Origin of the sequence: Chitinophaga dinghuensis (genome assembly GCF_003259435.1) — a bacterium.
In the GTDB taxonomy this organism is placed as follows: domain Bacteria; phylum Bacteroidota; class Bacteroidia; order Chitinophagales; family Chitinophagaceae; genus Chitinophaga; species Chitinophaga dinghuensis.
The window spans coordinates 292,857-374,027 of record NZ_QLMA01000009.1; the positions used below are offsets into that span (position 1 = coordinate 292,857).

At 43.8% G+C, this 81,171-nt stretch carries 66 protein-coding genes and 1 tRNA gene (1 of these 67 cut by a window edge); 32 read left to right on the forward strand and 35 right to left on the reverse strand.

Translation table 11 applies throughout. From position 1 onward, the window contains the following. The 5 genes from CLV59_RS24815 to CLV59_RS24835 all read left to right on the forward strand — a co-directional run. Positions 1–3,052, forward strand: the final stretch of a protein-coding gene (locus tag CLV59_RS24815; RefSeq protein WP_111594795.1) for an RHS repeat-associated core domain-containing protein. The gene continues 5,258 nt to the left of window position 1, outside the view; only the last 3,052 of its 8,310 coding nucleotides appear in the window; its start codon lies off the left edge, out of view; the stop codon is at positions 3,050–3,052. After that, complete coding sequence (locus CLV59_RS24820) at positions 3,049–3,504, forward strand: hypothetical protein (RefSeq protein ID WP_111594796.1); 456 nt, start codon at positions 3,049–3,051, stop codon at positions 3,502–3,504. Before CLV59_RS24815 ends, CLV59_RS24820 begins: the two co-directional genes overlap by 4 nt. Positions 3,505–3,543: 39 nt before the next feature. Beyond that, positions 3,544–5,919, forward strand: coding sequence for a tail fiber domain-containing protein (locus CLV59_RS24825; RefSeq protein WP_146616310.1), 2,376 nt, complete (start codon positions 3,544–3,546; stop codon positions 5,917–5,919). Between the two features lie 23 nt (positions 5,920–5,942). Beyond that, positions 5,943–6,287: a hypothetical protein gene (locus tag CLV59_RS24830; protein ID WP_111594798.1), complete on the forward strand. Its 345-nt coding sequence runs from the start codon at positions 5,943–5,945 to the stop codon at positions 6,285–6,287. 106 nt (positions 6,288–6,393) lie between these two features. Next, a complete protein-coding gene (locus CLV59_RS24835) occupies positions 6,394–7,116 on the forward strand; it encodes a hypothetical protein (protein ID WP_111594799.1) in 723 nt (240 codons plus the stop codon). Positions 7,117–7,141: 25 nt separating this feature from the next. Here CLV59_RS24835 and CLV59_RS24840 read toward each other — a convergent pair whose 3' ends face one another. Together CLV59_RS24840 and CLV59_RS24845 are read right to left on the reverse strand one after the other, a co-directional pair. Then, positions 7,142–7,750 carry a DUF4291 domain-containing protein gene (locus CLV59_RS24840; RefSeq protein WP_111594800.1) on the reverse strand — a complete coding sequence of 203 codons (609 nt, stop codon included), beginning with the start codon at positions 7,748–7,750 and terminating at the stop codon, positions 7,142–7,144. Between the two features lie 172 nt (positions 7,751–7,922). Beyond that, positions 7,923–8,969 carry an endonuclease/exonuclease/phosphatase family protein gene (locus tag CLV59_RS24845; RefSeq protein ID WP_111594801.1) on the reverse strand — a complete coding sequence of 349 codons (1,047 nt, stop codon included), beginning with the start codon at positions 8,967–8,969 and terminating at the stop codon, positions 7,923–7,925. 382 nt (positions 8,970–9,351) lie between these two features. On the opposite strand from CLV59_RS24845, the gene CLV59_RS24850 reads away from it, so the two are divergent. Together CLV59_RS24850 and CLV59_RS24855 are read left to right on the forward strand one after the other, a co-directional pair. Beyond that, positions 9,352–11,892, forward strand: coding sequence for a TonB-dependent receptor (locus CLV59_RS24850; protein WP_111594802.1), 2,541 nt, complete (start codon positions 9,352–9,354; stop codon positions 11,890–11,892). A 55-nt stretch (positions 11,893–11,947) separates the two neighbouring features. Further along, positions 11,948–14,041 (forward strand): DUF5689 domain-containing protein, encoded by a 2,094-nt coding sequence (locus CLV59_RS24855; RefSeq protein ID WP_111594803.1) that lies wholly within the window; start codon positions 11,948–11,950, stop codon positions 14,039–14,041. 89 nt (positions 14,042–14,130) lie between these two features. On the opposite strand, the gene CLV59_RS24860 is transcribed toward CLV59_RS24855, so the two are convergent. Continuing rightward, positions 14,131–14,487 carry a winged helix-turn-helix transcriptional regulator gene (locus CLV59_RS24860; protein ID WP_111594804.1) on the reverse strand — a complete coding sequence of 119 codons (357 nt, stop codon included), beginning with the start codon at positions 14,485–14,487 and terminating at the stop codon, positions 14,131–14,133. A gap of 134 nt (positions 14,488–14,621) precedes the next feature. Between CLV59_RS24860 and CLV59_RS24865 the strand changes: the two genes are divergently transcribed. Further along, a complete protein-coding gene (locus tag CLV59_RS24865; protein ID WP_111594805.1) occupies positions 14,622–15,374 on the forward strand; it encodes an SDR family NAD(P)-dependent oxidoreductase in 753 nt (250 codons plus the stop codon). 111 nt (positions 15,375–15,485) lie between these two features. On the opposite strand, the gene CLV59_RS24870 is transcribed toward CLV59_RS24865, so the two are convergent. Beyond that, positions 15,486–16,457 carry a DNA/RNA non-specific endonuclease gene (locus CLV59_RS24870; protein WP_111594806.1) on the reverse strand — a complete coding sequence of 324 codons (972 nt, stop codon included), beginning with the start codon at positions 16,455–16,457 and terminating at the stop codon, positions 15,486–15,488. A 260-nt stretch (positions 16,458–16,717) separates the two neighbouring features. Between CLV59_RS24870 and CLV59_RS24875 the strand changes: the two genes are divergently transcribed. The 7 genes from CLV59_RS24875 to CLV59_RS24905 all read left to right on the forward strand — a co-directional run bounded on the left by CLV59_RS24875 (position 16,718) and on the right by CLV59_RS24905 (position 25,462). After that, positions 16,718–17,698 carry a hypothetical protein gene (locus CLV59_RS24875; RefSeq protein WP_111594807.1) on the forward strand — a complete coding sequence of 327 codons (981 nt, stop codon included), beginning with the start codon at positions 16,718–16,720 and terminating at the stop codon, positions 17,696–17,698. A gap of 127 nt (positions 17,699–17,825) precedes the next feature. Then, entirely contained in the window at positions 17,826–18,368 is a 543-nt protein-coding gene (locus CLV59_RS24880; protein WP_111594808.1) for a hypothetical protein, read from the forward strand. Between the two features lie 89 nt (positions 18,369–18,457). Next, complete coding sequence (locus tag CLV59_RS24885) at positions 18,458–18,979, forward strand: hypothetical protein (RefSeq protein ID WP_146616311.1); 522 nt, start codon at positions 18,458–18,460, stop codon at positions 18,977–18,979. 96 nt (positions 18,980–19,075) lie between these two features. Beyond that, positions 19,076–19,990 carry a FecR family protein gene (locus tag CLV59_RS24890; RefSeq protein ID WP_111594810.1) on the forward strand — a complete coding sequence of 305 codons (915 nt, stop codon included), beginning with the start codon at positions 19,076–19,078 and terminating at the stop codon, positions 19,988–19,990. A gap of 29 nt (positions 19,991–20,019) precedes the next feature. Next, positions 20,020–23,202, forward strand: a complete 3,183-nt coding sequence (locus tag CLV59_RS24895; RefSeq protein ID WP_111594811.1) for a TonB-dependent receptor domain-containing protein — start codon at positions 20,020–20,022, stop codon at positions 23,200–23,202. Between the two features lie 79 nt (positions 23,203–23,281). Beyond that, positions 23,282–24,661 carry a glycoside hydrolase family 18 protein gene (locus tag CLV59_RS24900; RefSeq protein ID WP_111594812.1) on the forward strand — a complete coding sequence of 460 codons (1,380 nt, stop codon included), beginning with the start codon at positions 23,282–23,284 and terminating at the stop codon, positions 24,659–24,661. A gap of 72 nt (positions 24,662–24,733) precedes the next feature. Next, positions 24,734–25,462 (forward strand): hypothetical protein, encoded by a 729-nt coding sequence (locus CLV59_RS24905; RefSeq protein ID WP_111594813.1) that lies wholly within the window; start codon positions 24,734–24,736, stop codon positions 25,460–25,462. A gap of 69 nt (positions 25,463–25,531) precedes the next feature. On the opposite strand, the gene CLV59_RS24910 is transcribed toward CLV59_RS24905, so the two are convergent. Beyond that, positions 25,532–26,896, reverse strand: a complete 1,365-nt coding sequence (locus tag CLV59_RS24910; protein WP_111594814.1) for a S41 family peptidase — start codon at positions 26,894–26,896, stop codon at positions 25,532–25,534. Between the two features lie 3 nt (positions 26,897–26,899). Further along, positions 26,900–27,439 carry an RNA polymerase sigma-70 factor gene (locus CLV59_RS24915; protein ID WP_111594815.1) on the reverse strand — a complete coding sequence of 180 codons (540 nt, stop codon included), beginning with the start codon at positions 27,437–27,439 and terminating at the stop codon, positions 26,900–26,902. A 225-nt stretch (positions 27,440–27,664) separates the two neighbouring features. On the opposite strand from CLV59_RS24915, the gene CLV59_RS24920 reads away from it, so the two are divergent. Beyond that, complete coding sequence (locus CLV59_RS24920) at positions 27,665–28,561, forward strand: glycerophosphodiester phosphodiesterase family protein (protein ID WP_111594816.1); 897 nt, start codon at positions 27,665–27,667, stop codon at positions 28,559–28,561. A 79-nt stretch (positions 28,562–28,640) separates the two neighbouring features. Here the strand turns inward: CLV59_RS24920 and CLV59_RS24925 are convergent, their stop codons facing one another. The 3 genes from CLV59_RS24925 to CLV59_RS24935 are packed head-to-tail and all read right to left on the reverse strand — an operon-like array spanning position 28,641 to position 34,204. Continuing rightward, complete coding sequence (locus tag CLV59_RS24925) at positions 28,641–29,975, reverse strand: TolC family protein (protein WP_111594817.1); 1,335 nt, start codon at positions 29,973–29,975, stop codon at positions 28,641–28,643. Between the two features lie 17 nt (positions 29,976–29,992). After that, positions 29,993–33,109 (reverse strand): efflux RND transporter permease subunit, encoded by a 3,117-nt coding sequence (locus tag CLV59_RS24930; RefSeq protein WP_111594818.1) that lies wholly within the window; start codon positions 33,107–33,109, stop codon positions 29,993–29,995. A 15-nt stretch (positions 33,110–33,124) separates the two neighbouring features. Further along, on the reverse strand, positions 33,125–34,204 hold the full coding sequence (locus tag CLV59_RS24935; protein WP_111594819.1) for an efflux RND transporter periplasmic adaptor subunit: 1,080 nt from the start codon (positions 34,202–34,204) through the stop codon (positions 33,125–33,127). Between the two features lie 394 nt (positions 34,205–34,598). Between CLV59_RS24935 and CLV59_RS24940 the strand changes: the two genes are divergently transcribed. The 3 genes from CLV59_RS24940 to rnc all read left to right on the forward strand — a co-directional run bounded on the left by CLV59_RS24940 (position 34,599) and on the right by rnc (position 36,856). After that, positions 34,599–34,835 (forward strand): acyl carrier protein, encoded by a 237-nt coding sequence (locus tag CLV59_RS24940; RefSeq protein ID WP_111594820.1) that lies wholly within the window; start codon positions 34,599–34,601, stop codon positions 34,833–34,835. 23 nt (positions 34,836–34,858) lie between these two features. Beyond that, complete coding sequence (gene fabF / locus CLV59_RS24945; RefSeq protein WP_111594821.1) at positions 34,859–36,112, forward strand: beta-ketoacyl-ACP synthase II; 1,254 nt, start codon at positions 34,859–34,861, stop codon at positions 36,110–36,112. 63 nt (positions 36,113–36,175) lie between these two features. Beyond that, positions 36,176–36,856 (forward strand): ribonuclease III, encoded by a 681-nt coding sequence (rnc, locus tag CLV59_RS24950; RefSeq protein ID WP_245950951.1) that lies wholly within the window; start codon positions 36,176–36,178, stop codon positions 36,854–36,856. 51 nt (positions 36,857–36,907) lie between these two features. Here the strand turns inward: rnc and CLV59_RS24955 are convergent, their stop codons facing one another. From CLV59_RS24955 to CLV59_RS24975, 5 genes are all read right to left on the reverse strand, one after another. Continuing rightward, positions 36,908–37,510 carry a GyrI-like domain-containing protein gene (locus CLV59_RS24955; RefSeq protein ID WP_111594822.1) on the reverse strand — a complete coding sequence of 201 codons (603 nt, stop codon included), beginning with the start codon at positions 37,508–37,510 and terminating at the stop codon, positions 36,908–36,910. An 81-nt stretch (positions 37,511–37,591) separates the two neighbouring features. Beyond that, positions 37,592–38,557: a helix-turn-helix transcriptional regulator gene (locus CLV59_RS24960; protein ID WP_111594823.1), complete on the reverse strand. Its 966-nt coding sequence runs from the start codon at positions 38,555–38,557 to the stop codon at positions 37,592–37,594. 576 nt (positions 38,558–39,133) lie between these two features. Beyond that, positions 39,134–40,168, reverse strand: a complete 1,035-nt coding sequence (gene cydB, locus CLV59_RS24965) for a cytochrome d ubiquinol oxidase subunit II (RefSeq protein ID WP_111594824.1) — start codon at positions 40,166–40,168, stop codon at positions 39,134–39,136. An 11-nt stretch (positions 40,169–40,179) separates the two neighbouring features. Beyond that, the gene (locus CLV59_RS24970) at positions 40,180–41,565 is read right to left on the reverse strand and encodes a cytochrome ubiquinol oxidase subunit I (protein ID WP_111594825.1); all 1,386 of its coding nucleotides are present in this window, start codon (positions 41,563–41,565) and stop codon (positions 40,180–40,182) included. Positions 41,566–41,988: 423 nt separating this feature from the next. Continuing rightward, complete coding sequence (locus CLV59_RS24975; RefSeq protein ID WP_111594826.1) at positions 41,989–42,996, reverse strand: zinc-dependent alcohol dehydrogenase family protein; 1,008 nt, start codon at positions 42,994–42,996, stop codon at positions 41,989–41,991. A 115-nt stretch (positions 42,997–43,111) separates the two neighbouring features. Here CLV59_RS24975 and CLV59_RS24980 point away from each other — a divergent pair, with 115 nt between their 5' ends. Then, positions 43,112–43,465 (forward strand): winged helix-turn-helix transcriptional regulator, encoded by a 354-nt coding sequence (locus tag CLV59_RS24980; RefSeq protein WP_111594827.1) that lies wholly within the window; start codon positions 43,112–43,114, stop codon positions 43,463–43,465. A 52-nt stretch (positions 43,466–43,517) separates the two neighbouring features. On the opposite strand, the gene CLV59_RS24985 is transcribed toward CLV59_RS24980, so the two are convergent. From CLV59_RS24985 to CLV59_RS25015, 7 genes are read right to left on the reverse strand one after another with little or no spacing between them, the layout of a single operon-like run. After that, on the reverse strand, positions 43,518–46,904 hold the full coding sequence (locus CLV59_RS24985) for an ATP-binding protein (RefSeq protein ID WP_111594828.1): 3,387 nt from the start codon (positions 46,902–46,904) through the stop codon (positions 43,518–43,520). Beyond that, on the reverse strand, positions 46,885–47,475 hold the full coding sequence (locus CLV59_RS24990; protein WP_111594829.1) for a DUF4194 domain-containing protein: 591 nt from the start codon (positions 47,473–47,475) through the stop codon (positions 46,885–46,887). The genes CLV59_RS24985 and CLV59_RS24990 overlap by 20 nt, the downstream gene beginning before the upstream one ends. A gap of 5 nt (positions 47,476–47,480) precedes the next feature. Continuing rightward, the gene (locus CLV59_RS24995) at positions 47,481–48,944 is read right to left on the reverse strand and encodes a DUF3375 domain-containing protein (protein WP_111594830.1); all 1,464 of its coding nucleotides are present in this window, start codon (positions 48,942–48,944) and stop codon (positions 47,481–47,483) included. A 30-nt stretch (positions 48,945–48,974) separates the two neighbouring features. Further along, on the reverse strand, positions 48,975–49,883 hold the full coding sequence (locus CLV59_RS25000; protein ID WP_111594831.1) for a bestrophin family protein: 909 nt from the start codon (positions 49,881–49,883) through the stop codon (positions 48,975–48,977). 9 nt (positions 49,884–49,892) lie between these two features. Next, entirely contained in the window at positions 49,893–50,594 is a 702-nt protein-coding gene (locus tag CLV59_RS25005) for a LytR/AlgR family response regulator transcription factor (RefSeq protein ID WP_111594832.1), read from the reverse strand. Next, a complete protein-coding gene (locus CLV59_RS25010; protein ID WP_111594833.1) occupies positions 50,591–51,601 on the reverse strand; it encodes a sensor histidine kinase in 1,011 nt (336 codons plus the stop codon). The genes CLV59_RS25005 and CLV59_RS25010 overlap by 4 nt, the downstream gene beginning before the upstream one ends. Before the next feature lie 23 nt (positions 51,602–51,624). Continuing rightward, entirely contained in the window at positions 51,625–52,833 is a 1,209-nt protein-coding gene (locus CLV59_RS25015) for an acyltransferase family protein (RefSeq protein WP_111594834.1), read from the reverse strand. A gap of 253 nt (positions 52,834–53,086) precedes the next feature. Between CLV59_RS25015 and CLV59_RS25020 the strand changes: the two genes are divergently transcribed. From CLV59_RS25020 to CLV59_RS25045, 6 genes are all read left to right on the forward strand, one after another. Continuing rightward, the gene (locus CLV59_RS25020) at positions 53,087–53,692 is read left to right on the forward strand and encodes a redoxin domain-containing protein (protein ID WP_170137917.1); all 606 of its coding nucleotides are present in this window, start codon (positions 53,087–53,089) and stop codon (positions 53,690–53,692) included. A 474-nt stretch (positions 53,693–54,166) separates the two neighbouring features. Next, positions 54,167–54,835, forward strand: coding sequence for a LuxR C-terminal-related transcriptional regulator (locus tag CLV59_RS25025; RefSeq protein WP_111594836.1), 669 nt, complete (start codon positions 54,167–54,169; stop codon positions 54,833–54,835). Between the two features lie 126 nt (positions 54,836–54,961). Next, positions 54,962–55,354 carry a type VI secretion system tube protein TssD gene (gene tssD, locus CLV59_RS25030; protein ID WP_111594837.1) on the forward strand — a complete coding sequence of 131 codons (393 nt, stop codon included), beginning with the start codon at positions 54,962–54,964 and terminating at the stop codon, positions 55,352–55,354. 6 nt (positions 55,355–55,360) lie between these two features. Next, on the forward strand, positions 55,361–57,082 hold the full coding sequence (locus CLV59_RS25035) for a type VI secretion system Vgr family protein (RefSeq protein ID WP_111594838.1): 1,722 nt from the start codon (positions 55,361–55,363) through the stop codon (positions 57,080–57,082). A gap of 230 nt (positions 57,083–57,312) precedes the next feature. Beyond that, positions 57,313–59,952 carry a PAAR-like protein gene (locus CLV59_RS25040; RefSeq protein ID WP_170137918.1) on the forward strand — a complete coding sequence of 880 codons (2,640 nt, stop codon included), beginning with the start codon at positions 57,313–57,315 and terminating at the stop codon, positions 59,950–59,952. 67 nt (positions 59,953–60,019) lie between these two features. Further along, the gene (locus tag CLV59_RS25045; protein ID WP_146616312.1) at positions 60,020–60,874 is read left to right on the forward strand and encodes a hypothetical protein; all 855 of its coding nucleotides are present in this window, start codon (positions 60,020–60,022) and stop codon (positions 60,872–60,874) included. 33 nt (positions 60,875–60,907) lie between these two features. Here CLV59_RS25045 and CLV59_RS25050 read toward each other — a convergent pair whose 3' ends face one another. From CLV59_RS25050 to CLV59_RS25075, 6 genes are all read right to left on the reverse strand, one after another. Beyond that, entirely contained in the window at positions 60,908–61,447 is a 540-nt protein-coding gene (locus CLV59_RS25050; RefSeq protein ID WP_146616313.1) for a porin family protein, read from the reverse strand. Positions 61,448–61,724: 277 nt separating this feature from the next. Beyond that, entirely contained in the window at positions 61,725–63,089 is a 1,365-nt protein-coding gene (locus CLV59_RS25055) for a S41 family peptidase (protein ID WP_111594842.1), read from the reverse strand. A 24-nt stretch (positions 63,090–63,113) separates the two neighbouring features. Further along, on the reverse strand, positions 63,114–63,896 hold the full coding sequence (locus tag CLV59_RS25060) for a fatty acid desaturase (protein WP_111594843.1): 783 nt from the start codon (positions 63,894–63,896) through the stop codon (positions 63,114–63,116). 96 nt (positions 63,897–63,992) lie between these two features. Continuing rightward, entirely contained in the window at positions 63,993–64,754 is a 762-nt protein-coding gene (locus tag CLV59_RS25065) for a hypothetical protein (protein ID WP_111594844.1), read from the reverse strand. A 25-nt stretch (positions 64,755–64,779) separates the two neighbouring features. Continuing rightward, a complete protein-coding gene (locus CLV59_RS25070) occupies positions 64,780–66,258 on the reverse strand; it encodes an aminotransferase class V-fold PLP-dependent enzyme (RefSeq protein ID WP_111594845.1) in 1,479 nt (492 codons plus the stop codon). 2 nt (positions 66,259–66,260) lie between these two features. Continuing rightward, on the reverse strand, positions 66,261–66,923 hold the full coding sequence (locus CLV59_RS25075) for a DUF4395 domain-containing protein (RefSeq protein ID WP_111594846.1): 663 nt from the start codon (positions 66,921–66,923) through the stop codon (positions 66,261–66,263). A gap of 170 nt (positions 66,924–67,093) precedes the next feature. Between CLV59_RS25075 and CLV59_RS25080 the strand changes: the two genes are divergently transcribed. Then, on the forward strand, positions 67,094–68,131 hold the full coding sequence (locus CLV59_RS25080; RefSeq protein ID WP_111594847.1) for a sensor histidine kinase: 1,038 nt from the start codon (positions 67,094–67,096) through the stop codon (positions 68,129–68,131). Continuing rightward, on the forward strand, positions 68,124–68,801 hold the full coding sequence (locus tag CLV59_RS25085; RefSeq protein WP_111594848.1) for a LytR/AlgR family response regulator transcription factor: 678 nt from the start codon (positions 68,124–68,126) through the stop codon (positions 68,799–68,801). The genes CLV59_RS25080 and CLV59_RS25085 overlap by 8 nt, the downstream gene beginning before the upstream one ends. A gap of 59 nt (positions 68,802–68,860) precedes the next feature. On the opposite strand, the gene CLV59_RS25090 is transcribed toward CLV59_RS25085, so the two are convergent. The 3 genes from CLV59_RS25090 to CLV59_RS25100 form a co-directional block, all read right to left on the reverse strand. After that, on the reverse strand, positions 68,861–69,298 hold the full coding sequence (locus tag CLV59_RS25090; RefSeq protein ID WP_111594849.1) for a helix-turn-helix domain-containing protein: 438 nt from the start codon (positions 69,296–69,298) through the stop codon (positions 68,861–68,863). A gap of 9 nt (positions 69,299–69,307) precedes the next feature. Continuing rightward, the gene (locus tag CLV59_RS25095) at positions 69,308–69,805 is read right to left on the reverse strand and encodes a helix-turn-helix domain-containing protein (RefSeq protein ID WP_170137919.1); all 498 of its coding nucleotides are present in this window, start codon (positions 69,803–69,805) and stop codon (positions 69,308–69,310) included. Positions 69,806–70,212: 407 nt separating this feature from the next. Beyond that, positions 70,213–71,010 (reverse strand): AraC family transcriptional regulator, encoded by a 798-nt coding sequence (locus tag CLV59_RS25100; RefSeq protein WP_170137920.1) that lies wholly within the window; start codon positions 71,008–71,010, stop codon positions 70,213–70,215. 407 nt (positions 71,011–71,417) lie between these two features. Here CLV59_RS25100 and CLV59_RS25105 point away from each other — a divergent pair, with 407 nt between their 5' ends. Both CLV59_RS25105 and CLV59_RS25110 read left to right on the forward strand, forming a co-directional pair. Then, entirely contained in the window at positions 71,418–72,065 is a 648-nt protein-coding gene (locus CLV59_RS25105; RefSeq protein ID WP_111594852.1) for an N-acetyltransferase, read from the forward strand. A gap of 89 nt (positions 72,066–72,154) precedes the next feature. Further along, entirely contained in the window at positions 72,155–74,584 is a 2,430-nt protein-coding gene (locus CLV59_RS25110; protein WP_111594853.1) for an outer membrane beta-barrel family protein, read from the forward strand. Between the two features lie 181 nt (positions 74,585–74,765). Here the strand turns inward: CLV59_RS25110 and CLV59_RS25115 are convergent. From CLV59_RS25115 to CLV59_RS25130, 4 genes are all read right to left on the reverse strand, one after another. Then, positions 74,766–74,852 (reverse strand) — tRNA-Ser (locus CLV59_RS25115). A gap of 92 nt (positions 74,853–74,944) precedes the next feature. Continuing rightward, positions 74,945–75,637 carry an aquaporin Z gene (gene aqpZ, locus CLV59_RS25120; RefSeq protein ID WP_111594854.1) on the reverse strand — a complete coding sequence of 231 codons (693 nt, stop codon included), beginning with the start codon at positions 75,635–75,637 and terminating at the stop codon, positions 74,945–74,947. 143 nt (positions 75,638–75,780) lie between these two features. After that, the gene (locus tag CLV59_RS25125; protein WP_111594855.1) at positions 75,781–76,818 is read right to left on the reverse strand and encodes an asparaginase; all 1,038 of its coding nucleotides are present in this window, start codon (positions 76,816–76,818) and stop codon (positions 75,781–75,783) included. Between the two features lie 43 nt (positions 76,819–76,861). Beyond that, positions 76,862–77,632 carry a TatD family hydrolase gene (locus CLV59_RS25130; protein ID WP_111594856.1) on the reverse strand — a complete coding sequence of 257 codons (771 nt, stop codon included), beginning with the start codon at positions 77,630–77,632 and terminating at the stop codon, positions 76,862–76,864. Between the two features lie 83 nt (positions 77,633–77,715). Between CLV59_RS25130 and CLV59_RS25135 the strand changes: the two genes are divergently transcribed. Continuing rightward, positions 77,716–78,627, forward strand: coding sequence for a hypothetical protein (locus CLV59_RS25135; RefSeq protein ID WP_111594857.1), 912 nt, complete (start codon positions 77,716–77,718; stop codon positions 78,625–78,627). 63 nt (positions 78,628–78,690) lie between these two features. On the opposite strand, the gene CLV59_RS25140 is transcribed toward CLV59_RS25135, so the two are convergent. Beyond that, a complete protein-coding gene (locus CLV59_RS25140; RefSeq protein WP_111594858.1) occupies positions 78,691–79,311 on the reverse strand; it encodes a polysaccharide deacetylase family protein in 621 nt (206 codons plus the stop codon). A gap of 133 nt (positions 79,312–79,444) precedes the next feature. Here CLV59_RS25140 and gltX point away from each other — a divergent pair, with 133 nt between their 5' ends. Next, complete coding sequence (gene gltX, locus CLV59_RS25145; RefSeq protein ID WP_111594859.1) at positions 79,445–81,001, forward strand: glutamate--tRNA ligase; 1,557 nt, start codon at positions 79,445–79,447, stop codon at positions 80,999–81,001. Positions 81,002–81,171 lie beyond the last annotated feature (170 nt).

Here is an 81,171-nt window from a genome sequence, read left to right on the forward strand (position 1 = left end):
TCAGTATACCCTGTACTACTACGATCAGGCAGGGAACCTGGTGAAGACAATTCCTCCTGCAGGCGCCCGTGTAAATAAGAGCCAGGCATGGTTTGATCAGGTGGCGGATGCGAGAGCGAAGGGAGAACGATTGGTACCGGCGCATGAGATGGCGACGGATTATAGGTATAATAGTATTAATGTAGTTGTAGAAAGAAAGTCTCCAGATGCGGGCATTGCAAGAATTTGGCATGATAGACTTGGCCGTATGATAGCTTTACAGTCTGCGCAGCAGAAATTGGACAATAAATATACCTATACACTTTATGATGATCTCGGAAGAATCACTGAAGTTGGTCAATTAACCAATCCGGAAGTCCTAACGACTGATATTTCTAAAAATTCTGTTTTATGGAGTTCCTGGTTTGCTGCTGCTGGTGATTCCAGAGAGCAAATTAGACGAACGAAATATGATATCCCTTATCCATTTATGGATGGTACTGATTGGAATGCTACCAATCTAAGAAATAGGGTATCATGGACAGCTATGTATCCAACTATTCAGGATACAATTGCCGGACAACATGCCACCGCTACTTATTATTCTTATGATATTCATGGAAATGTTAAAACATTGATGCAAGATTATCGCAGTGGGATGGCTTCTAATAGTGCCAATCGTTTTAAAAAGATGGCTTATTCTTATGATCTGATAAGTGGAAAGGTGAACACTTTTAGTTATCAGTTGGGGATGCCTGATGCTTTCTATCATCGTTACAAATATGATGCTGATAACAAACTAATCAAAGTAGAAACCAGCAAGGATAGTGTCTATTGGGAAAATGACGCCAATTACGCATATTATGAACATGGTCTTTTATCAAGAATAGAATTGGGAGAAGCGCAAGTGCAGGGAGTGGATTATGCCTATAATTTCCTGGGATTGCTGAAAGGTGTTAATAGTACCGTTATCGGCGAGAAAAATGATATGGGTAAGGACGGTAGTGCTACAAGTCTGACGGCTAAAGATGCTTTCGGTTTCTCTCTACACTATAACAATAATGATTATGATGCAATAGGTGGTACTTCTCCTATGGCTGGTGTTGCAGTGGCCCATCCATTATATAATGGGAATATTGCGGCAATGGCGGTAAACTTACCAAAAGTGGGCGAGCCTCTATTGTATAACTACCGGTATGATCTTTTAGGTAGAATAAAAAATCTGGGTGTTTCAAAAAATCTGGATACTGTTATCAATAAGTGGAATCCAATTCCAGTTCCTGATTTTGCAGAGTCCATTACCTACGATGATAATGGCAACATTCTGAAGTACGACAGAAACGGTAATGCTACCTGGGCCAACAAAAGTTTGGATATGGATAAATTGACTTATCACTATATCCCAGGTACGAATCAGTTAAGATATATTGCTGACGCTGTAGCCCCAGATAAATATGCCGAGGATATTGACTCTCAGGAGGCGAATAATTACCAATATGATGCTGATGGTAATCTGATTGCTGATCAGGAAAGTGACATTAAGCGAGTAAAATGGACTGTCGATGGTAAAGTAGCGGAGATAGAGAAAAGCAATGGTTCATTGATTAAATATACCTATGATGTTGCCGGAAATCGTATTAGTAAATATGCCAATGGTATAGAGACAAGATATATTCGGGATGGTAATGGTAATGTGATGAGTGTTTATACTACTGGTGATGCAAGTATTAATAATGGCCTTATGAGCCAGACGGAAATACATTTATATGGAAGCCAGCGTTTAGGTATCAATAACTATATCACCAAAGTGGAACAATCTGATTTGCCGGAAACGACACCTTTACCTGGACTTGGTACTGGATATGTCAGCGATTTTAAAAGAGGCTTTAAGTACTATGAGTTGTCCAACCATCTTGGGAATGTGTTAGCTACTGTAGCTGACAATAAATTGTGGGAACCGCTGAATGATACAATGATCGGCATCTATATCCCTCGGATTATTTCCAGTCAGGATTATGCACCTTTTGGTATGGGTTTAGTTGGAAGAGGATATTCAACTGGTATGTATAGGTATGGTTTTAATGGTCATGAGAATGATACCTCTATAGATGGAAGAAGAAATGTTATTGATTTTGGGGCGAGGATTTTTGATCCTAGAACTGGCAGGTTCTTATCAATGGATCCTAAAACGTCTCAATATCCAGCTTTGTCTCCATACTTGTTTGCAAATGCGTCACCTATTGCAGGTATAGATAAAAATGGAGAAGATTATGGTTATGCATTCTTGTATAATATGGCGCGAACCACAAGGTCTCTTGTTACTGTTTCTTTAAGTGCTTCAGGAGGAATAGGTATTGCCTTCGCTGGCGCTATCGGTATGGGGGTTGACCCGAGAGGAAATGTTATCATTTACTATGGAATATCTGGTGGTGGTGATAAGACTTTGGTCAATAGAAAAGCTGAGTGGGGTGTGGCTGCAAATGTTAACTTATCACTTTCATTTGGTGCGCTGGCCGGGGATTGGACAGGAGCAGCTTTTTCCATAGGAGGTGGGAAATATAAACCCTTAGGAGCAGGAGGATCGCTTGATTTTGGATTAAAGGATAACAACAAAGGTTTTTACTGGTCTGGGTTTACGCTCTCGGGTGGTTTTGCGAGCCCTGGTTCTGGATACGGAAATCCAGGTTTAGCAGCAACTTTTGGAGTTGTTTATTCCAGACGGGATTACAAAATACTGTTTGAAACAGACTGGGATAAGATGGGGCAAGCAGAGTCAGAGTCCCTTAATTCGAAAATTGATTTTAGAAATCCAGTGGGCATGTGGCGCTATCTGGGAAGCGAAGAAGTACATACGCGCCAGGCAGATGGTTCATTCACGGTACAAGTTAAACAGCGATTTTTCTTCAGTATTAGCGGTCTTGGCGCTAAGCTCGGTGAGGTAGATAAATATAAAGAAGTGATTCGTGAAACTGGGATTACACTTATACAAGCAGATAAGATGCAGCTAAGGTCGAAAAGTTATGATGACCGTCCTGTTAGCGGTTATAATACAAAAGAAGATGGTATTTTATGATGATCAGAATAATTTTATTGGCTGTTCTCTTCTTGGTGTCATGTGAGTATGTACCAAGTGTAGAAGAAGCTTACAGTAAGAAAAAAGAAGATTTTAATAAGGTGGTAAGCTTGAGAGATGAATTGCTTAAGAGGTGTCCGGCTTGTTATTCATTACACATTGAAAATGGAAAGAAAACATTTTGGATGTTCTGTGATTCTATTAAGCCAAATCAACATGGGCAGGCGGTCGTGACGTACCTTCTATCTGAAAATGAGTCAGAATTTCTTGGTTCTTTTATGTCTTATTGCGGGATATGGAAGGTTAATATGTCTCCAAATGTTGTAAGATTTATGTTTTCTAATGCGGGCGATGAAGTGGTTCGGACAGATACTAGTATAGCAAAGTACAATGCGTATCAGTTGGATAGTTTGTATTACCTGTTGCCCTCAACAGTATTAAAACCTGATTAATTATTCCTTTACAATTACCTATTACATTACTATATTCTCATGAAGAAAATTTTCTTTCTATTTGTCCCATTATTGTTAGGAAAAATCTCCTATGCCCAAAAAGTTTATCAGATACGTGCCGACAGTGTGCGCATTTATAACGTATGTGATACTGCTGAGTTAATCCTGGAAAACAGAACCCAGGGTGTGAACGGCTATCTCTATAATAAAGGCGCCGGGCGTACAGAGTTCAGAAAAATCCAGTTGAAAAAAATTGGCGCCTCGCAGATTGCCATTGTTGGGCAGGATACATTGGATCTAGCCACACTCCCTGGTATTGGTGGTATTGATACTGCCTACAGAGATGGAGATTATATCAAGTATCTGAAGAAAAGTAATACATATGCCATCTATGCACCACTGCCTGATTTTAAAATAGTACCAATTGAACAGAATAATCCTTTTTCAGATTATAAGGACAATGCGGTAACAGGATTTAGTGCTTATAATTCGCCGGATATGCCAGTTGTCTCAGATCAGGCGCAGGTTAATCCTGGCACTGGCAAACTGTATTATTCTGGTCATGCGGTAAAGTCTGGTGCTATCGGATATCAAATGGCGGTAAACTGGGATGGTGAAACATTCGGACCTAAAGGCGCATTTCTGAGAGTTAAAGATGATACCAACTTAGCGGGTTGGGGACAATGGCGGGAGCTGTTGTTTAAAGATTATGGAGATAAAAAATATGCATTAAAAGACAGTACCTACACGAAATTGAATCTGTCTACTCCAGGCCAGGCACAAGTGTCTTGGAATAACCTGATAAATATACCGACCCTCACTGCAGTAGAGCAGGATAACCTGACTACTGTTTTGACAAGAGGGAATGTCAGCCAACTAAAAATGTATGTGGGAGCCCCATGGTATAACGTTGCAGCGCCAACCATTTCGCTAGCCATAGGAAGTAATGACAGTGGTATCAATGCTGAGGAAGGGGTTGGAATACTGACACTGCGTTCCAATGGTAAAGAAATAGCCAGATGGACAAACTCATTATTTAGTATAAGTACAAAGGTTGATATATCTGGTGGTGTGTCGGCACAGTCTTTCAGAACGACCAATACTGCTACAGGGATTGACCAACCAATTACTAAATTGTTTGGTGGTGTTGATGATGGATATATTATTGGTGTTGATGCTGTTAGTGTGCGAAGGTTCATTGGCATGCCCAATAGTGGGGAAACATTGGGTAGTGTGGCAGATCGTGGCAACATCTCTAACAATGAACTGTGGATGCCAAAACTCAATCTGTCAGGTGGTAATGTAAGTCTCTCTCCAGCTACAAATCCGCAGGCAGCCCTGTCGATAAATGGCGCGAACGGTAGTCTTCAAATTGGTTGTGGTTATCCCAATTATGCCTATTTCTTTACGGATGCTCCAGGCTTCTTTTTCGATAAAGATATAACAGTGAGAGGAGGGCTACGATTTAACTCTACTAATTCGAACCTAGATGCGAATGGTTATACCATCGCAGGCGGTGATGGGAATGGTATTTATTTCGGCGGGTCTAAGGATGGTGTCAAAATTTATTTATCATCAACACTTAAATCTGGATATAAGAGTATCTATCCCAGCTTGCCTAATTATGGTTCCAACATGTACTTCCGCATGCCAGGTTATTCTTCAGGCTTCGATTTTGTAGACAGAGATAGTATCCCTATGGTTCATATTGAGGGTGGAAGTGTGTATGTTAGAAATAATGTAACCTTAATGGGGGATGGCCTTGTGGGCTGGGATAAATATTATGGTGGTTTTCAAATGAGAGATAGTGCGACAATAGAGATATATGGAGACAAAAATTTGTATACTCGAGGCACTATCATAACTGTTGGTGGAATCCAGACGAATGGTGACTTTAGCGTAGGCTCAAGAATGAAAGTGCCAAAAGTCGGAATACCAACTATAGATAACCAAACTATTTACCATAGTGGAAACCTGAAGTTTACTACTGCGTCCGCTGCTAACTGGGTTGCACAGCGTGATTCCCTCGGGAATCTCTACGCCAACGGTTTTTTCCAACCATCCAAAGCCAGCCTGAAGAAGAATATTGTGGATTTCACTGAAGCCGCATTACCATTATTGAATAAATTACAGATCAAACAATTCGTCTATAAAGATGATAAAACGGAAACCCCACGTTTCGGTATCATTGCAGATAGCTCCGACTGGCACTTCTCTACCCGTCAGCACGATAAATTTGACACCAATAGTTCCCTGGCTATCACCATGAAAGCCATACAGGAGTTGAGTGAGCAGAATACAAAGATGGCGGCGGAAAACTTAGTACTGAAAGATCAAAATGAAACACTACAAAAACAGATGGTGGAACTGCTAAAACGCATGGAGGATCTGGAGAAAAAAGTCAATAAGAATTAATCATTTCAATTTAAAGACTTAGTATGAAGAAAATCACTATACTGATTGCCTGCCTGTTTTTTGGCAGTGTTTCCTTTGCACAAATTTCCGGCAATACTATCAGTATCATGACTAGTGTATATATATATTCGTCGTCCAATGCTATATTATTCAGACTGACGAAGGGGCCATGTCTGGTAACACACTATGAAATACGTGCGAAAGTAGCAGAAGGTTATTTTAAAGCATTGAACCTCAATGCTATTCCTCAAAATAACCAATGTATTACTACGAATAATGCTAAAGCATGGCTTAGCCTTGCAGAGGAACATTTACCTAAAGATGGAAGACTCCCAACATGGGTAGATTTAATACCCAAGAATCCTTAATCTGGGTAGGTTATCGTCTTTTACCTTAATTAGATGATAACCCGAAAGCTGGCAGGAAAAATTCTCAATTGATGTAAGCCCTAAATTGCTTATTTTCAAAATAAAAATGAAATTTTTCCCGCCAGCTTTATTCATTCTCTTCCTCATGGCATGCGGCGGTGCAGAACATGCACACATCCCCACAGATTCCGTAACGATCAGTCGGTCAAAGGATGTAATAGCTGATGAAGATGAATATGAAAAAGCATACGGACTGGATGATTTAGATCGTTACGTTTATAAAGAATATGGCTACGATTCTACTAGATTTAAGTTAATTCCCACCAAATCCACCATCACCAGTCAATCAGACGAATCTGATCACGTACAGTATACCGCTGAATTCAATAATAAAGATTATCAACTTAAGTTTATCTGGAGCGGAACAGAAGATGGAGACTCCTCCGCTTCGCAGCTTTTCGTTAATAATAAGCCGGTAAAATTCTATGATCCGGGAACTAATAATGAAGCAACCGGACCAGGAGAACTTGATTTTGGCGTTGATGTACAAATGGGATTATATAGCTGGCCTTCCAGGAATTATTTGCTGGTATCCGGGCAGGCACGTGGCGCTCAAGGCCGGTTCAGAAGTATTCTGTATGGTATTCTGGTAAATGTTTCCACCAATCCTATGAGGGCATATGTGATATCTACTTATGAAGATCCCGGAGATTTTTACCTGAAGATGAACAACCATCAGCAGTTGACCTATCTATCCTGTACGCCGGAATTGGGAGAAAGTGGAACTGTTGATAGTCTGCATCCGCATCTGGAAATTATAGAGAAATAAACGCTAACTGGTGTGAAATACTCTATCAGATATCCATTCCCAGTCTTGCCCTAATCGATTCGCCTGGCGTAAATACCTGTTCTTCCGGCATCAGCGCCCTGGCCCTTTCCAGATCTTTTTGCTGTATTAGCGAGCGTATCTCGTGGCATTGAGCCGTGATGTCTTCTATTTTCACGACCCAATTAGTAACATATTTACGTGCGGCCGGTGGCGTTAGTCCGATCTGAATAGAGCGATAATCCAGTTGATTAAGATGCATATCTCTTTCAGGGTCCCATTGTACTACTACGCTGGCCTTTTCCTTTAACGATGCCCAGTTGGCGGCGCTTCCATGAATCTTAAGGTCGTGTTTTGCCAGCACGGAGTCTTCCAGTGCTGCAAGAAACCCTTCATGTGTAAGGTCTATTGCCAGGATATGCTCCTGCCCTTCCTTTAAGCCCCATCCGCAACGATACATCATCCAACAAAATGAAGGTTTAATCCAGGTGGTTCTTTCTAATTTAAAGGGAGCAACAAATCGTTGGTGCGTAACCGCTTTAGTGGCAATTTCGCTGCGATATGCCTGGTACACGCGTATAGTGCTTTCGGTGTAATGCGCTCTGATCTGGCGCATAGGGATAGTTGGTGTTGTCATCTTTAATTGGGTTAATAAAGCATTTAATGAGTACGAAGATAAATATTACTGCCATCTATCTGGTAATCAAGGGGGCAGCATTGATATTACTTGATAAGTTGGTGTTGTTTCGAAAATAAAAAAAGACACCAGGGCAAAGGCCATGGTGTCTCCCGAAATAATATTTAATATTTTATAATGCTTTGATGAAAGTCAGATAAGTAGGAAAGTGATCACTGAACCCACCGGCATAATTATCAAAATCGTAGGTGCGTTTAGGATAGCCTTTGTATTTTCCGGATGACTGAATCATATCATCTCTTTTGAAAATATTGGCTCTGTAAAAACGGAACTGATCATCTTTCTTTCCCAGGAGTGGTTGTGAAATCATGATCTGATCGAAGAGCGCCCATGCGTCTTGATAGGCCAATGTGCCAATGCCTTTATTGTAGAAAGATACCCATGGATTAAAGAGTTCACCTGCTTTTAGTTTATCCTGGTTACCGCCTGCTTTCAGCACTTTGGTAATACTTTCGTTGGTTGGATTATCATTCAGATCTCCCATTACAACGATGCTGGCGGCTGGTTCTGACTGAGAAATAGAATCAATCATCTGACGGCAAACCTGCGCTGCAGCAGCACGATTAGGTGCGCTCGCGGCTTCTCCTCCCAGTCGGCTAGGCCAGTGATTTACAAAAATGTGAAATGTTTGTCCATCCAGCGATCCTTTCACCCAGAGGATATCACGGGTTTTATGACGGTATCCGTTAGCATCTGGTGGCAGATCTACACGGAGAGGACGACTATCCAATACGGTGAAATGAGTAGGATTGTAAAATAAAGCTACATCTACGCCACGGGCATCCGGAGAATCATAGTGTACAATTTTATAATTTCTGGATTTCAGATTCGGATGATTGGCAAGGTCCTCTAATACGCTACGGTTCTCGATTTCAGAGACACCGAGGATGGTCAGTCCTTCAGGAGAAATAGCCGTTCCAATATCTTTAATAACTGAAGAGAGGTTATTTAGTTTGTCCAGATATACTTGGCCGGTATATCTTTTTTTCCCTTCAGGAAGAAATTCATAATCATTCACACCATGCTGATGAACAGTATCATAGAAGTTCTCCAGGTTATAGAACCCGATATTCACCACTTTGTACTGTTTGGTTTGGGCGAATGCGCCGCAACAGAAGGCCAGCAGGAAACCTAAAAAGAAGAATTTTTTTCTTTGCATGTATTTAATAATAGAAGTAAGGTATCGGTAATGAGTCGCATAGCTTCTTTCAACAGGATAAGTTGATCTGCATTACGATCGCTGTGTATAAAACGAGCGGCGAACTTCGTAAAAATACCTGGGATAAACAAAGCGGGTACTAAAATAAACGCTAAAGTTTCCTTGAATTAATGATTCGTTAATCTGGAATTCTCAGTTAGCCACCCTAAATTTGCACGTTCGTAAATGAAAATGTACAACCTAGCCTTAATGCACAGGATTCAAGGTTTGTCAGCCGAGATCACAACGATCCCTATACGAGTGCCTATAATGTCAGCATATCATATAGATAGATAGATGAATTTGCTTATTCAACAAACGTGTATTGTTCAAAATTTAATGCATGAATAGATCTGCCAGGTTTTTTTCAAAAAAACTTTTTGCCGGAATTGGCTTTGTGCTGGCTGCTCCTGCTGTTTTCGCCCAGGTGAAAAAAGACAGTGTTGCCGTACAAGAGCTGAAAGATGATATTAAGAGTAATATCCCGGTTGTGGTGCTGGACGAGAATGATGCGGATAATAACACTGGCTCATCAGGCCAGAGTATTTCTTCTATTCTCTACGGAGGCCGCGATCCGTACTATTCCGGCGTCTTCAATTTCAACGTTGCGAGGTTCAGACTTCGCGGTTACGATGCATCTTACTTTGATACTTATATCAACGGTGCACCTGTAAAAAACCTCACTAACGGCTATACGTCTTGGAGTCTCTGGGGCGGGCTGAATGATGTAATGCACAGCCGGGTTACCAGTAATGGCCTGCGTCCTGTCGATTTCGGCTTTGGCGATATCGGTGGCGCTAACTACATCGACATTCGCGCTTCAAAGCAGCGTAAAGAACTGAGCGTAAGTTATGCACAGTCGAACCGTAACTATAATAACCGTGTAATGGCCAGCTGGTCATCTGGTATGCTGGCCAATGGCTGGGCATTCTCTCTGGCTGGATCTTTCCGTTATGCCGGTGAAGGTTATGTACAAGGTACCTACTACAACGGCGCCTCTTATTATGCTTCTGTTGATAAGAAAATCAACAAGAATCACCTGTTGTCATTCACTACCTTCGGTACGCCTACAGCTACCGGCGGACAGTCGGCTGCTACACAGGAAATGTATGATCTCGCAGGAAGTAATTTCTACAATCCTTCCTGGGGTTATCAACAAGGAAAGCAACGTAGCGCTAACTACACCACTACTTTCCAGCCTTTCTTTATCCTCAGCCACGACTGGACTATCAACAATAAGAGCAGTCTGAAAACAGCGGTGAGCTACAACTTTGGAGAAAGAGCCCGCACCGTACTGGATTGGTATAATGCGCCAGATCCAAGACCGGATTACTACCGCAATCTGCCTAGCTATGCTACCGATCCTGCTGTGAAAGATATGCTGACAGACCTCTACAGAAATAATATCAGCTACCGTCAGGTAAACTGGGATAACCTGTATGATGTAAACCGTCACAATACTTCCGGCATGAAAGGCGTACCTGGTAACATGTCCCGCTATATCCTGGAAGACAGAGTAACCTATACGAAGAAAGCGAATTTCAATACCGTATATAATACTACTTACGGTAAAAATCATGAGTTCACTGCTGGTCTGACTTACAACAGACAAGAAGACCGCAACTTCGAAAGAGTAAATGATCTGCTGGGTGGCGATTACTTCGTAAACCTCAATCAGTTTGCTGAGAGAGACTTTCCAGGTAATACCAACGTTAACCAGTACGATGTGGATAATCCAAACCGCATCCTGAAAAAAGGAGACGAATTTGGCTACAACTACACCCTGACGCTGAACGAAGCGAAAGCATTTGCACAAACAATTCTGAAATTTGATCACTTCGATTTCTTCCTCGCTGGAAACTATACTTATACCAGCATGTGGAGAACTGGTAATGTGAGAAATGGTCTGTACCCGGATAACTCAAAAGGTAAATCCGATGTATTTACTTTCAATAACGTATCTGGAAAAGGTGGTGTGACCTACAAAATCGATGGTCGTAACTACATTTTTGCAAATGCGGCTTATACTTCCAGAGCTCCTTTCGTAGAGAATGTATTCATCTCTCCTCGTAACCGTAATACCGCTCAGGGCGATCTGCGTTCTGAGAAAATCCTGGATGTAGAAGCTGGCTATGTATTGAACTGGGAGAAACTGAAATTCCGTCTGAATGGTTACTACACCAACTTCAAAGATGGTATGGATGTACTTTCTTACTATGACGACAGCTACCAGAACCTCGTAAACTATGCGCTGACCAACATCGGTAAAGAGCATTACGGTATGGAAATCGGCGTAGAAGCTCCTATCTACAAAGGTCTGAGCGTGAAAGCAGCGGCGAATATCGGTCGTTACTACTATAACAGTCGTCAGAACGCTGTTGTAACTGTAGACAACAGTTCTATGATCCTGGCCAACGAAACAGTATATTCTAAAAACTACCGTATCGGTCAAACACCACAGGAAGCTTATACTGTGGGACTGAACTACCAGGGTAAGAAATACTGGTTTGCTAACCTGAACTTCAACTACTTTGATCAGATGTGGGTAGATATGAACCCAATCAGACGTACAGAGCGCGCTACAAGTGGCGTGAAACCTGGTTCTGATCTCTGGAAGAGCATCCTTGGCCAGGAACAACTGCCATCTCAGTATACTGTTGATATCTATGGTGGTAAAACGTTCTCTGTGAGAACTGGTAAAACCAGATCTACATTGGTGTTTACAGCAGGTATCAACAACCTCCTGAACAATACCAAAATGAGAACTGGCGGCTTTGAGCAGCTCCGTTTCGACTACACTGATAAAAACGTAAACAAATTCCCGGCTAAATACTACTATGCTTACGGTCTGAACTACTTTGTCAGCCTGGGTCTGAGAATGTAATACCGGTACCTGAATACATCTAACTAAACAAATAACTGATTAAATAATACATCTGATGAACAAATTGTGTAAACAATTCGTAAGGTTTTCCGGAGGTTTAGTCCTGTTGGGAGCACTGGCAATCGTTTCATGTAAGAAAACTTTTGACGAACCTCCTTATAGCGGTGGCGATCCTGTCATCCAAATCACCAATAGTATTGCTGATCTGCAGGCATTGTACAAAGGCAGCCCTGTAACTATCACCGACAACATGATATTTTCCGGTGTGGTAATTGGCGATGATAAATCCGGTAACTTATTTAAACAGATTGTTATCCAGGATAGCACCGGCGGTATTAACATACAGCTGGATGCGTCTAACCTGAATGCGAAATATCCTATCGGTCGTAAAGTATTCGTAAAGGCAAAAGGCCTGACTCTCGGTGCTTACGGCGGATTGCTGGAACTAGGTCTGGGTGTAAACGATCAGAGTCAGCCAGTACGTATTCCTTCTGCTGTAATTGACTCTTTCCTGGTAGCAGGTAGCTCCGGAAACGTAGTAATGCCTTTAGAACTGACTGCTGATAAGCTGAGCCAGAAGTATCAGAACATGCTGATTACCCTGAAAGATATGCAGGTGGCTACATCTGATATGGGTAAAACTTATGGAGATACTACCAAAACAGCAACGAGCGTAAATATCAACCTGGTGAACTGCGCAAATGCTACTGTAGTACTTCGATCTTCCAGTTATGCCAACTTCGCAGGTATTAAGGTGCCTGCTGGTAAAGGTAATATCACAGGTATCTACACTTTCTTTAATACTACCAGCCAGTTCCTGATCCGTGACACCGCTGACATGCGTCTGCTGACAGGCACTCGTTGCGATGGAACTTCCGCTACTACGATCACTATTAGTGACCTGAGGAAAATGTATAAAGGCACAGATGTTGTAATTCCTGCAAATACTTCTATCGTAGGTACTGTGCTTTCTTCATCTGCAAATGAAGCAGCAGGTAACGTAAGAATTGCACAGGCAGATAACTCTGCTGGCGTACTGTTGTATACTGCTAAAGGGTCTCCTGATTATGCACAAGGGTCTGTACTGACTATTGACGCAGGTGGCGCTACACTGACTGCTTTCAATGGCGAATTGGAACTGAAGAACGTTCCTGTTGCCAACGTGGTGGTAAAAGGTAATGGTGGGGTAACGCCTCGTCAGACCGATGTGAAAACTGCTATTGCTAATAAATCCATCTGGGCTTCTACTATGGTAACACTGAAAGGTGTAAACATTGTAACAGGTGCGCCTAGTACTTCTGGTACCAACTATACCATTACAGATGCAACCACCGGAAATATTGTGGCTTTCGTTAAAGATGCTAATATTAAAATCAACGCTCCTTTAACCAATGCAACTGTAACTGGATACTTATCTGTTTACCTGCCTGCTGGCGCTACAGATACTGTTACTCAGTTAGGTCTGCGCGCTTCCAGCGATGTTACTGGCGGTGATGTAACTAATCCTGCTACCAATATCGTACTGGGAACTTCTCCTTATTTGATCGACTTTAACAACATCGCAAATGGTCTGCCTGCTGGAGTTTCTGTAAAAACTACTCCTACCTCTACTTCCATCGGTGCAGATCCAAGCGGAACTTTCCTTTGGGCTCCTGCAAAAGCATCCTGGCAAGCGACTGGCGGTGGGTTTAAAAACTATGCCTCCGCAGGTGATGCCTCCCTGGGAATGGGTAGTATTTCTACCGCTCAAGATGCTTCTACCAACAGAGCATTAGGCGTAAGACAAACAAGCGCTGTAGAACCGGTTGCCTTTGTATTTGAAATCGCAAATACAACTGGTAAATCAAATCTCGCTATGAACTTTAATTTACAATCGCTGGATACTTCCTCAAAAAGAACTAGTGTGTGGTATGTAGATTATGCTATAGGAGATAATCCAACAACCTTTACTACCGTATCAGCTACAGGCACCAGTTTGGTGACTGGTGGCGGGTTATACACCAATAACCTGATTACTGTAAATTTTGGTGCTGCACTCGATAATAAGAACAGCAAAGTTTATATCCGTATTCTGTGCACAGAGAAAACAGGTAGCGCCGGTAACCGTTCTAGCACTGCTATCGATGATGTGAAGTTTAGCTTCCAATAGCAAATGTTTATATTGACTTTCTACTAAAACAAGAAGGGCTGACCAGATGGTCAGCCCTTCTTGTTTTAGTAGAAAAATATTAACTGATATCATTCTTGTAATGACCGTTGCCTGTTCCCCCAGGCGCTTAATAAATCCAGAATAGGAATCAGTTCAATAGCTGCAGGCGTTAGCGTATATTCCACACGTACAGGTACTTCTGCATATACGTTCCTGATAATGAGCCCGTCTTCTTCCATGGATTTGAGTTGCAGGGTAAGCATACGTTCACTGATATACGAAAATTCCTTTTTGAGATCACTGTATCGGGAGGTCCCTTTTCGCAATTTATCTAATAGTAATAGCTTCCATCTCCCTCCTATGACATGGACGGCGTAAGACATATTACAGTTGATGATATATTTCTCGTTTCGGCTGTACGTTGAGTTCTCTTTTCTGGTTCCCATAACTTACTTACTTACATGATTGTTCGTACCACACAATTAGTAGTACCTATTCTAAAATTAGTATCAACGACCTACTTTTACAAAAGAATTTCTGGCCAGACATTCTGCTAAACATTACTAAAAGCAGAACGTATATGAACTTACATTTAAGCGGTAAAAAAGCGGTTGTAACCGGCGCTAGTCAAGGACTCGGACGAGCCATTACTAAAGAATTAGCCCTGGAAGGCGTGGAAGTATTGGCGGTAGCAAGGGAGGAAGCAGCGCTTCAGGAAATGAAAGAAGAGGTTATCCGGGCGGGCGGAATAGCGCCGCAGTTACTGAGCCAGGATTTCACCGCCGCCGATGGGCCGCAGAAGATTGCCGATGCTGCATTTGATCGGTTAAAACAGGTAGATATCCTGGTAAACAATGCCGGTCGTAGCCAGGCATTGGACGTAATAGGATCAGATGAAGCGTGGGAGGCCTCTCTTACACTTGACTTTACACAGCACAGAAGACTGACCCAGCTAATTTTACCACATTTCATGGAACGGAAGGAGGGCGTTATCCTGAATCTGGCCAGCACCTACGAATTGCGTTCCGTCAACGCCTCCGCTGTAGCCAAAGCCAGTCTGATCGTGTGGGCGAAACAGTTAGCCTCTCAATTAGCCCCCTATGGCATCCGGGTGAATTCTATCCAACCAGGCATTATTGACAGCGCACAGATCAGGCGGTTATTTCCAGGCGAAGAGCGCAAGAAATTCGCAGAACGGGAAATTCCAATGGGAGATTTCGGAAAACCAGAAGATATTGCCAACATGGCCACCTTCCTGGTATCCCCCAGGGCAGCATATGTCACAGGCACAGTAGCGGTAGTGGATGGAGGAATGAGAAGATATGCTTTTTAGGGAGACAGCCAGCTCTCTGTATAGTATGTGCCCTGCTGGGTACGGACAACAAAAAAGGCATTGACGTCTGGAGCGTCAATGCCTTTTTTGTAATCATTTATGAAAATATGCTTACTTGAATAATTTTGCTTTCAGCTGTGTTCTGATTCCTTCAGGAATATTTTTGAACAGGTTCAGGGTGATGCCTTGATCTTTGAAAGCTGCGTTTACTCTGGTTTCCAGGTCATTCACAGTTACTACGTAATTTTTCCAGGCAGATTTTCCGGTACCACTGGTAGTATACAGGGTATTGTCGTTAGGCATGTCAATAGCCACAATAGTAGCATTGGCATCGATACGGGAAAGATCGTTATTGCCTTTAGGAATTACCAGTACTACTTTCCATACAGAGGCAGGAACATTCACATTACCATTGTCAACAGAGGATACGCTGGTAGCGCTGGAGTTTTTACCGCCTTTACCATAAGAACCCATGATGATCCATGCTTCATATCCGGTACCTACGAGGGTATTGCGCGCATAGTCTTCCAAGCCTTCCCATGGTCCCTGGTTCAGCATTGGAGCCTGAGGAATCATGTTGGTCATGAGGAAAGTGGCATTGTTAGCTGCGGCTGTAGAGGTACGATCGCCGGAAGGGCAATTGTGTCCACGGTCGAAACCACTGTTTTTGTAGCTGTTTTCGTTTACTGCATACCAGGATAAAGGCAGGTTAGGATCTGCGTGGAAATTATCGCTTCTGCCGCTGCTACCGATATCATCAGAGGAAAGATGCCAGCTAACCCATACCGGAGTACCACGATTCTTGCTGTATGCTTCCACGAAATATTTTTGGTCCATCAGGTAGTTCTCAATCTGCACCAGGTTTCTCTGCGCATCAGTGGGATTACCCAGTAACAGATGTGTGTCATCTGTGAGAGAGGTACCGTTATCTATAGGACCATTGTCTACAGGTGGTTTATAAACGATGGTATCAGGCTTATTTTGGTTTACTGGTGGCGCTGCTTTACGGACGTCATCTTTGGTACAGGCGGCGATCACTAATATGGCGGCATAAATACCCCACAATCTGAAATTCAGTCTCATAAGTTCGACGTTGTGAATTAATCTACTTTGTTGTTAAGATACTAATAAGGAATACAGTTACTATCGACGATTTACGGAAAGGGCGCAATTTAAATAATTATTTCGTGGAATAGCCCATCATCACAAATTCTTAATCAGATGTTTACATTGCGATCTTGTCTTGACGCTAAAACCTCCAAACCTTTCCTGATTTTATTTAACTTGCCTCCAGAGTCATATGTACTTAGCAAAGTTTGTCATTTAATAATGAATCCTATACTATGAAGAAAAGTTTATTATTGTTTGTATTGACCCTGGCGGGTTTGGGGGCGTATGCGCAAGTGGATACTATAAAATGGGGGCTGGAAGATTCCCGGACAGAATGGAAGAATGATGCAGGGGCACTTCCCCATCTTTCTGGATTCTTTCAGGCTAACGCTCCTGTTAATTATCCGGATGGAGCAAAAGGTTGGTGGCATCTCCTGGATATAAGACATTCCAATGCTGTAAATCTCTTTGCAATGCAGTTTGCTGGTGGGTTCTATGATCAGAAGCTATATTTCAGAAAAACTGCCAATAGTGCTTCTACTCCGTGGTCGCAGGTGGTATTAACAAGAGATGGTAAAACCGGATTAATGACGGATAATCCAAGAGCACTATTTGATGTGGGTTTATCTTCAACAAATAACACAGATGTAATTACGAGCGTTCTGGCCCGCCTTCCAGAATGGAATGATAACGGTATTGGCAACTGCCTTGCTGTGAGGTCGGGTAATACCCAGCCTACAGATGTCAAATCCTTTTCCCTGGAGCATTATTTTGGTCAGTATCTCAATTCGTCCATTAACTTTTATAGAGGAAGTGATGCTGGGGATGGGTTTATGACTTTCGCGACTTCTGCCGGTACTGAAAGAATGCGCATTACCTATTGGGGAAATGTTGGCATCGGTACTACCACACCTCAGTCTAAACTGGCAGTTGCAGGCACTATCACCGCTCAAAAAGTAAAAGTAACCGCTACCGGCTGGCCTGATTTTGTCTTCGCAGATGATTACCAGCTGCCCTCTTTATCAGCAGTTGAACAGTATATCCGCACACATCGTCATTTACCCGAAGTACCAGCTGCTGATGAAGTAGAAAAGAATGGTCAGGACCTCGGTGAAATGAATAAGAAACTTTTACAAAAAGTAGAAGAACTTACCTTGTATGTCATTGAACTACAGAAGCAAGTCAATGCATTGCAGGAAAAAGTAAATAAATAATCTGTTGGCAGCCTGGAGAAGGCCAGGCTGCTAATTATCTTGTATCGAAAAGCTTCCCGAAAAACCAGATATGGCAACAAAATTGCATAGAAAATCAGTATCTTTTACTACCTAGATACTACGCTATATGCCAGGTTACTATGAATTAACAATAGAAGACGACCGGTTACTCCTCATTAAAAACAGACAGAGAGTCATTGTGCTGACAATTCTCTTTTCTTTGGTATCCATCTCTGCGGTTTCTTATTTCTCTCTTGCAGAATATATGGCGGGAGTGACACATCTACAAGATAACTATGTGTCGCTCATTATCTTTATATCGCTCATGTTGGGAGTTGCTGTGTATACCATCATACGCACTGTGAACGATAAGGATATTGAAATTATCCGCGAAGGCAAATCCATTTTTTATGTCAATGGGGAATTCATTCAGTTGAATCAGGAAAATGATTTCCTGGAAGTACAGAAGCAAACTAGTTCAAAAGGCATCCCCTATTTTACCATTTACCTGCATACTGAAACGCGCAGAATTGAGATCTGTAAAAGAATGAGGAAGAATGACTATGAAACAAACAGCCCTCTTATGTCTGAGTTCCTGGGCCTCCCTATAAGAATGGGTAAACCCTGGATCGCCCGTCAGGTAAGGAAATGGATGGGGCTTTCAGAATAAAGAGCTCGTGTCTCCCTATATTATCCCAATCATTAGCTGATTTTCTAAAAGTACCGTTTAGAGATTAATTAGCAGCACGCCAGATGCATATGAGCTATTACCAACTTACAATAAAGGGAAATGAGTTGCTGCTAAGCAGTAAGCGGATACTATATATTACGGTGCTGATGTTGTTGTTCCTGCCACTGACTACCCTCTTATTTTACAAAGCCATTTATAGCATCTATGTACATGAGCCAGATAAAACAAAAATTATTTGTCTGATCGGGTTCGCAATACTATATACCTTTTTAATGATCATATTGTTGCGCAGATACTTACGCGATAAGAGCATAGTTATCCTGCATCTCCGGCAAAATAAATACCTTATCAATGGTACGCCTTATGTTTTTGACACGATGAGAGATTACATCATGGTGGAAGAAAAGCATAACGAAAGAAGGAGTACGCGTTATTACCTTTCCATTATAACTAACGGTCGTAAAATCCCGCTCGCCAGAAGAATGGACTCAGAGGAATACCGTAACTATATACGGCCGATATACCAATTCTTACAGCTGACGATCAAGAGGGAAACAGGGCCATATCAATCTATTGGCATTAATGATTAATAGAGATGATATATGGAAGTCTTCACATTATTACCAAATTGTTAACTCCCCTTTTCTCACTCATCCTTCCTTTTTTGTGAAGCGTACTCTTTATGTATGCAGATCAATCGCGTCATATTAGAAAAGTATTTCCAGGGCAACTGCTCCACAGAAGAACAGTTGCTGGTAGAGAAATATCTGGAACAGACAAACACCCCTGAGCTGGATAGTCTCCTTACAGCTACCTGGGACGACGCGAACAAGCCTGTACGCAAAGTTCATCGCATGTGGTATGCTGCCGCAGCCGCTGCTGTGGCGGGAATTATCATCCTGGCAACCGCTGTGTTCCATCCGGTAGGAAAACAGTCGGCCCTGACAGATAACATGGATACCCTCTTTAACCATACCAGCCGCGTACAGATCTACAACATGCCGGATGGCTCACAGGTATGGCTAAACGCTCATAGTAAACTGGGCTACTCCACTGCCTATAATATCCATGGGCGCGACCTGTGGCTGGAAGGCGAGGCATTGTTTAAAGTGGTGACTAATGCGAAACAACCTTTTAATGTACATACCAGGCATCTGACCACTACTGTATTAGGTACTACTTTTCATATATCCACCGCCAGCCATGCCGACGGAAGTATCCAGATCAGCCTGCTGGAAGGGAAAATCGCTGTAGCAGAAAGGAACGGATATACGAAAATCCTTACACCGGGTGAAATGCTCACCAGTATGGAAGGACAACCCGCCAATACCGGCGCCTTCAACGAGAAAGAAGTGCTCGACTGGAAGAACAACAAAATCATTTTTAACAGAACCACCCTCGCTGATGTGCTGACCCGGCTACAACAGCGGGAAGGAAACAGGATTACTTTAGCTGACCAAAAACTGGCAACGAAAAGAATATCAGGCGAATTTAGCGGCGATACGCCTATCCGGGAAATACTCGCCACCCTTGCTTATGTGCATGATCTGAAATGTACCCGTGTCAATGACAGCACATACCTGATATCCGCGAAACATTAAAACTCATCATTTATTAATAGTTAAAAAGTATGCAAAAATCTTTACACAGATTTTGTACAGGCGCTGCCATGCCTGTAAAGATGCTGTCACTGTGGATGCTGACGCTCGCTGCAGGAAAGCTGCAGGCACAGTCCTACAAATCCCTGCGCGATAAAGTGTACCTGCAATTCAATAATTCCAATGCACAGGATATCGTAAAGTCATTACAGAAACAAACTCCTTATACTTTCGTTTATGATCCGGAATACCTACAGCATTGCCCTGTGGCTGCCGCTAAGTTCTCCGGGTCTCCATTACATGCCGTTCTCGAATACCTGGACTATAACAGTCCACTTGATATAGAAATGACAGGTACCTCTACTATCGCCCTCAAGAGAGGTCGTGCGGAAAGGCCAGAAAATCGTGCTCAGGGCCGCGTTACAGGGAGAGTGTCCGATTCAAAGAACGAACCGTTGCCTGGAGTGACCATCCATGCCAGCAATGGAATGGGTACTGTTTCCAATGTAGATGGCACTTTCGATCTGCCCTTGGAACCAGGAAAATATGATATCACTTTTTCTTTTATCTCCTTCGATTCCCGTAAAATAACAGACGTACAAATTAGTCCGAAAAATACCACGGCACTGAACGTTGTCCTCTATTCCAATAGTTCCAGGCTAAAAGAAGTAACAGTAACGGGAACGTATGCACGCGCCTCTGCAGAAGGACTGTATGCCATTCAAAAGAATAGCGCCGGTATCACAGACGGTATCAGTGCAGATCAGATTGGCCGTACCCCCGATAAAAACCTGGGCGAAGTCCTCAAACGCGTTAGTGGGATGTCTACCATGGAAAATAAATACGTGGTGGTACGCGGCCTCAGTGAACGCTATAACCAGGCTATCCTGAATGGCCAGATTATGCCCAGTACAGAACTCAACAGAAAGAATTTCAACTATGATATCATTCCCGCTGCACTGATCGAAAATGTGACCGTTATCAAAACGCTGACACCCGACAGAAGTGCGGAGTTCGGAGGAGGCCTGGTAGAAGTAAATACCCTCGGTATCCCAACGCAAAGCTTTTTTAATATATCCGTTGGCGGTAGTTACAATGATAAAACCACCGGTAAAGATTTCCTCACCTTGCCCCTCGAAGGAAAAGAATATCGCGGACAAATATCAGATCACCGCAAATGGTTTGGCGGTACCAACTGGAGTTCCACCACAGAGCTGGCAAACGCCAATGCTACCTGGGAAAAGGGAAAGCCGGCCTATGCCAATAACTGGATACTGACTGATCTCAAAGCGCCCGTGTCTCCCAATATCCAAATTGCGGGAGGTAAAATCATCAATCGTCACTTTGGATTTGTAGGCGCCATCGGCTACAGAACCACCTTTTCTACGCAGGATGTGATCAACGGCCGAGATGGTTTTCAACAGCAAAGCGGGACCGCTGCAAAAGACTCTATGCTATTCCATGGACAACGTTATGGATTTACCAATAATATCAATGGATTGCTGGGCGTTGGCTACAGAGATGATAAGAATAAAATCACTTACCAGGGATTATATCTCCAGGTACTGGACCAGCAACTTACCGTAGGACGCGGCCACCACGATGAATCCGGTCCTAATGCCCTGGCAATACAAGATATTGCCACACAAAGCAAAATATTACAGAATCAGCTGAAAGGGGAACATGCACTGAGCTTCGGTGGCCTCAAAGTGAAATGGATGGCCAGCTACATTGATCTGGATAAAATCCGCCCGGATAACCACTTTCTGATAGCCGACAGCTATGAAGATAAATCTGCAAAGCTCAATCAGTTCAATATCAGGGCGCCTTTCGCTACAGGCCGCGACGGTACTTTACGCTGGTGGAGCCGGGCAAAAGAAAAAAACTTCAACTGGGATCTGAATATCGCGGCTCCCTTTAATGTAGGCCCTGTTACAAATACCGCTAAAATCGGCTATGCCGGCTGGAATAAAGACAGATTGTTTTTCGTCTCCAATTCCTCTTCAAAAGGCTACAGTGGAGAGTTCTACCAACCGCTTCAGAAATTCTTTACGGATTCCAGCGTGATCACTAAACTGACGGATGGTGGAGATGACTTCAAAGCCAACGTCACCTTGCACGCGCTCTATGGGATGCTGGATAACAAGTTCGGTAAATTCAGACTGGTGTGGGGTTTAAGAGCAGAATATTACAACCTCAATGACGCGAACGCAGTGCTGCAACATGAACTGAAGTCTACCAACAATAGTAACAAAGACCTGGATATCTCTGCTGTATTAAACAGAGAACCGAACTGGCGCTTCTTCCCTTCTGCCAACCTTACTTACGGTCTCACGCCGAAAATGAATCTGCGACTGGCTTATGCGGAAAGTATCATTCGCCCTGATATCAGAGAGCTGTCTTTCTTCCGTGAATATGACTACGAGCTGGGTGGGGATTATGTGGGCGAGAACCTGATCCGCTCTACAACTATCCGTCACTATGATTTTCGGTATGAGTGGTATCCTGCTCCCGGAGATATCATCTCTGCAAGCCTTTTCATGAAAGACTTGTCATACCCCATGGAGATTTATAAGCAAGGCGTGAACAGATTATTCACCTTACAGAATAATAAATCTGCCCAGAACTATGGTGCAGAGATAGAGGTCCGTAAATCGTTTGCTTTTACCCAGGTGCCGGTTGTAAAGAATATTACGGTATATGGTAACTTCTCTTACCTGGATGCATGGGTGAAACCATTGACTACTACTATCAAACTGGACACGGTGATCCCGAACAAACTGAGTGTATACGAAACAACGGGTAAGCTGGAACATCGTCCACAGGCGGGTGCGAGCAACTATATGATGAATGCGGGCATTTACTATGATACAAAGCCATTGTCGCTGAGTCTTAGCTACAATTTCGTTGGAAACAGGATGTTCCGTCCTGCAGCGTTCTATCCGCAGTCGCTCATGGAACAGCCGCTGAATGCATTGGATGGGCAGATTATGGTGAGATTCCTGCGTGGTAAGGGAGAGTGTAAAATCAGTGTGGCCAATATTCTGAATGCTTATAGCATTGTATACGAAAATACTTACAACGATGATCCTGCCATCCAATTTGGCAAGGCGCCATCAAAACAGCAGCTGGCTTATCAGAAAGAAAAGGATTTGATTAATTATCGTTTGTCACCCGGCCGGACGTATAGCGCTACTGTTACCTATAAATTCTAGCAATAGCTAAACATAATTTACGCGTAATGTAACCCTGATCAGGTAATCGATTAAACAGAAACTCTCAAAAGACAAATCCATGAACAAGAAACCCTTATTTGTAACTGTATTATCGGCGCTGACGGTTGCCGGTATCTTCCTGGCCTCTTCCTGTAAAAAGGATCAACACGGTGGTCGTCCTGTATTGGCTGGAACCATTGCTGGCTGCGGCGATAGCACTATTCACGGCGTTATCACTTCAGATCTGTATCTGCAGGCTTGTAAAACTTATACACTGGACAGTCTGGTTTATGTATCTAACGGTGCTAAACTGACCATCCAGGCAGGAACTACTATCAAAGGCGCACTGGGTTCCGGTAAAGAAGGCGGATACCCTGGTGGTGGTCTGATCATTACCCGTGGTTCTAAAATCATTGCGGAAGGTACTGCTTCCAACCCTATCATCTTTACTTCTGCCAGCAACAATCCAAAATCTGGTGACTGGGCTGGTGTGGTTATCCTCGGTCGTGCTACTACCAACTGGCCTTCGCTTACCCGCGTAGAAGGTATCCCTGGTACTCCGCTGGCAGATGCTAACTACGGCGATCCTAACGTAAGAATCGATAACGATAACTCCGGTATCCTGAAGTATGTACGTATCGAGTACGCTGGTTATGCACTGTCTGCCAACAACGAAATCAACGGTCTGACCCTGGCTGGCGTTGGTAGCGGTACTGTACTGGATTATATCGAAGTGTACAAAGCTGCTGATGACGCTTTCGAATTCTTCGGTGGAACAGTGAACGCTTCTCACCTGGTAGCTGTAGATGCACTGGATGATATGTTCGATACAGATAACGGCTATACCGGTTCTATCACTTATGCACTGGGTCTGTCTGATACTACCCGTGCAGACCAGAGCCAGTCTAATGGTTTCGAATCTGATAACGATGCGCAAGGTTCTAACAACACTCCTATCACTCGTCCTAAGTACAACTATGTAACCATCGTAGGCGTACCTTCTGCTTCCCTGGCTTCTATTGCTAATGGTCAGCCTTCTGGTAGCGGTAAATATGGCCGTGCTGCTCACCTGAGAAGAAATACTGAGTTCGAAATTTCTAACTCTATCTTCACTGGTTTCAGATGGGGTATTTCTCTGGATTATGCACTGGGTAACACATTAGGTAAATACAATGCTGGTGTAGACGTATTCTGCAACAACTATGTAGATGGTTTCCAGATTCCTACTTCCAAAGAACTCAATTTCACCAGCTTCGCTGCTATCGCTATGACTGTAGCTTGTACCAGCAACCAAACTGCTAACTCTACAGATCCTAACGATTTCGTACAGCTGAACTCTCCATTCGTTCGCGTACCGAATGATCCGTTCAACTATCAGGCATTTGTTGCTTCTCCTGCTGCATCTGCAGGTGCATTTGCTACAGACGCAACCTGGGCTGATTCCTGGACCAGATTCTAATAGTGTTTAAAAGATTTTTCCGGAGCCATCTCTACTCAGTAGAGACGGCTCCTCTTCAAATTCTCAAATAATATGTATCTCAAGAAATTAGTTGTAATCGCCTTGCTGTCTTTATCGATAGCTGCCTGCCGCAAAGGAGAATTGCCAGATGAAAAATACTTTGGCAGCGTAAGCTACTCCGTTGCCCAGCTTCCGGGAACACCCATTATTGATGTGAAATTCAATGGGGTTTTGATAGACTCTATCACCAACGCACAAACGAAATCCACTATCATGCAGGCTGGCCTTCCTGGTAAACTCAGCTTCTATAAAGCAGGTAGCGATACACTGATTGCAGATACGGCTATTACTATCCTCCCAAATAAAACGATGGACTTCCGTATCATCTCCAGTGCTACACTGGGCGTGAACGGCATCCTGACGCCTGCTTCTGTCAGCCCCGACTCGCTGACGATCCAGATATATCTCAACCTGAGCAGCTACTACAAATATGATGTGGTAGATCTGCAACTACAGTATGTAGGGACCCCTGCCACTACACAAGTAGACGTAGCCCTCCTGAAAGGAGTAAAAAATAAACAACTCTATTCTACAGTATTACAGCTGCTCCATAAGAATAAGTCTACCAACAGGGCTTATCAATACCTGCTAACCCTTAAAGATCCGGCTACAGGGCTTACGATTCCAACTCCGAGGACTCCGTCTTATTTTCTGTTTGCAAGCCCTACTTATGCAGGAAATTATATTTCTTATGTGAGTGACAATAATGGAACCCTCAGTTCAAAACTGACTGGTTTGTAAAGTATGTTGTGATGTGTGCATGTAAATTCTTCATGCTGTTGGAAAGGCGTCTCAGTAGTGAGCGCCTTTTTATTTTTTCCTGGGGATAATCACCGCCTCGCTGGTGGGAACAGATTCGTAATATTTACGTGTAGTCGCTTCAGGTACACTTCTTCTTCCTGTACCTGTTATTAAAGAAAGTGCGGTGGATACTAATGGATCGGCCGGATTTCCGAAAGCCGTCAATGGTTGCTGACTCATCTCATCCACTGTATACTGCGGCGCAATACCGTTGGTATAACCGCCTTCTCCTTTTGCATTTGCCAGTCGGTAAGTAATAGGTTGTAAGACCCATGGAATACGCTTAGGAGTACGCATATCCCTGATGATAACGGCCCCTTTATCTTTCCCATAAGTTGCATTACCAATCTGAATCACCTGCGTGTATGGCTTCAGGTTATTGATCAGCAACTCCGCCGCCGATATCGTTTGATGCCCAGTCAGTATATATACTTTCGCCAAACGTAAACGGTAAGATTGAAGTGAACTAAAAGTAGCAGGACTCCCACTCTCCGGTACCGCCAGGGTCTCTTTTAAATTCATCGTAAAACTTCCCTGGATATTATTCCCTTTCAATTGTATATACGAACTTCCTTCGCTGATGCCGTCTGCTATAAGCGTTGTCAGTACCGCAGCTGCGGCGATACTACCTCCGCTGTTATAGCGCAGATCGATGATCAGCGACTGCACATTATCGCTCATAAACTGCCGGAAGGCGCCAATCAGACTAGAAGTATAATTATCGTTAAAGGAATTGTAGAAGAGATAACCTACTTTCTTACCAGCTGTGGATAACGTAGTCGCATACACGGGGTTTTCCCTGGTATAACCGAATGTCAATTGTACGGGTGTCCCTTCAGTTAAAATGCCGTTGGTATATATAGCCGGTGTAAAACTGCCGGATTTTGCTTTCAGTACATCGGCGATAAGAGAAGAGGCGTTGGCGGCCGTGACAGGCGTATTGTTTATTTTAGTGAGATAGCTACCCCGACTGAATTTGGAGGCTGCATAAGAATTGGCGACAACAATTTTTACCACGCCAATAACGCCGGTAGGAGAAGCAGGGAAATCTATCACACCGATATCCAGTCCGAAATTATTGTATAAAGAAACGGGCAACGTTTCCGGATCATCAGGATTGATTAAACTGGTGAATACATCTTCCTGCTGTCGTAATTTTAACAGGAAGGATGGCGGAATCAGCGTTGTATCCGCTTTCGCCGGGAGTTGTTGATTCCAGAGATAGAAATAATGCATGCTGTCCAGCACCCAACTGTTGATTTCTGCCTGAGTAACAGGGCCTGTTGGTATTACGGGAGACACGGTGCTGTCTTTCCTGCAACTGCCTATTAATAGTACAGTACCGGCCAGCAGGAGGGAACGGGTATATAGCATGAGTTATTGGGAATTATCCAGATCAAAATGGGACCTCACCTGTCGCCGGATTGACTGCAAAGCGCTGCCCAGATGGCTTTTCACAGTGGCAACAGAAATGGAAAGCTTGGAGGCAATCTCCTGATTACTAAAACCATGGACCCGACTCAATTCGTATACATTTCTCCGTTGTTCAGGCATAGTGCCTACTACCTTATACAGTTGCAGATCAAATTCTTTACGGATAATGTATTTATCGCCGGTATCTTCCGACTGAGGGCGGGTTTTCTCTTCTTCTGTAGCCTGGTGCAACAGTTTCTTTTCCCGGTAATGTCGTCTCGCTTCATCTATCACCAGGTTTTTTACGTAAACAAACAACAAGGGGAAAATATCTTCTCCTTCACGGACCTTATCCATGTTCTCCCATAACCTGATAAAACATTGTTGGGTAATATCTTCAGCTCTGGAAGCATCGCCGGTCAACTTTAAGGCAAAGCGGTAGATCTTCTCCTTGTTGTTGACAAAGAGTCGCTCAAATTGTAATTTGACAGGGCTATCAGACATAGTTCGCAGGTTGACGCGTTTGGATAACTAAACTTACAAATCCTATGTTACAGGAATGTTAAGGAATGCCGTTCCTGTACTGCTTTACAGGAAAATGACAAGCTGGTGCGGTAATACGGCAGCATTAATAAATAATTATGATTTTAATGTAGGCGTATTCGCATCTTTAACTTCGTAATTGAATACTGTATCTTCGTTTATTCACAATCACGAATACTTATCTGCATGAAAATTTTATCATTTATCCTGGGCGCCGGATTACTGACTACTCAGGCATTTGCACAATCTACACTAGATGTACAGGCACACAGAGGCGGGATGGGACTAATGCCGGAAAATACGATTCCTGCTATGATCAATGCTGTCAAGCTGGGAGCTCGTACATTGGAACTGGACTGTATTATTTCCGCAGATAATAAAGTGGTAGTATCACATGATGCGTATATGTCGGCCGCCTTCATGCGTAAGCCAGATGGAGCTGATATCACCAAGGAAGAGCAAAAGTCATTGATTCTCTTCTCAATGCCTTACGACAGTATCCGTAAATATGATGCGGGTACCAAACCTTATGAACGCTTTCCACAACAGGCAAAATTTAAAACTTATCGTCCGCTGCTCTCTGAACTGATCGATAGCGTGGAAGCATATGTGAAAAAGAATCACTTGAAACCTGTTTATTACAATATCGAAACCAAGTCAGAATTAAATGGAGATGGCCGCCTGAATCCAACGCCAGATGTATTCACCGCATTGGTAATGGGTGTCATCAACCAGAAAAAAATTGCCAGCAGGGTAACCATTCAATCTTTTGATCCACGTACTTTACAGGTATTGCATAAAACATTCCCTAAACAGAAAACGGCCTGGCTGATTGCGAATAAAGATAGCTTCGCAGACAACATTAAAACGTTGGGCTTTACGCCATCTGTTTATAGCCCTGCATTTCAGCTGGTAACCGCGGATCTGATTAAAGAAGCCCATGCACTGAAAGTAGAAGTGCTACCATGGACAGTAGATGAAGTAGTAGATATGAAACGAATGATAGACCTGGGGGTAGATGGGATTATCACGAATTATCCGGACAGACTGATTACCATTACCGGTAGTTATCAACAAAAATAGTTTTATTGTTCCAACTAACGAGAGAGGGTCTGATCAAAACCACAAGTTTCGATCAGACCCTCTCTCGTTAAATAGGAATTTAATTTATGATGGAACCATTCAATCTTCTGAGTTCCGTTTCTGCCAGCTTGGTATTATAGCGGGCTAATATCAGTCTGGTGTAAGAGTCTTCAAGACTTTGCTGCGCTTGTTTCACTTCAATAGTAGTTGAAACGCCCTGTTTGAACCGTTCCAACGCTACCATCATATTTTCTTTTGCCAGCTCCAGGTTCTCTTCTTCCAATGCCAATGCTTGTTTGTAATATTGGTAATCTTTGAATGCATTGGTCAGCGACAGGGATACCTGCGATTTAATATTATCCAGTGAAATACTTTGATACTCCATATCCAACTGTGCATTTTTCACTTGTCTTCTCACATTAAAGCCATTGAAAATCGGAACGCTGGCGGTGAATCCATAGTTCAATACGCCGTTCCTGTTGAATTTCGGGCTGAAGTTGTTGGAGGCCGCGTTGGAAGTATTTCTGTTAAAGTTATAAGCAGAATTAAAAGAAACGATCGGGAAATAATCCGCTCTTCTTTCCTTGATAGTCAGTTCGGAAACGGCTACATTCTGCTGTTGTAATTTAATACTGGTGTTATTCTCCGAAATATGCTCCTGCAATTCGCCCAGTGATAGGCCTGCATTCAACGGAATGGAATCCACTACATCATAAAAAGTGGAAGTTTCCGGTACGGCCATCAGCTGATTCAGCAAGGCTTTGCTTTGTTCAATCACTGTTTGCTGACGCAGATACAAAGCTTTCTGTGCATTCAGATCCACTTTGGATTGGAGCCAGTCTGTTTTAGGACCGAGCCCAGTTTGGAATTTGGCATCGGAGAGTTTCACTCTTTCTTCAGAAATAGATACCTGCTCTGCGAGGGCTTTCAGTTGTTGCTTTTCCTGTACGATGTTAAAATATCCGCCAATGACAGTAGCAATGGTATTTTGTACCTGGTTTTTGATGGCCAGCTCGCCGAGATTTTTGATGGCTTCCAGCTTATTGCGGGTAGCAAACATTTTCATCCCATCGAATAATGTCCAGTTAAGATTTACGCTGGCATTGACATTCTGGCCTTTGATGCCGCTGGTATCACGTTTGGTGCCGTTGGCAAACTCCTGTTTGGTGGCAGTGTTGTTCCAGGAAGTACCAACAGTGGCATTGAGGCGTGGCGCAAATGCAAAATTCGCATAAGCGTAATCGTTAGCAGATAGTTCTGCTGTATTTTTTGCCAGACGTATATCGAAGTTATTTTTCAACGCTACATCTATCGCCTGTTCCAGTGTGAGCACCTGCCGCTGTGCCATCGCTGCCGAGCTGGCAGCGATGATGCACAATACAGACAAACAAAATTTAGCTATATAATTTTTCATAATTCTCTAAAGTAAATTTAAGCGTGCGCCATTTCGGTCTGTGCCTCGGCTTCTTCCTCATCTTCTGAATTACCCGTTTTCCTGCGACTCAGATAGGTATACATGGCAGGGATTACGTAGAGTGTCAGTACCAGGGAGAAAATAATACCTCCCACAATCACAATACCCAAAGGAATACGGCTGGTGGCCGCTGCTCCCAAAGACATGGCAATTGGCAGCGCGCCGAGCGCCATGGCCAGACTCGTCATCAGGATCGGACGCAGACGCAGCGAAGAAGCAGTAATTACCGCCGCAGATTTATCGATACCCTCGTCTCTCTTCTGGTTCGCAAATTCCACGATCAGGATACCATTCTTGGTAACTAGACCAATCAACATGATTACCCCAATCTGTGAGAAGATGTTCCAGGTCTGGTTAAACAACCAGAGTGATAACAATGCACCGGCAAATGCCAACGGTACTGTAATCATGATAATCAACGGATCTATCCAGCTTTCGAATTGAGCAGCCAGTACCAGATAAATCAGAATCAGGGCAAGACTCAATGCAAACATGGTGTTGGAACCACTCTCCGCATAGTCGCGGGATGCGCCGGATAATGCCGTACTATAGTTATCGTTCAGTACATGCTCTTTCTTCAGCTTTTCGTATATGCGATACATTTCCTTGATACCATCGCCAATGGTTTGGCCAGGAGCAAGACCTGCAGAGATAGTCGCGGATTTGAATCGGTTGAAGTGATAAATGATAGGAGGACTGGTTTCTTCTTCTATCGATACCAGGTTATCCAGTTGAATGGCTTCTCCGCGGGAGTTACGCACATACAGGTTCTGGAGGTCGTTCGGGTCATCTCTGTCCCGGCGGAATACCTGTCCCATTACCTGGTACTGCTTACCGTTTCTGATGAAGTAACCATAGCGCAGGTTACTCAGGGCCAGCTGGAGCGTCTGGGAGATATCCTGTACAGACACGCCCAGTTGAGTAGCCTTATTACGATCGATATGTATACGCAGTTCTGGTTTGTTGAATTTCAGATCCACATCTGTTCCCTGGAAAACCGGGCTGTTGCCCACTTCATCCATGAATTTAGGGAGCACGGAACTGAGGGAGTCAAAGTTGATGTGTTCCAGTACAAACGCAATCGGCAGACCGCCACGACGTCCTACCTGGATAGTCTGTTGCTCAATGGCAAACACTTTACCGGTAGGGAATTTGGCCATATTCCTGTTGACCATATTCACGATCTCTTTCTGAGATCTGGCACGTTCATTTGGTTCAGAGAGCATCACGTTAACGAATGCACTATTTACTGCACCAGCGCCGCTAAAGCCCGGAGAAGTAACACTGAGCACGATTTTACGTTCCGGCACAGAATCCGCCATGAACTGTGTTAGTCTGTCTACATAATTATCCATATAGTCAAACGACGTACCTTCTGGTGCGGTCACTGACAGGCGGAAAGAGCTTCTGTCTTCCAGTGGCGCCAGTTCAGACTGGAGCACTTTAAACAGCCCGTAGATCATACCCAGACAAGCCAATACAATCAGAACGGCCGTCCAACGGAAACGCATAAACGCTTCCAGGGAATTTTTGTAGCCATCTTCCATCCAGCGGAAGAAAGGTTCTGTTTTCAGATAGAACCAGGAATGGGTATGTGTTTTACGACCAAGTTTAACGTTGAGTACCGGAGTAAGGGTTAGGGAGACGAAAGCCGAAATGAGAACGGCTCCGGCTACCACAATACCGAACTCTCTGAACAGCTGTCCTACGAAACCTTGCAGGAAGATAATCGGCAGGAATACGAAAGCCAGGGTGATGGAGGTAGCGATTACCGCAAAGAAGATTTCTTCGGAACCTTCGCGGGCGGCGCGCATACGAGGCATACCGGCTTCGATCTTTTTATAGATATTTTCCGTTACCACGATACCATCATCCACTACCAGGCCGGTGGCCAGTACAATGGCCAGGAGGGTGAGGATATTAATGGTGAAGCCGCAGGCATACATAATGAAGAATGCTCCGATGAGGGATACCGGAATATCTATCAGCGGACGGAAGGCCATGAGCCAGTCGCGGAAGAAGAGGTATACAATGATGATTACCAGTGTCAGTGCGATGATGAGCGTTTCCTCTACCTCTTCAATAGATTTCTTAATGAAGCGGGTATTATCCATCGCGATATTGATACTAATATCATCCGGGATTTCTTTTTGCAGCTGGGCATACCTTTTATAGAACTCATCAGCGATGGCTACATAGTTGGAGCCTGGCTGTGGGATCAGCGCGAGGGAGATCATAGGGATACCCGATTCTTTCAGAACGGTTTCTTCATTTTCCGGTCCTAGTACAGCCTGTCCAATGTCGCGGATTCGAATCTCGCTACCATTGACATTCTGGATAATCAGGTTATTAAAATCATCTTCGCTCACCAGTCGGCCAAAAGTACGTACTGTAAAATCGGTCGCATTACCGGCGATTTTACCGGAGGGCAGCTCTACGTTTTCACGTTTGAGGGCTGCTTGCACATCTGAAGGAGTCAGGCTGTACGAAGAAAGTTTCGCAGGGTCCATCCAGATACGCATGGCGTATCTTTTTTCTCCCCAGATCTGGATCTGGGAAACGCCTGGGATGGTCTGGAGTTTTTCGAGGAGTACGTTGGTACCATATTCTGTTACTTCCAGCTGGTTGCGGGTATTACTTTGTACGGTCATGGAGATGATCGCATCAGAGTTGGCGTCCTGCTTGGAAACTACAGGGGGAGCGTCGATATCTGGCGGAAGGCTGCGTAGTGCCTGGGAAACTTTATCGCGCACATCGTTCGTGGCGCCTTCCAGGTCCTGACCCAGTTCAAATTCCACGGTAATATTGCTGCTACCTTGGCTACTGCTCGAGGAAATATTTTTAATACCAGCGATACCATTGATTTGTTTTTCCAATGGTTCGGTGATTTGTGTTTCAATAATATCGGAGTTGGCGCCCGCATAGGAGGTACGCACGTTTACGATAGGCGGGTCGATGGCAGGGAAGTCCCTGACGCCCAGGAAAGTAAAGCCCACAAGACCGAATATCACGATAATGATATTCATCACAATTGCCAGTACGGGCCGTTTAAGGGAAAGCGACGGCAGACTCATAATTCATTATTCAGGTTACTTGATCTTGTTGTATTTCAGAGGCGCTCCTGGTTTCAGCTGGAGGATACCGGAAGTGATCACGGTATCGCCGATTTTCAGGCCGCTGGTGATTTGTACGCTGTTTTCATCGCGGATGCCGGTTTCCACCACTACAAATTTGGCTCTGCCGCTGTCGGCCACGATTACTTTTTTATCGCGGGTGCCTGGAATAACCGCCTGGGAAGGAATCATCATTGCATCCGGGAGGTCTTTCAGGTTGATGTGGATTTTGGCAAAGGAGCCTGGGAAGAGGATGCCATTGTTGTTAGGAACGATGGCACGGAGTTTAACCGTGCGGGTAGCCAGGTCAATTTTCGGATCGATGGCATAGATGCTACCGTTATAGGTATTTTGGTCGCCGGCTACAGTAAAGCTCAGTTTATCCCCATTTTTCACCACGTTTCTGTATTTCTCAGGAACGGTGAAGTCAATTTTAAGCGGATCTATTTGCTGGAGGGTAGTAATGACCACTGCATTGGAAACGATGGCGCCTTCGCTGACATTACGGAGGCCAAGTCGGCCGGAGAATGGAGCGCGGAGTTCCGTTTTTTGCAACTGGGTCTGGGTATAGTCCATGTCTGCGGCATATGCGCTAACCTGGTTACGGGTAACGTCTACATCCTGGCGACTGATACCATTTATTTTAAGGAGGTTTTCCTGCCTCTCAAGGGTCGTTTTTGCCAGTTGTTGCTGTAATTTCAGTTTTTGTAGCTGTGCTTTCAGGTCCTCGTCATAGATTTTCACGAGGAGGTCGCCTTTTTTCACATTGGTGCCTTCTTTAAAGAAAAGGCGGGTAATACGGCCGTTGATTTCCGGTTTCACTTCTACTTCTTCATTGCTCTGGAGCGTACCGCTGGCGTCAATATATTGGTCAATCGGGGATGTTTTAACAATAAAAGCATCTATCACGACCTGAGATTTGCCGGGACCTCCTTTGGCCGGAGCGGCAGGTTCAGATGATTTATTGCCGGCTACCTGTTTATAAATAAGAAAGGCAGCGATACCGGCAATCCCCACAATAGCAATTGAGCGGAACGTACGTTTGGCGTTGGACATTAAATACTAGCGTTTAGAATTCGATGATAGCATTAAGGGAAGAGCCACAGTAAAACAAGCACAACATCCTCATAAGCCCGACAAATTTAATAAAATGGATGAGCTGGAGGGATAAGGCGACTGTTAAATACCGTTAATACTTTAGATAAGTGGCGAAAATTACGGTTGAGTGGAAATAATGCATCAGATATTATATGAGTGGTATCTAAAATATGGGTTTCTGGGATGAATATCCGATTAAATCTTAAAATCAGGAAATCCGTAAAGCATTCACTGTATTGGTTTTGCGCGGATTTTCGGATATAGATCGGGGTTAAAATTTGGCCTTCTTGTTGGCAATTCAATAAAAATTATATTTTTGCAGTCAAGTTTTAAACCAAAAACACTTAAAATTATGTCAGACATTGCATCAAGAGTTAAAAAGATCATCATTGACAAATTGGGCGTTGACGAAGCCGAGGTAACTCCTGAAGCCAGCTTCACCAACGACTTAGGCGCTGACTCTTTGGATACGGTAGAACTGATTATGGAATTCGAAAAAGAATTCAACATCTCCATTCCTGACGAACAAGCTGAAACTATTACTACTGTTGGCCAGGCAGTTGTTTACCTGGAAGAACACGTAAAATAATCCTACTAATCAGAATTGTTTTAATGCAACCAAGACGAGTTGTCGTTACAGGTTTAGGCGCTCTTACACCGCTCGGCAATACCGTAGCCGATTATTGGCACGGATTGACGAACGGTGTATCCGGCGCGGATTTTATCAAGCAATTTGACGCTTCCAAGTTCAAAACCCGTTTTGCTTGCGAACTGAAGAATTTCGATCCTACTAACTACCTGGACAAGAAGGAGGCCCGTAAAATGGACCCCTTTACCCAAACAGCGGTAATATCCGCAGATCAAGCTATACTTGACGCCAAGATAGATGCTACTAAAATTAATGCTGACCGTGTTGGCGTTATTTGGGGCACCGGCGTGGGTGGTATGATCAACTACAGTAACGAGCTGAAAGAATTTTATACTGGCGACGGTACTCCCCGTTTCAGTCCTTTCCTTATTACCAGGCTTATCACAGATATCGCTGCCGGATCAATTTCTATCCGTCACGGTTTCAGAGGGCCTAATTTTTCTGTGGCTTCTGCCTGTGCATCTGCTACCAATGCGATCATTGAGGCAATGTACAATATTCGCTATGGTAAGGCGGATATGATCGTTACCGGCGGCTCAGAAAATGTCATCAATGAGCCTTGTGTAGGTGGCTTCAATGCCATGAAGGCTTTATCCGAAAGAAATGATGATCCTAAAACAGCCTCCCGTCCTTTCGACCTCGACAGAGATGGTTTCGTAATGGGCGAAGGCGCCGGTGCACTGGTACTGGAATCCCTGGATCACGCGTTGGAAAGAGGAGCAAAGATTTATGCTGAACTGGCTGGTGGCGCCGCTACCGCAGACGCATATCATATCACCGCTCCACATCCGGAAGGTTTAGGTGCCCGCAATGTAATGAGTCAGGCACTTTTAGATGCAGGTATGCAAGCCAGCGACATTGACTACATCAATGTACACGGTACTTCTACCCCACTTGGTGACATTGCCGAAATTAAAGCTGTCCAGCACGTATTTGGAGAATATGCATATCAAATGAATATCTCTTCTACCAAATCCATGACAGGACACCTCCTCGGCGCTGCAGGTGCTGTTGAATCCATCGCTGTTATTATGTCCATCATCGATGGCATAGTACCTCCTACTATCAACCACTTTACCGACGATCCAGCACTGGACCCTAGATTAAACTTTACCTTTAACACCGCACAACATAGAGAAGTAAGAGCCGGATTATCCAATACCTTCGGGTTTGGTGGTCATAACGCCTCTGTTATATTCAAAAAATTTGTTCCTTGATCTTTTGATTGTGTGAATTTACTGCCAGGATTTTTATATCGACTGATATCTAGAAAAAGGCACTTGTACAAAGAGCTGCACAATTTACTGGGCTTCCCGCCCGGTAATTTTGCTCTGTACGAGGTTGCCCTGAGCCACCGTTCCAGCAAAGAGAAGTTTCTCGAAAGCAATGAACGGCTGGAATACCTCGGTGATGCCATCCTGGGAGCAATCGTGGGCGACTATCTCTTCAAAAAGTATCCTTACAAAACTGAAGGATACCTCACCGAGATGCGCTCTAAAATCGTTAACCGCCAGCAACTCAATGATATCGCTATCAAAATGGGGCTGCGCAAACTCACGATCTACGATAAATACAATAGCTTCCTGAAAATTTCCCAAATCTTCGGTAATACCCTCGAAGCACTCGTGGGCGCCGTTTACCTGGATAAAGGCTATAACAAAACACAACAATTCGTTCATCGCCGTATCATCCTTCCTTATATCGATCTCGAACAATTGGAAAGCGTGGAGATGAACCATAAAAACAAACTCTATGGATGGGCCAATAAAAATGGCAAATCCCTGGAATTTGAACTCCTGGAAGAACAAATGGATAATGGCCGCCGTATCTTCACCGTCGGCGCCGTTGTAGACGGACAACTCATCTGCAGCGGAAAAGCATTTAATAAGAAAGATGCCAGCCAGATCGCTGCCTCTCAGGCTATACAGATCCTCGGCCTCGGCGATGATTCCAAAGACTAACAGCAGGCCCGCAAAACCGTGTCTGCCCGACATCTTCCCCCCATGCAGCAGCTATGCTACCGCATGACGTAATATCGTTTTCAGCTTCTCCGGAGCCGTTTTCCTGAAATCAGACAGGTAAATTTCATGATGCCGACCCTTAAACTGTAAATGACGGGACCGCATAAACGATTCCATCTTCTCCAAACTCACCGGCTCCTCACTGAATGGCCCCACATGCATGATCTGAATAGCCCTTCCTCCCTCCATATGCTTGATATCCACCGCCCTGAGCCGACGGTTATTCTTTTTTTTCTCTGCTCCGGTCACCGACTGAATAAATTGCGGATGGGTAACGGTATCGGGTACACGAATGACCAATTCATAATACCATTGACTCCGGGGAACCGTCAAGGGATCTACTGTGGTATCTTCCACCCACCAGTATCCTTCTAGTTTGCTGACTACAAAGTCGCGCCCCTCCTGCTTATTCAGGAACTTTATCCCATAGGCTACTGTGTACAGGGCTTCTACATCTTCTGAGAAGCCAGGGCCATCGGGGTCTCCCTGGCCGGTGATACTCAGAAACTGGGCATCTTCAATATTGACCAGTTCCACCGCAGATCCGGCAGTGTAATAACTTTTGTAGGCTTTGGTTAAATCCAGTTTGTCCATCTCCGTTAGATTTAGTGTTGAAAAGGGTTATTTAACACTACAAAGCAACAAGGGGGAAATGACAACCTTATGTCAGGAGGATTATTTTAAATAATGATCCCGGATTTCAGTGGCATATTTAATCACCCATTCCTTTAAACTATCCGGGCCCAATACTTCCACACTGTTACCGAAAGTAATCAGCCAGCGAGGAAAATAGCCTCTGGGTGGTTGGAGGAATACCATCTCCGTTTTTTCTCCCAAATTTCTTTCCGCTACCAAACCGAAATAATATTTCTGAGAATTAATATATTTAACTACTCTGGTTTCCATTAAAATACGGCATTCTTCGAATTCTTCTCCTTCCATCTTAAACTGCGTCGCCATGTAATCTTTCAGGGAAACATGTTTGGCTTTCTCATAGCGTTCGGGTTGTACCTGTAGTTTCCGGATACGGTCTATCCTGAAGTTCCGGTAGCCCTGACGCAGCCGGCACCAGGCAATCAAATGCCAGTTATGGCTCATATGGAAGATACCTACAGGCTCGATTTCTCTTCTTGTAGCTACTTCATCTTTGAAGGAGAAGTACTCCATACTCAGTACCTGCTGATTACCAATAGATTGCTGAATATCAGAAAGGAATTTATTTGGAAAATCATCTCCCTGAAGGTGGAGGGGTTGGTATTTAACCACTGCAATGTTATCATCCAGGTTTTCCAGATAATCTTTATCGCTTCCCCGGAGTACGGAGCGAATTTTTTCCATGGCGAAGCCAAATTGTTTCTCATTGGAGTGGTCGCTGTACTTTTCCATCAGTTTTTCTGCGGTGAGTAAGGCAGCAGCCTCTTCCTTGGAGAACATTACCGGGGGCAGGTGGTAACCATCTACTATATAATAGCCGGTTCCGGCTTCGGCTCCAATAGGAACGCCTGCTTCCTGGAGGGCCTTCACATCTCTGTAAACCGTTCTCAGGCTTATATTGAAACGCTCGGAAATCTCGGAAGCCTTTACGATCTTTTTGCCCTGAAGTTGGATAAGAATGGCTGTGAGTCTGTCAATTCGGTTCATGGGACTAAGAAAATTACCACGAAGGTCGGTAGTCAAAAAAATATTTTTAAATTTTTTTTACCCTGAATTAAACTTTGATGAAAATACGGGGTCTTACTTATACAACAACGCTTTCGGAGAACGCAAGAAACTGAGAAAGAGATAAGTAGAGTTCCGAAAGTCATTAATTCGATGCTACAGTACAGAATATAGGTTAAATGGTAAGCCCCTGCAATTTCTTGCGGGGGCCTGTTTTTTATAGCACTTTAGCGGAGTTTTTGCTCGCAGAGCAGCATAGGCAGCAAAGCAGCAAAAAATTAAGTTTGTTATTATTTTGAATGTATCTGGCAATCGAACTACCACCTACTCTTCCAGAGTAATATTTTGCAATCCCAACAACTTCTTTACTGCCCTGCTGCTTATGCTGCTTTGCGAGCAATAAAATCCGGAACAAGGACCTTATAATCCCAACAACTTTCTTTGCTGCCCTGCTGCTTATGCTGCTCTGCGAGCAAAAAAATCCGGAATAATGCCTTATAATCTCAACAACTTTCTTTGCTGCTCTGCTGCTTATGCTGCTCTGCGAGCAAAAAAATCCTAATAACTCATTTCGTTTAATTTCACCTTGCCTCGGAAAGTCCAAAATACAAATATGGTATAAGACAGTACCAGTGGCGTGCCTATTGCGGCAATAATCAGCATTATTTTTAAGGATTTGGCAGAAGACGCTGCCGCGTAGATACTGATGCTATTGGCGGGATCGGTATTACTGATAATGATATTCGGATATAGTCCGATGGCGAATAATATCAACAGGCAGGAGATGATGATGCAGGAGTATACAAATGCGGTGAAATATTTCCGGCTGTCGATGTTGCGTTTGATGTTTAACAGTATCAATACGGCGATCAACGGTAAGATGAATAGTGCCGGAGCGTGTTTGAAAGCTTGTGTCATATGGGGTACATATATCAGTGTAGCCATAGACGTTAGAATGAAGCAGAGTATGAAAAACTTACTACAGTTGTTCACCAGGATGGTCAACTTTGCGTAGAGGCGGTTTTCTGTTTTCATGACCAGGTAAATAGCGCCATGCAGCATAAACAGCGCCAACGTGGTGAAGGAGATGAGGATGGCATAAGGATTAAAGAATGTCAGCAGGGTACCGGTAAACTCATGTTCCTTATTGAAAGGCATGCCATGGATAAGATTCCCTAATACCAGTCCCAGTAACAAGGTGATAAATATGCTGGACACGGAATAGCTGATATCCCACATTTTGCGCCACCATTTCCAGGGCTCTTTACTTCTGAATTCTATGGAGATAGCCCTGAAAATAAGGGCCACGAGAAAGAGCATAAATGGAATATAGAATGTGGAAAACACTACGCCATAAACCAGCGGGAAACCCGCAAAGAGGGCGCCGCCGGCTATTACCAGCCAAACTTCATTTCCATCCCAGACAGGACCAATTGCATTCAGTACCAGTCGTCTGCTTTCTTCTTTATTGAAAAATAAATGTAAGGCGCCAGCGCCCAGGTCAAAACCATCCAATACGCCATAACCGGTAATCAGGCCGCCAATGACCAGGAACCACCATGTAGGAAGATCTAATCCAAGAATTGTTTCCATACGCTAGTATTTTAAGCAGGAATATTTGCAATATTTCTTTTGGAGAAATGTTCACTATCGTCTTCATCCTCATCTGTAATATCAGGACCATGGCTGATTTTACGGTTCAGTAGAAAGATGAACAGTACAAATAACAGCATATATACCAAGGTGAACAGAATCAATGAGAACATCACCTGATCGGCTGTTACTTTTTTGGAGAGGGCGTCGGAGGTACGTAGCAGTCCGTATACCACCCATGGTTGCCGCCCCACTTCGGCAGCATACCAGCCCAATTGATTAGCGATCTGAGGTAACAGTACCGCCCATACGAAAATCCACATCAGCCATCGATGATTGAATAACTGTTTTTTCCAGAGTAATACCACGGCGGTTAATGTGAGCGCAATCAGGGTAATGCCGATGGCCACCATTAAATGATAGGTCTGAAAAACGAAGTTGACAGCAGTGGGTCTGTCCTCCTTAGGGATAGATCTCAGTCCCTGCACTGGCTCACTGAAGCTGCCATGCGTCAGGAAGGAGAGGCCGCCGGGTATTTTTATACCGGTTGTTTTCTCTTCCTTGGTATTCACCCAACCCATGATGTACATATCAGCCACAGCGAGACTATCATAATGCCCTTCCATGGCAGCGAGTTTGGCGGGTTGGTATTTACTGACATATTCCGCAGAGCGATGTCCGGTAAACAGTTGCAGCAAAGCGGCTATCACGGCTACAGACAAGCCCACTTTAAACATAGCCTGCGAGTGCTTGATGTATTTACCTTTTAATATATACCAGGCCCCTACGCTCATCACCAGGAAAGACCCTGCCAGGAAAGCGCCTACCAGCACATGTGACAAGCGATCTATGGAAGAAGGGTTGTTCACCATGGCCCAGAAATCGGTGATCACCGCACGGGCTCCCAGATCATGGCCTTCAATCCTGTATCCAGCCGGAGTTTGCTGCCAGGAATTGGCTATTACAATCCAGATGGCGGAAAATATAGACCCGAATGCCACCATGATGGTGGAAAAGAAATGCACCCCTTTACTGACCCTGTTCCAGCCAAAAAGTAACACGCCCAGAAAGCCGGATTCCAACGCAAAGGCGAAGATGCCTTCTGCAGCGAGGGCGCTGCCAAATATATCGCCCACATAATGAGAATAAGTGGCCCAGTTGGTACCAAACTCAAACTCCATCACAATGCCCGTGGCTACGCCAAGACCAAATATGAGTGCGAAGATTTTAATCCAGAAACGAGTGATATCACGATAGACGGGCAACCCTGTTTTCAGGTATAAGCCCTCCATAATTACAAGGCATACGCCCAGGCCAATACTCAGCGGAGGATAGATGTAGTGAAATGCTATCGTAAAGGCAAATTGTATGCGGGAAAGGATTTCTACTGACGGCATAATTCAACGGATATTGTACAAAGTTATTGACATCCATCATCCACGAACCTGACGTTTATCATGTTTTCTAAATTTAACCCATTTCTCTCCAAAATAAAAAAAGTAGAGAAAATAATTCTCTTGAAATTGCTTGCTGTGGCGGGTTTTGGGAAGATGGTTAAAATAGTATTATAGTATTAACAACGGATAAAGGAAAAGGGTTGAACGCTACTGTACCTTTAGTATACACAAAATTACATCATTGGCGAAAGTCAATGAAACTTCAATCTTATAAATGGTAATAATACAGGAGCCGGATGTCTATCAGGCTCATTAATTAGACTGCTTATTTTCCTCTGAATACACCTTGGTAGTTATTATAGGTTGTTTTGGTGAATAGCCTGTAGAAAGAGTCCTGATGAAAGTCAGGACTCTTTACCAACGTTATTTTATCTCTACAACTATTTTTCCGAAATTCTTTCCACTCTCCAAATGATAAAATGCATCCTGCACCGTAGATAAATCATACACGCTATCAATCACCGGTTTAAGCCCATTATAGGCAAAGGTATTCGCCACCTGCTGCAAACTAGCCTTACTACCCACTGAATACGCCTGCACCCGCGCTAAACTCTGCCATAAACTCATGAAGTCCAACGGTAATGACATTCCAGTCATGAAACCTACCAGCCCTACAAACCCATGAGTAGCGACAGATTTGATACTGTTGTTAACTGTACTGGTGCCCGCAATATCCAGCGTAGCATGTACCCCCTCGCCATTAGTGAGTCGTTTGACCTCCGTATACCACTCAGGATGCTCCTTATAATTAATTACTTCATCTGCCCCCAGCGCTTTCAGCTTTGATACTTTCCCCGCATCGCCGGTAGTGGCAATGACTCTCGCCCCCGCCGCACGGGCAAGCTGTAATGCAAATAATGACACGCCGCCACTACCCTGCGTCAAAACCGTCTGCCCCGGCTGAATATTCGCATATTCCATCAAGCCCGTCCAGGCAGTTACCGCCGCCACAGGTAAAGTGGCCGCTTCTACACTGCTCAACGCAGCCGGCGTACGCACCAACGCATATTCCGGAATAACATAGTACTCCGACAATACCCCCGGCACAGTATTCCCCGTACGCTGCGAATTAGTATACTGCGTTACTTTTCCACTTTGCCATAACTGCGTATAGTGCGTCATCACCCTATCTCCTGGCTTCCATTCAGTCACCGCTGCTCCTACCGCTTCAACCACACCAGCCCCCTCTGAAGAAGGCGTAAAAGGAAAACCAATGCTACCATATTGCCCCTTTACCAATACCGTCTCTAAAAAATTAAGAGAGGCTGCCTCCATTCTAATCAGCACCTCATGCGCGCCAGGAACAGGTTTGGGAACCTCTACTACCGCTAATTGATCTATTCCAAACTTATTTATCTGAATTGCTTTCATAAATTGTAATTTTAATAAAGCAAAATTGGATGGTACTAGTGAATTAGTCAAGTATGCACCTTTTGGAAAGGTACTTTCTGATTAGATACTATTATTGATTATCAATGATATAAAAATGGAGAAAAGAGAAAAAATTAACCATAGAGACACGGTTTGTGCAGTCGATTACGCCTTCCAACGCATAGGCGGCAAACATAAAGGAAGACTAATATATCACCTTTCAAAAGGTACTTTACGCTACGGAGAACTAGGCCGCCGAATAACAGGGATCACCCCTAAAATGCTCACACAGGTGCTCCGGGAACTGGAAGAAGATGGCCTCGTAAAAAGACATGTTTACCTGGAAGTACCTCCAAGAGTAGAATATTCCCTCACCCCATCCGGAATGGAACTGGTGCCGTTCATTGTACTACTGGCCGACTGGGGAAGAGCCAAAATGAACAAGGAAGGATTAGCCTGCGAAAATTAAGATAAAACGAAAACGCCGGAAGCATGATCGCTTCCGGCGTTTTTTATGATGACTATGCAGTAGCCATAGATTCAAACTCTTTCTTACGTTCCCGATATTCTTCCATAGTGAAGTTATACACCACAGAATCACGTTTGTTCTTATTCGCTACGAAATGACAGGCATGTATATACGGTTCTGCAATATTCAGTTTGTCCAACGGCGTTACCACCAATAATTGCAGATTTAACTGACCACAATACTCCATCAGGTAATGACTCTTCTCCGGATCAAGTTTACTGAATGCCTCATCCACAGTGATGAAGCGCAAACTACGATGCTGCCTGTTGGATTCGTTTATACCAAACTGATAAGCAATAGCCGCTCCCAGAATCGTATAGGTAAACTGCGCTTTCTCTCCACCGGAAAGACTCGCAGTATCTTCATAATATTTAAAGGCTTTGTGATCTGAGATATAAAACTCTTTCGCACCGAAGTCGAGCCAGTTACGCACATCCGTTACCTTTTTACGCCATGCCTCATTTTGCTGCAATTCCGTAATCAGAGATTTGATATTCTGAAACAGTTGTTCGCCATAAGCACTGTCTCGCTCTGTTTGATATTGCAAGGTATCCGGTACGGCCAGACTCAACTTCTCCTTGAAATTCCTGATTTCCACATCACGTACATGACGACATTCCAGCTGCAGATAAGTATCCGGGTTCTTGTTGAAGGTGATATTACGCAGCGGTTCATTCAGATCTTCCATCACTTCACGGATAGCATCTTCCTGTCCGTATATCCATGCACGGTAGTTGGTAATAGCGTTGAGCATACTGGTATCCATGTATTTCCGGAAACGCTCTTTATGCTCTATCAGTCGCTGGTATTTGATTTGCTCGTACAAAGAGGTGAACTCATCCAGGTAATCCACATGGGCTCTCAGATCCGTTGTATCGCCGATCCAGTCAGGGAAAGTGTCATGAATGGATTTAGGCGGATTCACGAAAGCTGCCAGAAGTCGCGTAATTTCCGTTTGTTTCTCGGAGCTGTTGCGCTGCGCTTCTTTCAACGAGGTATTCAGACTATCTTCTGCACGTTTGCGATAGTGAGATAATTGCGCGGCAGAAGTAGCAGGCGCATTAATCGCCAGTTCAGTGAGGAAATCAATTGCTTTCTGTAACGCAATCTCATCGGTATCGCTCACTTTCAGCTGAGCAAAGTATTGTTGTTTTTCGTCCAGCTTTTTGTTCAGATGACCTTTTTGTTGCAAGGCATCGGATTTATCTTCTTCTAGCTCGCGAAGGGCCGCAGTGGTGCTGTCTAGCTGCTCGCAGATCACTTTGTATTTATCGCTGGCCTGCAACAGCAGTTCTTTTTCACGGTGATGGGTTTCGATCACAGCGGCATGTGGCTGCCAGTTGATATCATCATACACACGCAATGTTAAGAAGGTACTGAGTACAGTCTGCATTGCGCCCAGCTCTTTCCTGGTGGTTTCCAGCTCATGCAGCCCTGATTGCAGTTCTTTGATGGCGGCTTCGCACTCGTCCAGGTCTTCTTTTAACAGCCGCAGTTTATTTTTATTATTCCAACCGAGAACATAATTATTTTGCTGAGAGCGGCCCGGGCGATCATCTTTTTCATGTCGTGTAGCCACTCGCGTTAGTCCCTTGGAGGTAACTGCTTTGCGAGCGCGATTGAAGAGATTCAGGTCGTCTGTACAGATGTAGTCAAACTGGTCCAGGAGCTGGTTCTGCAACCATTCCTTAAATTGGGTGCCTGGTTTGATTTCTATCTTCTGGAGGAGACTGTCTTCTTCCTTCGGCATGCGCAACATGGTGTAGGACTCTTCCTCTATTTTATGATATACCAGTCGCGTTTGCAGGTTGTTATCGTTGATATATCTGTTGATACGGGAGATATATTCTTCTGGAACCAGCAACCGTAATGCAAAGTTGTGCAGTACTTTCTCGATGGCATATTCCCAATGGGACTCTTCCTCTTTTATACGAAGGAGCTCGCCGGCGAAGGGCAGTTCGTCTTCCGGAACATCCAGTAAATCAGATAATTGCTGACGGATACGTATCAGTTCATGCGGAATATTATTCTTCCTGTTTAACAGGGAATTAATTTCCTCATTCAATTTGTCAGCATGACTCTTTTCCGCTGTCAGATTACTTTTATGCAGGAAGATTTCTTCCTGGATACCATCCAGCTGTTTATCGATTGTTTTCAGTTGTTTCTCGGCGCCCCTGATATTATCGTGGAATTGCTGTTCATCCGGCGATACAGTGAGTTCGAGTCTCTCCGATAATCTGTTATAATCATCCATTTTGCTGCGCTTTGTATCAAGCGATTTCTGCTCGTAATGGATGGTCTTATCGATAGAGCGCAGCTGTTCATCCACACTGTTATTGGCTTTCTGTGCGATGAGCTCATCTTTCTTCAGCGTCAGTTTCTCCTGTTTGGAAGTAATGCCCGACAGCGTACTGGCGGTCACTTCCAGCTCTTGTTTCAACTGAGAGATCTCCTGTTGTACAAGTTCTCTTTCCTGACGATTGAAATATCCTGGCAGGGTATCTTGCAGGGAAAGGAGCTCTCTGCCTTTATCCTGAAGGGTTTCCCATTCACTGCGTTGCAAAATGATAGGCTCCAGCATCTGGAGTTGCATTTCATCTTTTTGTATCGCACGGTGACTGGAAAGCAGACTGTCGTAGTTTTCACGGAGTTTCAGGAACTCGGCCTCGCTATCCGTTTCTTCCAGCATATGCTGACGGATAAAGGTATTCAAGTCTCCCAAAACCTTAATACCCACCGTTTGGTTAAACAATGCCAATGCCTTTTCACTCCTCAAACCGAAGATGTTACTGAACATAGACGCATATTCCTTGAAGCTGTCGGTCACTTCTGTTTTGGGAAACTCCAGCTTAAGTTTTTTCTTCCAGTCGCCTTTTGCATCAAATTTACCATTGCCGAAATGGTCGTTAATATTGAGTTTATGGGGAGACACGATAAACTGTCGCTTCATTTCTCCCGCGTACCAACGAACCTGGGCCAGCGTGATGGTATGCATCGTGGCGGCATTATAGAAATAGGCCAACAGTACGGAATAAGGATTTTGTTCCTTATGGCGCAGCTGTTCAGTTTTCGAAGAAAGAGATTCTTCGGAAAATGTTTTACCGTAGTAGCCCCAGAAATAGGATTCTTCCCCGCGATCGCGACGTTGTTCCGTTCCGGAAGACTGGTTATAGAAACGTTTGCCGGAAGGTACCAGCAAAGTCAGTAAAGCATCGATGAGCGTGGTTTTACCACTACCGTTGGCGCCTGTCAGCAGAGAGGTATTGCCGTTGGTATTAACACGATATATTTTATTGTGGAAGGTCCCCCAGTTGTATACTTCGAAATACTGCAGGCGGAAGCCACTTTCTTTTGAATCGCTATTGAACAGGGTTGACATGCAGGTTTAATTTTGTTTTGATTTCTTCCAGTTTCTCGTTATTCACCAAGGCTTTGATGATACGTTTTACCTCATATTGCTGCAACTCTTTATTGGCAACATCTTCACGGGTCAGACGCAGGATACCTACGCTCAGCAGACTGTTGATAGGTTTGTTCAAATCTTTCAGCAGTTTGGATCTGTTATGACGTTCTTTGAAGAAGAGCGTCAAACGTTCTTTCATCTCTTTCTGGGTGAGGTACAATTTTGTACCGGTTCCTTTGAGATCAAATTCTTCCAGCGCTTCCCGCAATACGATGCACAACAGCGTTGCTTCGTAGGTCAGTCTGGCTTTACGCATCAGTCGCGGCAACGGACGATCGCTGTTCTCATCATTGTCTGGCTGCACAATACGCGCGAAACCATCGGCTTCATTGATGACTAACTGCAAACCTGTTTGTTGCAGGTATTTGTGCAGTTCTGTCTGCCAGCTGAGGAGGTCTTTCCAGTAGCTGCGTTCTTCTTCATAAACTGGTCCCTGCATTAGTTTCAGAAATACATGTGCAAAGGGAGCTATATTTCGTTCAGACATAAAGGTTAGTTTTTGTTGTTGGTAAACAATACCATCGGTAGGTTGACGATGCGGTTGCCCAACATGACAGGATCAGGCGTTTCGAGAATGATATGGGAAGACGACTGACTGGCGATCGCAAAATAGGTAATCAGCTCTGTGAGTCCTTTTTCTGTGCCGTAGGTTTCCACCAGTTCTTTAAGACTGACCTGCTTTTTGTGTTGCAGCTGTATTTGAATACGTTCTTCCAGCTGTGCACGATCTATATGAAAATGATTGAATAATGCCTGGAAATCTTCCATGGAATAATCGTCGCCACCGATTCCTTCCGGGAGCTGGAAGGCGGGACTGATGGCTTTCTCTTCTGCCATTTCCCATCTGTCTGGTAAATCCATTTCCGGTTCGCATTCGAGTTCCATAAAGCAATCATCTTCCGGATGGTTGCCCAGGGCCTGAAATGCGAGGAGTCGGATATCATTGATTAACTCGATGGTTTTCCGTCTGTCCGTCATATTCTTCTCATTCAGGACGCGACTGAGTTTATCACTGAGTTTTTTATTGGCATCAATTACCTTTTTCCCGGAGGCATGGAGGAATGTTTTCAGCTTTCTGAGGAAGCGATCGTTCTTATATTCAATATCTCTATCTTCCATTAAGATATAGAGTTTGTCTATAAGATCCCGCATTTCCATTTGCTTGGTTTCATCCATGAGGAATTGCCAGAAGGAGTAGAAGCTTTTACCCTGGTCTTTCTGGCGCAGGGCTTCGAAGGAGTCGAGGGTATAAGCGAGGAGGGTACCTTTGGCTACATCGCGTTCACTTTGCTTGCGATAAATTTCCTGGGTAATTTGTTCGAAGTTGCCTTCTACTTCTTTGAAATCGCCGAGTAGTTCGCGGGCCATTCGGTTTACATCGTAGACGCGTTCTTTGATTTGGGTCTCGTCAAACACCTGTACTTTCCCGGTGATGGTGATAGCCTGGATTTCCTGTTCTATCTCGAATTTCTTTCTTTCCAGCTCCTGGATACGTTGTTCCGGGTCTTTATTGGACTGGTCTACGAGTTCTCTGAGCTTTGAGAAAATATCTTTAAAGCGGCTTTCGGTGCCAACAAACTCGCGTTTTTGCAGCGTAGACACCCAGTGCAGTACCTTTTCTGTATCGCTGCTGAGTTCATGGATATCTATCCCTTCATCGTCGGGGTATTTACGAAGGAAACCCTGGTTACTCCACTGATCGATATATTTCCTGGCTTTGATATCATTATCTTCCAGGAGGCTACCGGCGTCGATTTCATCGTCAGCGGCGAGGTAGCCGGTATGACTCAGGTAATCCGACAGTCGGGTAACTAATTCCGCATTGGTAATGATAGTCTGGTTTTTCTCTTTGAATACCGTGTGAAAAAATGACAACATCATTGGAGCACTGCGAGCCCGTAGTATTTTGAGCGTTACTGACTGGGCGAACAGTATACATAATTGTTCATACGTCATTCGGTAAAAATAAGGAAAAAAGGTATTCCATTACATGATGTAAAGTCCGTTTGCACGGGGTTCTACGGGAGCAGGAATCTCTTTTTCTCCTAATGTTTCCAACAGATTGATTTCTATGGTCCGGGTGATACTGTCAAGTGGCGTTGCCAGCGGGTTGTAGGCGAAAGGGTTCATGAGGCTGACACCATTCAGGTGGGTGGTGTGGAAAACAAATCCGAAGGCCCAGCCAAAAATAATAGACCAGGCCCCGATGGACTCTGTCATCATTAAGGTATTCATGAGCACATAAAACCAGATAAACAGGTTGGTGAAATACACGTAACTGGTAGGAAAGACGGTATTTTTAATCCTTTCCGATTTTCCCATATTATCCGTGTGCCTTACCAGGAGTTCATTGATTTCTATAAACTGGAAACCGTCTATGGTACCGGTTTGCTTCAGTCTTTGTAGCTCCTGGGCCTGGATATTCAGGATGGCGTTGGGTTTATTGGTTTGTCGACTAATTATCTCTTTTTCTTCCGGGGAAAGGTATCTTTCGTAGTAGTTATCGGGGCGGTTGCGTAGGGCGGATTTCAGGGTGTAAAGGAAAGCCAGGTGCCGGTAGATCATATTTCTGGCGGTGGTTTGCCTTTGTTCCGTGTTATCAGAATGATAGAAGGCGACCAAACTCCTGGCCCATGACCGGGAATCATTTACCAGTCCACCCCAGATAGTTCTGGCTTCCCACCAGCGGTCGTAAGCCTGGTTGTTATTGAACCCTATAAAAAACGCGATGGCTGTACCCAAAACGGCAGATATGGCGGTAGGAATATTGATGTGCGACTGTAGCCAGTATTTATCCAGGAAATAGGTGGCTGTACATAGGGCGAGCAGCATCAAATCCACCTTCCAGGTGTAGGAAAAGATCTGCATCAGTGAGAACCTGGATCTTATCAGCATAAAAGTGCATTATTTTTTTAACAACCTGTTCTGGAGGATTTTTTCCATCGCTGTATCTTTCATGCCTCTTGAAAACGGTACGGTGGCCTTTCCCAGCTCCACGATGTTGCCGTCAATACCGGTGATTTTTTTACTGTTCACAACAAAGGATTTATGGGTTTGTACGAAATCATTGCTGTTAATACTGTCTATCACGGATTTCAGCGTAGCGTGTATAATGTGGCGGGTGGAGTCCGTATATATATTCACGTAATTCTCCATAGCTTCCAGGTACACGATGTCCTCACAGAAAATTTTCACCAATTTTTCATTGGTTTTCACAAATATATACGCTGAATCGGGTGGGATTGTTTTACGGAAATGTTCAAAAGCTCTGTTGGCAGCCCGTAAAAAGCGATCAAATGAAACGGGTTTCAGGAGGTAATCCAGCACCTGTAGCTCGTATCCTTTGATGGCGTATTGTTCATAAGCGGTGATAAATATTATCTGTGGAGGCTGAGGCAGACTTTGCAATAATTCCAGTCCGGTGATATAGGGCATTTCTATATCCAGGAAAATCAGGTCTACGGGTTGTTGGCGCAGCAAATTACTGAGGGAAACGGCGTCTTCACAAACGCCTACCAGCTCCAGGAAATCCACTTTTTCCACATAGCTGACAATTCCTTTTCTGGCTACTGGTTCATCGTCTGTGATTACGCAACGGATTTTCATAATGTCAATTTTAAAGTGGCCGTATAATGGTTACCGTTATGCATGGTTTCCAGTGCATGTTTGTTGGGATACAGTAGTAAAAGTCGGCGACGAAGATTTTCTAACCCAATGCCCCCACTTTTGACCCGCTGTACATCTGGCACGGCATTGCTCACATGAAACAGGATGGTTTGGTCTTGTAATGTAGCGTTAATGTTGATCCAGTAGTCGCCGCCCGCATATTTAAATGCGTTTTCTACCAGCGGGAGTAACAGTAACGGATATACGTGTTGCTGTTGCAGTGCGGGATCAAATGTGACGGCTAACTGGAGGTGTTGATTCATGCGTTGTTGTTGCAGCTCGATGAACGACTGTAAATATTGTAATTCGCTTCTGACAGGGACTTGCTGTTGCTGGTCGTATAGCTGGTAGCGGAGTAATTCCGACAGTTTTTCCACAGTTTGTTTGGCTTCCGGTACGCTTTCATCCATTTGGAAATAGATCATATTCAGCGCATTGAAAAGGAAATGTGGGTGAAACTGTGCTTTCAGGAATTGCATTTCCGTTTCCAGTTTATCGTTGGAGATTTTCTCCAGTAATAGCTGCTGTTCATAATTTTTGCGGAGAGAGGCCGTGGCTCGCAGGATGGCATAGTACAACAGTACAAACAACAGTGGGATCAGCGTGATGTTAACAACATCATACCACTGCAGGCCGTCATCTGTCAGGGCAGCCATGGGAATCACTGTTACATAAGAAATAGCAGTGGTTATCAGTGCTGCCCGGCCATATTCTTTCCAGATGGGTTCCGGAGCCGGAAGGCGTTGTTGCCTTTGAGCCTCCCGTTTCAGAAAATATACGTAGAAGTTGGTGGCCACAATAGTTACTACAATTTCAATCATGTTAGTAGTCCATGAGCGCAGCCAGAATTTCGTCTCACTAATCACGTCATTTACCAGCCGGAGGCAGGTATAGACAACCAGACCACCTAGTGCACGAAACAGATATTTTTTCCAGGAACGTATCATCGAATTCAAGATAAGTAAAATAATCAGTAACGGGCCTCCTCGATTAGTTCAAATGGAGCCGCTTTGGGAGCCTCTTTTATTACCTTCTTTTCTTCTATGGCTTTCATTCCGAATAACCAACGCATAACAGGAAATGGTCTTATGAATAAGTGGTAGATCAGCATAGAAGCGCCCAGAGAAGTGATCACAATAAAGAGATATTTCAATCCGATGGTATCGTCCGTTTTCACCACATAGTAGGCAACAATCACTATCACCGTTTGGTGAAGTATATAAAACGGATACACCGCTTGGTTCAGGTAATCCTGTATGGGCAGCTTTTTATTGAGATATTTCCGACCATAACCAACGAGGGCAAATACCCAAAGCCAGGAATGCAGCGGCTGACGGGCAATATAGAGATAATTCACCCAGTTAACATGCTCCCAATCTAGTTCAATTTTATTCCAGCGGAAGTAATTGATCAATACGAGTAAAAGGAATGCCATGGAGAGGGAGAATCGGCGGTTTCTTTCTAAACTCTCCATCAGGGCTGGTTGCAGCATGCAGATGAATCCCGCTACCAGAAATGTGAGCCAGTAGAAGAAGTAGCACCAGTCGTGCACGAGATCATTGGTACCAGGGAATTTCAGGACGGTAGCTGTAAACCAGATCACGGAAGGAATTATTATTAGGTAGATACGTTTCCCACTGGCCAATGCCGCCAAACTGTTCCGGAACTTGAGGCCTTTAGGCCCTGTGGCCCATGCAAATACTGGTGCGAGGGCAATGTCATATATAATCAGGTAACATATAAACCAGAGGTGATGCCAGCTGGTATTGCCTTTGGGATAGGGGGTGAAGTCAAAAATTGATGGATAGAAACTCCAGAAGTTGCCTTTATAGCCTTGGGTGAGGCGTTCCATATATACTTGTGGTGGTACGATAATGAGCATACCAAAGAGTAAAGGGACGAGGAGTCGGCGTATCCGCAACCGGGTAAACTGGCCCGCGTCTCGCTTCTGTAACATAAACCAGGTAACGGTTCCGGAAACAAAGAATAATAAGTGCATACGGAATCTGCTGAGCCAGAAGCTGAACTCAGAGAGGACAGAGCTGTAGGTCGCATTATTTACGTGCCAGGGATCATTTTCGGCAAAGGGTCTGGCGGAGTGGAAAAGCAGCACCCCAAAGATAGCGAGTATCCGGAGCCAGTCGAGGTATACTTGTCGGGAGGTAGATAGAGGTTGCATTGTTTTTTTTATGCAAACTTAAGCGGGGGGCTCCTCTGGCGGGGTTTCTGTTTGACCATCTGCATTTTCCTGTTGACCAAATGCAGAAAATATTTTTCGGGGCGGAGCCCTAGGGAAATCAGGGTATTATAAAATAATTAACCTAATAGTCTATAGGAATAGTAGGAAATTAAAATTATGTCTGTATATTTGTTGTGTGAGAGGGATGAATCACAGAGATGTAAGTATTACCAACCATAAAAATTTTTCAGGAATGTCTACACTTTACCGTTACGCCGATTATCTGCAGCAGCCTATTCCAGAGAATTTCCCTAAAACGGGATATCACCGGGAGAAAATAGCTCCGGTAATGACCGGGACTTTTCCTGAATTTTTCCTTGAGTCGGGCCAGGTTATCCGTGATGCTGGCTTGTTAACGCAGGGGGCGAGTATTCACACATTGACGGCGCAGCCGCTGGTAGTAATTTTTTATTCTATCCATTGGAATGGATATGCAGATGAATTACTGGAGCAGGTCGCGGCGCTTCATCCGGTGATAGAAGCGGCCGGGGCCAAATTGCTCCTGGTATCCAGTGAGGAAAAGAAACAATTTGAGGCGGTCAATCAGCAGCCGTTATCCTTTGATATCGTTTATGATGAAGGGTTTCAGCTAGCTAGGAAAGTAGGGATCTATAAAAAGTCTGATCCTATCTGGGGATTTGTAGCGGGTGTTAATGAGGATGTACCGGTGCCGGCGGTCTATGTAGTGACGCCATCTCTTGCTATTAAATATGCATTTATTGATAAATACCTGGAGCATCCGTTGCAGGCAAGTGACTTGCTGGCGGCGATTGACAGTCGCATCGCTATCAGTGCCTAATCATTGAATAAGGTATATAAAAGATTTGAAGCCCGTCTTTACTTTGTAGAGATGGGCTTTTTCATGCAAGTATAAGCGCTTACAAGAAAAGTATATTCCGCAACATGGGTAAAATAGCTACGTAAAAATACCTACATGTAGGTATTTTATGCTTCCTGCCATTGGTCTACTTTTGCAGTGAGCATAAAAAAGATATTTTTCAATTCATTATATAGAGTCATTTCCTTTATAACAAAGATGATCGAAATAAGTCGGTCAGTTACCCCCAAAATTTGGGTCTCTTCAGGAAGTTGAGACCCAAACCTGTTTTTGTAAAATTCCATACATTTGCAGGCAAAATAAAGAATCAACCACCTGTAAAAAGCCTGCAAACCATCAGGATTGTGAATTTGAGAATGCTACACGATGGGCTTCATTATTGTTTATTTCCCGCTTTGTCTTATTTGTAAATGAACGTATAGAACACGAGTCAACATGTCTGGAGTAACGCTGGCGGAAAAGATAAAAGCATTACAAGCAATAGAGGATGAACTGCCTGCAGTTTTGATTATCCATAGTTTTCCGGAAGGAGGCGTCGAGTATATGTCGCCACGCGGCTGTAAGGAGCTGGGATATACCCTGGAGGAAATTCAGGAAATGGGGCAGGAATATTATAATCGCTGTTTTAATCCGCAGGATGTGGAGGATTATGTTCCAAAAATTCTGGCGCTGGTGCAGTCTTCTCCTGAGGAAGATAATATTGTCTCATTTTTCCAGCAAGTAAGGCTGGCAGGGAAAGACGATTGGGAGTGGCATTTGAGTACTACCCGTATTTTTTTCCGGGATGCTACGGGCACTCCTACTCATCTGATTACCTGTGCTATTCCCATTGATCCGTTGCATCATGTGACCAGTAAGTTGAAACGCTTACTGAAGGAGAATATTTTCCTGCGTCAGCATCAGCATATTTTTGCAGAGCTCACCAAGCGTGAGAAAGAAATTCTCCGTTTGACAGCCTTGGGTTATAGTGCTGGCGAGATGGCTAAGAAGTTACACATCTCCGAAAAAACGGCCGTAACACATCGTAGAAATGTTAAATCAAAAATCAATGCCGAATCATTATATGATCTCACCAGATTCGCACAGGCATTCGATTTGATTTGATGAAAAAAAATATCAGGAAGATGATTTTTGTTCCAAACAAAACATGTAAATTCATATTGGTTTGATATCCTGTATATCAAATTAATTTTTGTTGACCCAATATATGTTTGTTAAAACCGACTTACCATGTCTTTTAAAGCCCGTTGCAATATTGATGGCTACGACTTTAACGTGTTGGAATGCCATTACACTTTTTCTCAGCAAACCGATCATCATGGAAAACCAGTGGCCCGTCCTACGGGAGGTGTGATTGAACTACTGGTGGAATCTGCGGCAGATACCAGTTTGTTCGACTGGATGATTGCAGATGCCGTTTCGCATAACGGCAGTATTATCTTCTATCGCAGAGATGCCATTTCCCGGCTGAAAGAATTACGATTTGCGGATGCTTACTGTATTCGTTATACAGAGTATTTCAATGCAGAAAATGAGCAGCCGATGCATATTCGGTTTCGCATGTCGGCACGTAAGCTAACGCTCAATGGCAGTACGTTTGAACATCGGTGGACTTTAAAATAATCTGTTATGCCCGCAATGATGAATATTACCATCACCATCGATGGTAAAAGGTATCCCTATTGGCATCAGTTTAGGCTGGAGCAATCTATAGATCATATGCACCTGTTTGAATTACAGGTAATGGATGTAAAGGAAGACACGCAGTTATCGTGTATGAAAGTCTTTTTGGGAAAAAGATTGGAGGTGAACATACAATCTGCTGTTAATGAACAGCAGCTGATTTTCAAAGGGATTGTAACGGCTGTTACTACTGGTAGCAAAAACAGTAATGGACATGCGTACTGTTTGTTAACTGGTCATAGTAATGATTACGCTTTGCAGGGCGTGCGCCGTACCCGTGCTTTTGAGGGGAAATCACTGGAAACGATTGTCCGGGAATTGCTGCATGGAGTAACAGATGTGATCATACAATTACAACAAAACCCTCTGTGCGCCTACCACGTGCAGTACGATGAAACGGATTACCAGCTACTCCGACGATTGGCAGCACTGTATGGAGAATTTTTCTTTTATAACGGAGAGCAATTGTTGTTTGGAACGTATACGCCTACACGTATTCCGTTACGTGCAGAAGAGCAGTTATCCACATTTAAGATCACTGGGTCTATCGTTCCTGCCATGGCTGATTTTAGCCAGTATGATTATCTGACAGAAAGTATACGAACGGTAACCCCTACCCAACTCCAAAAAGATAAAGTGCTGGACCATATTCTGTCTTTGCGTAGTTCTGAACGATGTAATCGAATGAGTATTGCGGACCCGGAATACATGGCGAATAGGCAGGAATATTTAGCCATAGCGGAAGCGCTGCGTTTTGAGGGAACTTCCAATTGTCCTGCTATACGCCCCGGAGATATTATCCTGCCGGAAGACCAGGCCGGTAAAAAGTATGGCGGATTTGTGGTGCAAAAGATACTGCACTATTGTAATGTGGATGGTAGTTATTACAATGAGATAAATGGCGTGTCGGAAAGTCTTGTTCACAAACCATACACGATGCCCGTTATTCCTGTATGTTATCCACAATCCGCGATAGTAGTGGATAATAACGATCCTGAACAACTGGGTAGAATCAAAGTACGATTCCGTTGGCAGGCAGAAGGCGCTTCTCCTTGGATTCCAGTGCTATTGCCATATACAGGAAAAGACAAAGGAATTTTCTTTCTGCCGGAAATAAATGAAGCGGTGTGGGTCGACTTTCAGCAACTGCATCCGGAATTTCCAATCGTCACCGGCAGCTACTATCGCGGCAAAGCTCCTGCCAATAAAGGTGATACGCAAAATACGTTAAAGATGATTCGCAGTAGGGCCGGGCATACCATTCTGCTGGATGATGCTGCCGGTAAAGAACAGATCATTATCCAGGATAAATCCGGCAATTCATTATTGATGGACACCGCCAATAATTGTATGCAACTGGAATCACCCGGACAGCTCACCATCAAAGCGGAAAATATTCACCTGCAAGCAACCGAATCTGTTTCAGTACAGGCCGGTATGAATGTCGCATTATCGGCAGCGGAAAATATCTCGCATCATGCTACAACATCTTACATGGTAGCTGCTCGGAAAGTATTATTGATGGCGGATAAGGAGTACTCTCTGCAGGCTGGAGACTGGAAGGTACATGCGGATAATGTATTGCTGAAAAGCTTGAAAGGAAGCTGTGAGATCCATGCTGCGAAAAACCTCGATATACAGAGTGAAGAGAAAATCAGGATGTGTTAATGTACTTCCCAGCGTTATTGAGTGAATTCACTAAATGGAAGTGTTGCTGCATATACTAGTGAGCATTGTTGAGTGAATTCACGCAGTGGATGTAGTCAATGGATATGTTTTATGCATGTACATAAGTGTTATTGAGATAATTCACTCAAACGATATAGGCGATGAATTCACTCCGCAGAATTTTCGTTAAGTGGATACTTGAATTGATATACTTCTTAATACTTACTAATATGACCATTGTTAACCAACCATTGCACCTTGTGTGCGAAGGTGCGTTATGCACCTGTGACAAAGCTGTTAACCCAGTCCCCGTAAAAATGAAGGTGGTTAGTCAGCGTAAATTTCATGTAAAAGATCATACTGGAGAACCTACTGCAACAACCGGCGATCAATATGCCTCCTCCTTGAATTTTAAGCTGTGTAAAATCCCTGATCCTCAGAAACCTACGCCCTGTGTGCCGGTATTGCAATGGAGCAATTACTATGAGGATATTATGCTGCCAGGGGGATTGCATCCATTGAGTGAAAAGAGCGAGGCTACGTGTAGCCGTGGAGGTAAGGTGAAAATTCTCCAGCATGGACAAACCATGCCACCCGGAAATGCTCGCAAACCCAATAATGCTGCACCTGCCCAATCAATCGAATCTGGAACTGCCTCTGCTGTAACCGCCACAGGTGAGGTGGAGGATGCCGCGCCTGCTTTATGTGTGGCGTCCTGGCAAGATGATCGGGGACAACCGAAAATTGTAACTGGTTGGCATGAGAAATCCAGATTGTATCTGTCCTTTAACAATGCGGAAGGCATGGAAGTAGCCATCGAGATTGTAGTCACGGATAGTACCAGGCGGCAGCTAACCGTTTTAAAACAAGCGATGTATTACACGGTGAAGGATGGCGTCATTGCGGTAGACTTTTTCCCCGGAAAGCAAGAGTACCGGCATTTATTACAAGACGGTGATTTTTTGTATGCACGGATTAAAAGTACCGGTATGCCTATTAGTAAGTTAGGAAACCTACGTCCTCGTCGTCCGTTGTTATTTCGGGAACATCCCAAAATCCGGGAAGTGAAATTTTATAACAATGGATCGCCTGTCATCACCGCTCATTACGGCGATACGATTACCTGCAAAATTGTAGCCTCCAATATGTGTAGAGAGAAGCTAGATGTTAAAGTGAAACGGCTGGAAAAGCGTAATGGTAGGGATTGGGAGCGACTCGATAAAACTGTTTTTAACAGTACGCTGGAAGTGAATGAATATGGATATTTGATATTCGATTTTGAATTGAAAAAGGAATGGGAATCGGAATATGAAGAACGTGTACAACGATTTTATCTCTCGTTGAAAACATCCCAATGGGATAGTTGGTGGCATACCATTAGCGCTTTTCCGGTAGTTACAACTGTTGCCAAACAACAACATAGTCCTGTTGTGATTCAGACAATTAAGCCCAATAGCAAAGAGCCTCCATGTCCCAGATGTACGGCGCCGGTTACAATGGAGCAAATCAAACAAATAGCAGTAGATAGCAATGGTAACATGTTTTTACAACAGGATCAGGTAATTCGGGAAGCATTGGGTTTTTTTAATCAACATTGTCAGACGTTTGAATTGGATACTTGTTGTCGGAAAGCTCATTTTTTTGCACAAATAGCTACAGAAACAAGGTTTCAATGCCTGGAAGAAAATTTTAACTATGCCTCTACTGTATTACAGGAGAAGTTCAAACACTTTCGGAATGGCGAAGGCCCTGCTCACGCAGCCGATTGGGGCCGAAGAGACAATGACAGTACACCGGTATCCGCACAGGATCAGGAACATATTGCCAACTGGGCCTATGCAGATATCAACGGAAACGGTGGTTATTCCAGTGGCGATGGTTATCGGTTTAAAGGCAGAGGATTTATACAACTCACTGGCAGAGGAAATTACAAGGAAGCCTCCCGGCTATATAACAAGTGGATTCCTGGAAATAATGTTGATTGGGAAAACCAACCAGAAAGATTATCAGAGGTCTCTTCGGATGCGATGGCTGCCGCCATGATATTTTGGCGTTCGCACCTATTGGCTGCCAGAGCAAATTATGCAGATGCTTATAGCGTAGAAAGCGTCAGCAGACCTATTAACGCAGCCCTGGACAATATCCATGAGCGAAAACGATTCTTTAAGGAGGCGGTCAAAGCCTTCCAGGTAATGCATTGTAGTAAGTATCTCAGCCGTGCCTGGCAAGAACCAAATCATGATACTATTGTTGTTGTAGGAGCGGCAGCCAGCGATACTGGAAATGAGCATTATCTGCGAGATAATAATGATGTTGCATGGCCGGTATATCCTTTGGTCGTATACAGACGATTATCACTGGAGTTATATAAACAATTACTCGCCAAAGATGCCCTACCAGCGCCAGATTATACGACTTGGGTGACAAGAGATGCACATGGAGAGAAATATGGTAAACATGATGCTGCAAGGTATGGCCACTTGAATGAATGTCCGCCAGGTGAGTATTATCTCAATCGTGGGAATGGTGGTCAGCGATACAGTATGTATATCTCTGATACGCCGGGCTTAGGGAGTGCAGAGATCAATGGTCCAAATGGTTACCGGTCAGGCATTGCCATACATGGAGGCTGGCCTGTTGGCAGCGTTGGATGTTTAACCACCCATTCAACCGGCTATCTTCCCGCTAAAAATATGTTGGTGCGGCAACTGTTAGGGAATTTACCGGAACTGGACAAAGCAGTACAACAAGCAGGTGACAGGCATGTCCGCATTATCATTCAACCCCGGGAAGTAGCAACCGTCTTGTGGGATAAAACTATGCTCGGAACCAGTAAATGGTCGGGTATTATTACAGCGCCTCCTCATTAATAACCATCATCATATCGTTATGAACTTACCTTTCTTTATCTACATATTCGCTTTAATAATTAACTGGATGCAACCACAAGAGAATAATGAGAAAAATCAATACATAAAGGAATCAGAGCTGAGGAAAATGCTGCAAGGCATGCAGCAAAGGGGGTATAGGTTTCCAGATAAATCCGCCTTTCGAAATAAGGTACTAGCGATGACGGGCATCGACCTGGATACCTCTGCCTTCAATGATGTCAGGCTGGCGGTAACAAAAGATGATGGTCCAACCCTCTGGGCAATCCGACATGTGGGCCTACTCATACCGGCGGAGGAGCTGGATTATATTGCACTTAGTTATGATCAGCACGGACAGATAATTGATCGGCCATTGGAAAAATGGGATACTGCCATTTTTCAGGATATGATTTCCCTGAATCGTTTGCTGATTAAAGATGATGCTACTCAGTTAAGGTCAGTGATGGAACGCTTCCCTGAACTAGGGTATGAAGTCGTATTTTATGATGGCTATACAGGCAATAAAGCACTTACCCGAAAAATGATAGACGAAATAGAGGATGACCGGGAAGGACTGGAATCCTTTGGGAGAGCAGTGTATGGATGGATGCCTGCATTGGGTAAGTTGGGCGTTCGTACAGAGATGCTGGAAAGGATATTGGAAGTGAATCCCGACTTGTTGGTAAATGCTGGGGAGTTATGTCGGGAGTTACGGATAGAGAAAGTGGCTGTAGTACATATTGCGCATCTATTGGAGGCCTCGCTGAAAGCGGACATCACAGGATTTGTGGATGAGCTGTGTATAACAGATCGCGCACTGATCAAGGATATCAGAGAGCATAATTACTATAAGCTGCCACTCCTGGAAGCGCGTATTAAAGCCTTTTCCCGTAATATTAAGAACGATACACCGATAGAGTAATAACCTACCGGCGTTTTGTATGATTATTCTGCATTAGAATACGATACCTGCGCTTATCAGGTTGGCGGTGGGCTTATCCTCAGGAAAGCTGATTACCTGGTTGTTTGCCGTAAAAGAAGGGAATTTGTAGGTGTAGCCACGGAATGTATAAGATGCGAATACACCTACCTTTCCGAACATATAAGAAATACCGGCACCTACCCCATAGAAGTCTCTTCCGGTTTTCTGATAATTGGTAGTGGCTGGATTTCCGTTTAGATCGGTGTACTGATATTGATAGGTGACCTGGTAATTATTGTATCCAAACTGCCCATTAATAAAAGGTTCCAGCTTCTTAAACGGATACCGGATTTTAACATCTACAAAAGTAGGGATCATCAGGTGGTCTTCGAAGGAGGTGAATTCTACCCCTAGTCCTGCGGCCAGATAAGGATTAAAACCATAATCATAGGTGATGCCTCCACCAAAACTTTTCTGATGTAGCATTACATATCCGTATCCTCTGCTGAGATTTTTCCATTGGGCAGAAGCCATAAGAGGAAGAAAAAGAAGTATGATGATGAGCTTTTTCATGCTTGTACTGGTCCGTTTTCCTGAGACTATTCTTAGTAAACAAATACTTAGGGAAAGAGTTGCAAGGAATTGGAATTTATTCTGATATCAGATGGCTTGCTATGGTATGTGGATAGGCATCCATCATGCGATGTGAGCGCTCCTGGATAATGGCATGTAGAGACCGCCACCCCAATCCCTGGATATGATATTGCTGTATGAAAGCTACATACCGCCGTCTTTCTCTGGAACCATTGATAGATGGCGGTATGTACAATTGTAGGCTGCCCCCGCAAAGCTACTTCATAGAAAGCGTCCTACTAATAATCTGTTTAGGCGTACTGTTTTCTACTGGAATACTGATATCTGGAACCAGTTGGTTGTTAGTCGTTTCGCCGGAAGGTCTGATCCACTCTTTCACGCTGAACATAAAACCCAGTTTTGTGTTGGGAGTCTTGAACCATATCAACTCACCAAAGCCATTGGGATGCCCCTGGATCGGTGTTTCTCCGATAAGTGTAGCAAGTTTGTTGTCTCTCGACAATACAGCAAACATCATGGCACTGGAAAAGGTACGTTTGCCAATTACGATATAAGTCTTACCTGTGAATCTGTTTGTTCTGTTTGCAGGATGCACCATGTCAGAAGGAATGGGCATAATCTCCCCATCGTGGAGCTTTTCGTAAGCAGGATCATTAAGCTTCAAATCCTTCATCACCTGAAGGTATTCCTGACTCTTTTTCCATTTCCCACTGTAATCAGCATAAGGTTTATCATTGAAATAGCTGATAATCAGGTCGCCAATTCCGGAATTGCCCCCAGTGTTCTCACTCACATCCACAAACAACGTTTTACAATGCTTACGCTGAATAACCGTGAAAATAGAATCTACGATCCGATCCCAGTCATTCCGTTTTATTGTCTGTTGATCATTGAAATCGTTGACAGTAAGATAAGCTACATCTCCATAAGTATTAAAAACAATGGAGTAGGGCGTCTTTTTGACTGGTTTATAAACCTTGGCAAATTGTAATTTATATAGTCCTTCAACGGTCACTCTTTTCCCGGAACGAAATACCAATTGGAACGAATCCTTGATGAAATAACAATACCTCGGCAGATATATCCACATCTGATCTACAAAAGTGGCTTTCCTACTTTCTTTTGCCCCGGCAATCATATTGGTGCAGCTATCCAGCATATCGTCTATTTTGATGCCATTAACAGACAGTAACTCATCGCCAGGTTTGAGGTGGACCTGACTGTAATTCTCCGTGAGCAACACCTTGTCGTTCTGTAGTTTGAAACGAAGTGGGAATATCTTGAAGTTCTCCCGTAAACTATCTGTAATACAATAATCCTCCAGATGACTGTGCTCATCATTCAAAGCATTGAAAATAGGCATCGCTTTGAAGTAAAATTCGTGTTGCATCATACTATCCGGCAAAGATGCCTTAATCCGGCCAAACTGCGCTTCAAACTGCTCCGGAGTGATCCCTGTAAAAGGATTGATATGTGCATGAAGGATCTTGTCATGAATAAAGTCGAGGTCTTTTATTATGGCCGCTCTGGAAAATTGTTTGTAGTAGAAATCGTTGCAAATATCCTGGCCGAAGCTGGATAATCCACAGCATAACAATAATAGTAACAGTAAGTTGCGCATGAAAGAAGGTTGAATGGCTGACAGTTAAAAAGTTGTTTTCTTTTCCAGTTCCGGGATGGCTGCGTCAATGCGTTTCGCTAGCTCCGGAAGTTTTATAGTGGGTACAGCCGGAAACAAATGATGTTCCAGATGAAAGAACATACTGAAAGTGATTTTATTTTTCCAGGAAGCCCTTTGTGTTCTTGCGAAGTTGGGATGGTCGTGGGTGTCATGATGTACCGTCCATACGGCGAAGAAGGCCATCAGAAACTCCCCGGCCAACATTACGGCCATATGATAGATCAGAAAAGGTATTTTCAGCCAGATGATAATCGCCGCTAAGACAATAATAGACCCAACTTCCAGCAATACATTCCTGACATAGTTTTTATTCCCATGCTGGAATGTAATCTTATGTATCAGGAAGATATGTACCGGACCATAAAGAATGGCGCCATACCATGTCATAGAAGCCGCTTTCCCTTCATAGTCCTCTTCTGCCAGGCAATATTTATGATGACGGAGATGATTGAATTTTACGGCATGTATAGACGTCATCATAGAGAGGCTGTTGAGATACAGCGACAACCAGGTAAGGAATTTATTAGTGCCAAGGGAGTTATGAAAACCGTTATGTACTTGTCGGAGCCCCGTCAGGAAATAAAAAGCAGAGAAAGGTAATGCCGCAATATAATATCCTTTCCAAGCCAGGAATAAGGATATTATCAGCCATGGTAGCGATATGTTATTCTCAATGAGCATTTCGCGTTGGGTAAGCTTCCGCAAATCTTTCCATGCTACTTTTTGTAGTATTTCCTGATGTGTCATCGGACAGATTTTGATCAGTATTAAACTTACAATGGAAATGCTATTAGTGCAAAAAAGTAGGGCCCTTATAGGTAAGGGCCCTACTGATAAGGCTTTTTATTTATAAGATTCCCGAATTAAACTTATCAACAGTTGTTTGCTGACCTTGCAGTTTTCCATACTGGGCCCTTGTCCCAGCTGATAATCAGAGAAACTGAAAACCACTGAATCTTTTAGTATGCCAAAGCAAAGATGTTCCATACCATAAAATTCCCAGGGATTATCGTTCTTCAAAGTCTGGCGTAATTCGCCGAACTCCCCATCCAGTGCGTGTATGATCAAATTGGAATCCGCCTTCGTTTTAAATTGGAAGTAATCCTTCAACGTAATTACCTGCTGCGTTCTTTTATCAAAATTAATACTGTACACGCCATTGAAAGCATGGGCAGCGCCAGCATGACTGTAACCAATGGTGAAACTGGTACTGATTACTTTATCATCGCTATAGCAAAAAGCCGGACCTGCATCAAACATATTATGTGAGAGCCCATCGAAATCTGTTTTATCCTCGTCTTCCCCTTCTTCTTTCCAAACCTTACTTATTTCGTTTTTGAATTCTTTTAATGAAGAATCAATTCTATTGGTAACCAGCGTTTTGTAAATTCCTGTGGCGTCGTCTTTAGGATATGCATAGGTAATATCTACCGCCAGATGATACATGGTATCCTGGTAAGAAATCGTGTCTACCTTGAAATTTGGCTGGATGTCATTGTCTCCAGCTATATTGGTAGAATCAATGACGGCCGCAGTTTGCTGAGTTGACTTCGGGTGGCAGCAGGTCAATAGTAAACAGCTTGCTGCAAGCAGGTATATTTTCATATATTGGATAAATAGATACGTAAATCTACCAATTTTCGCTATTGAACCAAGAGGAAACTAAGTGGTTGGTGCAGCTGTCGTCTCCCGTAAAAATATATTCATTAGACAACCTGTCATGATAATAATCCTGCTGCCAAACAAATGCATGTGCAATAGTGATTTCTATCGCATCCAGGATGAAATTAATTTCGGCATCGGTCATAGTAGGATGAATGGAAAGTCTTATCCATCCGGGTTTTGCAGACATATCCCCTGCTTGTATCGCCTGCCGGATGATATACGACTGTGTCTGATCCACTTGCAACAAGTGATGGCCATAGGTTCCGGCACAAGAACAACCTCCGCGTAATTGTATACCGAACCTGTCGTTCATTAGTTTCACAAATAGATTGTAATGCACCCCTTCCACAAGGAAAGAAATCACCCCCAACCGATCTGTTACATTACCTTGCAATACATGGATAGCGCTCATATTAACGAGCCGACTGAAAATAATATCCAGCAACTCTTTCTCCCGTTTCAAGATGTTCGCTACGCCCATTTCTTCCTTTAAACGAATACACATAGCCGCTTTGATGCCCTGGATAAATGGAGGCGTACCTCCATCTTCGCGTTGTTCAATGTTAGTCATATAATCGCGTACTCCCCAGGGATTGGTATACTGTACTACGCCACCTCCTGGCTGATCGGGGATCTGATGCTGATAAAGCTGATTGTTGAAAACCAAAATACCAGGCGTTCCCGGACCACCGAGAAATTTATGAGCAGAAAAATAGATAGCATCCAGTTGTGCATGCGCTTCCTCAGGATGCATATTTATCTCACAATAAGGCGCCGCACAGGCGAAATCCACCAGACACCATCCGTCGTAAGCATGAATCAATTTGGCAATTTCATGATAAGGCGTAACAATGCCTGTAACATTGGAGCAAGCCGTTACAGCAGCAATTTTGATAGGGTGATCTTTATACTGTTCCAGTAAGAAATGTAAATGAGAGATATCCACATTCCCTTTTTCATCCATCCCTATTAGCTCCACATGGGCAATCGTTTCCAGCCAACTGATATGGTTACTGTGATGTTCCATTTGCGTCACAAATACGATAGGCCTTAGTGTATTATCAACAGGTTGACTATGAGAACTCTTCAAGCCCATTATGCGTTGTAGCTTATTAACAGCCGATGTCATACCAATACCACAGAAAAGCAAAGTATCCGCTGTACTCGCATTCACATGCTTTTTAATAATATCTTTTGCCATTTCATAAGCGGAAGACATCATACTGCCAGTAACCGTGGTATCTGTATGGGTATTGCCTATAAAAGGCAGTATATCCTGTTGTATGTATTTTTCAATCGGACTGTATCCTCTGCCAGTAGCGGTCCAGTCGCCATAAACGATGCGCTGTAACCCAAAAGGAGTAGCATAATACTGTTGATAACCAATGATATGCTGCCGGTAAACAGAGAAATAGTTTTCAAGTGAATGCAACGTTGTCTTCATAGCTACCTGGTGGTTTCTGTGGATAAAGCTGGAAAAAGTGCATGCAGAGGTTTACTATACGGCGCTTTTAATACCATCGAGGCTAATACGATCAATCCAATAAATATTAATAATACCATCAGCTGTGCCCACGATACCTTTTGAATTGGCTGTCGGTCTTTGATATCACAAACCTCCCCAGGGCAATGCTGTACCTTCTTTCGGAAGAATAAAGGGTAAAACAGGCATCCGAGGCAAATACCAAATGCTGCCTCAAAAAACAGGAAAACCAGGCAAATCAGGCAGATAATGCCGGTAATTGGGCTATATGCATTCACAATAATGAAGAAATAGAACATAGTAGCAGATAAGACAATCCCTATTATCCAGGCGAACTTCTTTTGTGGAGCGCCTACATATTCAGGCATTTGCTTCCGAACAATTAAACGTCCGAAAATCAACGTAGGCGAGAGTCGGGGACTGATCAGCACGCGGATCAGTAAATCCAGCAGAAAGAAAGTAAGGACAAATTTTACAGGAATAAAATTGCCATCGAAGAGAATAAACAATAACGAAGTATAAGTGGCAAGAAACATGATTCCTGCGGCTGCTCGGATCTCTCTTTCGTTTAGTACCCGAAGTTCGTATCCATTAACGGTTTCGCCGAATTGCATCCATTTGTTCATAGTGGGAATATTTAGTTGACGATACAAGGATACGCCAGTAACCAAATCGGAATTTCCACGGGTCTATAAACAACGCCTTAAAGTCAATGAATTGCAAGACTGCGTCAATCAGCGCTAAACCCAGTAAAAATGAATTTTTTTTCTCGACATTTAAGGAACCAAAGCGGAATATGAAACGATTTTCCCACATAAAAAGGTTTGAGCTATACGTATGGCTGGTACCGGCTTTTCTGCTGCTAAACCTCCTGATGGACGCGGTGAACGACAACAGCCGTTTCCCCGCCAGAACCATGAATGAAATCTGGCTGGTGACCTATCTGTCGGTTATCAACTATTGGCTGTTTGAATACACGCTGCCTGGGATGAGTTGGAAACGTGCTTTTCAATCGGCATTGCTGATCATTTTACACTTGTTCCTGTACACAATAGGCTTCTTTATATGGAGAATGTTGGGTATTATGTTACATATTTTCACTCCGCTGGGAAGTCCCATTCCTATTGAAGAGAGGATCGGAACATTGATGGGATATAGCTTTCAGTCTATTGTGGTATTTGGAGTGGTCAGGCATCTTTATAATTATATCAAGCTGAAACAACATTCTCAGCAACTACTGATTGCACAGCAACAGGCGGAACTGAATTACCTGAAATCTCAAACTAATCCACATTTCCTATTCAATACGCTCAATAATATTTACTCGCTGGCCAGGGATAAATCAGACCTGGCGCCAGAATCGATATTGCGGTTGTCGAAAATACTGCGTTATATGCTCTATGAAACAAGTGCGCCGTATACAGCCATTGGACAGGAACTGAAGATATTGGAAGACTATATCGCCCTGGAGAAACTGCGATATGATGAGTCGTTATCAGTGAATTTTAGTCATGATCTGGAAGACAACCAACAAGGCGTTCCTCCATTGTTACTCATTCCACTGGTGGAGAATGCCTTTAAACATGGACTCGCTGAAACCCGCGACCATCCCAGATTACATATGTTCCTGTCTGTAAAAAACAAACAACTACTTTTTACGGTGGAAAATTCTACCGGAGAACCGGTAGGAGATGGAGATTTGAAAGAAAACATCGGATTATCTAATTTACGTAGACAGCTGGCATTGTTGTATACCGATTACCAGCTGGATATACAGCCGAAAGACTACACCTTTACGGCCACCCTGAAAATTAATCTCAGTAGTCATGTCTAAGATAAAATGCATCATCATAGAAGATGAGCCATTGGCGGCGAAAGTTCTGAAGGATTATGTATCGGAAGTTCATTTTCTGCAATTGCAAGGAGTCTTCAAAGATGCGATCCTGGCAGCTGAATTCCTGATGAAGAACGAAACAGATCTCATCTTCCTGGATATTCATCTGCCTAAATTGAAGGGGATGGCTTTCCTCAGAACTTTGGCTAATCCGCCAGCAGTCATCGTTACGACGGCCTATCATCAATATGCGGTGGAGGGATTCAACCTAAATGTTACGGATTATCTTTTAAAACCATTTGAATTTGAACGCTTCTTTACCGCGGTGAATAAGGTCAATACCGATTTTAACCGGAAGTTGGCCGATCCACGGGATTTTATCTTCGTAAATGTGCAAAAACGAAAAGTGAAAATCCCGTTTGCGGAAATACTCTACATAGAAAGCCAGAAAGAGTATATCAAAATTGTGACCACTAAGGCGGAGTATCTGTCCAAAATGAGTACTACAGAGATGGAAGATCTGCTGCCAGCACATATTTTCAAACGAATCCACCGCTCTTTCATCGTATCTGTCCACCAGATTGACGCTTATACTGCCGAGATGGTGGAAATAAAAGGAATAACTATTCCGGTGGGCAGAGGATATAAGGACGTGATAGATAAATTATAATTTCGGGAGATGAAAGTCGCTCCGCATGAACGCGCTCATGCATCATCGGTCAAAGTCGACTACTTCTTCTTTCTTTGATCCATGGCTGTTTGGGCTTTCTGTTCTTTTATATGTTGGAAGAAGACAATCGGCAGCCCGGTTAATTGTATTAATTCTTCCGACATGAGCTCAATGGAAGCATATCCCAGTTTGTGGGCAATTTCACTTGTGCTTAAATCAGTGTACACCAATAGTTCCTTTACTTTATTCACACGTACTTCCATTGTATACTGACGAATTGTTTTCTCATATTTGTCGATAAACCAAAGTTCAACTTCCTCCTGGGGTGTGGATAAACGGGATTGAATATATTTTTCAGGCTGAAAGTTTTCGTCTATAGAAATATCACTTTCATAGATTTCCTCTATTAGCGTTTTTACATTCGTCAGGATATTTTCCTGTGCTGTTGAATATTGCATGTGTCCGTAGTTGCGGGTAGTTGGTGTAAGTATGTTCATGATTGCTCGTTAGGCGCCTATCAAATCAAGGCATTGCCGTTCTTTTATAGCCAATTGTTTGTATTGTGTAGGCGTGGTTCCGGTGATTTTCTTAAACTGTGTGGATAAGTGGTGAACGCTGCTAAACCCTACTTCAAAGGCTATTTCACTCAGTGACAGCTGATCGTAATCCAGCAGCTCCTTCACTTTTTCCAGGCGCTGTAGCATGAAATAACGTTCCACGGTAATACCTTCCATTTTGGAGAATACATCGCTCAGGTATCCAAAATCATAAGCCAGTTTGTTGGATACATAGCTGGATAGCTTGTATTGCTGATCATCCTGCCTTAACACCAGGTAGTCTCTGACGCATTGTTTAATACCTTCTACCAGCTGATTTACCCTGCTTTCAATAATCTCCAGCCCAATACTATACAGGCTTTCAGATAACTGTTTGTGGCGATTTGCATCCAATTCCTCCGGAAAGGATATTTTCCCCAGCGTGACCGCTGCAGCAGTGATATCCAAAGATGTCAAAATGTTTTTGACAATAAGAATGCACCGTTGGCAAACCATATTTTTAACGTGAAGTGTATAAACGAATTCCATGGCGTTTAGGAGACTAGTAGTTTCAGAAAATGAATTGAATCTTAGCACTGGTTAATAATAAAGACGATGATCACTGCTAATCGCAGGGCCATAACCAGTAATAAACCGTACAGTAATTTCCATTCTGTAGATATATTCCGGAAAGATTTAATGACTGTCTGAGCTTTTAGGAGGCTCAAACGCAATGGGGAATGGGTTTTTGAATACGTGCGTTGTTCCATCGGTTTGCATATTTAATGGAACAAAATTACGATCGCTAAACCTGGGCGACTTGAAGGAAACAGCTACTAACTTGAAGAAACTAGCTATTTAATAGTTGGGGCATGCTAGATATTCTGGAAAAAACCGAAGTGATAGAGAGGTTTGAGTGCTGCATAGGCAGAAGGTTGTGCGCCAAACATCAGGGAGAAATGGCGGGAAAAGTGCGCCGGATCTGAGAACCCGGCTTCGTAGGCGGCTTCTTTAGACGACTTTCCATCCATTAATAATGCCTGGGTGGCTACTGCTACGCGTTGCCAGATTACATATTGGCGGAGGGGCGCCCCCACCTGTTCGCGAAAGAGATGCAGGAAGCGGTGCTCCGATAAATGTACCTCTGCGGCCACAGTAGCTGCAGCAATTTTTTCATGAATGTTTTGACGTATATAATGAATCGCTTTTGTGATACGATCATCTAATGGAGGCGTAAAGGGCGTTTCCTGTAGTAAGTGATGATAAACGGTATTAGTAAGTGTCTGAAATACGCCACTATCCGTAATAAGTTCCTGTCGCGCCATTTTGAGCGCATCTATCACGGGAAGAATGTCTTTTTCCAGGTAATATTTAATGGGTTTACCCTCCAGTACTCTCTCTTGTACGAGTCGACCTGTTTGTACATCCGGCATGATACAGGTGGTTACCTGCCAACCGTCAAACTCTTTCAGACTATGCGCTACCATCGAGTCGATGAGTACGGCTTCTGCCTGTTGCCAGCCATCTCCTTCTGTCCAAACGCGAAAAGGCTTCCCATCCAGCGAACAGGTGAACTGTAGAACGGCGTGTTGATGAACCTCCGTCGGTAAATGTGGAGAGATGAGCATACTACGAGTAGAACCTAGGTACATAGCGGCTTTGGGACTATACATGCAATTTCGTATTGATGCCGCTAAAGTACCACATTTGTATATTAAGGCCAAGTTCGCAGGGTTATTATTATATAGATAATTGGAGAAAATAGAAGACCTCCATCTACCGCTTTTACGGGAACCGGGAATTATGTACATCTACCACTTCATGATGTAACAGTGAAGCCTTCATGCCATTGTAGCTTTGTGTTATCAAATCATTCAATAACCAAAAAAAAACAAAACACATGGAAACGAACAATTGCACTTGCGCAACCACCACTACAATGAGTAACGATAACTGTACTTGCGGCGATAACTGCCCTGGAAGTACCTGTACCTGCGGTTGTGGCTGTGGCGCATAAATGATCTCGCGAAGAGCGGAGATATCCGCTCTTCTTTACCAACTATTCATCTCCTTATAAATTATGTCGCTATATACCTTTTCTGCGCAAGATCCATTACCTGCTTTAAGCGCTATACCAGGTTTACACATAGAAGTATCCACTGATCTGTCTTTACTTTCAGCATTAGCGGATATTTCAGCAGGCGAAGTATTAAAACGGCTGGCGGAGCATCATCTGGCCTTCATTGCCTTTATGGATGAACAGCCGGCAGCCTTCGGCTGGATGGCGATGCATCACGCATCCATTGGCGAACTGGCCCATACGTTTACTTTGCCCACACGAAACCGGTACCTCTGGAACTTTAGAACGGTAGCGGCTTTTCGTGGAAAAGGTATCTATCCTTCATTGCTGCAGTTTATGCTTCAATATGAAGTCGATAAAGCGGATCGTTACTGGATCATTCACGCCCCTGAAAACAAAGCTTCGCTGAAAGGTATCTGTAAAGCAGGATTCCGCCATGCGGGCGATTTGTACGTGCGGCCGGATGGATTCCCCGGATGTGCAGCCACGACCCTTTCTGAAGCAGAACTCCAACTGATTGCTGCAATGGGTTTTCAACTGTCGGATGAGCCTTCATCTACTTGCTGGAACTGTAGCAGCCCTTACCTGAAAAAGAAAAGTATGACTTGCTGTTGTACAGCAGCTGGCCATTATTGTTCGGCAAATTAATTCCCAAACTTATTAACACATTTTAAACGAGGCGCCGCGTCGTACGGGTCTTCTATTGCCTGAAAGGCATTATACCTAAATAAAAAAGTATGAAAAAAAGTATATTCCTTCTCCCGATATTTTCACTCTTCTCCTTTACTATGCAGGCACAAAGTATCCTGGGTAAAGTGAACGATGAGAAAGGTACTCCTCTCACAGGCGCTACAGTGGCCCTCCTAAAAGTAAAAGATAGCTCTCTGGTAAAGCTCGGACTTACACAGGATGGAGGCTTTACCTTTCAGGATGCGCCGCAGGATAGCTTATTTGTTATGATCAGCTATATAGGTTTTGAGAAAACAAATTCTTCCGCTTTTTATTTCTCTGGAAAAACAATCCATCTTCCTACACTACAATTACGCCCTGGTAGCAATAATCTCAAAGGGGTGGGCATTACCGCACGCAAACCAATGGTGGAAGTGAAACCCGATAAAACAGTGTTGAATGTAGAAGGTACTATCAATGCCACAGGATCAGATGCCCTGGAGCTGCTCCGTAAATCGCCCGGCGTAGTGGTAGACAAAGATGATCATCTGACATTAAACGGTAAGAATGGAGTAATGATTTACATTGACGGACGGCCGTCTCCCCTTAGTGCGCAAGACCTGAGCAATTATCTGAAAACGCTTTCTTCTGCTCAGATAGAAGCGATTGAAATGATCAGTAACCCCTCTGTGCAATTTGAAGCTGCCGGAACAGCGGGAATTATCAATATCCGACTCCGAAAGAATAAATCCACAGGATGGAATGGCAGCGTCTCCGCAGGAACTAGTATTAGTCGCAATGCCAGAACAGATGAAGGTTTTTCTATCAACTATCGCAATGAAAAGCTCAATGCATTTGGTTCCTATAATGCCGCATTTGGAAGTACAGATATGGATTTTAACCTCTATCGCACAGTGAAGGATACTGCTTTTGATCAGAAAAGTGCTATTCGCTTTAATAACCGTAGCCATAGTTTCAAAACAGGGCTTGATTATAGCCTCAGCAATCAACAATCTATCGGCCTGCTGGTGAATGGTAGCTTCACTTCGCCTACGCTCGATAATCATAGTTATACCCCCATTATCTATGCGCCAACAGGCAACGTGGTACGCGTACTGGATGCAAATAACAATGATGAGATGAAGAATAACAATATCAACATCAACGGAAACTATGCTTATAAAGACAGCGCTGGTCGGACGCTCATTGTAAATGCAGATTATGGTTATTACACATTGAACTCCACTCAATGGCAACCCAACACCTACCTGCAACCTCAGGAGAAGACTATTATGAGCACACAAAATTATCTCATTGAAAGTCCTACTCACATTGATATTTATTCCCTGAAAGCAGATTATGAACAACAACTTGGAAAAGGTCGTTTAGGCATCGGCGGTAAGTTTGGATATGTGAAAACGGATAATACTTTCAATCAGTATATCGACGCCAATGGAAAGATGACATTCGATGAAGCAGCCAGTAATTTTTTCAGATATAAAGAGAATGTAAATGCGCTCTATGCCAAATATTCCCTTGACTTTAAAGGGTTTTCGCTACAAGGAGGCGTTCGCGCAGAAAACACGGAGGTAAAAGGAGCATTAACGGGTAACACAAAAATGGAAAATGAAGCGCAGTCATTTCAGAAAAGTTATCTCGACTTCTTCCCAAATGTTGCAGTAACATTAGCGCCTAAGACCAATAATCAATTTGTGCTGGGTTATAGTCGCCGTATTGACCGTCCGGTGTACAAAGACCTGAACCCATTTGAGTACCGGATCAATGAATACACTTTCCACAAAGGGAGTACAGATATACGTCCGCAGTACAGCAATACGATTAGTCTGACGCATACCTATAAATTCCGCTTAAACACTACCCTTAGCTACAGCCACGTAAAAGATGTATTTGGACAGGTAGTAGATACTGCAGACGGAGTAAAAGGTTATCTCTCTAATCGCAATCTGGCAGCACAGGATATAACGAGTCTAAATATCAGCTATCCTTTTCAATACAAACAATATAGTCTCTTTGCGAATGTGAATAGCTACTATTCCAAGTACAGCGCTTCTTACGGTGAAGGCAGAGACTTGCGTCTGGATCAGTATGGCGCGAATATATTTCTGCAGAACAGCATGCGTTTTGGTAAAGGTTGGACGGGAGAAGCCAGCGTATTTTACACGACTCCTTCTATCTGGCAAGGCAGTATGAAAGCGGCTGCTATGTGGAGTGCAGATGCCGGTGTTCAAAAACAACTGTTGCAAGGAAAAGCGACGGTGAAGCTGGCTGTCAGTGACTTGTTCAATACCTTGAAATGGAGTGCGAATTCAGATTTCGCCGGACAGAAAATATGGGTTTCCGGTAAACAGGAAACCAGACAGTTTAAAGTATCATTTACTTATCGTTTTGGAAACAGCCAGGTGAAAGCCGCTAAGCAAGTGCAAAGTGGTACCGAAGAAGAGAATAAACGCGTACAAAGTAATGGATTAGGAAACTAATGTTCCTGCCCGATGGGGAGGAATGACGAAAGGAAAAATGGCATTGGCGTCGTAGGCGTCAATGCTTTTTTATACAAGTTCTTTGTATGGCAGACTTTGTGCGGATATATGTTGTAGGGAGATGAATAGTCCTTGAAATGAGAAAGCCCCCAGATCTTGCGACCTGAGGGCTTAAAGCTTGCGGAAGAGAAGGGATTCGAACCCTTGATAGGCTTTCACCTATACACACTTTCCAGGCGTGCCAGTTCAACCACTCCTGCACTCTTCCGAGACTATCTTTAAAACTGTAACGGATGTTGGTTGAGTTTTCCGTTTCAGGGTTGCAAAGATAATCCTTTATTCAATATTTCCAAGATTTTTTTATTTATTGTCATAAAGTTTCCAGATTACTCCGCCAATAAGCCCGCCAATAATGGGTCCTACGATAAATACCCAAAGATTTGCCAGTGCTGCACCACCTACAAAAATGGCTGGTCCGATACTACGGGCGGGGTTTACAGATACCCCTGTTACTGGAATGCCTACAATGTGAATCATGGTGAGGGCAAGACCTATTGCTACCCCTGCGAAAGCGCCATTACCCGTGTTTTTGCTGGTACTGCCATGCACTACAATGAGGAATATAGCTGTAAGTACAATTTCAGCGATCATACCGCTCATGAGTGGATATTTGTCTGGAGAACCATCTCCTACACCGTTTTGTCCCAGCCCATTGGCTGCGAGACTGTAATCTGCTTTACCAGAAGCAATGAGATAGAGAATTCCGGAAGCTACAATCGCTCCAAGTATCTGGGCAATAATGTACCCTACTGCATCCTTTCCTGAGATTTTCCCAAACGCCAGCATAGAAATAGTAATAGCCGGATTAATATGACATCCGGATATATATCCGATGGCATACACCATAGCCAGTACGCTAATACCAAATGCGAAAGCTATCCCAAGAAAACCCACATGTGCTCCCGCTAAAACTGCACTCCCTGTACCAATAAACACTAGTACAAAGGTGCCAAAGAATTCGGCAATACATTTTTGTGAAAGAGAAACATTCATACAGCAATCATTTAGAGGTTAGTAAAGATTTTTTGGGGTATAGGGTTAGCTTCTCTTCTATAAATATATTGCAAATTGATGAACATAAAAAAACGGGAAGCATCTTTCGAATACTTCCCGCAATACTTTGTTATTGGCCGATCTTAATAAACTTCAGAGAGTGTCAGTTCTCCGCGTAATGGCGTCTCCATCATTTTCTTACTTTCTTCCAATGTCAATCCCTGACCTAATACAAACATCAGTTTTGTAACAGCGGCTTCAAAGGTAAGATCATGGCCACTTACAACGCCCATGTCTAATAAGTGCTGACTGGTTTCATACTTCCCTAATTCTACACTACCGCCATCACACTGCGTAATATCCAATACCAATGCACCGGAATCAGATACCCGCTTAATACAATCTGTAAACCAGGTTTGGGTGGTGGTATTACCACTTCCGAATGTTTCCAGGATAACACCTTTCAGTCCGGGAATATTCAGTGTAGCTTCTACTGCCCGACGGGTAATACCAGGGAACAGTTTCAGTACAGTGATATTCGTTTCCAGTTCCTTATGTACTTTCAGATGTTTTGCTGGTGTAGGAAGGATAAACTGTGTTTTATATTTTATGTCGATGCCAGCTTCAGCGAGCGGCGGATAATTCATCGTATAAAACGCTTCGAACTTCTCTGCGTTATACTTCTTCGAACGATTACCTCTGAAAAGAGAGAAGTCGAAATATATGCAGACTTCCGGTACCATGGCTACATTGCTGCCATTATGCTTGGCACAGGCAATCTCCATGGCTGTAATGATATTTTCCTTTGCATCTGTACGGATCTTACCGATAGGTAGCTGAGAACCGGTAAGGATCACCGGTTTGGAGAGATTCTCTAACATGAAGCTCAGTGCTGACGCTGTAAAGGACATCGTATCTGATCCATGAAGAATAACAAATCCATCATATCTGTCATACCGATCCTCAATAATACTGGCTAGTTCTACCCAGATTTCAGGTTGCATGTCTGAGGAGTCAATAGGAGGATTAAAAGCATAGACATAAAAGTCTATTCCCATCCTGTAGAGTTCAGGTAAATTGTTTCTGATCTCATTAAATCCAATCGGGCGAAGGGCTTTGGTCTTATCATCATAGATCATACCTACTGTTCCACCCGTGTAAATAATCAATATCTTACTCATTGTTCTAGTCTGCCAGTTGCATGCAAAGTTATCTTTTAAAAGGTTAGAGCATTTTGAATAATTTCAGTGCATTACTGCTGGTAATGGCAGCTACATCTTCGATTTTTAGATTTTTTACATCTGCGACCTTTTCGCCAATCAATGGGATATAACTACTTTCATTACGCTTTCCCCGGTAAGGTACGGGCGCCAGGTAAGGTGCATCCGTTTCCAGTACAATATGCTGCATGTCTATGGCCTCTATAATCTTGTCCAGCCCGGATTTCTTAAAGGTGACTACACCGCCTATTCCCAGGTAAAACCCAAGGTCTATGATCTCTTTGGCTTCTTCCAGGGTGCCGCTGAAGCAATGAAATACACCGCTCAAATTCCCGTTCTGTAAGGCTTTTACTTCATCTATACATTCCCTGGTGGATTCGCGGCTATGGATGGCCACTGGCAACTGATGCTCTCTGGCCAGCAGCAACTGCTCCTGGAATACCTGGTATTGCTGGGTGAGATAGGTCTTATCCCAGTAAAAATCCAGCCCTATTTCCCCGATAGCTTTGAATGAATGCTGTTGTAACCAAGCTTTTACCAGCTCCAGTTGGGTGCTCACGTCTTCCTTCACATAACAGGGATGTATACCTATCATAGGAAAACAGTTGCCAGGATACTGTTTCTCCAGCTCCAGCATGCCCTCAATGGAATCTTCATCTATATTGGGCAGAAACAGCTTCTCAACGCCATGGGCCAACGCACGGGCTATCATCTCCTGCCTGTCGGCAGCAAATTCCTCAGAATACAAGTGCGCATGGGTATCGATCCAAAACATAATATTATTTTTAATATAAAATCCTATCTTTAGGGAGTACAAAGGTACAGCCTGAAAAACCTAATTGCTAAAAATCTATAACTATGAAAAGCTATTTCTGCACTAATCGTGTGCTGGCGTGGACATTCAGCGGTCTTGCTGTTGCGGCCCTCTTTTTCGCTTGTAAAAAAGATGCTGGTACTAAAAATCCAGATGAGGCTTCTAACCAAAATGATAACAAAATAATGCTGGCTGCTACTCATCAGGGGCAGGTAGACGTTTATTATGCAGACGTCTTTTCTGAAGTCAATGAGGCTGCCAAACAGCAAGGAATTCAAACCGTAGCCCGTCAATCCAATGGAGACGGCGCATTACAGGCTACTAATTCCTGTCCTTCATGGGGTATAGATAATGTAGGTCCGGGCTGGCCTAAAACAGTGACCATTAACTTTGGTACCTCTTGCGCCAATCCCCTCACAGGTCGTGTACGTTCCGGTGTGATCACTGCAGTATACAGCGGCCTGCTCTTTGTAGCTGGTTCTACTGTCACTGTAACTTTCGATAACTATAAAGTGAACGGCTTACCGGTAACCGGTAAAATCATCTATACGGTGAATAGCTATAGCACTGATGCTAAAGGCGGTATCAGCTTTACTCAACGTATCATCGATGGTGGTATTAAACTGAATGATTCAGTGAATATCGTGTATAACCACACCAAGACCGTTACACAAACTGCCGGCGGAGCTACTCCGTTTAATCCTGGTGATGATGAATTCGATACCAACGGCGCGGGTAATATGGACTATAAAGATGCTGCGGGTAAAACTACCGCTACAGTGGCACTTTCTACGCCTATTCCACTGCACACTGCCTGGAGCTGCCAATATATTACCAAAGGTCAGTTGAAAGCGGTACTCAACAATCTGTCGGCGGTAATCGACTACGGCAACGGCACTTGCGACAATATCGCTACTATCACAGTGGGTGATAAGTCTAAGCAGATCACTTTGTAATTTAGCATACCATATAACGGATAGAACAATAACGGCAGCCACTTTTAGGCTGCCGCTTATTTTTTACAAGGCTCTTAATTCAAATTTCTGCTTCTTACAGAATTCCAGTACTCTGGGAAGTGCGTAGGAAAGCCGCTCCCAGGCTTTAGTACTATCATGGAAAACGACGATGGCGCCGGGTTTTAACTTGAAAACCACATTCTGTACGCAAGCCTCCCCGTTTATATCGGTATCAAAATCGCCACTGAGCAAATCCCACATAATTATTTTAGCCCCAGGAATCTGCTTTTTCAACATACGTATCTGGAAAGGTGTTATCCTCCCATATGGAGGACGGAATAAAGGCGAGTCAATATATTCCCTCGCCAGCATCACATTCTCAATGTATTTCTCCGTACTGGTTTTCCAGCCGTTGACATGATTGTGGGTATGATTGCCGATACTATGGCCTTCTTCCAGAATGCGCTGATAAATTTCAGGATAAGCAATAACATTTTTACCAATACAGAAGAAGGTGCCTTTGGCGCCATATTTCTTTAGCTGGTCTAACACGAAGGGGGTTGCTTCAGGATGTGGTCCATCATCAAAAGTGAGATAAACAGCATTCGTACTGGCAGGCATATCCCAGATACAACTGCTGTATATTGCTTTGATTATTCCAGGTGTTTTGGTAAGATAGAACATGTGTCAGGCAGCGTTTGAAGCTCTGCTCCTGCAAGATAAGCAATGATCTTTTTGGGATGACAGAATTAAAAAATTTTAATCCGGACAACTATAATGCTGGTAGCCAAATGGTAAAACCTTAACTTTGTCATCTATGAATAACAGGAAAGTAAGAGTGCGTTTTGCGCCCAGTCCTACTGGTGGCTTACATCTCGGAGGTGTGCGCACCGTTTTGTTCAATTACTTGTTTGCAAAGCATCACAAGGGAGAATTTGTGCTGCGTATCGAAGATACTGACCAGACCCGTTATGTTGCGGGTGCGGAGGAATATATCAATGAATGCCTTCGCTGGTGTGGGCTGGAACCGGATGAAAGTCCTTCAAAAGGCGGCCCTTATGCCCCTTACCGCCAGAGTGAACGTAAAGCATCATACCGCCAATACGCAGAGAAGCTGGTAGCTTCCGGCCATGCATACTATGCATTTGATACCCCGGAAGAATTGGAAGAAATGCGCGTTAGGCTGAAAACGCCCGAAAACCCAGCCCCTCAGTACAACCACATTGTACGTGAGAAAATGAAGAATTCACTTACCCTACAGGATAGCGAAGTACAAGACCTGTTGGCTAAAAATACGCCACACGTTATCCGTATCAAAATGCCGGAAAATGATACCCTCATTTTCACGGACATGATCAGAGGCGAAGTGTCCTTCAATACCGGCATGGTAGACGATAAAGTACTGCTTAAAGCAGATGGTATGCCTACCTATCACCTCGCAGTAGTGGTAGACGACTATCTCATGAAAATAACCCATGCTTTCCGTGGTGAAGAATGGCTGCCTTCCGCTCCCGTTCATATCCTCCTCTGGAAACACCTGGGTTGGGAGTCCGAAATGCCTGAATGGGCGCATCTCCCACTGATCCTCAAACCAGATGGTAACGGTAAACTGAGCAAACGCGATGGCGACAGACTCGGATTCCCGGTATATGCCATGAACTGGTCAGATCCCCGCAGCGGCGAATTCACCAAAGGTTTCCGCGAACTGGGCTTCCTGCCAGAAGCATTCATCAACATGCTGGTAATGCTCGGATGGAACGATGGCTCCGAACAGGAAATCTTCTCTATGGAAGAACTGATCGCCAAGTTCTCTATGGACCGCGTTCATAAAGCCGGCGCGAAATTCGATTTCGAAAAAGCAAAATGGTTCAACCACCAATATATCCATCATAAGGATAACGAAAGCCTGGCAGCCCTCCTCCAGCCTATGCTGGCAGAAAAGGATGTTCACGCCGGACTGGAATTCGTAGCACAGGTAGCTGGTCTCGTAAAAGAACGCCTCTACGTACTCTCCGAATTCTGGGAACACAGCTTCTTCTTCTTCGAACGCCCGAAATCATATGATACCGGCGCCGTAGTACCAAAATGGAATGAAGCAAAAGAGAAATTCTTCACAACCTGGTTGCCTAAACTAGACAAACTGCCTAAACAACCAGGCGCCGCTGAACTAGAAGCCAGCTTCAAAGAACTGGCCGCCGAAATGCAAATCAAAGTAGGAGAACTGCAACTGCCTTTCCGTATTATGCTGACTGGCGGTAAATTCGGCCCTCCTGTATTCGATATTGCATCTACACTGGGCGTAACCGAAACACAAAAACGTATAGCCATCGGCGTGGATACCTACCGTAAAGCGGCCGATACTACCAACGCATAACTGATTGCAGGTGAAATTCTCCTGCCTGTCAGCCCTGCACAGTGGCAGGGATCATAAAAAAAGGATTGACATCTCTGGACTGCTCCCCAAAAGTTGGATAAAAAAATTAAGTATTTTGGAACTGAGCTCGGTATTTTACCGGGCTCATTCCATTTAGATTTAGTCTGATT

Excerpts from the sequence above, each read along its gene's own strand:
- CLV59_RS24835 (WP_111594799.1), top strand. The coding sequence starts at position 6,394 with ATGAAATTTTTCCCGCCAGCTTTATTCATTCTCTTCCTCATGGCATGC.
- CLV59_RS24940 (WP_111594820.1), top strand. The coding sequence starts at position 34,599 with ATGTCAGACATTGCATCAAGAGTTAAAAAGATCATCATTGACAAATTG.
- CLV59_RS25135 (WP_111594857.1), top strand. The coding sequence starts at position 77,716 with ATGAAAAGCTATTTCTGCACTAATCGTGTGCTGGCGTGGACATTCAGC.
- CLV59_RS24885 (WP_146616311.1), top strand. The coding sequence starts at position 18,458 with ATGAGCTATTACCAACTTACAATAAAGGGAAATGAGTTGCTGCTAAGC.
- CLV59_RS25020 (WP_170137917.1), top strand. The coding sequence starts at position 53,087 with ATGTCTACACTTTACCGTTACGCCGATTATCTGCAGCAGCCTATTCCA.
- tssD (WP_111594837.1), top strand. The coding sequence starts at position 54,962 with ATGTCTTTTAAAGCCCGTTGCAATATTGATGGCTACGACTTTAACGTG.
- CLV59_RS25130 (WP_111594856.1), bottom strand. The coding sequence starts at position 77,632 with ATGTTTTGGATCGATACCCATGCGCACTTGTATTCTGAGGAATTTGCT.
- CLV59_RS24995 (WP_111594830.1), bottom strand. The coding sequence starts at position 48,944 with ATGACGTATGAACAATTATGTATACTGTTCGCCCAGTCAGTAACGCTC.
- CLV59_RS24905 (WP_111594813.1), top strand. The coding sequence starts at position 24,734 with ATGTATCTCAAGAAATTAGTTGTAATCGCCTTGCTGTCTTTATCGATA.
- CLV59_RS24860 (WP_111594804.1), bottom strand. The coding sequence starts at position 14,487 with ATGGGAACCAGAAAAGAGAACTCAACGTACAGCCGAAACGAGAAATAT.
- gltX (WP_111594859.1), top strand. The coding sequence starts at position 79,445 with ATGAATAACAGGAAAGTAAGAGTGCGTTTTGCGCCCAGTCCTACTGGT.
- CLV59_RS24955 (WP_111594822.1), bottom strand. The coding sequence starts at position 37,510 with ATGGACAAACTGGATTTAACCAAAGCCTACAAAAGTTATTACACTGCC.
- CLV59_RS24980 (WP_111594827.1), top strand. The coding sequence starts at position 43,112 with ATGGAGAAAAGAGAAAAAATTAACCATAGAGACACGGTTTGTGCAGTC.
- CLV59_RS24900 (WP_111594812.1), top strand. The coding sequence starts at position 23,282 with ATGAACAAGAAACCCTTATTTGTAACTGTATTATCGGCGCTGACGGTT.
- CLV59_RS24910 (WP_111594814.1), bottom strand. The coding sequence starts at position 26,896 with ATGCTATATACCCGTTCCCTCCTGCTGGCCGGTACTGTACTATTAATA.
- CLV59_RS24975 (WP_111594826.1), bottom strand. The coding sequence starts at position 42,996 with ATGAAAGCAATTCAGATAAATAAGTTTGGAATAGATCAATTAGCGGTA.
- CLV59_RS24865 (WP_111594805.1), top strand. The coding sequence starts at position 14,622 with ATGAACTTACATTTAAGCGGTAAAAAAGCGGTTGTAACCGGCGCTAGT.
- CLV59_RS24915 (WP_111594815.1), bottom strand. The coding sequence starts at position 27,439 with ATGTCTGATAGCCCTGTCAAATTACAATTTGAGCGACTCTTTGTCAAC.
- CLV59_RS24845 (WP_111594801.1), bottom strand. The coding sequence starts at position 8,969 with ATGCAAAGAAAAAAATTCTTCTTTTTAGGTTTCCTGCTGGCCTTCTGT.
- CLV59_RS25085 (WP_111594848.1), top strand. The coding sequence starts at position 68,124 with ATGTCTAAGATAAAATGCATCATCATAGAAGATGAGCCATTGGCGGCG.
- CLV59_RS25065 (WP_111594844.1), bottom strand. The coding sequence starts at position 64,754 with ATGAAAATATACCTGCTTGCAGCAAGCTGTTTACTATTGACCTGCTGC.
- CLV59_RS24925 (WP_111594817.1), bottom strand. The coding sequence starts at position 29,975 with ATGAAAAATTATATAGCTAAATTTTGTTTGTCTGTATTGTGCATCATC.
- aqpZ (WP_111594854.1), bottom strand. The coding sequence starts at position 75,637 with ATGAATGTTTCTCTTTCACAAAAATGTATTGCCGAATTCTTTGGCACC.
- CLV59_RS24850 (WP_111594802.1), top strand. The coding sequence starts at position 9,352 with ATGAATAGATCTGCCAGGTTTTTTTCAAAAAAACTTTTTGCCGGAATT.
- CLV59_RS25040 (WP_170137918.1), top strand. The coding sequence starts at position 57,313 with ATGACCATTGTTAACCAACCATTGCACCTTGTGTGCGAAGGTGCGTTA.
- CLV59_RS25105 (WP_111594852.1), top strand. The coding sequence starts at position 71,418 with ATGTCGCTATATACCTTTTCTGCGCAAGATCCATTACCTGCTTTAAGC.
- CLV59_RS24935 (WP_111594819.1), bottom strand. The coding sequence starts at position 34,204 with ATGTCCAACGCCAAACGTACGTTCCGCTCAATTGCTATTGTGGGGATT.
- CLV59_RS25015 (WP_111594834.1), bottom strand. The coding sequence starts at position 52,833 with ATGCAACCTCTATCTACCTCCCGACAAGTATACCTCGACTGGCTCCGG.
- CLV59_RS25080 (WP_111594847.1), top strand. The coding sequence starts at position 67,094 with ATGAAACGATTTTCCCACATAAAAAGGTTTGAGCTATACGTATGGCTG.
- CLV59_RS25010 (WP_111594833.1), bottom strand. The coding sequence starts at position 51,601 with ATGATACGTTCCTGGAAAAAATATCTGTTTCGTGCACTAGGTGGTCTG.
- CLV59_RS24895 (WP_111594811.1), top strand. The coding sequence starts at position 20,020 with ATGCAAAAATCTTTACACAGATTTTGTACAGGCGCTGCCATGCCTGTA.
- CLV59_RS25125 (WP_111594855.1), bottom strand. The coding sequence starts at position 76,818 with ATGAGTAAGATATTGATTATTTACACGGGTGGAACAGTAGGTATGATC.
- CLV59_RS24840 (WP_111594800.1), bottom strand. The coding sequence starts at position 7,750 with ATGACAACACCAACTATCCCTATGCGCCAGATCAGAGCGCATTACACC.
- cydB (WP_111594824.1), bottom strand. The coding sequence starts at position 40,168 with ATGGAAACAATTCTTGGATTAGATCTTCCTACATGGTGGTTCCTGGTC.
- CLV59_RS24855 (WP_111594803.1), top strand. The coding sequence starts at position 11,948 with ATGAACAAATTGTGTAAACAATTCGTAAGGTTTTCCGGAGGTTTAGTC.
- CLV59_RS25050 (WP_146616313.1), bottom strand. The coding sequence starts at position 61,447 with ATGAAAAAGCTCATCATCATACTTCTTTTTCTTCCTCTTATGGCTTCT.
- CLV59_RS24870 (WP_111594806.1), bottom strand. The coding sequence starts at position 16,457 with ATGAGACTGAATTTCAGATTGTGGGGTATTTATGCCGCCATATTAGTG.
- CLV59_RS25055 (WP_111594842.1), bottom strand. The coding sequence starts at position 63,089 with ATGCGCAACTTACTGTTACTATTATTGTTATGCTGTGGATTATCCAGC.
- CLV59_RS24920 (WP_111594816.1), top strand. The coding sequence starts at position 27,665 with ATGAAAATTTTATCATTTATCCTGGGCGCCGGATTACTGACTACTCAG.
- CLV59_RS24890 (WP_111594810.1), top strand. The coding sequence starts at position 19,076 with ATGCAGATCAATCGCGTCATATTAGAAAAGTATTTCCAGGGCAACTGC.
- CLV59_RS24960 (WP_111594823.1), bottom strand. The coding sequence starts at position 38,557 with ATGAACCGAATTGACAGACTCACAGCCATTCTTATCCAACTTCAGGGC.
- CLV59_RS25005 (WP_111594832.1), bottom strand. The coding sequence starts at position 50,594 with ATGAAAATCCGTTGCGTAATCACAGACGATGAACCAGTAGCCAGAAAA.
- CLV59_RS24820 (WP_111594796.1), top strand. The coding sequence starts at position 3,049 with ATGATGATCAGAATAATTTTATTGGCTGTTCTCTTCTTGGTGTCATGT.
- CLV59_RS24880 (WP_111594808.1), top strand. The coding sequence starts at position 17,826 with ATGCCAGGTTACTATGAATTAACAATAGAAGACGACCGGTTACTCCTC.
- CLV59_RS25045 (WP_146616312.1), top strand. The coding sequence starts at position 60,020 with ATGCAACCACAAGAGAATAATGAGAAAAATCAATACATAAAGGAATCA.
- fabF (WP_111594821.1), top strand. The coding sequence starts at position 34,859 with ATGCAACCAAGACGAGTTGTCGTTACAGGTTTAGGCGCTCTTACACCG.
- CLV59_RS25110 (WP_111594853.1), top strand. The coding sequence starts at position 72,155 with ATGAAAAAAAGTATATTCCTTCTCCCGATATTTTCACTCTTCTCCTTT.
- CLV59_RS24875 (WP_111594807.1), top strand. The coding sequence starts at position 16,718 with ATGAAGAAAAGTTTATTATTGTTTGTATTGACCCTGGCGGGTTTGGGG.
- CLV59_RS24825 (WP_146616310.1), top strand. The coding sequence starts at position 3,544 with ATGAAGAAAATTTTCTTTCTATTTGTCCCATTATTGTTAGGAAAAATC.
- CLV59_RS25000 (WP_111594831.1), bottom strand. The coding sequence starts at position 49,883 with ATGCTGATAAGATCCAGGTTCTCACTGATGCAGATCTTTTCCTACACC.
- CLV59_RS24970 (WP_111594825.1), bottom strand. The coding sequence starts at position 41,565 with ATGCCGTCAGTAGAAATCCTTTCCCGCATACAATTTGCCTTTACGATA.
- CLV59_RS25060 (WP_111594843.1), bottom strand. The coding sequence starts at position 63,896 with ATGACACATCAGGAAATACTACAAAAAGTAGCATGGAAAGATTTGCGG.
- CLV59_RS24930 (WP_111594818.1), bottom strand. The coding sequence starts at position 33,109 with ATGAGTCTGCCGTCGCTTTCCCTTAAACGGCCCGTACTGGCAATTGTG.
- CLV59_RS24985 (WP_111594828.1), bottom strand. The coding sequence starts at position 46,904 with ATGTCAACCCTGTTCAATAGCGATTCAAAAGAAAGTGGCTTCCGCCTG.
- CLV59_RS25035 (WP_111594838.1), top strand. The coding sequence starts at position 55,361 with ATGCCCGCAATGATGAATATTACCATCACCATCGATGGTAAAAGGTAT.
- CLV59_RS24830 (WP_111594798.1), top strand. The coding sequence starts at position 5,943 with ATGAAGAAAATCACTATACTGATTGCCTGCCTGTTTTTTGGCAGTGTT.
- CLV59_RS25070 (WP_111594845.1), bottom strand. The coding sequence starts at position 66,258 with ATGAAGACAACGTTGCATTCACTTGAAAACTATTTCTCTGTTTACCGG.
- CLV59_RS25090 (WP_111594849.1), bottom strand. The coding sequence starts at position 69,298 with ATGAACATACTTACACCAACTACCCGCAACTACGGACACATGCAATAT.
- CLV59_RS25075 (WP_111594846.1), bottom strand. The coding sequence starts at position 66,923 with ATGAACAAATGGATGCAATTCGGCGAAACCGTTAATGGATACGAACTT.
- CLV59_RS25100 (WP_170137920.1), bottom strand. The coding sequence starts at position 71,010 with ATGTATAGTCCCAAAGCCGCTATGTACCTAGGTTCTACTCGTAGTATG.
- CLV59_RS25140 (WP_111594858.1), bottom strand. The coding sequence starts at position 79,311 with ATGTTCTATCTTACCAAAACACCTGGAATAATCAAAGCAATATACAGC.
- CLV59_RS25025 (WP_111594836.1), top strand. The coding sequence starts at position 54,167 with ATGTCTGGAGTAACGCTGGCGGAAAAGATAAAAGCATTACAAGCAATA.
- CLV59_RS24990 (WP_111594829.1), bottom strand. The coding sequence starts at position 47,475 with ATGTCTGAACGAAATATAGCTCCCTTTGCACATGTATTTCTGAAACTA.